Origin of the sequence: Acidovorax sp. LjRoot117 (genome assembly GCF_964252695.1) — a bacterium.
In the GTDB taxonomy this organism is placed as follows: domain Bacteria; phylum Pseudomonadota; class Gammaproteobacteria; order Burkholderiales; family Burkholderiaceae_C; genus Acidovorax.
The window spans coordinates 167,599-250,593 of the sequence record NZ_CAXUPO020000007.1; the positions used below are offsets into that span (position 1 = coordinate 167,599).

Annotated in this window: 81 protein-coding genes and 2 tRNA genes (1 of these 83 only partly in view); 58 read left to right on the top strand and 25 right to left on the bottom strand. The window is 65.8% G+C overall.

The features are described 5' to 3' along the window. Both ACSQ3D_RS18625 and ACSQ3D_RS18630 read right to left on the bottom strand, forming a co-directional pair. Nucleotides 1-122 carry the start of a hypothetical protein gene (locus ACSQ3D_RS18625; RefSeq protein WP_310636252.1) on the bottom strand. It extends 847 nt beyond the left edge of the window, so 122 of the gene's 969 nt are visible here — the first part of the coding sequence; it begins with the start codon at nt 120-122; its stop codon lies beyond the left edge, outside the window. A gap of 23 nt (nt 123-145) precedes the next feature. Continuing rightward, nucleotides 146-706: a hypothetical protein gene (locus ACSQ3D_RS18630; RefSeq protein WP_310636253.1), complete on the bottom strand. Its 561-nt coding sequence runs from the start codon at nt 704-706 to the stop codon at nt 146-148. A gap of 316 nt (nt 707-1,022) precedes the next feature. Here ACSQ3D_RS18630 and ACSQ3D_RS18635 point away from each other — a divergent pair, with 316 nt between their 5' ends. Then, nucleotides 1,023-1,259: a helix-turn-helix domain-containing protein gene (locus ACSQ3D_RS18635; protein WP_436127874.1), complete on the top strand. Its 237-nt coding sequence runs from the start codon at nt 1,023-1,025 to the stop codon at nt 1,257-1,259. 131 nt (nt 1,260-1,390) lie between these two features. Here ACSQ3D_RS18635 and ACSQ3D_RS18640 read toward each other — a convergent pair. The 3 genes from ACSQ3D_RS18640 to ACSQ3D_RS18650 all read right to left on the bottom strand — a co-directional run bounded on the left by ACSQ3D_RS18640 (nt 1,391) and on the right by ACSQ3D_RS18650 (nt 3,510). Next, nucleotides 1,391-1,463 (bottom strand) — tRNA-Val (locus tag ACSQ3D_RS18640). 920 nt (nt 1,464-2,383) lie between these two features. Beyond that, complete coding sequence (locus ACSQ3D_RS18645; protein ID WP_436127875.1) at nt 2,384-3,088, bottom strand: alpha/beta hydrolase; 705 nt, start codon at nt 3,086-3,088, stop codon at nt 2,384-2,386. Nucleotides 3,089-3,294: 206 nt separating this feature from the next. Continuing rightward, entirely contained in the window at nt 3,295-3,510 is a 216-nt protein-coding gene (locus ACSQ3D_RS18650; RefSeq protein ID WP_056419348.1) for a hypothetical protein, read from the bottom strand. A gap of 1,015 nt (nt 3,511-4,525) precedes the next feature. On the opposite strand from ACSQ3D_RS18650, the gene ACSQ3D_RS18655 reads away from it, so the two are divergent. The 17 genes from ACSQ3D_RS18655 (at nt 4,526) to ACSQ3D_RS18735 (ending at nt 21,554) form a co-directional block, all read left to right on the top strand. Then, nucleotides 4,526-4,837, top strand: a complete 312-nt coding sequence (locus ACSQ3D_RS18655; RefSeq protein ID WP_396505281.1) for a hypothetical protein — start codon at nt 4,526-4,528, stop codon at nt 4,835-4,837. A gap of 208 nt (nt 4,838-5,045) precedes the next feature. Then, a complete protein-coding gene (locus tag ACSQ3D_RS18660; RefSeq protein ID WP_156370483.1) occupies nt 5,046-5,249 on the top strand; it encodes a hypothetical protein in 204 nt (67 codons plus the stop codon). Nucleotides 5,250-5,705: 456 nt separating this feature from the next. Further along, nucleotides 5,706-6,176, top strand: a complete 471-nt coding sequence (locus tag ACSQ3D_RS18665; protein ID WP_436127876.1) for a Spy/CpxP family protein refolding chaperone — start codon at nt 5,706-5,708, stop codon at nt 6,174-6,176. Nucleotides 6,177-6,191: 15 nt separating this feature from the next. Further along, nucleotides 6,192-6,686 carry a hypothetical protein gene (locus ACSQ3D_RS18670; RefSeq protein ID WP_436127877.1) on the top strand — a complete coding sequence of 165 codons (495 nt, stop codon included), beginning with the start codon at nt 6,192-6,194 and terminating at the stop codon, nt 6,684-6,686. Nucleotides 6,687-6,695: 9 nt separating this feature from the next. Further along, nucleotides 6,696-7,388, top strand: a complete 693-nt coding sequence (locus ACSQ3D_RS18675) for a response regulator transcription factor (protein ID WP_436127878.1) — start codon at nt 6,696-6,698, stop codon at nt 7,386-7,388. Further along, complete coding sequence (locus ACSQ3D_RS18680) at nt 7,385-8,797, top strand: sensor histidine kinase (RefSeq protein ID WP_436127879.1); 1,413 nt, start codon at nt 7,385-7,387, stop codon at nt 8,795-8,797. The genes ACSQ3D_RS18675 and ACSQ3D_RS18680 overlap by 4 nt, the downstream gene beginning before the upstream one ends. 511 nt (nt 8,798-9,308) lie before the next feature. Continuing rightward, nucleotides 9,309-10,274, top strand: coding sequence for an ABC transporter substrate-binding protein (locus ACSQ3D_RS18685; RefSeq protein ID WP_436127880.1), 966 nt, complete (start codon nt 9,309-9,311; stop codon nt 10,272-10,274). 136 nt (nt 10,275-10,410) lie between these two features. After that, nucleotides 10,411-11,247 (top strand): ABC transporter permease, encoded by an 837-nt coding sequence (locus ACSQ3D_RS18690; protein WP_056165358.1) that lies wholly within the window; start codon nt 10,411-10,413, stop codon nt 11,245-11,247. Then, entirely contained in the window at nt 11,244-12,023 is a 780-nt protein-coding gene (locus tag ACSQ3D_RS18695; protein ID WP_056419373.1) for an ABC transporter ATP-binding protein, read from the top strand. The genes ACSQ3D_RS18690 and ACSQ3D_RS18695 overlap by 4 nt, the downstream gene beginning before the upstream one ends. A gap of 6 nt (nt 12,024-12,029) precedes the next feature. Beyond that, entirely contained in the window at nt 12,030-12,848 is an 819-nt protein-coding gene (gene hutC, locus ACSQ3D_RS18700; RefSeq protein ID WP_436127881.1) for a histidine utilization repressor, read from the top strand. Nucleotides 12,849-13,030: 182 nt separating this feature from the next. Then, nucleotides 13,031-14,575, top strand: a complete 1,545-nt coding sequence (gene hutH / locus ACSQ3D_RS18705; RefSeq protein ID WP_436127882.1) for a histidine ammonia-lyase — start codon at nt 13,031-13,033, stop codon at nt 14,573-14,575. A gap of 167 nt (nt 14,576-14,742) precedes the next feature. Next, entirely contained in the window at nt 14,743-16,479 is a 1,737-nt protein-coding gene (hutU, locus tag ACSQ3D_RS18710; protein ID WP_436127883.1) for a urocanate hydratase, read from the top strand. A gap of 96 nt (nt 16,480-16,575) precedes the next feature. Beyond that, the gene (locus ACSQ3D_RS18715) at nt 16,576-17,172 is read left to right on the top strand and encodes a HutD/Ves family protein (protein ID WP_436127884.1); all 597 of its coding nucleotides are present in this window, start codon (nt 16,576-16,578) and stop codon (nt 17,170-17,172) included. 387 nt (nt 17,173-17,559) lie between these two features. After that, on the top strand, nt 17,560-18,843 hold the full coding sequence (gene hutI / locus ACSQ3D_RS18720; RefSeq protein ID WP_436127885.1) for an imidazolonepropionase: 1,284 nt from the start codon (nt 17,560-17,562) through the stop codon (nt 18,841-18,843). Beyond that, nucleotides 18,833-20,233 (top strand): formimidoylglutamate deiminase, encoded by a 1,401-nt coding sequence (locus ACSQ3D_RS18725; protein WP_436127886.1) that lies wholly within the window; start codon nt 18,833-18,835, stop codon nt 20,231-20,233. Before hutI ends, ACSQ3D_RS18725 begins: the two co-directional genes overlap by 11 nt. Before the next feature lie 165 nt (nt 20,234-20,398). Beyond that, nucleotides 20,399-21,223: an N-formylglutamate deformylase gene (gene hutG / locus ACSQ3D_RS18730; RefSeq protein WP_436127887.1), complete on the top strand. Its 825-nt coding sequence runs from the start codon at nt 20,399-20,401 to the stop codon at nt 21,221-21,223. 127 nt (nt 21,224-21,350) lie between these two features. Then, nucleotides 21,351-21,554: a hypothetical protein gene (locus ACSQ3D_RS18735; protein ID WP_056419397.1), complete on the top strand. Its 204-nt coding sequence runs from the start codon at nt 21,351-21,353 to the stop codon at nt 21,552-21,554. A 65-nt stretch (nt 21,555-21,619) separates the two neighbouring features. Here the strand turns inward: ACSQ3D_RS18735 and asd are convergent, their stop codons facing one another. The 7 genes from asd to ACSQ3D_RS18770 form a co-directional block, all read right to left on the bottom strand. Then, nucleotides 21,620-22,471 (bottom strand): archaetidylserine decarboxylase, encoded by an 852-nt coding sequence (gene asd, locus ACSQ3D_RS18740; protein ID WP_436127888.1) that lies wholly within the window; start codon nt 22,469-22,471, stop codon nt 21,620-21,622. Further along, entirely contained in the window at nt 22,464-23,768 is a 1,305-nt protein-coding gene (locus ACSQ3D_RS18745; protein WP_436127889.1) for a hypothetical protein, read from the bottom strand. Before ACSQ3D_RS18745 ends, asd begins: the two co-directional genes overlap by 8 nt. A 108-nt stretch (nt 23,769-23,876) precedes the next feature. Continuing rightward, nucleotides 23,877-24,593 (bottom strand): ABC transporter ATP-binding protein, encoded by a 717-nt coding sequence (locus ACSQ3D_RS18750; protein ID WP_056419408.1) that lies wholly within the window; start codon nt 24,591-24,593, stop codon nt 23,877-23,879. Between the two features lie 178 nt (nt 24,594-24,771). Further along, on the bottom strand, nt 24,772-25,548 hold the full coding sequence (locus ACSQ3D_RS18755) for an ABC transporter ATP-binding protein (protein ID WP_396505267.1): 777 nt from the start codon (nt 25,546-25,548) through the stop codon (nt 24,772-24,774). Continuing rightward, on the bottom strand, nt 25,538-26,548 hold the full coding sequence (locus ACSQ3D_RS18760; protein ID WP_436127890.1) for a branched-chain amino acid ABC transporter permease: 1,011 nt from the start codon (nt 26,546-26,548) through the stop codon (nt 25,538-25,540). The genes ACSQ3D_RS18755 and ACSQ3D_RS18760 overlap by 11 nt, the downstream gene beginning before the upstream one ends. Further along, nucleotides 26,545-27,408, bottom strand: a complete 864-nt coding sequence (locus ACSQ3D_RS18765; RefSeq protein WP_436127891.1) for a branched-chain amino acid ABC transporter permease — start codon at nt 27,406-27,408, stop codon at nt 26,545-26,547. The genes ACSQ3D_RS18760 and ACSQ3D_RS18765 overlap by 4 nt, the downstream gene beginning before the upstream one ends. Before the next feature lie 236 nt (nt 27,409-27,644). Then, nucleotides 27,645-28,832: an ABC transporter substrate-binding protein gene (locus tag ACSQ3D_RS18770; protein WP_056165384.1), complete on the bottom strand. Its 1,188-nt coding sequence runs from the start codon at nt 28,830-28,832 to the stop codon at nt 27,645-27,647. 290 nt (nt 28,833-29,122) lie between these two features. Between ACSQ3D_RS18770 and ACSQ3D_RS18775 the strand changes: the two genes are divergently transcribed. From ACSQ3D_RS18775 to ACSQ3D_RS18790, 4 genes are all read left to right on the top strand, one after another. Next, nucleotides 29,123-30,382, top strand: a complete 1,260-nt coding sequence (locus ACSQ3D_RS18775; protein WP_436127892.1) for an HPP family protein — start codon at nt 29,123-29,125, stop codon at nt 30,380-30,382. A gap of 227 nt (nt 30,383-30,609) precedes the next feature. Further along, a complete protein-coding gene (gene infA / locus ACSQ3D_RS18780; RefSeq protein ID WP_056165388.1) occupies nt 30,610-30,861 on the top strand; it encodes a translation initiation factor IF-1 in 252 nt (83 codons plus the stop codon). An 89-nt stretch (nt 30,862-30,950) separates the two neighbouring features. After that, nucleotides 30,951-31,027 (top strand) — tRNA-Pro (locus tag ACSQ3D_RS18785). A 266-nt stretch (nt 31,028-31,293) separates the two neighbouring features. Next, nucleotides 31,294-32,076 (top strand): heparan-alpha-glucosaminide N-acetyltransferase, encoded by a 783-nt coding sequence (locus tag ACSQ3D_RS18790; RefSeq protein WP_436127893.1) that lies wholly within the window; start codon nt 31,294-31,296, stop codon nt 32,074-32,076. A 329-nt stretch (nt 32,077-32,405) separates the two neighbouring features. Here the strand turns inward: ACSQ3D_RS18790 and ACSQ3D_RS18795 are convergent, their stop codons facing one another. The 6 genes from ACSQ3D_RS18795 to ACSQ3D_RS18820 form a co-directional block, all read right to left on the bottom strand. Then, entirely contained in the window at nt 32,406-33,191 is a 786-nt protein-coding gene (locus ACSQ3D_RS18795) for a peptidylprolyl isomerase (RefSeq protein ID WP_056419427.1), read from the bottom strand. Nucleotides 33,192-33,261: 70 nt separating this feature from the next. Beyond that, a complete protein-coding gene (locus tag ACSQ3D_RS18800) occupies nt 33,262-33,531 on the bottom strand; it encodes a BolA family protein (protein ID WP_436127894.1) in 270 nt (89 codons plus the stop codon). A gap of 11 nt (nt 33,532-33,542) precedes the next feature. Further along, entirely contained in the window at nt 33,543-34,082 is a 540-nt protein-coding gene (locus ACSQ3D_RS18805) for a septation protein A (protein WP_056419435.1), read from the bottom strand. Nucleotides 34,083-34,106: 24 nt separating this feature from the next. After that, nucleotides 34,107-34,520, bottom strand: coding sequence for a peptide-methionine (R)-S-oxide reductase MsrB (gene msrB / locus ACSQ3D_RS18810; protein ID WP_056419437.1), 414 nt, complete (start codon nt 34,518-34,520; stop codon nt 34,107-34,109). Further along, entirely contained in the window at nt 34,517-35,998 is a 1,482-nt protein-coding gene (locus tag ACSQ3D_RS18815) for a protein adenylyltransferase SelO (RefSeq protein ID WP_436127895.1), read from the bottom strand. Before ACSQ3D_RS18815 ends, msrB begins: the two co-directional genes overlap by 4 nt. A gap of 107 nt (nt 35,999-36,105) precedes the next feature. After that, nucleotides 36,106-37,140, bottom strand: coding sequence for an AraC family transcriptional regulator (locus ACSQ3D_RS18820; protein ID WP_436127896.1), 1,035 nt, complete (start codon nt 37,138-37,140; stop codon nt 36,106-36,108). A 237-nt stretch (nt 37,141-37,377) separates the two neighbouring features. Between ACSQ3D_RS18820 and ACSQ3D_RS18825 the strand changes: the two genes are divergently transcribed. Next, on the top strand, nt 37,378-39,030 hold the full coding sequence (locus ACSQ3D_RS18825) for a carboxylesterase/lipase family protein (RefSeq protein WP_436127926.1): 1,653 nt from the start codon (nt 37,378-37,380) through the stop codon (nt 39,028-39,030). A gap of 45 nt (nt 39,031-39,075) precedes the next feature. Here ACSQ3D_RS18825 and ACSQ3D_RS18830 read toward each other — a convergent pair whose 3' ends face one another. After that, nucleotides 39,076-39,762 carry a Crp/Fnr family transcriptional regulator gene (locus ACSQ3D_RS18830; protein ID WP_436127897.1) on the bottom strand — a complete coding sequence of 229 codons (687 nt, stop codon included), beginning with the start codon at nt 39,760-39,762 and terminating at the stop codon, nt 39,076-39,078. A 222-nt stretch (nt 39,763-39,984) separates the two neighbouring features. Here ACSQ3D_RS18830 and ACSQ3D_RS18835 point away from each other — a divergent pair, with 222 nt between their 5' ends. From ACSQ3D_RS18835 to ACSQ3D_RS18940, 22 genes are all read left to right on the top strand, one after another. Then, nucleotides 39,985-41,628 (top strand): 3-(methylthio)propionyl-CoA ligase, encoded by a 1,644-nt coding sequence (locus ACSQ3D_RS18835; RefSeq protein WP_436127898.1) that lies wholly within the window; start codon nt 39,985-39,987, stop codon nt 41,626-41,628. 131 nt (nt 41,629-41,759) lie between these two features. Then, nucleotides 41,760-42,992 carry a branched-chain amino acid ABC transporter substrate-binding protein gene (locus ACSQ3D_RS18840; RefSeq protein WP_056165409.1) on the top strand — a complete coding sequence of 411 codons (1,233 nt, stop codon included), beginning with the start codon at nt 41,760-41,762 and terminating at the stop codon, nt 42,990-42,992. A 70-nt stretch (nt 42,993-43,062) separates the two neighbouring features. Beyond that, nucleotides 43,063-44,016 (top strand): branched-chain amino acid ABC transporter permease, encoded by a 954-nt coding sequence (locus ACSQ3D_RS18845; protein WP_056165411.1) that lies wholly within the window; start codon nt 43,063-43,065, stop codon nt 44,014-44,016. Between the two features lie 4 nt (nt 44,017-44,020). After that, nucleotides 44,021-45,352, top strand: a complete 1,332-nt coding sequence (locus ACSQ3D_RS18850) for a branched-chain amino acid ABC transporter permease (protein ID WP_396505258.1) — start codon at nt 44,021-44,023, stop codon at nt 45,350-45,352. Between the two features lie 2 nt (nt 45,353-45,354). Continuing rightward, nucleotides 45,355-46,146 carry an ABC transporter ATP-binding protein gene (locus tag ACSQ3D_RS18855; protein ID WP_436127899.1) on the top strand — a complete coding sequence of 264 codons (792 nt, stop codon included), beginning with the start codon at nt 45,355-45,357 and terminating at the stop codon, nt 46,144-46,146. A 6-nt stretch (nt 46,147-46,152) separates the two neighbouring features. Continuing rightward, on the top strand, nt 46,153-46,848 hold the full coding sequence (locus ACSQ3D_RS18860; protein ID WP_056419458.1) for an ABC transporter ATP-binding protein: 696 nt from the start codon (nt 46,153-46,155) through the stop codon (nt 46,846-46,848). 20 nt (nt 46,849-46,868) lie between these two features. After that, on the top strand, nt 46,869-47,387 hold the full coding sequence (locus ACSQ3D_RS18865) for an SPASM domain-containing protein (protein ID WP_396505257.1): 519 nt from the start codon (nt 46,869-46,871) through the stop codon (nt 47,385-47,387). Beyond that, on the top strand, nt 47,380-48,528 hold the full coding sequence (locus ACSQ3D_RS18870) for a radical SAM protein (RefSeq protein WP_396505256.1): 1,149 nt from the start codon (nt 47,380-47,382) through the stop codon (nt 48,526-48,528). The genes ACSQ3D_RS18865 and ACSQ3D_RS18870 overlap by 8 nt, the downstream gene beginning before the upstream one ends. A gap of 172 nt (nt 48,529-48,700) precedes the next feature. Continuing rightward, entirely contained in the window at nt 48,701-50,800 is a 2,100-nt protein-coding gene (locus tag ACSQ3D_RS18875) for a 3-hydroxyacyl-CoA dehydrogenase NAD-binding domain-containing protein (RefSeq protein WP_436127900.1), read from the top strand. Nucleotides 50,801-51,000: 200 nt separating this feature from the next. After that, entirely contained in the window at nt 51,001-52,176 is a 1,176-nt protein-coding gene (locus tag ACSQ3D_RS18880) for an acetyl-CoA C-acyltransferase (RefSeq protein WP_056165419.1), read from the top strand. Nucleotides 52,177-52,179: 3 nt separating this feature from the next. Further along, nucleotides 52,180-52,668 (top strand): PaaI family thioesterase, encoded by a 489-nt coding sequence (locus tag ACSQ3D_RS18885; protein ID WP_436127901.1) that lies wholly within the window; start codon nt 52,180-52,182, stop codon nt 52,666-52,668. 215 nt (nt 52,669-52,883) lie between these two features. Next, a complete protein-coding gene (locus ACSQ3D_RS18890; RefSeq protein ID WP_436127902.1) occupies nt 52,884-53,357 on the top strand; it encodes a hypothetical protein in 474 nt (157 codons plus the stop codon). A 49-nt stretch (nt 53,358-53,406) separates the two neighbouring features. Further along, nucleotides 53,407-55,272, top strand: coding sequence for an acyl-CoA dehydrogenase (locus tag ACSQ3D_RS18895; RefSeq protein WP_436127903.1), 1,866 nt, complete (start codon nt 53,407-53,409; stop codon nt 55,270-55,272). Nucleotides 55,273-55,274: 2 nt separating this feature from the next. Further along, a complete protein-coding gene (locus tag ACSQ3D_RS18900) occupies nt 55,275-55,484 on the top strand; it encodes a hypothetical protein (protein WP_056419469.1) in 210 nt (69 codons plus the stop codon). A gap of 180 nt (nt 55,485-55,664) precedes the next feature. After that, nucleotides 55,665-56,456, top strand: coding sequence for an SDR family oxidoreductase (locus ACSQ3D_RS18905; protein ID WP_056165426.1), 792 nt, complete (start codon nt 55,665-55,667; stop codon nt 56,454-56,456). A gap of 156 nt (nt 56,457-56,612) precedes the next feature. Beyond that, nucleotides 56,613-57,044 carry a PaaI family thioesterase gene (locus tag ACSQ3D_RS18910; protein WP_082485809.1) on the top strand — a complete coding sequence of 144 codons (432 nt, stop codon included), beginning with the start codon at nt 56,613-56,615 and terminating at the stop codon, nt 57,042-57,044. Between the two features lie 94 nt (nt 57,045-57,138). Beyond that, nucleotides 57,139-58,155, top strand: a complete 1,017-nt coding sequence (locus ACSQ3D_RS18915; RefSeq protein WP_056419471.1) for an NADP-dependent oxidoreductase — start codon at nt 57,139-57,141, stop codon at nt 58,153-58,155. 2 nt (nt 58,156-58,157) lie between these two features. After that, nucleotides 58,158-58,640, top strand: coding sequence for a GNAT family N-acetyltransferase (locus ACSQ3D_RS18920; protein ID WP_436127904.1), 483 nt, complete (start codon nt 58,158-58,160; stop codon nt 58,638-58,640). After that, a complete protein-coding gene (locus ACSQ3D_RS18925; protein WP_436127905.1) occupies nt 58,637-60,325 on the top strand; it encodes an acyl-CoA dehydrogenase family protein in 1,689 nt (562 codons plus the stop codon). The genes ACSQ3D_RS18920 and ACSQ3D_RS18925 overlap by 4 nt, the downstream gene beginning before the upstream one ends. A 30-nt stretch (nt 60,326-60,355) precedes the next feature. Further along, the gene (locus ACSQ3D_RS18930; RefSeq protein WP_436127906.1) at nt 60,356-61,291 is read left to right on the top strand and encodes a glutathione S-transferase family protein; all 936 of its coding nucleotides are present in this window, start codon (nt 60,356-60,358) and stop codon (nt 61,289-61,291) included. Nucleotides 61,292-61,532: 241 nt separating this feature from the next. Next, nucleotides 61,533-62,441 (top strand): SDR family oxidoreductase, encoded by a 909-nt coding sequence (locus ACSQ3D_RS18935; RefSeq protein ID WP_056419481.1) that lies wholly within the window; start codon nt 61,533-61,535, stop codon nt 62,439-62,441. A gap of 166 nt (nt 62,442-62,607) precedes the next feature. Next, nucleotides 62,608-63,144 (top strand): methylated-DNA--[protein]-cysteine S-methyltransferase, encoded by a 537-nt coding sequence (locus ACSQ3D_RS18940; RefSeq protein ID WP_436127927.1) that lies wholly within the window; start codon nt 62,608-62,610, stop codon nt 63,142-63,144. 63 nt (nt 63,145-63,207) lie between these two features. On the opposite strand, the gene ACSQ3D_RS18945 is transcribed toward ACSQ3D_RS18940, so the two are convergent. Continuing rightward, nucleotides 63,208-63,993 carry an IclR family transcriptional regulator gene (locus ACSQ3D_RS18945; RefSeq protein ID WP_056165436.1) on the bottom strand — a complete coding sequence of 262 codons (786 nt, stop codon included), beginning with the start codon at nt 63,991-63,993 and terminating at the stop codon, nt 63,208-63,210. A 196-nt stretch (nt 63,994-64,189) separates the two neighbouring features. Between ACSQ3D_RS18945 and ACSQ3D_RS18950 the strand changes: the two genes are divergently transcribed. The 5 genes from ACSQ3D_RS18950 (at nt 64,190) to ACSQ3D_RS18970 (ending at nt 68,927) form a co-directional block, all read left to right on the top strand. Beyond that, entirely contained in the window at nt 64,190-65,191 is a 1,002-nt protein-coding gene (locus ACSQ3D_RS18950; protein ID WP_436127907.1) for a TRAP transporter substrate-binding protein, read from the top strand. Nucleotides 65,192-65,320: 129 nt separating this feature from the next. After that, the gene (locus tag ACSQ3D_RS18955; protein ID WP_056419487.1) at nt 65,321-65,770 is read left to right on the top strand and encodes a type II 3-dehydroquinate dehydratase; all 450 of its coding nucleotides are present in this window, start codon (nt 65,321-65,323) and stop codon (nt 65,768-65,770) included. 30 nt (nt 65,771-65,800) lie between these two features. Further along, complete coding sequence (locus ACSQ3D_RS18960) at nt 65,801-66,379, top strand: TRAP transporter small permease (protein WP_436127908.1); 579 nt, start codon at nt 65,801-65,803, stop codon at nt 66,377-66,379. Continuing rightward, nucleotides 66,376-67,656 carry a TRAP transporter large permease gene (locus tag ACSQ3D_RS18965; RefSeq protein WP_436127909.1) on the top strand — a complete coding sequence of 427 codons (1,281 nt, stop codon included), beginning with the start codon at nt 66,376-66,378 and terminating at the stop codon, nt 67,654-67,656. Before ACSQ3D_RS18960 ends, ACSQ3D_RS18965 begins: the two co-directional genes overlap by 4 nt. 200 nt (nt 67,657-67,856) lie before the next feature. Further along, entirely contained in the window at nt 67,857-68,927 is a 1,071-nt protein-coding gene (locus tag ACSQ3D_RS18970; protein ID WP_436127910.1) for a GGDEF domain-containing protein, read from the top strand. Between the two features lie 345 nt (nt 68,928-69,272). Here the strand turns inward: ACSQ3D_RS18970 and ACSQ3D_RS18975 are convergent, their stop codons facing one another. Next, complete coding sequence (locus tag ACSQ3D_RS18975; RefSeq protein ID WP_436127911.1) at nt 69,273-70,169, bottom strand: NAD(P)/FAD-dependent oxidoreductase; 897 nt, start codon at nt 70,167-70,169, stop codon at nt 69,273-69,275. Between the two features lie 308 nt (nt 70,170-70,477). Here ACSQ3D_RS18975 and ACSQ3D_RS18980 point away from each other — a divergent pair, with 308 nt between their 5' ends. After that, nucleotides 70,478-71,116, top strand: coding sequence for a TetR/AcrR family transcriptional regulator (locus ACSQ3D_RS18980; RefSeq protein ID WP_436127912.1), 639 nt, complete (start codon nt 70,478-70,480; stop codon nt 71,114-71,116). A gap of 287 nt (nt 71,117-71,403) precedes the next feature. Here ACSQ3D_RS18980 and ACSQ3D_RS18985 read toward each other — a convergent pair whose 3' ends face one another. Continuing rightward, nucleotides 71,404-71,817 (bottom strand): Rrf2 family transcriptional regulator, encoded by a 414-nt coding sequence (locus ACSQ3D_RS18985; RefSeq protein ID WP_436127913.1) that lies wholly within the window; start codon nt 71,815-71,817, stop codon nt 71,404-71,406. A 68-nt stretch (nt 71,818-71,885) separates the two neighbouring features. Here ACSQ3D_RS18985 and ACSQ3D_RS18990 point away from each other — a divergent pair, with 68 nt between their 5' ends. Together ACSQ3D_RS18990 and ACSQ3D_RS18995 are read left to right on the top strand one after the other, a co-directional pair. Continuing rightward, entirely contained in the window at nt 71,886-72,863 is a 978-nt protein-coding gene (locus tag ACSQ3D_RS18990; RefSeq protein ID WP_436127914.1) for an alpha/beta fold hydrolase, read from the top strand. Between the two features lie 279 nt (nt 72,864-73,142). Continuing rightward, entirely contained in the window at nt 73,143-74,360 is a 1,218-nt protein-coding gene (locus ACSQ3D_RS18995) for a multidrug effflux MFS transporter (protein WP_436127915.1), read from the top strand. A gap of 279 nt (nt 74,361-74,639) precedes the next feature. Here the strand turns inward: ACSQ3D_RS18995 and ACSQ3D_RS19000 are convergent, their stop codons facing one another. The 3 genes from ACSQ3D_RS19000 to ACSQ3D_RS19010 form a co-directional block, all read right to left on the bottom strand. Further along, nucleotides 74,640-74,927 carry a hypothetical protein gene (locus tag ACSQ3D_RS19000; protein ID WP_436127916.1) on the bottom strand — a complete coding sequence of 96 codons (288 nt, stop codon included), beginning with the start codon at nt 74,925-74,927 and terminating at the stop codon, nt 74,640-74,642. 98 nt (nt 74,928-75,025) lie between these two features. Further along, a complete protein-coding gene (locus ACSQ3D_RS19005; protein ID WP_436127917.1) occupies nt 75,026-76,177 on the bottom strand; it encodes a DUF72 domain-containing protein in 1,152 nt (383 codons plus the stop codon). Nucleotides 76,178-76,218: 41 nt separating this feature from the next. Then, nucleotides 76,219-76,626, bottom strand: a complete 408-nt coding sequence (locus ACSQ3D_RS19010; protein WP_056419505.1) for a hypothetical protein — start codon at nt 76,624-76,626, stop codon at nt 76,219-76,221. A 168-nt stretch (nt 76,627-76,794) separates the two neighbouring features. On the opposite strand from ACSQ3D_RS19010, the gene ACSQ3D_RS19015 reads away from it, so the two are divergent. From ACSQ3D_RS19015 to ACSQ3D_RS19035, 5 genes are all read left to right on the top strand, one after another. Further along, on the top strand, nt 76,795-79,164 hold the full coding sequence (locus tag ACSQ3D_RS19015; RefSeq protein WP_436127918.1) for a Tex family protein: 2,370 nt from the start codon (nt 76,795-76,797) through the stop codon (nt 79,162-79,164). A gap of 60 nt (nt 79,165-79,224) precedes the next feature. Continuing rightward, entirely contained in the window at nt 79,225-80,052 is an 828-nt protein-coding gene (locus tag ACSQ3D_RS19020) for an HDOD domain-containing protein (RefSeq protein ID WP_056165464.1), read from the top strand. Nucleotides 80,053-80,165: 113 nt separating this feature from the next. Next, entirely contained in the window at nt 80,166-81,446 is a 1,281-nt protein-coding gene (locus tag ACSQ3D_RS19025) for a patatin-like phospholipase family protein (RefSeq protein WP_436127919.1), read from the top strand. A gap of 171 nt (nt 81,447-81,617) precedes the next feature. Continuing rightward, complete coding sequence (locus ACSQ3D_RS19030; protein WP_436127920.1) at nt 81,618-82,274, top strand: peptidoglycan recognition protein family protein; 657 nt, start codon at nt 81,618-81,620, stop codon at nt 82,272-82,274. Then, nucleotides 82,268-82,810: a hypothetical protein gene (locus tag ACSQ3D_RS19035; protein ID WP_436127921.1), complete on the top strand. Its 543-nt coding sequence runs from the start codon at nt 82,268-82,270 to the stop codon at nt 82,808-82,810. The genes ACSQ3D_RS19030 and ACSQ3D_RS19035 overlap by 7 nt, the downstream gene beginning before the upstream one ends. The last annotated feature ends 185 nt before the right edge of the window (nt 82,811-82,995 follow it).

Below are 82,995 nucleotides of genomic sequence, written 5' to 3' on the forward strand. Positions count from 1 at the left end.
ACCCAGGCCAGGAACGGCGCGCGAGGCGCCAGGAAGTCGAGGATGCCGGCGACGGTCACCGACGAAAAAATCACCGTGTTGACCGGCGACACATGGTCGCGAACAAAGTCTTGGATTTTCATGACGTGCTACGGGGTGCACTGGCTTACGCCGTGGCGTGCATGTCCAGCCATGCGGCGAGACGGTTTTCCCACTGGCGCATGTGCTCCACGTCTTGGAAGTACAGCTTGTAGCGCGGGGTGTTCAAGTCCTTGACGGACACGTCCACCACGAACACGTCCTTGTTGACCTGCTTGTCGCCCGCTCCGGTCATGGAAAGCAACTTGAACTGCGCCTCTTTCTCTTTGCCCTTCTCGGACGCAAGCCCGAGAACGTCGCTGCGATGAAAGAGCCTTGCAGGCACACCAGCGGACGCCAGGACGATGCGGGGGTCGTCAGCGCGGATGGCAACGCCCGAGACCTGGTTGCCGCTCGAATGGAAGTGCTGGTGCTCGGGCGTGAAGCCGTGCTGCTGCATTAGCTCAATCATTCCAAGCCGCGCGCCCTCCTGAATGGCGTGCTGAGCCTTGACGCGGGAGAAGACTTGGTAGCCGACGACGACGGCCACCAGCACCACGAAGCGGTGCGAGGTCTTGCCGTCGCCGAAGAAGAGCCACAGGGCGAACAGCACGGCGGCGGCTATTTTGAAGATGGTCATTTTGCGCATGGGGTCGCCTCATCAGTCGGCCATGTGGCCGGAGACATCCCAGGGCGCGGAATGCGCGGCTGTGGGAGTGGTGGACGTAGAACAGGCGGACAGCACAAGGGCTGCGGCCAGTATTGCCAGGGCTCGTTTCATGGATTGTTTCCTCCTCGGTTGGTGGCGGCACTGTGCCGCTCGTGGACGGAATCGTAGCTCAAGTTGGTACTTATGGACCGTGAACTTTTGCACGGTGTACTCATGGACCGTGGTGTTTTGGTCCGTATGAGAAAAACATCGAGCGATGGCTCGTGTACCTCCACCAAAAGAAGAACGCTCACCGGTGCTGCTGGCTTTCGGGGGCGCAGTGCGGCACTTCCGCAAAGCTCGTGGTTGGTCCCAAGAAGCATTCGCGGACGAGTGCGGTATCGACCGCAGCTACATGGGCGGCGTGGAGCGAGGGGAGCGCAACATTGCGATGGTCAACATTGACAGAGTCATCAAGGCTCTGGATATGCAGCCGTCCGAATTCTTCAAGTCGTTGGATGCGCCAGGTCGAGAGCCTCCTAGCGATGCTTGACTTCGCGCTTCGAAAAATAAAAAGCCACCTTGGGAGGTGGCTTTCTAAAAGACCAATCTATTCGGCAAGCCCCCACTGGTCTAGGGATTGACTATCCAGCCCCGAAGAACTGTACCTGCCTTATTGAAGAGTGCCACCAGAAGGAATTGAACCCTCATTCTCGCCATAGTCAGTGACGCAGCTTGTCCATTAGCAGATGGTGGCACAAGATTCGGCAGTGGCTAACAGGCTGACTTGGCCGTCCAAAGCGTCTATCTGTGAATTATTCTATGCGCTTCTAAGGAACCCTGCAAGCTGACTGGACTGCATCCGCAGGGCTCCTGTGTGCGGATTTGAACCGGCGTCCGCAAGTGGCCCCAACTTGCACGGCTCAAATAGCGGCATGTGGATCTGTCGCTGGACGACCATATGTGTCGACTCCAAGCGTCCGGCACTTGTGATTCCTGAGCGCATCAGGCACGTTGAGGGGATGAACAAAGAAACATCTCTCTTACTTAACCATGTCGATGCCTACATCGAAGCAGCGCAACGAGAACTGGCCAAGGCGCGGCAGCATGAGTCGGGCACAAGACAAGAGGCAATGCATCTTGAAGAAGCTCGACTTGCACTCAACAACGCTAGCACTGTCTTAGCCAGAACACTCGCGTCTTCCTAAGACTTGTTCGCGTTCAATGGAGAAATGCGGAATTGAACCGAAGTCCGCCACCCTGGCCCCGCCCCAGGGGCACACCGTGGGATACACTTGGGGGGCACACTTTTCAACGCTCTCGACGTGCCAAACGTAGTGGAGTTTTGTAGCGTAGCTCTAAGTCGTTGAAAACAATGGTTTTTTAGGTAGGGGAACACTCGGGACTTTGCTCCCGCCAGCTCCACCATACAAGACACCGCCACACTCTGGAGAACCCAGGCTGTGGCGGTTTTTCTTTGCCTATCGACAAAACTGCTTGGCACGATCGGCGTAGGTAGCCTCGCCGCGTCGCGTGCGGCCGCTCCAGCGTTGTGTCAGCGGCGCTGTTTTTTAGTTGCAACCGCCTCAACGAGGACGGGGTCGCCACCACCTCGGATCACACTGTGCTGAACGCACTTCGCGATAAAGCCTTGGCCGCCTCCTGCCACAGCATCATTCAAGGAAAAAAGCGTTTCAACGCCTCTTCGAACGCCGGAACATCGGCACCCACGTGCGAAGTGTTGTATTCGGCCTTGAGCAGCGCCAGACCGGGCAGGCTCTGCGCGGACATCTGGTTGTACAGGGGGATGCCAATCAGCGGATGGTTTCCATTGCTGGCACCGGCAATGAACAATGTGGTGGGGAGCGGCTTGCCCTCTATCGTCTTTTCAAATCCCAGCACGCCGGCGGGGCTGGAGTATTCACCCACGCTGCACTCCGTGGAAAGGTAGTGCGAAAAGCTGGGCGGGCGGCCGGCCTGTGCCTCCAGCACCAGGGCGGCCACCACAAAGTAACCGCCGTGTGACAGCCCGGACAGCGCGCGGCGCTTGGGGTCTGCGCGGTACTGGCTTTCGATGGCGGGCGCGAGTTCCTTCACGATGAAGTCGAGGTATCTGGATGCCCCGGGCTGAAGGAAGTCTGTAGTGCGCCACGCAGTACCGCCAATGCCGACCAGGATTGCCTGCGTGCCCCGGCGCTGCATCACTTCCTTGAAGGTATCGAATCGCGACCGATTGGGCCCACCGCTCCCCGGCGCGACCCCGCCATAAGGCGCATCACCCTCCGTGGCGTAGATCACCGGCAGTGCCGCGGTGCCGCCCGCGTAGCCTGCAGGGATGAACACCTGAATGGAATAGGTGCTGCCGGTCGATGCGGACTTCATGGAAGAGTTGACGACTTGTCCCGCTGTTTCGGGCGGCGGAGCGTCGGGGCCGGATGAGCCCCCGCCGCCACATGCGCTCAAGGCGCCTGCCAGTGCCGCGGCCAGTGCAGCGCGCCGCGCGGGTTGGAATGATCCCTGGTGCATGTGTGTCTCTCCCTGTAGAGAGGCATTCTGGCACGCAAGCGTGGGAGTACCTGTTGCGCACGCTAAGCCTCGCTCAGAATGCCGTTGACCATCAGCTCCAGAAGTGCGGCACGCAAAGCGTCTTGCGGATCGTGGACATCGGTGACCGCGCCACGCTCCACCCATATGGCGCGGCCGTCAAAGTTGTAGTCGGTGGCCTGAAGATGCCGGACGAGGGCTTCGACCTCCTGGAAGTCCTTGTCCGATATGTTCCTGGCGAGGGTGACAGTGATACCCATGGCAATCCTGTAAGGCCAGCGTTGCGAAATCCAGGGTGATAGCCTGATGGAGCATGCGCCCGTTTGTCACGCCCAGGGCTCATCGTTTACCAGTGTCGCGGCCAGGCTGACGTGGGGGCCGTGATATGTGCCACTGCGCACGCGAAAGGTGGGTGGTGCTCACATTCGCTCAGCACTGACCGTCAAGCGCCGCCAACAGTGACGCCGCTGATGTTTCGGGATCTCTACAGACCGGCGATGGCGGCTGCCAATGCAACCGCCACCACTTGCACGCCGAAAAATATCACCAGGATGGGCATTGCATCTCCTCGGGGAAAACGCCAATCCTACGAATGCGAATGATTCTTGTGACTGCCTTTTCTGCTTGCGACGATGTCAGACTCATCCTACGCAAAAGGCAATTTCCGGTATGTTGCTGACACAAACCGCCAATGGCTGTTCAGTGAGTGTGGGTTTAGGCAACAGACGCTGCACGCCATCGGCGCAGCTCCGCCATTGGAGAGCAGCCTGTTTGACGGCTATCTTGTAGCGACGTGTATCAATTCTTGAAGCTGCTTTTGCAGCGCCGCAAAATCGATACTCGTTCACGCCGGAGGCCGCCATGCCAATGGAGTATTTGAGAGAACTCGAGCGCGACGCGCTCCCACTGGTCGAGTGGGACGTTGTCAACATCGACAAACTGCGTGTCCTGCATGCTGCAGGAATGGTGGAGGTGCAGCTTCCACCCGTGGATTCACCCTGCCAAAAAGCCCAGGTTCTGTATGTCACGGGACTCGGTTGCGCCACGCTCCGGGCCCATGGCGCAAGGATGCGAATGTCCCGCCGCAACCCCTCCCAACGCGATCTGGAAGCGTCCTTCGACTAGTGGTTGCAGCAGGCCTGCGACTGGGACGCGGTGGTCGGCACGGAGCATCTGTCCTACAAATTGATGCGCTGCACAAGAATGGTGTGCACGAGGGGGCTGTCTCTACCATGGGTCATCCGTAACACTGGCATGGCCAGGCGAAAGGCACCTATGAGCAGCAGTTGGCACAAATTGGCCCTCGGAAACGACGACCAGGCATTCGAACCCACCTTGCGCATCCAGCAGATGTTCATGTCCAAGTTCCTGATGTGCCGTCCGGGTTCTGGCCGCGCGCTGTTTTCTTGCTACGACAAGGAAAACGACAACCTCTGGCTCTACTTTTCGCCGGCAGCTGAAGACATCGCTGTGCGCGTGTACGCCGAGCCGTGCGACCCGCCCACGGCGCTGGACTGCATAGGGTTGCTGGCGGGCGAGGGCGATGCGTTGGGAATCGAGGCGCCAGAACTGGCAAAGGCCGCTTGAACGCATGGCGCCTTGACAGCGGAGGCGTCATGTACCAGGGGCGAGGTGGAGTCGTACAGGTACTGGCCGGTGATCGTAGGCATATTCCTACAACCTGCCGCATGACGTTCTGACATCGCCGCGCATGGCCCGATGCGCCAATGACTTTCACCAAGCGCAATCCAAGTGCATTGCGCAACCCTTCCAAATTCGTTGCGAGGATTTCATCATGTCGTTCTCTGCTTTTTCTTCGTCCCACCATCTGGAAGCTTGGCCTGAGCTGCCGTCGTTTCAGATGGGCCAGCCTTCAGACCGGGTTGAGCAGCGTCAACAAACGGACGACCTGCGATCGCTCTATGGCGACGGCCACGGCGTCGAGCGTGAATTGCAGTTCTCCGACCTGGGCTGTCGCCAAACGCAGGCAATGGGCTAGCCAGCCCTGTTTCATCCGCCTTCAGGGCGCACTCGCCTTGGTTCCCACTCTTCACATTCGAGGGCACGGCGCCTCCCACTACCAGGCGCGCATATTCAGGGGCCAGGAGTTGATCGGTGAGCCCAGTGTGCACACCAGTGTGGAGCAGGCCATTGCGGCACACGCAGCCGGGGCGGGGCTCGCGGGTGTCACGGGTTTTCATCTCTGGTATGAGGGCTGCACCGTAGGCGCTGTGCCTCTGACACAAATGCGCGACCAAGCCCACAGCCTCGCACAGAGGCTGATCGTTCTGACCGCCGTGATGCGGTAGCTGAACCCTCGCGTCGCCCATGCCACCGCCTGCAGGCCACGGGCGATACAAAGCGAAATAAACCGAAACTGCGCCGAGACCACCTCGGCCTGCCTGCGCGGCACCATCAGGGTCATGTTCAACACCGTCCGTGAAAGGACTGCATCATGAAACCCTGGATCAAGAAAACCCTGGTGGGATTGTTCGGCGCTTCGATCATGGTGGGTGGGCTCACCGCTTGCTCCAGCGGCCACCACTACCGCCAGGGGGCCATGACGCCTGAAAAGATGGCCGAGATGCGCGGCAAGGTGGTGGAGCGCGTGAGCAGCAAGCTCGATCTGACCGATCCACAAAAACAGAAGCTGAATGTCTTGGCGGACAAGCTCGAAGCGCAGCGCACCGCCTTCATCGGCAAGACGGCCGAACCGCGTGCAGAGGTGCAGGCCATCATGGCGGGCGACAAGTTCGACCGCACCCGCGCCCAGGCGCTGATGGACGAGAAGACCCGCGCAGTGCAGGCCAACAGCCCCGAGGTGATCACGGCGCTGGCAGACTTCTATGACAGCCTGAACGCCGACCAGCAGCAGAAAGTGCGCGAGCTGATGCAGCGGCGCAAGGGTTGGATGGCCCGCGGCTGAGGCAGGGGCATCGACATGTCTCCACTGCTGCAACCCATCCATCAACTCGCAGGGCAGCTGCGTGAGCATGGCCCCGCGCTGCTGGCGGGCATGCCCGAGCCGCACGACGAACTGATGTCCCTGGTGTGGGGCCCCCGGTTTGACCGCGAACACGCGCTGGGCCTGGTGGCGCGCCAACCGGCGGGCGCTGCCCACGCACTGCCTGCCTTGCTGGCCGCGGCGGATGCCTTCGATGCCCTGCACATCCCCGTGCAGCGGCGCTTGCGTGACCTCATCCGCCGGCACCGCGCATTGAGCGCAGTGCCGCAGGAAACACAGGCCGACGACCGCTACGGCGATGAGGCGGTTGCCGGCTGGCAGGGCCACCACGCAACGCCTACCGGCCAGCCTGCGATCGCTGTGCGCGGACAGGAGCGCCAGGATTGGGGCATGGCCGAGGAAGCGGGGCACCCCTGGAGCATTGCGCCCAGCGGCCACCAGCCCCTGGCTGGACGCACCCTGCCAATGTAAGAATCGCGCATGCACCGCATCCTCCTCATCGACGACGACGAACAGCTCGGGCCTCCGCTGACCGTGTATTTTCAGCGGTTCGAGCTGGAGCTGACCCATGCGCTGCGTCCCAGCGACGGACTGGCACGCCTTGCGGCGGGCGGCTTTGATGCTGCCATCCTCGATGTCATGCTGCCCGAAATGGATGGCTTCGAGCTGTGCCGCACCATCCGCAAGCAGGGCGACCTGCCCGTGGTGATGCTCACGGCCCGGGGCGAGGTGATGGACCGCGTCGTCGGGCTGGAGCTGGGGGCGGACGACTACCTGCCCAAGCCCTTCGAGCCGCGCGAACTCGTGGCCCGCCTGCAGACCGTGCTGCGCCGCCGCCGCGCGCCGGGGCAGGGCGGCGGCGACACGGGCGTGCTCGAGTTCGAGGGCCTGGTGATCGATGCGGCGCGCCGCAGCGTGCTGCGCCAGGGCACCCCCATCGAGCTGACCGGCACGGAGTTCGACCTGCTGCACCTGCTGGCGCGCGATGCCGGCAAGGTCTTCAGCCGCGACGACATCCTGAACCAGCTGCGCGGGCACGAGGCCGAGCTGTACACCCGCGCGGTCGACATCGTGGTCAGCCGCCTGCGCAAAAAGCTGGAGCCGCTCGACTGCATCAAGACGCTGCGCAACGCCGGCTACTCCCTGGCCCTGCGGCGGGCAGCCGCGCCATGAGGTGGCGGCGACGGCTGAGGGCAGAAGACATCCCCGGCGTGGAGCACGACTGCCCCTGGCACCGCCGCGCAAGCCGGGCGGTGGGGTACTCGCTGCGCATCCGGCTGGTGCTGGTGTTCATGGCATTGGCCGTGACGGTGGCCATCGCCTTCATGGGCGGCGTGCAAAAGGCCGTGTCGGTCGGCTGGCGCGAGGCTGCGCGCCCCTTGCTGATGGACTACGTGGACCGCCTGACCGCCGAGATCGGCAACCCGCCCAGCATCGAGCGCGCGCAGGCCATTGCCAAGCGCCTGCCCATCACGCTGCGCATCGACGGGCCGGTGGTGCACTGGGAGTCCCACCCGGACCAGCCGCGCCCCGACTGGATGAGCGACAAGTTCCAGCGCGAGGACCACTGGAACGGCCACGGCAGCGACGACCAGGGCCGGCGGCTCTTGCAGCGCATCACGGCCGACGGGCACAGCATCGAATTCGGGCTCAACGCGCTTTCGTGGGACAAGCGCCCGCGCATCGCGTGGGGCACGCTCACCGTGCTGCTGCTGCTCACCGCGCTGGCGTATGTGTACGTGCGCCACCTGCTGCGGCCGCTGGACGACATCCGCATGGGCGCCCAGCGTTTTGGCGAGGGCAACTTCGCGCAGGCCATCCCCGTGCGGCACGCCCACCGGCCCGATGAACTGGGGCAGCTGGCCGCCACCATCAACACCATGGGCGACGACATCCACCAGATGCTGGAGGCCAAGCGCGCCCTGCTGCTGGCGATGAGCCACGAGCTGCGCAGCCCGCTCACCCGGGCCCGCCTGAACACCGAACTGCTGCCCGAAAGCCCCGAGGTGCAGACCCAGCGCCTGGCGCTGATGCGCGACCTGGGCGAGATGGCCGGTCTCATCACCGACCTGCTGGAGAGCGAACGCCTGGCCGGCCGCCACGCCGCGCTGCACCGCGAACCCACCGACCTGCCCGCCCTGGCGCGCGAAGTGATCGGCGAGCTGGGCAGGCGCCACGCCACTGCAGCGTCGATCGTGCTGCATGCTGGCGGGCAGGAAGAGGCCCTGCAAACGCTGTCGCTCGACCGATCCCGCCTGCGGCTGCTGCTGCGCAACCTGCTGGACAACAGCCTGCGGCACAGCGACCCTGCAGCGCCTCCGCCCGAGCTGTACCTGCGGCGGGTGGATGCCGCGGTGGAGATCGAGGTGCGCGACCACGGGCCGGGCGTGCCGCCCGAACACCTGCCGCATCTGGCCCAGGCCTTTTACCGGCCCGACACCGCGCGCCAGCGCACCACCGGCGGCGTGGGGCTGGGGTTGTACCTGTGCCGCCTGGTGGCGCAGGCGCATGGCGGCACGCTGCAGATGCGCAACGCGGAGCCCGGCCTGTCGGTGACCGTGCGGCTGCCAGTCGTGGGTTGACGCCTGAATCGCCAGCCCGCCGCAGCTGCGGCACACCGTGGTTAACGAACTCGGCGCAAGGCGCGTGCGAACCGGCTTGGGTCTGGGCACGTGCGCAGTTCGCCGCGGCGCGGGGCGCCGTAGCTGCCTTCGGGGGCCGGCCTCCCGGGGCAACGGCGTGGGCTTTGCACGGCGTTGGTGCGCGCCGCGCACACGCCGCACCGTCCCGGATGCCTTTGCGCAAATTCAGTGTTTTGAAAAGCTTCTGAAGAATACCTGCCTACCGCTTGATGGGTCGGCCTGGATAGCTATCGAATGTGTAGCAAGTTCGCGTTGGGGGCGTTCTGCGATGTTCTCCACCCCCGCCTTGGCCCCGTTCTTGCTGATGCAGGTGACCCCGCTCTCAAATGGGTCACGCCTCTAGCGTTTACCCTGTATATACAGGTATGCTCGGGCTGTCATCATGGCGGCTGCAAGCGGGTGCGACCCGGCCGGAGTGGGCAAAGGTACTTTCTTCAAACAGGAGCAGATGATGACTCGATCGGTTGTGAAATGGACGTCGCTGGCGGCAGCCGCGGCTTGCGTGATGGCGGTGGCCGCACCGGCCCAGGCGCAAGAGACCAAGATTGTGCTGGGCATGTCCGGCTGGACGGGCTTTGCGCCGCTCACCCTGGCTGACAAGGCGGGCATCTTCAAGAAGAACGGCCTCGATGTGGAGATCAAGATGATCCCGCAGAAGGACCGCCACCTGGCCCTGGCGTCCAAGTCCATCCAGTGCGCTGCCACCACGGTCGAGACGCATGTGGCCTGGAACGCCAACGGCGTGCCCATCGTGCAGATCTTCCAGATGGACAAGTCCTACGGCGCCGACGGCATCGCGGTGCGCGGCGACATCAAGGGCTTTGCAGACCTGAAGGGCAAGACCATCGGCGTGGATGCGCCCGGCACCGCCCCGTACTTTGGCCTGGCCTGGATGCTCAGCAAGAACGGCATGAGCCTCAAGGACGTGAAGACCACCACGCTGTCGCCCCAGGCGGCTGCGCAGGCCTTCGTGGCAGGGCAGAACGACGCTGCCATGACGTACGAGCCTTATCTGTCGACCGTGCGCGACAACCCTGCGTCGGGCAAGATTTTGGCCACCACGCTCGACTACCCGATGGTGATGGACACCGTGGGTTGCGACCCCACCTGGCTCAAGGCCAACGGCAAGGCCGCGCAGGCCCTGGCCAATTCGTACTTCCAGGCGCTCGACATGATCAAGGCCGACCCCACCAAGTCCAACGAGATCATGGGCGCGGCCGTCAAGCAGACGGGCGAGCAGTTCGCCAAGTCGTCGTCCTTCCTGCGCTGGCAGGACAAGGCGGCCAACCAGAAGTTCTTTGCTGGCGAGCTGCAGACTTTCATGAAGGACGCCACGGCCATCCTGCTGGAGGCCGGCATCATCCGCAAGGCGAATGAGGATCTGGCGGTCACGTTCGACGCGAGCTTCATCAAGTAACAGGCGCGGCCAACACAACTCCTCTGGCGTCGTTGCAACCTCTTGTCGTACTAACGTACTGCCTGCGAGGCTGCGCCTAGCCAGAGCCGCTTCGCTGAGTTGTCTTGGCCACTCCACACCCTAGAAAAACTGCGCCATGTCTGCTGTGCAACCCCTGTCCGCCACCGAGCCCCAAGCCCCTGTGCGCCGGCGTTCGCTCGCTCCGCTGGAGCCTGTGAGTGCCCGCGCCCGCTGGCTGCTGGGCTTCGGTTTTTTTGTGTTGTTCGTGCTGGTGTGGGCGTTCTTCACGCTGGGCGGCTTCGTGTCGCCCACCTTCCTGGCCAGCCCTGTTACCATGGCCAAGGAAGGCTGGCTGTTGTTCAGCGAGTACGGCTTTCACAAGGACATCGGCATGACGGTGTGGCGCGTGTTCGGCGGCTTCATCCTGGCCGCCGTCATCGCCGTGCCGCTGGGTATCGCGATGGGCGCATACAAGGGCATCGAGGCGTTCTTCGAGCCCTTCGTCTCGTTCTGCCGCTACCTGCCCGCGTCGGCCTTCATTCCGCTGCTCATCCTGTGGGCCGGCATTGGCGAGACGCAGAAGATCCTCGTCATCTTCATCGGCTCGGTCTTTCAGATCACGCTCATGGTGGCCGTCACCGTGGGTGGCGCGCGGCGCGACCTGGTGGAGGCTGCGTACACGCTGGGCGCGGGCCACAAAGGCATCGTCACGCGGGTGCTGATCCCGGGCGCCGCGCCCGAGATCGCCGAGACCCTGCGCCTGGTGCTGGGCTGGGCCTGGACCTACGTTATCGTGGCCGAGCTGATCGGGTCGTCGAGCGGCATCGGCCACATGATCACCGACAGCCAGTCGCTGCTCAACACCGGCCAGATCATCTTCGGCATCATCATCATCGGCCTCATCGGGCTGGTGTCCGACTTCGCCTTCAAGGCGCTCAACCACCGTCTGTTTGCCTGGAGTTTTGTGCGATGAGCCGCGTTTCCATACAAGCCGTTTCGCGCGTCTTCGAGACCGCCAAGGGCCAGCGCACACAGGCGCTGCAGCCGGTCGACTTCGAGGTCAAGGACAACGACTTCGTCACCATCCTCGGCCCGTCGGGCTGCGGCAAGTCCACGCTGCTGCGCATCGTGGCAGGGCTGGACCACGCCACCAGCGGCCGCGTGCTGCTCGATGGCGCACCGGTCGAAGGCCCCGGGCCCGAGCGCGGCATGGTGTTCCAGAGCTACACGCTGTTCCCCTGGCTCACCATCGAGCAGAACATCCGCTTCGGCCTGCGCGAGCGCGGCATGCCCGAATCGCAGCAGAAAGAGCGCGCCGCGTACTTCATCGCCAAGGTGGGGCTGCGCGGCTTCGAGCAGCACTTTCCCAAGCAGCTGTCGGGCGGCATGCAGCAGCGCACCGCCATTGCGCGCGCGCTGGCCAACGACCCCAAGATCCTGTTGATGGACGAGCCCTTCGGCGCGCTCGACAACCAGACCCGCGTGCTCATGCAGGAGCTCCTGTTGGGCATCTGGGAGGCCGAGCGCAAGACCGTGCTGTTTGTCACCCACGACATCGACGAGGCCATCTTCATGGCCAACCGCGTGGCCGTGTTCAGCGCGCGGCCCGGCCGCATCAAGACCGAGCTGGCGGTGGACCTGCCGCACCCGCGCCACTACACGATCAAGACCAGCCCCGAGTTCATGGACCTGAAGGCGCGGCTGACGGAAGAGATCCGCGCCGAGTCCATGGCAGCGGACCTGCATTAAGGCTTTATGAGCGCCCGTCCTTCCCGCCGTCCCGCAGAAACTCCGCGCAACGGGCCCCATGCCGCCGCAGCCAAGGCGGTCGTGGCCGTCGCTGCGCCCGCGCAGGCCATGGCGCTGTACGAGCAGGTCAAGGACCACATCTCGCGCAAGATCCAGGAAGGCATCTGGCGCGCGGGCGACCGCCTGCCGTCCGAGAACGAGCTGGTCACCCAGTTCGGCATCTCGCGCATGACGGTGAACCGCGCGCTGCGCGAACTGGTGGAGCAGGGCCGCATCGTGCGCGTGGCCGGCGTGGGCAGCTTCGTGGCCGAAGACAAGCCCCAGTCCACGCTGCTGCAGATCGCCAACCTCGCCGGCGAGATCCGCCAGCGCGGGCACGACTACCGCTGCGACGTGCTGGCAGTGGAGCGCATCTCGGCCACGCTCGAAGTGGCCGCTGCGCTCGACCTGCGCACGGGCGAGTCGGTGTTCCATTCGCTGTGCATCCACCGCGAAGACGGCGTGCCCGTGCAACTGGAAGACCGCCACGTGAACCCCCGCCAGGTGCCCCAGTTCGCCGCGCAGGACTTCACGCTGCTGCAGCCCTCCGAATACCTGGTGCGCAACGTGCCGTTCGACCAGATCGAGCACGTGGTCGACGCCGTCATGCCCACTGCAGAGCAGGCCACGCTGCTTGAGATGTCGCCGCAAGAGCCCTGCCTGCTGCTCACCCGCCGCACCTGGTCGCGCGGCGTGCCGATCACCGTGGTGCGCTGCCTGCACCCCGCCACCCGCTACCGCCTGGGCAGCCGATTTCGGGCGGACGGCAATCCCGTCGCAGGGTGAACGAGATGCCGATGTTCCTCCCCAGCCCACGCACCCCCAACCCGTTCGGGCTGAGCCTGTCGAAGCCAGGGCGCGAACACCGCAGCCCTTCGACAAGCTCAGAGCGAACGGGCTGAGTGACCGACCAGCGTTGACTGACTGATTTTTCGCTTGTACCTACTTGTATATACAGGATGACCCCAATGACAAAAACAACCGCTTCGGCCTCCATCACCCTGCACCCTGGCCACGTATCCCTGGCCGCGCTGCGCAGCATTTACGCTGCGCCCGTGCAGCTGTCGCTCGACCCGTCCGCACGCGCACTCATGCAGGCATCGCTGGCCACGGTGCAGCGCATCGTGGACGAAGACCAGGTGGTCTATGGCATCAACACCGGCTTCGGCAAGCTCGCCAGCACCAAGATCGCCCACGAGCGCCTGGCCGAACTGCAGCGCAATCTGGTGCTGTCGCACAGCGTGGGCACGGGCGATGCGCTGGCCGACGATGTGGTGCGCCTCATCCTCGCGACCAAGGCCATCAGCCTGGCGCGCGGGCTCTCCGGCATCCGGCCCGAGATCGTGGATGCGCTGCTGGCCATGGCCAATGCCAACGTGCTGCCCGTGATCCCGGCCAAGGGCTCGGTGGGCGCGTCGGGCGACCTGGCGCCGCTGGCGCACCTGGCCTGCGTGCTGATCGGCGAAGGGCAGGCCAAGGTCAACGGCACGGTGGTGTCGGGGGCTGACGCCATGCGCTCCATCGGCCTGGCGCCGTTCGTGCTGGGCCCCAAGGAAGGGCTGGCGCTGCTCAACGGCACGCAGGTGTCCACCTCGCTCGCGCTGGCCGGTCTGTTCGGCGCAGAGAGCGTGTTCGCGGCCGCGCTGGTGGCGGGCTGCCTGTCGCTCGAAGCCATCAAGGGCTCGGTCAAGCCGTTTGACGCACGCATCCACGAAGCGCGCGGCCAGGCCGGGCAGATCGCCGTGGCGGCCGCCGTGCGCGCCTTGCTGGACGGCAGCGCCATCGACACCTCGCACCCGAACTGCGGCCGCGTGCAGGACCCGTACTCCATCCGTTGCGTGCCCCAGGTGATGGGCGCGTGCCTGGACAACCTGCACCACGCCGCGCGCGTGCTGACCATCGAGGCAAATGCGGCTTCCGACAACCCCCTGGTGTTCGACAACGGGGACGTGATCTCCGGCGGCAACTTCCACGCCGAGCCGGTGGCCTTCGTGGCGGACATCATCGCGCTGGCCGTGGCCGAGATCGGTGCCATCTCCGAGCGCCGCCTGTCGCTGCTGCTCGACCCGGGCCTCTCGGGCCTGCCGGCCTTCCTGATCCAGGACAGCGGCGTGAACTCGGGCTTCATGATCGCGCAGGTCACCGCCGCCGCGCTGGCGGCCGAGAACCAGTGCCTGGCCAACCCCAGCAGCGTGACCAGCCTGCCCACATCGGCCAACCAGGAAGACCACGTCTCCATGGCCACCTACGGCGCGCGGCGCCTGGGCGACATGGTGCGCAATGCGGCGGTGATGGTGGGCATCGAGGCCATGGCCGCTGCCCAGGGCATGGAGTTCGACCGTGCCTTGAAGTCATCGCCTCTGGTGGAAGACCAGTTCGCCGCCATCCGCCAGCGCGTGGCGTACCTGGAGCAGGACCGCTACCTGGCCACCGACATCGAAGCCATGCGCGAGTGGGCCCAGCATTCCGCCTGGCCCGCAGCGCTCACGCAGTGCCTGCCCAGCTTCGCCTGAATCCCATGCGCGGACCCACCCCCCACACCGTTCGGGCTGAGCCTGTCGAAGCCAGGGCCCTGCCTGTACAGGCCCAGCGACCAGCTCAGGGCGAACGGGGTCGGTGACCGCTTCCGCATCCACCTCCACATCGATCAACCTGCATCACATTCACCCAGGAGCCCACCATGAACGCCAACGACGCCATCATCGCTGCCGCAGCTTCCTCCACCCCCAGCACCGACCCGCGCCACGACGCCAGCCGCGTGATCCGCGCGCCGCGCGGCAACCAGCTCACCTGCAAGAGCTGGCTCACCGAAGCGGCCTACCGCATGATCCAGAACAACCTGGACTCCGAAGTGGCCGAGCGCCCGCAGGATCTGGTGGTGTACGGCGGCATCGGCCGCGCCGCGCGCAACTGGGAGTGCTATGACCAGATCCTCGCCTCGCTCAAGGAGCTGAACGACGACGAAACCCTGCTCATCCAGTCCGGCAAGCCCGTGGGCGTGTTCAAGACCCACGCCAACGCGCCCCGCGTGCTGCTGGCCAATTCCAACCTGGTCCCTAAGTGGGCCAACTGGGAGCACTTCAGCGAGCTGGACCAGAAGGGGCTGTTCATGTACGGCCAGATGACCGCCGGCAGCTGGATCTACATCGGCACGCAAGGCATCGTGCAGGGCACTTACGAGACCTTTGCCGAGGCCGGCCGCAAGCACTACGGCGGCTCGCTCGAAGGCAAGTGGATTTTGACCGCGGGCCTGGGCGGCATGGGCGGCGCGCAGCCGCTGGCGGCCACGTTCGCAGGCGCGGTGTCGCTCAACATCGAGTGCCAGCAAAGCAGCATCGACTTTCGCCTGCGCACACGCTACGTGGACAAGCAGGCGCGTGACATCGACCATGCGTTCGAGCTCATCCAGCAGCACACGGCGGCCAAGGAGGCCATCTCCATCGCCCTGCTGGGCAACGCGGCCGACGTGCTGCCCGAGCTGGTCAAACGTGCCCAGGCCGGCGGCTTGAAGCCCGACCTGGTCACCGACCAGACCTCCGCCCACGACCTGGTCAACGGCTATCTGCCCGCGGGCTGGACGGTGGATCATTGGCGCGCCGCGCAGCAGGACGTGACCCAGCACGAGGCGCTGAAGCAGGCCGCAGCCCGCTCGTGCGCCGTGCATGTGCAGGCCATGCTCGACTTCCAGTCGATGGGCATCCCCACGGTGGACTACGGCAACAACATCCGCCAGGTGGCTTTCGACGAAGGCGTGGCCAACGCGTTCGACTTCCCCGGTTTCGTACCTGCCTACATCCGCCCCCTGTTCTGCGAAGGCAAGGGCCCGTTCCGCTGGGTGGCGCTGTCGGGCGACCCCGAGGACATCCGCAAGACCGACGCCAAGATCAAGGAGCTGTTCCCCGAGAACAAGCATGTGCACCGCTGGCTCGACATGGCGGGCGAGCGCATCGCCTTCCAGGGCCTGCCCGCACGCATCTGCTGGCTGGGCCTGGGCGAGCGCCACATCGCGGGCCTGGCCTTCAACGAGATGGTCAAGAGCGGTGAGCTGAAGGCCCCCATCGTCATCGGCCGCGATCATCTGGACACGGGCAGCGTAGCCAGCCCCAACCGCGAGACCGAAGCCATGAAGGACGGCACCGATGCCGTGAGTGACTGGCCGCTGCTCAACGCGCTGCTCAACACCTCGGGTGGCGCCACCTGGGTCAGCCTGCACCACGGCGGCGGCGTGGGCATGGGCTACTCGCAGCACTCGGGCATGGTCATCGTGGCCGACGGCACCGACGCCGCAGCCGAGCGCCTGGCGCGCGTGCTGGTCAACGACTGCGGCAGCGGCGTGATGCGCCATGCCGATGCGGGCTATGAACTGGCGGTGGAGACGGCCAGGAAGCAGGGGCTGAAGCTGCCGATGGTGAAGTGAGGGAATGTGCGGGGGCCGTGCAGGCCCCCGTCCGTTCGGGCTGAGCCTGTCGAAGCCAAGGTCCATCGGCAACCACCACCTCCACAATCTCTTCCCATGAACTTCTTTGACCTCGCAACCATTCCCAGCACCCCGTGGAAGAACGGCGGCGGCAGCACGCAAGAGCTGGCCTGCTGGCCGCCCGGCGCGGACATGAACAGCTTCGAGTGGCGCGTGAGCCTGGCCACGGTCGACCGGCCCGGGCCGTTTTCGGTCTTCCCGGGCATCGACCGCCAGATCATGCTGCTGGGCGGGGACGGCCTGCACCTGCGCAGCCCTGGCTGGGAGCAGTCGCTGGACCAGCGCTGGCAGCCGTTCGCCTTTTCTGGCGATGACGCCGTGGACGGAGCCATGCTGGGGGGCACGTCCAAGGACTTCAACCTGATGCTGCGCAGGGGCGTGTGGAGCGGCTCTTTGCAGGTGCTGCGTGAAGCGCCACCGCCGCCTGCAACGGCTGGGTTGTGCATGGTGCTGCAGGGCCGCTGGCAAGGTCCGCGCGTGCTGCAGGCGGGGCAGGGCTTTTGGTGGACTGGGGGGCAGGGCAGGGGCGTAGAGCCTGTGCTTGATGACGGCCCGGAGCCGGTTCTGGCCTGGATAGCGCTCGAAGACGTTGGCGGGGGCAATCCTTCCTTGGGTGGAGGAGTGCGGGGGTGACGGGTGAGTCAGGCACCGTGCCTGCGGTACGGCCCCCTCTCCCCCAGCCCCTCTCCCCCAGCCCCTCTCCCGCAAGGGGCGAGGGGGGCCAGAACGCCGAGCAGCGCGCGAGCATGCACCGGTATTCACTCCCTCTCCCGCAAGGGGCGAGGGAGCCAGAACGCCGGGCAGCGCGCGAGCATGCGCCGGTATTCACTCCCTCTCCCCCCGCGGGAGAGGGCTGGGGAGAGGGGGCGAACAGGCATGCTGCCCGCAACATACGTCCTCTTCCCGGCCCACCTGCCAACGACCAGCCATCCAGGACCCCGCACAGTCCCCAAAATTGATTCAAATCAGCCCCTGCCGCTTGTCAGTCAAGCGCTACCAGCTATCAAAAACATAGTAAGCATGACCCAGCCCATACCCCCCAGCGCCGACGGCATCTGGCACCACCTGCGCCCGGTGCCCGAACTCACCGTATTCGATGCACCGCTGCCGCCCGGAGCGCCGGCCTGCGTGGTGGTGCAAGGCGGCACGGTGCGCTGGGTCGGCCCCGCATCTGCGCTGCCCGCCACCTACGCAGACCTCCCCCGCCACGATGCCCGCGGCGCCCTGGCCACGCCCGGCCTGGTGGATTGCCACACCCACCTCGTCTATGGCGGCCAGCGGGCCAACGAATTCGCCATGCGGCTGGCGGGCGCCACGTACGAAGAAGTGGCCCAGGCCGGCGGCGGCATCGTGTCGTCCGTCAAGGCCACGCGCGAGGCGTCCGAGGACGAACTCTTTGCCCTCGCAGCTCCCCGCCTGCAGGCCCTGCTCGACGAAGGCGTCTGCGCCATCGAGATCAAGTCCGGCTACGGCCTGGCGCTGCAGCACGAGCGCAAGCAACTGCGCGTGGCCCGCCGCCTGGGCGCAGCCTTCGGCGTCACGGTGCGCACCACCTTCCTCGGCGCGCATGCGCTGCCGCCCGAATACGCCGGCCGCAGCCAGGACTACACCGACCTGGTCTGCAATGAGATGCTGCCCGCGCTCGCGGCCGAAGGCCTGGTCGATGCGGTGGACGTGTTCTGCGAACGCATCGCCTTCACGCTGGCCGAAACGGAGCAGGTCTTCCAGGCAGCGCAAAAGCTCGGCATTCCTGTCAAGCTGCATGCCGAGCAACTCTCCGACATGGGCGGCGCGGCCCTGGCGGCGCGCTACGGTGCGCTGTCGTGCGACCACATCGAGCACCTGTCGCAAGACGGCATCGCGGCCATGAGGGCCGCTGGCACCGTGGCCGTGCTGCTGCCCGGCGCCTACTACACGCTGCGCGACACGCACCTGCCGCCCATCGCGCAGCTGCGCGAAGCCGGCGTGCCCATGGCCGTGTCCACCGACCACAACCCCGGCACATCCCCCGCGCTCAGCCTGCTGCTCATGGCCAACATGGCGTGCACACTGTTTCGCCTGACGGTGCCCGAGGCCCTGGCCGGCATCACCACGCATGCCGCCCGCGCGCTGGGCCTGCAGGACACGCACGGCCTCATCGCCGCGGGCCGACCCGCCCACTTCGTGCTGTGGCCGCTGGGCGACGCGGCCGAACTGGCCTACTGGTACGGGCACAAGCCCGCCTGCACCATCGTGCGGCAGGGGCGCGTGGCGGCCGACGGCCTGGGCATCCACACGCATCAGGAGGCACTCCATGGCGCTTGACGCACTGCACAGCCTTTTCGCCGCCGACGCGCTGCTGCCCACCGGCTGGGCGCGCAACGTGCTGTTGCAGTGGGATGGGGCAGGGCGCTTCACCCACATCGCCGCCGATGCTGCAGCGCCCGCGGGCGCGCCGGTGGCTGCGGGCCCGGTGGTCCCGGGCATGCCCAACCTGCATTCGCACGCGTTCCAGCGCGCGTTCGCAGGCCTCACGGAGTACCGCGGCGAAAGCCAGGACAGCTTCTGGAGCTGGCGCAACCTGATGTACCGCTTTGCCGCACGCATCACGCCCGAGTCGCTGGAGGCCATCGCCACCTGGCTGTACGTGGAGATGCTGGAGGCCGGCTACACCTCGGTGTGCGAGTTTCACTATGTGCACCACAACCAGGACGGCACGCCGTATGCCACCGATGCCGAAATGTCGCTGGCCCTGCTGCGCGCCGCAGCCCACACGGGCATCGGCATCACGCTGCTGCCGGTGCTGTACCAGACCAGCGGCTTTGGCGCCAAGCCGCCGCGGGCCGACCAGGCCCGGTTCATCCGCAGCACCGACAGCATGCTCTCATTGTTGGAGCGCCTGGCGCCCGCTGCGCAAGCGCAAGGGGCTGGTCTGGGCCTGGCGCCGCACTCGCTGCGCGCCGTGCCACCCGACAGCCTGCGTGCCGCCGTGCAGGGCCTCACCGCCTTGAACCCGCATGCGCCCATCCACATCCACATCGCCGAGCAGATGCAGGAGGTGGACGACTGCATCGCCTGGAGCGGCCAGCGCCCGGTGCAGTGGCTGCTCGACCACGCCACGGTGGACGCACGCTGGTGCCTGGTGCACGCCACGCACATGACGCAGGACGAATACGCCGCCGCCGCTCGCACCGGCGCCGTGGCCGGCATCTGCCCCACCACCGAAGCCAACCTGGGCGATGGAATCTTCGACATGCCACTGTGGCTGAAACACGGCGGCCGCTGGGGCGTCGGATCGGACAGCCATGCGTGCGTGAACGCGGCCGAAGAGCTGCTGATGCTGGAGTACGGCCAGCGCCTGTCGCGCCGCCAGCGCAACGTGCTGGCCAGCAGCACCCAGGCCGAGGTGGCCACGGCCATGACCCTGCAGGCCGTGGCCGGCGGTGCGCAGGCCGCGGGCCGCGCCGTTGCAGGATTGGTGGCAGGCCAGCAGGCCGACCTGGTGGTACTGGACGTACAGCACGTGGCGCTGCGCGACCTGCCCGCGCACAGCATGCTCTCGGCGCACGTGTTCGGTAGCCACCGCACCTCGGCCATCGACAGCCTGTGGGTGGCGGGCGTGCAGCGCGTCGCGCAAGGTCGCCATGCGCTGCATGAAGCCGCGGCTCACGCGTTTGTGGCGGCCCGGTCCGCCACCATTGCAACGGACGCCTGAGATGGGATGCACTGTCGATGATTTCAGGCCGTTCGGGCTGAGCCTGTCGAAGCCAGGGTAGTCACGTTCGGCATCTCTCCCCCCACCGTTCGGGCTGAGCTTGTCGAAGCCAGGGTGCTCGCCACAACACTTATCGACCTCACCGCAACCACCGCACTCCACACCATGACCACCACCACCACCCCACCGCCACCCTTCCTGTTCCACCAAGGCACCCAGCCCCTGCTGGTCTCCATGCCCCACGCAGGCACCTACGTGCCGCCCGAACTGGCCGCGCGTTTTACCGACGAAGCCCGCCAGGTGCCCGACACCGACTGGCACATGGAGCGCCTGTACGCCTTCGCTAAAGACATGGGCGCGTCCATCCTGGTGGCCACGCACTCGCGCTACGTGGTGGACCTGAACCGTCCGCCGGACGGCGCGAGCCTGTACCCCGGCCAGAGCGTCACGGGCCTGTGCCCGGTGGACACCTTCGACGACACGCCCATCTACGCGCATGGCGACGTGCCCGATGACGCCGAAGTCGCCGCGCGCCGCGATGCCGTCTGGGCGCCGTACCACGCGCAGCTGCGCGCCGAGCTCGACCGCATTCGTGCGCAACACGGCGTGGCGGTGCTGTGGGACGCCCACTCCATCCGCTCGGTGCTGCCGCGGTTCTTCGACGGCAAGCTGCCCGACCTGAACCTGGGCACCGCCGAGGGCGCCAGCTGTGACCCGGCGCTGGCCGCCGAGTTGCTGGACATCGCCAAGGCCGCCACGGGCTACACCGGTGTGCTCAACGGCCGCTTCAAGGGCGGCCACATCACGCGGCACTATGGCCAGCCCGAGCGCAACATCCACGCAGTGCAACTGGAGATGACGCAGTGCAGCTACATGCAGGAGGCCCTGCCATTCGACTACCTGTCCGACGTGGCGGCCGGCGTGCAGCCGCACCTGCAGCGCATGCTGCAGGCGGCGCTGGCGTTTGCGCAGGGTCAAGCAGGGCGCTGAAACGTGGCCAGCTTTACCTTGGCACTGGGCCTGCGCAAGGGCTATCGGTGCTAGTATGGGCTGAACGGCCCGGCCTGGGCCGTCCGGTGCGCCACCTGGCCACCGCTGCGGAAGGAGCCGCATCCTGATGGAGTCTGCGGCTTACTACTACATGCCCTTGTTCAAACCCGGCGCGATCGTCCACATCGGCGCGACCCGCGAGACGGTGAGCCACGTGGTGGTGCGACGGGGCGGGCTCATGGTGCACCTGGTGGGGCACGAGTCACCGGTGCATCCCGACACCTTGCGGCTGGCACCCAGCGCCTTTCAGCTCAGCCGCGTTCCCGATTGATGTGATGTACGCGCCGTACCGTGCCCTGGTGGGACACGGTCGCGGCACTGCAATACGTGTGCGGGTCAGGCGATGGCGCGCTGCCCCATCGCTTCGCCCAGCTGAATGGGCCGCGCCGGCGCCCACTGCGGGTTGAAGTGCAGCGGCCCTTGCGGGAACAGCATCACCACCGTGGAGCCGAGCAGGAAGCGGCCCATCTCCTGGCCCTTTTGCAGGCTCACCTGGCCGGCCGGGTAGTCCCACTGGCGCAGATGACCGGGGCGCGGCGGGTTCACCTGCCCATGCCACACCGTGGCCATGCTGCCCACGATGGTCGCCCCCACCAGCACCAGCACGAACGGGCCGCGCTCCGATTCGAACACGCAGACCACGCGTTCATTGCGCGCGAACAGGCCCGGCACGCCGCGCGCCGTGGTCGGGTTGACCGAGAACAGCTCCCCCGGCACGTGGATCATGCGCGTGAGGTCGCCTGCGCACGGCATGTGGATGCGGTGGTAGTCGCGGGGGCTCAGGTACAGCGTGGCGAAATGGCCGTTCTCGAAGCGTGCACCCAGGGCCGCGTCGCCGCCGACCAGCGCCGTGGTGGAGTACGCATGCCCCTTGGCCTGAAAGACCTGGTCCTCGGCAATGGGCCCGAACTGGCTGATCGCGCCGTCCACCGGGCAGATCAGGTCCGCATCGGCCAGCGGGCGCGCACCGTCCTTCAAGGCCCGCGTGAAGAAGTCGTTGAACGACGCATAGCTCGTGATGTCGGGGTTGGCGGCCTCGGCCATGTTCACGTTGTAGCGCGCCACGAAGCGGCGGATCACCGACGTGGTCAGGCCCCCGAACTGCGCCGATGCACACTTGCCGGCCAGGGCCGTCAATGCTTGCTTGGGAATGAGGTACTGCGGAAGAACGGCGAGGCGGTCAGACACGGGATGGACTTCCTTGATGGAGCGGAGCGGGCCATTCTACGGGGGCCCGTCGGTGGGAGAGGGATGCGGCTGTCGTCGCGGGATGGGCGGCGTGCCAGGCATCGGGGCGGGGCGCCCAGCGGGCGGGTGCATCGGCCTGTACCAGTGTGCCGATGTACTCGCCCAGGTCGACGCCCAGCGCATCGCGCGCCGCTGCCGCCCCGGCATCGCTGCGGCTGGCGGTCGTCACAAACCGGGTGAACGCGGCCCAATCGCCGGCGGCCATCTGCGCCACGGCGATGCGGGCCAGGTCGTAGTACAGCTGGTTGCCGTCGTCCGTGCGGTGAAAGGAGTCGCCCGTCCAGAACTCCTGCACGCGCTCGTCGGTCCAGAAGCGCTGGTGCCGCTGGTGCATGGCCTGGGGCGTTTGCTGCCCGCGTGCAGCGCCGGCCAGGCGGTGCTCGGTGTTCACGGCCAGGCCTTCGTCCAGCCAGGTGGGCAGGCGTAGATACGAGAGGGCGTTGTGGGTCAGCTCATGGGCGATGACGGGCTCGATGGCAGCCAGGTCGGCCTGCACCACCACGAAGTGCGGGCAGCCGTGGTGGATGAACATGCCGCCGCTGAACGCGAACTCGCCCGCATCCGGGTAGAACTGGGCCACGTATTCGTAGTAGGTGTCTTCACTGTCCAGCACCAGCACGACGCTTTTCTCGCCCGCATGGAAGTGGGCCACGCCGTCGAGCACCTTGAGGATGCGCTGGCGGGTCTTGCTCACGAACTGCGCGGTGGCGCGCGCCACGGCAGGCTCCAGGGCGGACAGGATGTAGACGTCCTCGCTCTCGTGCAGGTGAGGATGGGGCTGCACCCGGCCGCCCAGCGCGTCGCGCAGGTGCAGGAGCCATGCGCGGCGGGCCTGGTTGATCGCCTCGGTCACCACAGGCTCGGCGGCCCCCGGCCGGGTGGCCCATTCGTCCACGGCCTGCCAGTCCAGTTGCACGAAGCCGCCAGGCACGGTGTGCAGGTGGGCCAGCACGTCAAACGGCGCGCTGCCCGCGAGCTCGATGCTGGTGGGCGCCACGGTGGCGTGTGCCGCTGTGGTTGGCGTTGCTGCCGCCTGCCGGCGCGCCGCCGCTTGCGCGGGTGCGGGCAGGTGGTGAAAGGCCAGGAATGCGCCCATGAACGGCACGATCCACACGCCCATCACCAGCAGGGCCTTGCGCTGGGAGAACTCGTCGGACCGCAGCACGCGCCGCGTGGCGGCGGCATTGATCAGCACCAGGGCGGCAAGGGCGATGGCGAGGAAGGCGAGGGGGCTCATGGGGCAGCGCAGGCAGCGCAAGTGGTGGGGCGAGGGGGTGGGTGCGCCTGTGGCGTGGGGCCGCAGGCTCAAGCGCTGGATGCTACACGCCCGCACTCCGCGCAGCGATTACACCCCCAGGTACTGCTCCAGCAGCGCGGGCTGCGCCTGCAGCGCGTCGGAGCTGCCCTCGAACACCACCTGGCCCTTGACCAGGATGACATTGCGGTCGGTGATCTGCGTGACGTGTTTCCAGTTCTTGTCCACGATCACGCTGCTGATGCCGCTGTCCTTGATGAGGCTGCAGATGCGCCAGATCTCGCGCGCGATCAGCGGGGCCAGCCCTTCGGTGGCTTCGTCGAGGATGAGCACGTCGGGGTTGGTCATGAGCGCGCGGCCGATGGTGAGCATCTGCTGCTCGCCGCCGCTCAGCTGCTGGCCGCCGTGTCCCAGGCGCTCCTTCAGGCGCGGAAAGGTCTCCAGCACGCGGTCGTAGGTCCAGTCGCGCTGGCCGCGCGTGCCGGCGCGGGCGGCCATCTGCAGGTTCTCCACCACGCTCAGGTTGCCGAAGATGCCGCGGCCTTCGGGCACGTAGGCGATGCCCAGGCGCGCCACTTCGTAGGGCGGCCGGCCGGTCATGTCGCGCCCGGCGACGGTGACGCTGCCCGAGCGCGGCGGCACCAGGCCCATCAGCGACTTGAGCAGCGTGCTCTTGCCCATGCCGTTGCGGCCCATGAGGCCGATGGTTTCGCTGCGGCCCACGCGAAAGTCCACGCCATGCAGGATGTGGCTGGGGCCGTAGAAGGTGTGGATGCCGCGGGCGTCGATCCAGGGGATGTTGCTCATCTCATTGACCCCATTACGCGGCGCACTACCCGCAGCCCGCCAAACTGGCGCGGCCCATGCGCGGGCAGCCGCGCAAGGGCCGCCCCGCCGCGCTGGCTGCGTCCCCCTGCCTGCATTGCGAAGCAATGCGAGAGCGGGGGGAAGGTCCGCAGGGCCTCAGGGGGGTGTTGTTTCAACATCAGTGGTCCTCGCCCAGGTAGGCGGCCTGCACGCCCGCGTCGGCGCGCACCTCGGCGGGTGTGCCGTGGGCGATGACTTCGCCGTTGACCATCACGGTGAGCCGGTCGGCCAGCGCGAACACGGCGTCCATGTCGTGCTCCACCAGCATGATGGCGTGCGCGGGTTTGAGGCGCTGCAGCAGGCCGACCATGCGCTCGGCCTCGGCCACGCCCATGCCGGCCAGCGGTTCGTCGAGCAGCAGCACCTGGGGCTCGGTGGCCAGGGTCATCGCGATCTCCAGCTGGCGCTGCTCGCCGTGGCTCATGGTGCCTGCGATGGCCGTGCGCCGGTCTTTCAGGCCCGACAGCTCCATAGCGCTTTCCAGGCGGGCGTGAAGCGCTCTGTTATTGATAGCGGCGTGGCGCGTGTCCTGCCACCAGCGCAGCGGGTTCCAGGGCTGCTGCGGGTCGCGCGACTGTGCGGCCAGGCGCACGTTCTCGTGCACCGTCAGCGGCATGAAGATGTTGGTCTTCTGGTAGCTGCGTCCCAGGCCCTGGCGCGAGATGCGCTCGGGCGCCCAGCCCGTCACGTCGGTGGTGCCCAGCTGCACCTGGCCCGAGGTGGGCGGCAAGTCGCCCGAGAGCAGGTTGGTCAGTGTGGACTTGCCCGCGCCGTTGGGGCCGATGACCGCATGGATGCGGCCCCGCCACAGCTCCACCGACACGCCGTGGACGGCAGCCAGGCCCCCGAAGCGCTTGGTCAGGTTGCGGGCAGACAGCAACACGTCATCGGCCATGGTGCGTGCCCTCCGGTGCATCGGTTTGCGCCTTGGCCCGGCGCCAGTTCAGCATGCCCAGCAGCCCGCGCGGCGCGGCCAGCACCACCAGCACGATGAAGCTGCCCATCAGCAACTGCCAGTGCTTGGTGATGTCCTTGAACACATGCAGCAGGATCTCGAAAGCAAACGCACCCACGATGGCCCCGGCAAAGTTGCCCATGCCGCCCAGGATGACCATCATGATCGCGTGCGCGCTCATGTGAAAGCCCATGAGCTCGGGGTTCACATAGCCTGTCTGGGCGCCCCACAGGTAGCCCGCCAGCCCCGCCAGGGCGCCGGCCACGGTGAACGCGGTGAGCTTGTAGCCCCGCGTGCCGAAGCCCATGGCGCGCATGCGGTGCTCGTTGATGCGCACGCCCGCCAGCGCCCGGCCCAGCGGGCTCCACAGCAGGCGGCGCAGCAGCACATAGACAATGACGACCAGCGCGAGCGTGAAGTAGTAGAAGGTCTTGCGGCCTTCCAGGTCGAACGGCAGCCAGCCGAAAATGGACGCATCGGGCCGGAAGTTGATGTACAGCCCGTCCGAGCCGCCCAGCACCTTGTTGTCGAAGAACAAATAGAACACCATCTGCGCGAACGCCATCGTGACCATGATGAAGTAGATGCCGTGGGTGCGCACCACGAAGAAGCCGATGACGAGGGCCACCAGCCCCGCGCCCGCCACGGCGAGCGGCAGGGTCCACCACAGGCTCACCGGGGCGTCGGCGGGCGTGAGGAAGGCCAGCGCATACCCGGCCACGCCGAAGTACGCCGCATGGCCCAGCGACACCAGCCCGGTCACGCCCTGCAGCAGGTCCAGGCTCATCGCAAAGATGGCCATGATCAGCATGCGTGTGACCATCTGCACGTAGAAGTCGCTGCCGACGAACGGGAACGCCAGCAGCGCCACCAGGCCCATGGCCAGGACGAACTGCGCGCTGCGGGGCAGCACTTCGATGTTGGAGCGCGGGGTGCTCATTGTTTGAACAAGCCTTCAGGTTTCCACAGCAGCACGGCTGCCATCAGCATGTAGACGAGCATCCCCGCCATCGAGGGCAGCAGCACCTTGCCGAACGTATCCACCAGGCCCACCAGCAGCGCCGCGATCAGCGCGCCGCGCACCGACCCGATGCCGCCGATCACCACCACCACAAAGCACATGATCAGCACCGACGAACCCATGTTGGGGTAGACGCTGGAGATGGGCGCTGCCACCATGCCCGCCACGGCGGCCAGGCCCACGCCGATCGCGAACACGACGGCATGGATGAGCTTGATGTTCACGCCCAGCGACTCCGCCATGTCGCGGTTGAAGGCCCCTGCGCGGATCTTCATGCCCAGCCGGGTTTTGGAGATCAGCAGGTACAGGCCCAGTGCCAGCACGATGCAGACCCCGGAGATGAACAGCCGGTACACCGGGTAGGACAGCGTGTCCGTGAGCGGTATGGACCACTCCAGCATCTTCGGGATGGCCACGCCGTGCACGTCGTCGCCCCACAGGATGGAGCGCAGCTCCTCGAAGATGTAGATGAGGCCAAAGGTCAGCAGCACCTGGTCGAGGTGGTCGCGGTGGTAGAAGTGCCGGAACAGCAGCCACTCCAGCGCCAGGCCGAACACCACGGCCAGCACCGCCCCGCCCAGGATGGCCAGCGTGAGGCCGCCGAAGTAGCCCGACAGCGAATACCCCAGGTAGGCCCCCAGCATGTAGAAGCTGCCATGCGCCAGGTTGACTACGCCCATGATCCCGAAGATCAGCGTGAGGCCGGCGGCCAGCATGAACAGCAGCAGGCCGTACTGCACGCTGTTGAGCAGTTGAATCAGAAAGGTCGCGAAGTCCATGGGCGTGGTGAGGGTGGCGGCGGGTGCAGTGCGGCGGGCAGCTTGCGGGCCTGCGCGGTGGAGTCATCCACGGGTGAGTGTGTCATGGTGCGGTGTGTCCCGCGCAAGGCAGGTAGACGCCCTGGCTCAGCGCCTGCGCGCATGGGCCACGCCCGCGCGCAGGCAGTGCCGTCGTGCACGTAGCGTGCCGAAGAACAAGGGCGGGGCCGCTGCGTCGGGCAGCGTGTCCGCCCACCTCAGCCCATGCGGCAGCCGGCGCCGCTGTCGGCCAGCGCCTTGGCGGCCACGCCGATCACCTTGTTTTCCTTGTTCTCCACGCGGCGCAGGTAGATGTCCTGCACGGGGTTGTGCGACTTGCTCATCGTCCACTTGCCGCGCGGGCTGTCGATGGTGGCGCTTTCCATCGCCTTGATGACGGCGGGCTTGGCAGACAGGTCGCCCTTCACGGCATTGGCGCCCTGCACCAGCAGCAGGCCGGTGTCGTAGCCCTGCACGGCATACACGTCGGGCTGGCTGCGGAAGGCCTTGGCGTATTCCAGTCGGAACTGCTTGTTGCGCGGCGTGTCCAGCGAATCGCTGTAGTGCATGGTGGTGATGATGCCGTCGGCCGCGGGGCCCGCCGCATCGAGCACGCCTTCGGTGAGGAAGCCCGAGCCGTACAGCGGGATCTTGTCCTTGAGGCCTGCGGCCGCGTAGTCCTTGATGAACTTGGCCGCGCCGCCGCCCGCGAAGAAGCAGGCCACTGCGTCCGGCTTGAGCGCGGCGATCTCGGTCAGCAGCGCCTGGAATTCCACGTTGGGGAAGGGCAGGCCCAGTTCCTTCACGATGGTGCCGCCGGCGGCGGTGTAGCTTTGCTTGAAGCCCTCGAAGGCTTCGTCGCCGGCTGCGTACTTCCAGGTGATCCACACGGCCTTCTTGTGGCCCTTTTCGACCATGGCCTTGCCCAGCGCCAGCGTGGGCTGCGAGTTGCTGAACGAAGTGCGGAACACGTTGGGTGCGCACAGCGCGCGGGTGGCGGCATGCACGCCCGCGTTGGGAATCAGGTTGAGCACGCCGGTGTCGCGCGCCACCTTCTGGATGCCCATCTGCACGCCCGAGTGCACGGTGCCGATCAGCACATCCACCTTGTCGCGCTGCACCAGCTTGCTGGCGTTTTCCACGCCCTTGCTGGGCTCGGACTCGTCGTCCACCTTGAACCATTCGATCTCGCGGCCGCCGAGCTTGCCGCCCTGCTGGTCGATGGCCAGGCGCACACCGTTCTCGATGGCCACGCCCAGTTGCGCAAAGGTGCCGGTGTACGGCAGCATGAAGCCGACCCGCACCTTGCCGCTTTGCGCCCGCACGATGGAGGGCAGCAACAGGCCCGTGGATGCGGCGCCCACGAGGGCGGCGCTGCGGCTGATGACGAGTCGGCGGGTGGTCATGGGGCGGGTCTCCTTTGTTTAGGCTTAAAGCAATTTAACCCAAGGCCCTCCTGTAGAAAACTATGGCTTACCCGTACCGATGGCGCAGGTGCGGTTGGTGGGCCGGTGGGCGGTGGTGGACCGGCGTGCGGCCTGGGGCTGCAGCAGAGCCCCCGCTTGAGCGCTGTCCAGCCCAGCGGAGCACAATGCGGGGCCGTTTTTCATGGCCTCCGCAGGCCTGCGAGGCTTGCAGGGCCTGCGGCCTCCTGTGTCGCGACGAGAGGGTGTCGCTCCCCGTCTCAGACTGTTCAATGTCCTCTTCCGAGTCCCGTTCCGCTTCATCGTCCGCCGCCAAGCCCCAGCCCGCTGCCATCACGTCCCGCGCCCGCATCGGGCGCTGGCTGCGCAACTTCTGGCCGGCGCCACTGGGCATCGACGGGCGCGAGCGGCTGCGCTTCATCGTCGGTGCCGTGATGGGCGTTTTCATCACCGCGCTGCTGAGCCGGTGGTGGGCGCAGGGCGTCGGCATTGCGCACGGGCCCTGGATGATTGCTTCGCTGGGTGCCAGTGCCATCCTGGTCTTCGGCATGCCGTCGAGCCCGCTGGCGCAGCCCTGGCCGGTGCTGGGCGGCAGCACGCTGTCGGCCGTGGTCGGCGGGGTGTGCTCGATGCTGGTGCCCGATCCGGCGCTGGCTGGCGCGCTGGCGGTGGGGCTGGCCGTGGCGCTCATGGTGCCGCTGCGCTGCCTGCACCCGCCGGGCGGCGCCATGGCGCTGTATGTGGTGCTGACGGCGGGCGACGGGGTTCATCTGGCCATGTTCCCGATCCTGTTCAACGTGGTCGTGCTGCTGGTGGCGGGCGTGGTCTACAACAGCCTGACCGGGCGCAGCTATCCGCACCCCCAGCGCACGCCGGTGCGTGCCAGCGTGGCGCCTGGTGCTTTTACCGCAGGCGACGTGGATGCGGCGCTGGCGCACTACAACCAGGTGCTGGACGTGAGCCGCGCGGACCTGGAAGGGCTGCTGTACCTCGCCGGGCGGGCAGCGTTCCAGCGCACGCTGGGCGAGGTGCGCTGCGCGGACATCATGTCGAAGCCGCCATTCGCGGTGGAGGCGGGCGTGTCGCTCAAGGACGCCTGGGCCCTGATGCGTGCCCGTCAGATCAAGGCGCTGCCCGTGGTGGACGGGCAGCAACTCGTGACCGGCATCATCACCGTGGCGGACTTCATGCGGCTGGCCAACCTGGAAGTCCACGAGGGCCTGGGCCGGCGCCTGCGTGCGCTGGTGATGGGGCGCGGCGACCAGCCCGGCACGGTGGGCGAGATCATGTCGCACCCCGTGCAGGTGGCCCGCACGGACCAGCACGCCATGGACCTGGTGCCGCTGTTCTCGCACGGTGGCCACCACCACATTCCCATCGTGGACGCCGGCGAACGCCTTGTGGGCGTGATCACCCAGACGGACCTGGTGCGCACGCTGGCCATCGTGGTGCAGGGGCGCGACGGCCCAGCGGGGCAGGGCGGCCCGTCGGACAGCTGTGTGCAGACCGCAGCCCCCACCGCCGCGCCATAGGCAAAAAAAGGGTTCCGCGGTACAATTGACAGGCTTTGCACAGCGCTTTGCCTGTCCACTGACGCCGTCTCCCCCGGCTTTCTGCCTGATCTGCGCCCCGGGTGCAGCGACTCCCACCGCCCGCAATGCACCGTGTGCCGAGTACAACCGGTCACGCCGTAGCTGCCATGGTGGATGCACAAGTAGTCAGGCGCCGATCACAGAATATTTGTTTGAAGAGATAGAACATGGCCAAAGAAGAACTCATTGAAATGCAAGGCTCCGTCACGGAAGTCCTGCCCGACTCGCGCTTTCGCGTCACGCTGGAAAATGGCCATCAACTGATTGCCTACACCGGCGGCAAGATGCGCAAGCACCACATCCGTATCTTGGCGGGCGACAAGGTGTCGCTGGAAATGTCGCCCTACGACCTGAGCAAGGGCCGGATCACCTTCCGCCACCTGGCAGGCCGCGGCCCGGGCCCTGGCGGTAATCGATAACCTGGTGTTCGCGTGCGGTGTGTTGAAAATTTCAAAAAAACCGCAACGAATCCAAAACAGCTGAAATTCCGTTATAGAATACGAGCTGTCGGAGCGTAGCGCAGCCTGGTAGCGCATCTGCTTTGGGAGCAGAGGGTCGCGAGTTCGAATCCCGCCGCTCCGACCAATGTTTGAAGGCCTTGCAGCACATGCTGCAAGGCCTTTTTGCTTTGTGGGCCTGCTTGTCTGTTTCGGATGACAAGCCCGCTTCGGATCGCATGGAGTGCGGGTGCCGCAGGGCAGAATACCGGTTGCACCGTTGCACCGTTGCACCGCTGCACCGTTGCACCGCTGCACCGCGCGTCACCATCCACACCGCGCCGCATGCTGTCTGGTGCCTCCAGGGCCGCTTCAGGGCTGTTGATGGCGCCGTGCTGACCCACTCCGAACACGATGACCCCACCTGTGCCTTCGCCTCCCTTTGTCCTTGCGCCGCGGCAACCCCGTTACGACACGGTGGATGCGTTGCGCGGTCTGGCCATGGTGTGGATGACGGTGTTTCACTTCTGCTTCGACCTGAGCCATCTGGGCTTCTGGCCGCAGAACTTCCGCGCCGACCCGTTCTGGACCTCGCAGCGCACGGTCATCGTGAGCCTCTTTCTCTTTTGCGCAGGCCTGGGGCAGGCCATCGCCTTGCACCAGGGGCAGGGGTGGCCGCGCTTCGGGCGGCGCTGGGGGCAGATCGCGGGCTGTGCCTTGCTGGTCACCGTGGGCTCGGTGGTGATGTTTCCGCAGAGCTTCATCTACTTCGGTGTGCTGCACGGCATGGCCGTCATGCTGCTGGTGGCGCGGCTCACGGCGGGCTGGAGCCGCGGGTTGTGGCTGGCGGGCTTGCTGGCGGTGGCGCTGCCGCCGCTGGCCCATCATCTGCTCACGGGCGCCTGGGCCGACGCAGCGCCCTGGTTCAACAGCCGCTGGCTCAACTGGCTGGGCCTGGTGGGGCGCAAGCCATTCACCGAGGACTATGTGCCCGTGCTGCCCTGGCTGGGCGTGATGTGGTGGGGGCTGGCCAGCGGCCAATGGCTGCTCGCCCGGCGCGGTGCCTGGCTGCAGTGGCGGCTACCGACGGTTCTGCGGCCCTTGGCCTGGCTGGGGCGGTGGAGTCTGAGCTACTACATGGTGCACCAGCCGGTGATGATCGGCGTGTTGATGGCGGTGGCCTGGTGGAGGTCCTAGCGGCCTGAGGCCAGGTTCCTGGGCGTGCCGAAAGTCTTGGCGCAGGAGTCGCGGGGCAGGAGCTTGTGGTGTGAAGGCTTGGCGCTTTGGAGCGGGCCTGGAATGGACATCGATCGGCCTGGACCGACTCGGAACCGGCACAAACGCGGGAGCCCTGCATGTCGGGATTCTCCGCATGATCTCTGGCTGCGCGGGCCGGCGTGGTGCAACGTGATGTGGCCCGACCGCCCATGAAAAAACGCGGCCTGGGCCGCGTTTTTTGGGGGGCAGGCCCGGTAGGCCGAGCCGCTGGCTTCTGGGTTGCCCAGAAGCGCTGTCGATGGATTAGATTACTCGACCTTGGCCTTGGTGCGCAGGTCTTCCTGGAACTTGGCCAGCTTTTGCTGTTGCAGTTGCTGGGCGACCTGGGGCTTCACTTCTTCAAGCTTGGGCAGCTCGGCCTGGCGCACATCGTCCAGGCGGATGATGTGGTAGCCGAACTGGCTCTTCACGGGGGTCTCGGTCATCTTGCCCTTTTGGAGCTTGACCAGGGCTTCGCTGAACTCACCCACGTAGCTCGATGGGTTGGCCCAATCCAGGTCGCCACCCTTGGCGCCAGAACCTGGGTCCTTGGATTGCTTCTTGGCGATGTCTTCGAACTTGGCGCCCTTCTTGATGGAAGCGATGATCGCCTTGGCGTCCGATTCCTTTTCCACCAGGATGTGGCTGGCCTTGTATTCTTTGCCGCTGTTGGCGGCCGCGAACTTGTCGTACTCGGCCTGGATTTCGGCGTCGGTCACGGGGTTGTTCTTTTGGTAGTCGGCGAACAGTTCGCGGATCAGGATGGTCTGGCGTGCCAGTTCCATTTGCGACTTGTAGTCGGCGGAGCCTTCCAGTCCGCGCTTTTGCGCTTCCTGCATGAAGATTTCGCGGGTGATCACTTCTTCCTTGATCTGGCCTTCGATATCGGGCGTCACGGGGCGGCCCGAGCGTTCCACTTGCTGCCTGAGGGCTTCAACGCGCTCTTTGGGCACGGCCTTGCCGTTGACGATGGCCACGTTCTGGGCAAAGGCTGGCAGGGCCACGGTGCCCAGCACGGCAGCGGCGACGAGGCCGGACAGGAGCTGTTTCTTCATGCGGAATCCAAAAATTGAAAGGTTGTTTTTGCGCCAGCTGAAATCCGGCGCCTGGGTAGCTGGGGCCGGTTCAGAGAACTTCAATGGCGAGGGCGTGGACGCCTTGGTCAATAAATTCTTGCAGCGCATCATACACAAGGCGGTGCTGCGCGACCCGGGGCTTGCCTGTAAACAAAGGTGACGAAATGCGCACCCGAAAATGCGTGCCGAAGCCGGTGCCATTGGCCCCGGAATGCCCGGCGTGGGCGGCGCTTTCGTCCAGCACCTCCAGGGCGGTGGGCGTGAGCCGCTGGGCCAGGGTCTGGTGCATCTGCTGCGCTGTGGAGATGGACGTGGTCATGTCGGCGTCCCTCAGGCCACAGGCTCGTCGTTCTTGAGGTGCGGGGCGATGTAGATGCCCTGGCCCACCAGAAAGACCAGCGGAAAGGCGTAGCCCCACAGCTTGAAGTCCACCCACGCCTCGGTGCTGAAGTTGAGCACCACGTAGGCGTTGACGGCCGACATGAAGGCGCAGTAGATGATCCAGGCGACGTTCAGCCGCGTCCAGATGGCGTCGGGCAGCGTCAGCTGGCCGCCCAGCAGCATCTTGAGGAAGTTCTTCTTCAGGATCCACAAGGCCACGGCCAAAGCGATCGACATGGCGCCGTAGAGCACCGTGGGTTTCCACTTGATGAAGCGGTCGTCCTGCAGCACCAGCGTGAGCGTGCCGAACAGCAGGATCAGTACCAGCGTCACCTTGTGCATGGTCTGCAGCCGGCGTTCCATCGCGTAGATCAGGCCCATCTGCACCACGGTGGCGGCCATCAGCACGGCGGTGCCCACGTAGATGCCATAGAACTTGTAGGCCCCGAAGAACAGCAGGATGGGGAAGAAGTCGATCAGAATTTTCATGAAGTCAGGCGAGAGTCTCGGCGGTCAGCCCTTGTCGGTTTCGAAGTCCAGCGACGCCGAGTTCATGCAGTAGCGCAGGCCGGTCGGCGCAGGGCCGTCTTCGAACACGTGGCCCAGGTGGGCCCCGCATTGTGCACACACCGTCTCGGTGCGCACCATGCCGTGGCTGCGGTCCACAATTTCCTTGATGGCGCCGGGCACGGCTTCGGAGAAGCTCGGCCAGCCGCAGCCCGCGTCGAACTTGGTCACCGAGTCGAACAATTTGGCACCGCAGCAGATGCAGTGGTAGCTGCCATCAGCCCAGTGGGCTTCGTACTTGCCGGTGAATGGGCGCTCGGTGGCCGCATGGCGGGTGACCTGGAAGGCCACGGGTTCTGCGCCCTTGTCGCGCAGCACGGCTTGCCATTCGGCGTCGGTTTTTTGTACGGGGTGGGTCATGATGAACAGCTGATCTCGATGGAAGACGCCCAGTCGGGCGGAAAGGCTGCGTAGGCGTCGTGCCCGGGGTGCTCGTCGAAGGGGCGCTCCAGCAGCCGCTGAAGGGTTTGGACTTCGCTGAAGTCGCCAAGTTTCGCAGCGCGGATGGCTTGTTCGCCCAAATGGTTGCGCAGCACGAATTTGGGGTTGGTCTTGAGCATCAAATCGGCTGCTACCGCTGGATCATCCAGCGCAAGTAGCTCTGAATATGATAGCAACCATGCGTCGAACGCCTCGCGGTCGGCAAACAGGTCGCGCACGGGCTCGAAATCGCTGCTGCCCACCGCGTGCGAGAGCCGGCGCCAGAAGATAGGGTAGTCCACGCCGTTCTTGGCCAGCAGCTGCAGGATGCCGTCGATGAGTGCGCCGTCCTGCTCGCGTGCCGTGGGCAAGCCCAGCTTGGCCCGCATGCGGGCCATGAACTCTTCGGGGAACACCGTCTTGTACGACTCCAGCGCCTGCTTGGCCAGCTCTTCGTCGCCGATGAGCGGCAGCAGGGCCTGGGCCAGGCAGAACATGTTCCAGTACGCCACGTTGGGCTGGCGGTTGTAGGCGTAGCGGCCTTGCGTGTCGCTGTGGTTGCACACATGGCCCGGCACGAACGCGTCCAGAAACTGAAACGGCCCGTAGTCGATGGTCAGGCCCAGGATGCTCATGTTGTCGGTGTTCATCACGCCATGGCAAAACCCCACGGCCTGCCACTGCGCCATCAGGCGTGCGGTGCGCTCGCTCACGGCCTGCAGCAGCGCTGCGTAGGCGTTGCCGCCGAGCTCGGCAGTGCCGCGGCATGCGGGGTAGTAGCGGTCGATGACGCAGTCGGCCAGCGCCTGCAGCTGGGGCTCCAGTCCATTGGCGGCAAAGTGCTCGAAGTGGCCAAAGCGCACGAAGCTGGGCGCCACGCGGGTGACCACCGCGGCGGTCTCGACCTCTTCGCGCCGCACGGGGCCGGGCGACCCGGTGATGCACAGCGCGCGCGATGTCGGCACGCCCAGGCCGTGCATGGCCTCGCTGCACAGAAACTCGCGGATGCTGGACCGCAGCACGGCGCGGCCGTCGCCCCCCCGCGAATAGGGCGTGCGGCCGGCGCCCTTGAGCTGCACTTCGTAGCCGCTGGCCGTCTCGCCCAGCAAGATGGCGCGGCCATCGCCCAATTGCCCGGCCCAGACGCCGAACTGGTGGCCGCTGTAGACGCTGGCAAGAGGGCGCGAGCCCGCCAGCAGCGCATTGCCGGTGAACGCCTGCAGCGCCTCGTCGGTGTGCAGCACCGCAGGGTCCAGGCCGATCAGACGCGCCACGTCGGCGCTGCGGCCGACCCAGTGGGGCGCGGGCAGCGGAGTAGGGCGCAGCTCGGTATAAAAATCCGGGCCCAGGGCGGCAAAACCGTGGTTCCAGGCCAGGCCGATGTCGGCAGGGGTTTCGCTGTCGGCGCGCTGATTCATCGTCCGATTGTCTCGCACCGCCGATGCCCCCGAGCCGACAGGGCCATGGGCCGCGCGCCACCGGCCCCGCCGAGCCCCGGCGTGCGCCGCCTTACAGCGCCGTCGTGTCAGGACGCCGCTTCGGGCTCGGGGTGCAGCACCTGCGCGCGGTACTGGCCGGGCGGCATGCCGAACCAGCGCTTGCAGGCGCGAAACAGGTTGCTCTGGTCGGCAAACCCCAGCAGGTCGGCGATCTCGCCCAAGGAGCGCCGCGCATCGCTCAGGTGCTGGCGCGCCAGCTCGCAGCGGGTGTCGTCCAGCAGCTGCTGGTAGCTCACGGATTCGGCCTGCAAACGCCGCTGCAGCGTGCGGTCGGTCAGGTGCAGGCGCGCTGCGATGTCTTCGCGCCGCGGCTCGCCCAGGTGCAGCACGCGCGCGATCTCGGTGCGCACTCGGGTGCTGGCCAGCGTCTGGCCGAGCTGGTCCAGCTCGGACTCCACCATGCGCTCGTGCAGCGCCCACAGGCTGGGGTTGTGCGTGGGGATGGGCGCCAGCAGGTCGGCGTCTGCCAGCAGGAACCGGTTGGCCGGCTGCCCGAACCGTGGCATCACCCCGAAGGCCACGCGGTAACGGGCGTCGTCCTGCGGTGGCGGGGTGGTCAGCTCCACGGCCTGCGGCACCAGGTCGCGCCGGGTCAGCCAGCAGCACAGCGTGAACAAGGTCAGGACCGCGAATTCGATGCGCTGGCGCGGAATGGGCCGGCTGGCGCCTATGTGGCTGATCGCCAGCCAGTGGCCCTGGCCGCGCGGGTCGCGCCGCATCTCGAAGGTGGTGGCGTCCGATATCAAGGCCATGTGCCGCTGCAGGTGCTCGAAGCCGATCAGCAGGTTGGGGCCCGACGCCAGCGCATAGCCCACCAAGTCCACATTGCCGTAGCGCGCCGCCAGGTCCCGCGCCAGGCCCAGGCCGGGGCGGCCGTACCGCGCCGCGGCGGCCTCCCACAGGCGGCTCACGCGGTCCACATCCACACGGGTCTGCTGCTGCAGCAGGGCGGGCAGGTCGATGCCCGCTTCGGTGCACAGGTCTGCGGCAGGCAGGCCTTCGGCTGCAAACATGTCCGCAATGCCGCGAACCCACGCGGCGGAGCTGGTGCGCGGTGTCATGGCCGGGCTGCCGGGTCAGGGTTAACGCGAGGGTGGTGTTCTGAAGTCACTGTTTTGGCACGGTTGCGATAGTGGGCCGATGGCGATGCGTTCACACAATCGTCGCTGAGGTTTGGCCCTGCCGCAAGTGTGACGCTTCAGAGAGGCCCGACCCATTCCTGAAAACCCCCAAGGAGGCAAGACATGGCTGATTTTCAACGCCGCGTGCGCTTTGGCGCCGCCGTGCTGGCAGCATTGATGGGTACGGCCTGCGGCGGCTCCAGCGGCACGCCACCCGAGCTGCGCGAGACCCGCTACGGCGCGGTGCGCGGCACCGACGACAGCGCCACCACCGGCACCTACGCCTGGAAGGGCCTGCCGTTTGCCAAGCCCCCCGTGGGCGACCTGCGCTGGCAACCGCCCGCAGAGCCCGCAGCCTGGACGGGCGAGCGCGATGCCACGCGGTTTGGCAGCGCCTGCCTGCAGATGGGGCGCCTGTACGGCCCCGGCGCCAACAACCGCTTTGACGACACCATCGGCCAGACCCTGGGCACCCCCGTGGGCAACGAAGACTGCCTGACCCTGAACATCTGGCGCCCGGCCAACGGAGACAACAACCTGCCCGTGCTGCTGTTCCTGCACGGCGGCAGCGGCATCTCGGGCTACACAGCCGACCCGGTGTACGACGGCGCGGCACTGGCGCGCAAGGCCAACGCGGTGGTCGTCACGGCCAACTACCGGCTCGATGTGATGGGCTTCTTTCAGCTGCCCGCGCTGCACACCGGCAGCCAGGCGTACAGCGGCAACTACGCGCTGCTGGACAACATCCAGGCGCTGCGCTTCATCCAGGACAACATCGGCCGCTTTGGCGGCAACGCGGGCAACGTCACGCTGATGGGGCAGTCGGCGGGTGCCACCAATGTGCTGGCCCTGCTGACCGCACCGCCAGCCGCAGGTTTGTTCCACAAGGCATTGCCAGTCAGCGCCGGCATCTCGCTGCCCACCAACCTGCCCGCAGGCACCATCCCCACGCTCAACCCGGCCAGCAAATACGCGGCGCAGGCGGGGGCATTGCTGGCGGCCCTGGCACTGGCCGACGGGCTGGCGCCCGACGCGGCAGCGGCGGCTGCGCTGGTGGCGGGCTGGACGCCCGCACACACCGCCAGCTACCTGCGCGGCAAGGACGGCCGCGTGCTGCTGCAGACCGTGCTCAAAGGCGGCCTCACGGGCTCGGGGCCCATCCCGGACGGCGTGGTGATTCCGGTCGACCCGATCGCCGCCATCGGGGCAGGGCGCTACCACAAGGTGCCGGTGCTGTCGGGCTACACGCTGGACGAGGCCAAGCTCTTCGCGCCCTTCCTCGCACTGCTGGGCGGCAAGCCCGGCATGAAGATCAGCGACGCCGAGCGCTTTGCGATGACGCAAAGCTTCAACCCCGATGCGCCCACCGCGCTCACCGCAGCCGACGTCATCGACGCGTCGTACCTGCCCGTCACTGCGCCGGTCACCGGCTACAACGCCCGCATGAAGCTTCTGGGCGCCGCCTTCATCGACCCGAGCCGCGACAACCTGCTCAACACGCTGCGCACCCAGCAGGCCAACGTCTGGAGCTACCAGTTCAACTGGGCCCAGCAGCCCGCGCCCTGGAACGATGTGTACGGCGCAGCCCACGGCTTCGATCTGCCGTTCGTGTTCGGCAACTTCGGCCCTTCGCTGCTGGCCAAGGCCGCCAACAGCACCGCCAACCAGCCGGGACGCATGGCGCTGTCGGGCGTGATGATGGACAGCGTGCGCGCCTTCGTGCACACCGGCAACCCCAACCACGCCGGCCTGGGGCAGGAGTGGCAGGCCTGGCCGCGCAGGTTCATCTTCGACGCGGACCAGAAGGCTGCGCGCCTCAGCGTTCAATAAGCGTGTTCAGTCAGCCTGCCCGGTGATGTCCAAGCCCATGTCCGTTCACGATGCCACCGTGGCGGCAAGGTATGCACTCAGTGCGTCGTCATCCACGATGGCCACCTTGCCGAAGTCCAGAGACACGATGCCCAGCCCTTCCAGCGTTTGCAGCACGCGGTTCACCGTCTGGCGCGACAGGCCGACCAACTGGCCCAGCTCGTCCTGGGTGAGGTTGAGCCGGCGCGTGCTGCGCCAGAACAGCCGGCTCAGGTACAGCGCCACGCGGTGCTCGGTAGACTGGGTGCGGCCCGCCTCGATGATGGTCATGGCCTGGCCCAGGCGCATGTTCAGGTGCAGCACCAGGAACTGGTTGAAGCCCAGGTGCGTCTCGCGCAGTGCGTTGAACAGCGGCAGCGGCAGGCACAGCAAGGTGGTGGGCCGCAGTGCGACCACGTTGTATTTGCGCGGCTCGGGTTTCATGGCCGAGCCCTCGCCGAACCACTCGCCGTCGGGCACGCCGATGAACGCCGACGATCGGCCCTTGCTGGCCGGGCTTTGCAGCATCACCAGGCCCGACAGCACCGCGTACCAGCCCTGCACGGCGCTGCCGGCGGGCATCATCACCGCGCCCTTGTCGCCCTGGGTGGAGAACACCTCGGCCCGCAGCCGCTCTTGCAGGGCTGCGGGCACGCTGGCAAACCAGGGCTGGGCTTCGATGAATCGCTGGGCAGTGGGCGCAAAGCAGAGCATGCGCCGCATTGTCCTTGCACGGCATGGCATGCAGGGTAATCCCTGTGCGTTTGTCTACCGGGCGACAGGTGTTGGCAAGCCCGCGGCCGGGGCGCACACTGCCCCTGCACTGATGGAGTGCGCGCCGCGGGCTGCGGGTTTTCACCACCAGCGTGACACATCCGAAGGCCTGCAGCGCGCTACGATGATCTTTCCATTCACCACCACATCCAAGGAGCCCCCATGCTGGGTCTGATGCAGAGCCAACCGCTCTTGATTTCGTCGCTGATCGAGTTCGCCGAGCGCCACCATGGCGACGCTGAAATCGTCTCGCGCCGGGTCGAGGGCGACATCCACCGCTACACGTACCGAGACCTCGGGGCGCGTGCGCGCCGCCTGGCCCATGCGCTGGATGCCCTGAAGCTGCAGTTCAGCGACCGCGTGGCCACGCTGGCCTGGAACGGCTACCGGCACATGGAGATGTACTTCGGCGTCTCCGGCTCGGGCCGCGTGCTGCACACCGTCAACCCGCGCCTGCACCCCGACCAGATCGCCTGGATCGTCAACCACGCCGAAGACCAGGTGCTGTGCTTTGACCTGACCTTCCTGCCCCTGGTGCAGGCCGTGCACGCCAAGTGCCCCACGGTGAAGAAGTGGGTGGCGCTGTGCGATGCGGACAAGCTGCCGGCAGACTCCGGCGTGCCGGGACTGGCCAGCTACGAAGAGTGGATCGGCGCCTATGCGCCCGACTACGCCTGGCCCGAGTTCGACGAGAACTCCGCGTCCAGCATGTGCTACACCAGCGGCACCACGGGCAACCCCAAGGCCGCGCTGTACAGCCACCGCTCCACCACGCTGCACGCCTACGCCGCGGCGCTGCCCGACGTGATGTGCCTGTCGGCACGCGACTCGGTGCTGCCGGTGGTGCCCATGTTCCACGTCAACGCCTGGGGCATTCCGTACTCGGCCGCGCTCACGGGCTGCAAGCTCGTGTTCCCGGGCCCGGCCATGGACGGCAAATCCATCTACGAACTTATCGAAGCCGAGAAGGTGACCTACGCCGCCGGCGTGCCCACCGTGTGGCAGATGATGCTCGGCCACATGAAGCCCGCGGGCCTCAAGTTCTCCACGCTGCGCCGCACCGTCATCGGCGGCTCGGCCTGCCCGCCCGCCATGATCCATGCGTTCAAGGAAGACTACGGCGTCGAAGTGCTGCACGCCTGGGGCATGACCGAGATGAGCCCGTTGGGCACGCTGTGCACCCTGAAGAACAAGCACCTGGCGCTCTCCAAGGACGAGCAGATGAAGGTCCTGCAAAAGCAGGGCCGCGCGATCTACGGCGTGGACATGAAGATCGTGGGCGGTGACGGGGCCGAACTGCCGTGGGACGGCAAGACCTACGGCGACCTGCTGGTCAAGGGCCCGTGGATCGTGGACAGCTACTTCAAGGGCGAGGGCGGCAACCCGCTCGTCAAGGACGCGCAGGGCCGCGGCTGGTTCCCCACGGGCGACGTGGCCACCATCGACGCCGACGGCTTCATGCAGATCACCGACCGCAGCAAGGACGTGATCAAGTCCGGCGGCGAGTGGATCAGCTCCATCGACATCGAGAACATCGCGATGGCGCACCCGGCGATTGCCATGGCCGCCTGTGTGGGCATGCCGCACCCCAAGTGGGACGAGCGCCCCATCGTCGCCGTGGTCAAGCGCCCCGGCACCGAGGTCACGCGCGAAGAGCTGCTGGCCTTCTACGAAGGCAAGACCGCCAAGTGGCAGATCCCCGATGACGTCGTGTTCGTCGACGCTATTCCACTGGGCGCCACCGGCAAGATGCTCAAGACCAGATTGCGCGAGCAATTGAAGAATTACAAGCTTCCGGGCCTGTGATGAAGACGGGCCCCGCGCTCGGGGGAGCGCGGGGCCAGTCGCGTGTGCGACGCTGGTAGGGGCAATCCCTGAGCATCGCTTTGTTGCAACGCGGTACGCTGCGTTTTATATATTTACAAGGAGACAAGACCATGAAGTTCGCTATTAAGGCTGTAGCAGCCTCGGTAATCCTGGCAAGTGCTGGCGGGGCGTTCGCTCAAAAGGGCGAGACCGTCAAGATCGCCTGGCTCGACCCGCTTTCCGGCCTGATGGCGGCCGTGGGAACCAACCAGCTCAAGAGCTTCCAGTTCATCGCTGAAGAGTTCAACAAGAAGAACGCCGCAGGGGTCAAGTACGAGATCATCGGCATCGACAACAAGCTCAGCCCGCAAGAGACCACCAGCGCGCTGCGCTCGGCCATGGACCAGGGCGCACGCTACGTGGTGCAGGGCAACGGCTCCGGCCCGGCCCTGGCCATCATGGACGCGCTGGAAAAGCACAACGCCCGCAACCCCGGCAAGGAAGTCCTCTTCCTGAACTACGCCGCGGTGGACCCCGACCTCACCAACAGCAAGTGCAGCTACTGGCACTTCCGCCTGGACGCGGACACCTCCATGAAGATGGAAGCCCTGACCACGTACATGAAGGACATGCCCGAGGTCAAGAAGGTCTACCTGATCAACCAGAACTACGCGCACGGCCACCAGGTCGCCAAGTACGCCAAGGAAATGATGGGCCGCAAGCGCCCTGACGTGCAGTTCGTCGGCGACGACCTGCACCCGCTGGCCCAGGTGCGCGACTTCGCGCCCTACATCGCCAAGATCAAGCAGTCGGGCGCCGACAGCGTGATCACCGGCAACTGGGGTTCCGACCTGGCGCTGCTCATCAAGGCCGCCAACGACGCGGGCCTGAACAACGTCAACTTCTACACCTACTACGGCTCGGTCACCGGCAGCCCCACCGCGATGGGCTCGGCCGCCGCAGGCCGTGTGTACATGGTGGCCTACGCCCACATGAACCTGCCCGGCGAGATCAACAAGATCGTGGTGGACTACAAGAAGAAATTCAACGACGACATGTACACCGGTGCGGTCTACCACGCCTTCACCATGCTGTCCGAAGGCTTTGCCAAGGCCAAGTCCACCGACCCCGTCAAGGTGGCCGCGGTGTTCGAAGGCATGAAGTTCAAGAGCTTCAACGGCGAGGTCGAGATGCGCAAGACGGACCACCAGCTGCAGCAGGGCCTGTTCATCTCCAAGTGGGAGAAGGCTGGCGGCAAGTACCCGCTCGATTCGGAGAACACCGGCTACACCTTCGTGCCCGTGAAGTACTACGAGCCCTATGTGGCCAGCACGCCCTCCTCGTGCCAGATGAAGCGTCCGTAAACCCTGCGCAATCGCTTCGAGGCCCGAGCCACTCGGGCCTCTTTTTTTACCCCTGCAGTGAAAAATTCCAATGAATACTGAGTTTTTCGTGATCTCGCTGCTGAACGGCGTGAGCTACGGGCTCCTGCTGTTCATGCTCAGTTCGGGCCTCACGCTGATCTTCAGCATGATGGGTGTGCTCAACTTTGCGCACACCAGCTTCTACATGCTGGGAGCCTATTTCGCGTTCACCATCTCCGGACTGGTGGGCTTCTGGCCGGCGCTCGTGATTGCGCCGCTGGTGGTGTTTGCACTGGGTGCCGCGTTCGAGCGCTATTGCCTGCGCCGCGTGCACAAGTTCGGCCACGTGCCGGAGCTGCTCGTCACGTTCGGGCTCTCGTACCTCATTCTGGAAGTGGTGCAGCTCGTGTGGGGCCGCTCGACGGTGCCCTACGGCCTGCCCACGCAACTGCAGGGCCCCCTGTTTTCGCTGTACGGCACGCAGTTCCCCAAGTCGCGCTCGTTCGTGATGCTGGTCGCGCTGCTGATGCTGGTGTCGGTGTGGCTGCTGCTCACCCGCACGCGCATCGGCCTCGTGATCCAGGCGGCGCTCAAGTACCCGCACATGGTGGAGGCGCTGGGCCACAACGTGCCGCGCGTGTTCATGCTCGTGTTCGGCGGCGGCGCGGCCCTGGCGGGCCTGGCGGGGGTGATCGGCGGCAACACCTACGTCACCGAGCCCGCCATGGCGGCGTCGGTGGGCTCCATCATCTTCGTGGTGGTGGTGGTGGGCGGCATGGGCTCACTGGCGGGGGCCTTCCTCGCGTCGCTGCTCATCGGGCTGGTACAGACCTTTGCCGTGGCGCTCGACTATTCGCTCATCCATGTGTTCAAGGCGGTGGGCGTGGCCGTCACCGACCAGACCTTCGGCTACCCGCTGCTCAAGCTCACCATCTCGCAGGTGGCGCCCATCCTGCCGTACCTGTTCCTCGTGCTGATCCTGATCTTCAGGCCCAAGGGCCTGCTAGGCACGCGGGAGGACTGAAGCCATGAATTCCAATTCGACACCTACCACCACTGGCTCCGGCGCCAGCTCCTACTACCGGTTCAAGCCCTGGAACGTGGGCCGATTCGTCATCTGGACGCTGTTCGCAGCCATGCTCATCGTCGCGCCTATGCTGTTTCGCAGCAGCCTGGCGCTGACGATGCTGTCGCAAATCGGCTACCTGATCATCATCTGCCTGTCGTACAACATCCTGCTGGGGCAGGGCGGCATGCTGAGTTTCGGCCATGCGGTCTACACCGGGCTGGGCTCGTTCATCGCCATCCACGCGATGAACATGGCCACCAAGGGCACGGTCAACATTCCGCTGGTGCTCATCCCGCTGGTGGGCGGCCTGGCCGGCGCGTTCTTCGCCATCATCCTGGGCTTCGTCACCACCAAGAAGTCGGGCACCACGTTCGCCATGATCACGCTCGGTATCGGCGAGCTGGTGGCGTCCATGGCGCTGATGTTCCCCGAGTTCTTCGGCGGCGAAGGCGGCATCACCACCGACCGCACGTACGGCAAGGCCTTCTTCGGCCTGAACTTCGGCTCGGGCATGCAGGTGTACTACCTGATCGCGGCCTACTGCTTCGTGTGCACCGCGGCGATGTTCGCCTTCACCGGCACGCCGCTCGGCCGCATCCTGAATGCGGTGCGCGACAACCCCGAGCGCGTGGAGTTCATCGGCTACAACACGCAGCGCGTGCGCTACTTCGCGTTCATCATCGCGGGCTTTTTTGCAGGCATCGGCGGGGGCCTGGCCACCATCAACTTCGAGATCATCACCGGCGCCGACAGCCTGAGCGTGATCCGCTCGGGCGGCTACCTGCTGTTCACCTTCCTGGGCGGGGCCACGTTCTTCTTCGGGCCCATCATCGGTGCGGTGCTGCTGGTGCTGGCCTCGGTGCTGCTGTCCGAGCTGTCCAAGGCCTGGCTGCTGTACCTGGGCCTCGTGTTCCTGTTCATGGTGATGTATGCGCCCGGCGGCATCGCCAGCCTGATCATGATGAACCTGCGCCTGGCCAAGTACGGCAAGCTGCGCCAGTTGGGCACTTCGTACCTGGCGCTCGCCGGCACCGCGCTGGTGGGCGTGCTGGGGGCGGCCTGCATGATCGAGATGACTTACCACCTGCAACTGAACGCGGCACTCGGGCCGGAGCTGACCTTCCTGGGCGCCACGCTCAACGCCAAGGGCTTTGCCAGCTGGTTCGGCGCCATCTTCGTGATGGTCACGGGCTTCGGGCTGTTCGAGCTGTGCCGTCGCCAGTTCCTGCGCCAGTGGGGCACGATCCAGGAAGAAATCGAACACCACATCAAGCGTACGGAGGCGCTGTGAACATGGCCGCTGACAACGCAACCCCTGCCTACGCCCTGGAACTGCGCGACCTGCGCAAGAGCTTTGGCAAGACCGAAATCATCCGTGGCGCCAACCTGGTCGTGGCTCCTGGCGAGCGCGTGGCCATCATCGGCCCCAACGGCGCTGGCAAGTCCACGCTGTTCAACCTGATCAGCGGGCGCTTTGCGCCCACCAGCGGCGACGTGATCCTGAACGGCCAGCGCATCAACGGCCTGGCGCCGTACGAGATCAACCGCAAGGGCCTGTCGCGCAGTTTTCAGATCACCAACATCTTCCCCAAGCTGAGCGTGTTCGAGAACCTGCGCTGCGGCGTGCTGTGGAGCATGGGCTACAAGTACACCTTCCTGCGCTTCTTGTCGGACCTGCACGACGCCAACCAGCGCGCCAAAGAGCTCATGGAGATGATCAAGCTCGACAAGAAGCGCGACACCCTGGCCATGAACCTCACCTACGCCGAGCAGCGGGCGCTGGAGATCGGCATCACCATCGCGGGCGGCGCCAACGTGATCCTGCTGGACGAGCCCACGGCCGGCATGAGCAAGAGCGAGACCACGCGCTTCATCCACCTCATCAAGGAAGTGACCGAAGGCCGCACCCTGCTGACCGTGGAGCACGACATGGGCGTGGTGTTCGGCCTGGCCGACAAGATCGCGGTGGTGGTCTATGGCGAGGTGATCGCCTTCGACACCCCCGACAAGGTGCGCGCGAATGCGCGCGTGCAGGAGGCCTACCTGGGCTCCGTCGTGGCCGATGAGCAAGGCGCGGGACACTGACTGACTATGCTGAAAATTGACAACCTCCACGCCTACTACGGCAAGAGCCATGTGCTGCATGGTGTGAGCTTCGACGTCCAGCCCGGCGAGATCGTGGCGCTGCTCGGGCGCAACGGCTCGGGCCGATCCACCACCGCCAAGGCCATCATGGGTCTGGTGGACTGGGAGGGCACGCTCGAATGGAAGGGCCAGGCCCTGAACGGCAAGAAGGCCTACGAGATCGCCCACCTGGGCCTGGGCTACGTGCCCGAGAGCCGCGACGTGTTTCCCAACCTCACCGTGCACCAGAACCTGCTGCTCGGCCAAAAGGGCAACGGCAAGGGCAGCCGCTGGTCGTTCGACGACATGTACGAAATGTTCCCCCGCCTCAAGGAACGCCAGCACACCGAGGCGGGCGTGATGTCCGGCGGCGAGCAGCAGATGCTCACGCTGTGCCGCACGCTGATGGGCGACCCCGACCTGATCATCATCGACGAGCCCACCGAAGGCCTGGCGCCCAAGATCGTCGAGCTGGTGGGGCAGTACCTGCAGACCATCAAGGCGCGGGGGATTTCGGTGCTGCTCATCGAGCAGAAGCTCACCATCGCGATGAAGATCTCGGACCGCGCGCTGGTGATGGGGCACGGCTCCATCGTGTTCCAAGGCACGCCGGACAGCTTGCGGGCCGACAACTACATTCGCAAGGAGTGGCTGGAGGTGTAAGCCATGGACATTCAGTGCCCATGATTTTTGCCCATTTGGTAAAAAATGATTGCCAACTGCTCATGGGCCCTGCAAGGTCTTTAGTATCGGGGCTCATCACCAACGGGGCAGTTATGCGTACTCTTGAAGAGCTCAAGCGGTTGCACGATCAGGCGGAAGATCAGCCCGCGATGTCGTCCGATCTTGCCCAGGCGGAATGTCTTTTCATTCACCGTACGGCCGTGGTGATGGCTGACGGCGAGGTGGTCACTTGTGCAAACATGTACGCAGAGAACGTTGGGCATCTGGATGAGAAAACTACCTTTTCATCCCTCTGGAACAACGAGCGGATGCAGTCTGTACGTCGCACCTTGGGTACGGAAAACGAGTGGGCTCAATGCAAGCAGTGCTGGTTTCGCGAAATCCGCTATGCAGAACAGCGCCGTAGCTGGGCGGCGCTGGGCGGACGGGCTGCGCAGGCAGCGTTAACAAAGCCCGCGGAGTATCAGCCAATATCCTGGGATTTCCGGAAAGCGCAAGCGGAGCGCAAGATTGACTGATCCTCTGCGTCCCCAACTGACTCGATTGGGACTTTTTCGTGTCAAGAACGATGACGTTTTCATTGAGCTGACGGTGCGCCTGCGCCGCACTGCGGACACCCGGTATGACTTCAGCAAGCTGTATTTTGCTGTGGGCATTGCGGGGCGCTACAGCGAGGAACGCACCATCTGCTTTCGCTTGCGTCATTCCGATGTGGTGGAGCGAGTTCGCTTGCTCATTCCGCCAGAAGGCAAGGCAGCCGGATGGATCCGCCTGCGGCTCGAGGCTTTTGCTCGATCCTACGGAGCCTGCGAGGTCGTTTCGACGCGACTGATTCCGGAGGACGGGGGTGAACTCTCTCGACAGGCCTACCTGGTCGGTTTGAAGTCCAGGGTTCGTGCTCAAGTGGTACAGAGCGAAGTTCTCCAGCGTGCGACAGTTCCTCACCTCCCAGAATCTTTGAGCATCGAGCTGACGGCTGCCTGCAATCTCCATTGTTCCCACTGCAGCAGCCACGGAGATGAGCGTGAGCATCTTCTGAACAACCGGCGACCGCCGTTGAATGCGGAGGTTCTCGAGACTCTGGCGCACGAGGTTTTTCCGTACCTCACATTGGTGAATCTTGTTGGGCGTGGAGAACCGACCATGGTTTCGGCGTCCCAATGGAACCGGTTCTTCGAGTTGTGCGAGGCCTACGATGTGCTGGTCACCTGCGTCACCAATGGTTCCTTCGTCAAGCAGCGATTCGATGCCCGGAAAATGCACCTGCTGGATACGCTGACGTTTTCCATCGACGGGATGACGGAAGAGGTGTTCACAGCGAACCGGGGCGGAGCTGATCTGAACACGTTTATGAAGAACCTGGACCATTTCCAAAGCCTTCGACGTGAGCAACACTTGTTGCGTCGTCCTCGCCTGGGGCTGTCGTGGACCCTGAAGCGCAACAACATTCACCAGTTTCCTGACTTCATTCGATTCGCTATCAAGGCAGATGCTGAACTGCTGTATGTGCGCCACCTTCTGCTGTTCCGGCCAGAGGATGCAAAAGAGTCCCTGCTTGAGGATCCAGAAATGTGCAATCACTATCTGTCCATGGGCTACGAGCTTTTGAAGGGTAGCCCGATGAAGCTTGACGTTCCGCCATTGGCGGCCACCGCCTAGAGCCCTGTCTCAGGCTTTCGCTGGGACTGGGAGTGTTTCGCACGAAACGCAACCTGGCCTACGGAAGCCGTTTGTCCCCCGCGGGACAAACGGGATATCGCAAAGCCATGCGGAGCCCCTACAATAAAAACGCACGATCGTTCTTTTTCACTCTCCAAGGAACAACAGCACCATGACCGCTGAATACAAAGTCCACGGCTCCGTTGCCGTGATCACGCTGGCAAACCCTCCCGTCAACGGGCTGGGCCTGGCCACCCGCCAAGGTATCGTGGACGGCCTGGCCCGTGCCAATGCCGATGCAGCGGTCACATCCATCGTCATCACCGGCGCCGGCGGCGCCTTCTCGGGCGGTGCGGACATCAAGGAATTCGGTACCGACAAGTCGCTGCAGGAGCCAAACCTGCTGTCGGTGATCCTCGCCGTGGAAAACTCGGCCAAGCCGGTCGTGGCCGCCATGCACACCGTCGCCATGGGCGGCGGCCTGGAGCTGGCGCTGGGCTGCCACTACCGCATTGCCGCACCTGGCTGCTCGATTGCGCTGCCCGAAGTCAAGCTGGGCCTGATCCCCGGCGCGGGCGGCACGCAGCGCCTGCCGCGCGTGATCGGCGTCGAAGCCGCGCTCAACCTGATCGTGAGCGGCGAGCCCGTCAAGAGCGAACTGATCGCCGGCGTGCCCGGCCAGAAGCTGTTCGACAAGCTGGCCGCATCGCCCGAGTCGCTGGCCGAAGAAGCCCTGGCGTTCGCCCAGAGCGTGGCCGATGCGCGCCCGCTGCCCCTGGTGCGCAATTTCCCCTGCAAGCACCCTGAAGGCGACGCGTACTTCCAGTTCGCACGCAACATGGTCAAGGGCATGGCCAAGAACTTCCCCGCGCCTGCCAAGTGCGTGGACGCGGTCGAAGCAGCCACCAAGAAGAAGTTCGCCGAAGGCATGCTGGTCGAGCGCGAGATCTTCATCAACCTGATGTGGACCGCCGAGTCCCGCGCGCTGCGCCATCTGTTCATGGCAGAGCGCGCCGCGAGCAAGATCCCTGACGTGCCGTCGGACACCCCCAAGCGCGACATCAAGCTGGTGGGCGTGATCGGTGCGGGCACCATGGGCGGCGGCATCGCCATGAACTTCCTGAACGCCGGCATCCCCGTCAAGATGCTGGAGATGAAGCAGGAGGCCCTGGACCGCGGCGTCGGCACCATCAAGAAGAACTACGAAGCGCAGGTCAAGAAGGGCAAGCTCAAGGAAGACAAGTACGCCCAGCGCATGGCGCTGCTGTCCACCACGCTCAGCTACGACGAGCTCAAGGACTGCGACCTGATCATCGAAGCCGTTTTCGAAGAGATGGGCGTGAAGGAAGCCGTGTTCAAGCAGCTGGACGCCGTGGCCAAGCCCGGCGCCATCCTGGCGTCCAACACCTCCACGCTGGACGTGGACCAGATCGCCAACTTCACCCAGCGTCCCCAGGACGTGGTGGGCATGCACTTCTTCAGCCCTGCCAACGTCATGAAGCTGCTGGAAGTGGTGCGTGGCAAGGCCACCGCCAAGGACGTGCTGGCCACCGTGATGGCCGTGGCCAAGAAGATCAAGAAGACCGCCGTGGTCTCGGGCGTGTGCGACGGCTTCATCGGCAACCGCATGATCGAGCGCTACAGCCAGCAAGCCGGCTTTTTGCTGGACGAAGGCGCCACGCCCCAGCAGGTGGACAAGGCCATCGAGAAGTTCGGCTTTGCCATGGGCCCGTTCCGCATGGGCGACCTGGCCGGCAACGACATCGGCTGGGCGATCCGCAAGCGCCGCTACAGCGAAAAGCCCGACATGAAGTACAGCAAGACGGCAGACCTGCTGTGCGAGCTGGGCCGCTTCGGCCAGAAGACCGGCGCAGGCTGGTACGACTACCAGGCCGGCAAGCGCGACGCGATCCCGAGCGACGTGGTGAACAAGATGATCGAGGAGCACCGCAAGACCCTGGGCACGGCGCCCCGCAAGATCTCCGACGAGGAAATCGTGCAGCGCCTGGTGTTCGCCCTGGTGAACGAAGGCGCGCACATCCTGGAAGAGGGCATTGCCAGCAAGTCCGGCGACATCGACATGGTGTACCTGACCGGCTACGGCTTCCCCATCCACCGCGGCGGCCCGATGCACTACGCCAGCGAAGTGGGCCTGTTCAACGTGGTGCAGGCGATGAACCGCTTTGCCCAAAACCCCATGGACGACGCCAACGCCTGGAAGCCCGCTCCGCTGCTGGCCAGGCTGGCCGCCGAAGGCAAGGCCTTCCAGTAAAGCAGGTACTTCGCTTCGCCAAATCGCGTACATGAAATCGCGCCTTCTCGCACCATGCCGCGTTGCAAATCCTCGTCATAGCTTGGCTATGACTGCGGTTTGCGCCTTGCCTGGCACGAGAACGCATCCATTTCATTTGTAAGCTCATTGAAGAAGCGAAGCACCGGCGCGCACCCCGTTCACCGATTAAAGGATTTCCCATGACCTCCGCAGTGATTGTCTCCACCGCCCGCACCCCGCTCGCCAAGAGCTGGAAGGGCTCCTTCAACATGACCCATGGCGCCACGCTGGGCGGCCACGCCGTGCAGCATGCCGTGCAGCGCGCCGGCATCGACGGCGCCGATGTCGACGACGTCATCATGGGCTGCGCCACGCCGGAAGGCGCGACGGGCAGCAACATCGCGCGCCAGATCGCGCTCAAGGCCGGCCTGCCCATCACGGCGTCGGGCATGACGATCAACCGCTTTTGCTCCTCGGGTCTGCAGACCATTGCCACCGCGGCCCAGCGCATCATCGCCGGCGAAGCCGACGTGTACGTGGCGGGCGGTGTGGAAAGCATCTCGTGCGTGCAGCAGGAGATGAACCTGCACATGATCCAGGACCTGGCCCTGGCCAAGCAAAAACCCGAGATCTACTGGAGCATGCTGCAGACCGCCGAACAGGTGGCCAAGCGCTACAACATCGGCCGCGACGCGATGGACGAATACGGTGCCGCCAGCCAGCAAAAGGCCTGCGCAGCCCAGGCCGCCGGCCTGTTCGATGCAGAGATCGCGCCCATCACCGTTACCGCCGGCATTGCCGACAAGACGCTGGGCCTGATCACCAAGCAGGTCACCGTGAGCAAGGACGAGGGCACGCGCGAAGGCACGACCAAGGAAGGCATCAGCGGCATCCGCCCCGCGCTGCCCGGGGGCGTGATCTCGGCCGGCAATGCCAGCCAGTTCTCCGACGGCGCAGGCGCCTGCGTGGTGACCAGCGAAGAGTACGCCAGCAAGAAGGGCCTCAAACCCCTGGGCCGTTTCCTCGGCTTTGCCGTGGCTGGCTGCGAGCCCGACGAAATGGGCATCGGCCCCGTGTTCGCGGTGCCCAAGGTGCTCAAGAAGCTGGGCCTCACCGTGCAGGACATCGACCTGTGGGAGCTGAACGAAGCCTTTGCCGTGCAGGTGCTGTACTGCCGCGACAAGCTGGGCATTCCAGCAGACCGCCTGAATGTGAACGGCGGCGCGATTGCCGTGGGCCACCCCTACGGAGTGTCGGGCCAGCGCCTGACGGGCCATGCGCTCATCGAAGGCAAGCGCCGCGGCGCCAAGAAGGTGTGCGTGACCATGTGCATTGGCGGCGGCATGGGTGCTGCGGGCGTCTTCGAAGTGTTCTGACCCATGGCTTCGGAGCGCCCCACCGACATGCGCAGCGGAGCGGCCTCGCCCGAGGCCTTTCTGGAGCTGGGCCGGCAGGTGCTGGCCAACCAGCCCTTCAGCGTGATGCTGGGGGCCGAGCTTCTGTCGCTGTCACCGGGGCGTTGCGAACTGGGCCTGGCGCTCACGCCGCAGTTGCGCCAGCAGCACGGGTTTGCGCACGGCGGGGTGGTGAGCTACCTGGCCGACAACGCGCTTACCTATGCCGGTGGCACGGCCATGCAGGTGCCGGTAGTCACGTCCGAGTTCAAGGTCAACTACCTGCGGCCTGCGGTGGGCGAGCGCCTGGTGGCGCGCGCCGAGGCAGTGCACCACGGCAAGAGCCAGGCGGTGTGCCGCTGCGAGGTGTACGCCGTGCAGGGCGGGCAGGAAAAGCTCTGCGCCGTGGCGCAGGGCACGATTGCCGCGCTGCCGGCGGGTGCTGTACCGGCCGAAGCCGCCACCGCGCCATGAATGCAGCCATGCATTTCGTGAACACGGCTGCCGTGACTACAAGGTGCGCTGTGGACCCGCGTGCCATGACAGGAGGCTGAAGGAAAGGCTACAAATTGTTGCCTTGTGGATGCGTACCGGCACCGGCAGGCGGCGGCCGGGCGGGCAGAATCCGCCGCGGCAGCCGGCACGCCCGGTGCCTGGTCCATCCCTTCTTCCCCTTCACGGTACATCCCATGCGTCGCATTGCTTCCCTTCGCTTTTTCACCGCACTCTCCGCGCTGGCCGTGGCCTGCGGTGCCCACGCACAGAGCTTCAAGCTCCAGCAGCCGCTGGAGTCCGACGCCGACGTGGTGCTGCACGAGATCGTGCTCGACGCCAAGCAGACCCGCGTCACCCTGGTGGTGAAGAACAGCACCGACGAGGCGTTCGAAGCCTGCGCGCAGCCCACGGGCTCGCCCGATGCGTTCACGCTCAAGGACCTGGACAGCGGTGCGGTGCTGCCGCAGCGCGCCATCAGCGGCCTTACGCTGTGCAACGTGAAGATGGACACGGTCAAGCCTGGCCGCACCAAGTTTCTGAAGATCACTTTCCCGCCGCTCCCGGCAGGTGCCACGCGCCTGCAGCTCGGAGAGGCCAGCTGCCAGCCCAAGCCCGATTCGGACATGGAGTACTGGTGTTTCAAGAACATCGCGCTGCCCGCCCGCTGATCCTCGCGCCGGCGAGGGGGGCAGGGCATGCAGCATTCAAGGAGACCTCATGACCCTGCGTTCCACGCTCGACTTTTTGCTGTACGACTGGCTGGAGGCCGAGAGCCTCTCGGCCCGCGGCCGTTTCGCTGACCATTCGCGCGAAACCTTCGACGCGGTGCTGGACACCTGCGAGCGCATCGCGCGCGAGAAGTACGCGCCGCACAACCGCACGGTGGACATCGAGGAGCCGCACTTCGACGGCGAGAAGGTCATCCTGCCCCCGGCGACGTACGAGGCCCGCAAGGCCTACGCCGAATCGGGCCTGCTGTCGGCCGCGCAGGACTACGACATCGGCGGCATGCAGCTGCCTTACACGGTAGAGGCGGCGGCCAACAGTTTCTTCGCGGTGGCGTCGATCAGCATCGGGTCCAACCTTCTGACCTCGGGCAACGCCAACCTGCTGATGGCGCACGGCACGGCGCTGCAAAAGGAAGTGTTCGCACTTAATGAATTCAACGGCCGCTGGTCGGGCACCATGTGTTTGTCCGAGCCGCAGGCGGGCTCGTCGCTGTCGGACGTGGCCACGCGCGCCGTGCCCGATGGCAGCGACTTCGAAGCCGACCCGCTGGGCGCGCGCTATCGCCTCACGGGCAACAAGATGTGGATCAGCTCGGGCGACCACGAGCTCACCGAGAACATCGTGCACCTGGTGCTGGCCAAGATCCCGGGGCCGGACGGCAAGCTCGTGCCCGGCACGCGCGGCATCTCGCTGTTCATCGTGCCCAAGAAGATGGTCGATGTAGAGGGCCAGCTGACCGGCGAACGCAACGACGTGGCGCTGGCGGGCCTGAACCACAAGCTGGGCTGGCGCGGCACCACCAACACGCTGCTCAATTTTGGCGAGGGCAAGTTCCCGGTGGGCGGGCAGGCCGGCGCCGTGGGCTACCTGGTGGGCCAGGCGGGCAAGGGCCTGCACTGCATGTTCCACATGATGAACGAGGCGCGCATCGGCATCGGCATGGCGGCCACCATGCTGGGCCTGGCGGGCTACTACGCCAGCCTGGACTACGCCAGGAACCGCCCGCAGGGCCGCCCGGTGCAGGGCGCCAAGGACGCGGCCGGTGGCGCCCCTGCCGCCGTGGTCAAGGATGCCGCGCAGCCGCAGGTGCGCATCATCGAACACGCCGACGTCAAGCGCATGCTGCTGGCCCAGAAGGCGTATGGCGAAGGCGCGCTGGCGCTCAACCTGTTCTGCGCCCGTCTGGTGGACGAGCAGCACACCGGCGACGCAGCCGCGGCTGACGAGGCCCGCCTGCTGCTCGAAGTGCTCACGCCCATCGCCAAGAGCTGGCCCAGCGAGTTCTGCCTGGAGGCCAACTCGCTGGCCATCCAGATCCACGGCGGCTACGGCTATACGCGCGACTTTCCGGTGGAGCAGTACTGGCGCGACAACCGCCTGAACATGATCCACGAGGGCACGCACGGCATCCAGGCCATGGACCTGCTGGGCCGCAAGGTGCTGATGGAAGGCGGGCGCGGCCTCACGCTGCTGGCCGGGCGCATCAACGCCACCATCGAGCGGGCGATCCAGGTGCCCGCGCTGGCCGCGCATGCCAACGCGCTGGGCGCGGCCCTGCAGCAGATCGGTGCCGCCACCAAGGCCGCGTGGGCCACGGGCCAGCCGGCCGATGCGTTGGCCAATGCCGTGCCGTACATGCAGGCCTTCGGCCACACGGTGCTGGCCTGGGTCTGGCTGGACCTGGCGCTGGCGACGCTGGCCGACGACGCTGCCCTGGCACAGCCCGCCAGCGTGGGCCGCATGGGCGCCATGCGCTATTTCTTCCACTACGAGCTGCCCAAGATCGGCGCGTGGCTGCAGGTGGTGAGCACCCGCGATGCGACGTGCGCCAGCTTTCCTGAAGAGGCGTTCTGACCATGGCCACACCACGCGCACTGCAGCGCCTGCACCAGCTCATCTGGGCCCTGATCTACGGCGGCTTGCTGGTGCTGGTGCTGGGCATCGCCACGGCGCGCACGGACGATGCGCTGGGCTGGACCCTCATCGCCGTGGGCGGGGTGGCTGCCGTGGTGGGGCTGGTGCTGATCGGCGTGCGCTCGCGCCTGCGGGCAGATGCTGCGCCATGACGCGGTCAACGCCCTCTGCATGCCGTGGCCCCATCCGCGACACTCCCGCGACATGGCACCTCCGCGTTGCATCGCACAATCATTGCGTGACTTGATTTCATGTGCCGGATGGCCGCACGCCCGCAGGGCGGGCCGTTCGCACCCTGACTGCAGACCCACAAACCCAAGGAGACACACCTCATGACCCGCACCATCCAGCAACTGTTCGACCTGACCGGCAAGACCGCCCTCGTGACCGGAGGCTCGCGCGGCCTGGGCCTGCAACTGGCCCATTCGCTGGGCGAGGCGGGCGCCAAGATCGTGCTCAGCTCGCGCAAGGCGTCCGACCTGGAAGAAGCCACCGCCGACCTGCAGGCCGCCGGCATCGACGCGCGCTGGATCGCCGCGGACTGCTCCAACGAAGCCGACATCCGCCGCCTGGCCGACGAAACCCTGGAGCGCCTGGGCCATGTGGACATCCTGGTGAACAACGCCGGCGCCGCCTGGGGCGCCCCGGCCGAAGACCACCCCGTGGACGCCTGGGACAAGGTGATGAACCTGAACGTGCGCGGCTATTTCATCCTGAGCCAGCACATCGCCAAGCACAGCATGATCGCGCGCCGCAGTGGCAGCATCATCAACGTGGCGTCCATCGCGGGCCTGGGCGGCAATCCCAAGGGCATGAACACCATCGCTTACAACACGTCCAAGGGCGCGGTGATCAACTTCACCCGCGCGCTGGCGGCTGAATGGGGCAAGTACAACATCCGCGTCAACGCCATCTGCCCGGGCTTCTTCCCGAGCAAGATGACGGTGGGCACCCTGAAGGCCATGGGTGAGGAAGCCCTGGCCGCGCACGCGCCGCTGGGCCGCCTGGGCGACGACGAGGACTTGAAGGGCCTGTGCGCGCTGTATGCGTCGGATGCGGGCAAGCACATCACCGGCCAGTGGCTGGCAGTGGACGGCGGCGTGAGCATCGTCACTGGCGGCTGATGGCCCCGGCTGCACGCCCGTGTGGCGGGCAGGCCGGAGCAGGCGGAGCGGGCAGTGTGGGCAGTGCACCCGATGCCTTCGCCATGCCCGTGGTTGTGCCGCCGAGGCAGTGCGAAGGCGTATGCTTTTGCCTCCCTACAAAAACTGGAGTTACCTGTGCTGAAATTTGGTGTCGAGATTCCCTTTGTCAGCCACCTCGGCTTCACCCTGCACCGCATGGAGAAGGGCGAATCCGAGCTGCGCTACGAAGCCAAGCCCGAGCACCTGAACTCGTTCGACGTGACCCACGGCGGCGCGTCGATGACGCTGCTGGACGTGACCATGGCCACGGCCGCGCGCAGCGAGACCCCCGACATGGGCGTGGTCACCATCGAGATGAAGACCAGCTTCATGCAGCCCGCCCGCGGCCCGCTGGTGGCCAAGGGGCGGCTCATCCACCGCACGGCCACCATGGCATTCACCGAAGGCACGGTGTACGACGCGCAAGGCAAGATCTGCAGCCACGCCACCGGCACCTTCAAGTACGTCAAGCGCCTGCCGGTGGACGGCCGCAGCGTCAATGGCCTCAAGGTGATTTCCACCGACTGAGTCCGCCCGAAATTCAAGTAAAAATGGCCGCTACCGCTTGATAGATAAGCGCTGGCAGCTATAAAAATAGTAGCAAACGTTCAAGGAGCTCCCCATGCCACGCAATCAGCAAATCGTTCTCGACAACCGTCCCCAGGGCGAGGCCGTGGCCAGCAACTTCAAGCTGGTCGCCACCGACACGCCTGCGCTGCAGGACGGCCAGGTGCTGGTGCGCCACCACTACCTGAGCCTGGACCCGTACATGCGCGGCCGCATGAACGAGAGCAAGAGCTACGCCGCGTCGCAGGGCCTGGGCGAGGTCATGATCGGCGGCACCGTGGGCGAGGTGGCCGAGAGCCGCCACCCCAAGTACGCCGTGGGCGACAAGGTGGTGGGCATGGGCGGCTGGCAGGAATACAGCGTGGTCGACGCCAACGCCCCCGGCGCGCTGCGCAAGGTGGACACGGCCCACGTGCCGCTGTCGCACTACCTGGGCGCGGTGGGCATGCCCGGCGTGACGGCCTGGTATGGCCTGGTCAAGATCATCGCCCCCAAGGAAGGCGACACCGTGGTGGTGAGCGCCGCCACCGGCGCCGTGGGCAGCGCGTTTGCCGCGCTGGCCAAGGCGCGCGGCTGCCGCGCGGTAGGCATTGCCGGTGGTGCTGAAAAATGCAAGTACGCCGTAGAGGAACTGGGCTTCGACGCCTGCATCGACTACAAGCAGCACAGCGACGTCAAGGCCATGTCCAAGGCGCTCAAGGAAGCCTGCCCGAACGGCATCGACGGCTATTTCGAGAACGTGGGCGGATGGATCATGGACGCGGTGATGCTGCGCATGAACGCCTTCAGCCGCATCGCCCTGTGCGGGATGATCGCCGGCTACGACGGCGCGCCGCTGCCCATGGCCAACCCTGCGCTCATGCTCATCAACCGCATGAAGGTCGAAGGCTTCATCGTGAGCGAGCACATGGAAGTCTGGCCCGAGGCCCTGAAAGAGCTGGGCACGCTGGTCGGCACCGGCAAGCTGCGCCCGCGCGAGACCGTGGCGGACGGCATTGCCGCCGCACCCGAAGCGTTCCTGGGCCTGCTCAAGGGCAAGAACTTCGGCAAGCAGCTCGTGAAATTGATCTGAGCATGGGCATGATGGAAACCAGCAACCCGTCGCCCCACCTGCGCTGGACCTGGGCCCGCTTCGACGACCTGGGCGTGCACGCGCTGCACGACGCGCTGGCCCTGCGCTGCAAGGTGTTCATCCTGGAGCAGGGCCCCTACCAGGACCCGGACGGCGCCGACAAGAAGTCGCACCACCTGCTGGGCTACGACAACGCTGGCGTGCTGCAGGCCTGCCTGCGCGTGGCAGACCCGGGTGTGAACTACCCCGAGCCATCCATCGGCCGCGTGGTCACCGCCAAGGAGGCGCGCGGCAACGGCACGGGCCGGGCGCTCATGCAGGAGGGCATCGCCCGCTGCACCGCGGCGTGGCCGGGCCACGCCATTCGCATCAGCGCCCAGGCGCACCTGCAGCGCTTCTACGGCAGCCTGGGTTTTGTCACGGTGTCGGACGAGTACCTCGAAGACGACATCCCCCACGTCGAAATGCTGCGGAGCCCGTCATGACGACAACCGCACCTGCCGCCGGCCTGGCCCGCACCCACGACGTGTTCAACCAGAGCACGCCCTGGGCGGATGTGAACCTGTTCGCCACCAACCAGCCGCTGCAGGATGCGCTGCGCCTGCACAGCCCCGCGCTGCCGCTGGCCGGCCTCACGGCCCTGGGCGCAGAGATGGGCTCGGCCGAGATGCAGACCCACGCGCGCCTGGCCAACACGCACAAGCCGCAACTGCACACGCACGACCGCTTCGGCCACCGCACCGATGTGGTGGAGTTCCACCCCAGCTACCACGCGCTGATCGGCGCGGCGCTGCGCCACGGCCTGCACGCCATGCCCTGGTCGCGCACGGGTGCAGCAGCGGCATACGCCCACACCGAGCGGGCCGCCGGCTTCATGCTGTTCACCGAGGCCGAGCCTTCGGTGCTGTGCCCGGTCTCCATGAGCTATGCGGTCACGCCAGCACTGCGCGGCAACACCGCCGTGTGGGCCGATTGGAGTGCGGGCCTGGCCAGCACGCAATACGACCCGCGCCTGGCCTTGTTCTCGCAAAAATCCGCGCTCACCATGGGCATGGGCATGACCGAAAAGCAGGGCGGGTCGGACGTGCGCGCCAACACCACCCAGGCCGTGGCCGACGGCGAGGACGCCTGGGGCCCGCGCTACTGCCTGACGGGCCACAAGTGGTTCTTCTCGGCGCCCATGTGCGATGCCTTCCTGGTGTTGGCGCAGGCGCCCGGCGGGCTGACCTGCTTCTTCCTGCCGCGCGTGCTGCCGGACGACCGCAACGGCGTGCTCAACAGCATCCACATCCAGCGCCTGAAGGACAAGCTGGGCAACCACGCCAACGCCAGCTCCGAGGTCGAATTCATCGACGCGACTGCCTGGCGCGTGGGCGACGAAGGCCGCGGCGTGGCGCAGATCCTGGAGATGGGCACCATGACGCGGCTGGACTGCGCCCTGGGCACCAGCGGCCTCATGCGCCAGGCGCTGACCATCGCGCTGCACCACACGCGCCAGCGGTCGGCCTTTGGCAAGAAGCTCATCGAGCAACCCCTCATGCGCAACGTGCTGGCCGACCTGGCGCTGGAGAGCGAGGCCGCTACCGCGCTGTCCATCCGCCTGGCCAGCGCCTTCGACAAAAAGGCCACCAGCGAGCACGAGGCCGTCATGGCCCGCCTGCTCACGCCCGTGGCCAAGTTCTGGGTGTGCAAGCGCGGCAGCGTGTTTGCGCAGGAGGCCATGGAATGCCTGGGCGGCAACGGCTACGTGGAAGAGGGCGGCGAAGGCACCATGGCCCGCATCTACCGCGAGATGCCGCTCAACTCCATCTGGGAAGGCGCCGGCAACATCATGGCGCTGGACCTGCTGCGCGCCGTGCGCCGCGCCGACACCGCTGCGGCCCTGGCCGACGAACTGGCCCCCGCGCGCGGCGCCCACCCGGCGCTCGACCGCCTGGCCAGCGCGCTGCCCCTGCGCGTGGACGCGATGACCACCGAGGCCGAGGCCCGCCGCCTGGCGCAGGACGTGGCCCTGGCCGTGCAGGCCGCGCTGCTGTACCGCAGTGCACCCGGCGCCGTGTTCGGTGCTTTCTGCGATTCGCGCCTGGCCGGCGACTGGGGCTACAGCTTCGGCACGCTGGGTGCGGGCGTGGACCTGGACGCCATCTTGGCCCGCGCGCTTCCGATCTGATTCACCCCACAGAATTTTGCGGAGAAACCCATGTCCCATCTCATCCTGCACCACTACCCCTCGTCGCCGTTTTCCGAAAAGATCCGCCTGGTGCTGGGCTTCAAGAAGCTGGCCTGGAAGTCCGTGATCATCCCCAGCATCGCGCCCAAGCCCGATGTGGTGGCGCTCACGGGCGGCTACCGCAAGACGCCGTTCCTGCAGGTGGGAGCCGACATCTACTGCGACTCCGCATTGATCTGCGACGTGCTGGAGCACGAGCAGCCCGAGCCCGTGCTGTACCCGCCGCACCTCAAGGGCGTGGCCCGGGTGTTTGCGCAGTGGGCCGACAGCAGCCTGTTCTGGGCGGCCATGGCCTACAACCTGCAGCCCAAGGGCGCATCGGCCATGTTCGCCAACCTGCCGCCCAACGTGGCCCAGGCCTTCAGCGAAGACCGCCGCGAGATGAGCACGGGCATGCAGCGCCTGCGCCCCGCAGACGCCACGGCGGCCTACCGCTCGTACCTGCGCCGCATCGCGCACATGGCCGAGGAGCATGACTTTTTGTTCGGCGCCGAGCCGTGCCTGGCCGACTTTGCTGCTTACCACCCGCTGTGGTTCACCCGCCAGTGCGTGCCGGTGATGGCCGACATTTTTGCGGCCACGCCCGCGGTGCTCGAATGGATGGACCGTGTGGCCGCGCTGGGCCACGGGCGCATGGAGAAGTTCGCGGCCGAAGACGCCATCACCGTGGCGGCCGGCGCAGAGCCGCTGCCGCTGATGGACGATGTGTTCCAGGACGAGCACGGCATCCCGCTGGGCTCGCAGGTCGCCATCGCCGCCGAGAGCTTCGGCACCGAGCCGACCGAGGGCGAGCTGATCGCCGCCACCCGCACCCGCTACACCCTGCGCCGCACCGACCCGCGCGCGGGCACCGTGCACGTGCACTTCCCGCGCATCGGGTATGTGCTGCGGGCTGCGAAGGCCTGACGGCGGCGCCGCGCCACCTCACAACCACACCCACACCCACACCCACACCCACACCCACACCCACACCCACACCCGTTCGGGCTGAGCCTGTCGAAGCCAGGGCAGCCCTCGCGGACACCCTTCGACAAGCTCAGGGCGAACGGCAGGGCGATGGATGACCCGGTGACCGCACGGATGCATCGATACATGCCCTGGCGCTGAACACACACAAAACCACACACCACTTCAAGGAGACACCACCATGATCGACAACTTTGCCGGCAAGACCGCCGTCCTCACTGGCGCAGGCTCGGGCTTCGGCCTCGAATGCGCGCGCATCGGCGCCCGCCTGGGCATGAACCTGGTGTTGGTGGACGTGCAGCAGGACGCGCTCGACGCCGCTACGGCGGAGATGCAGGCGGCGGGCGTGCAGGTGCTGGCGCGCAAGGTCGACGTGTCGAACGCCGCGCAGATGGAGCAGCTGGCCGCGGACGTGCAGCAGCGCTTCGGCGCGCCGCACCTGGTGTTCAACAACGCCGGCGTGGGCGCGGGCGGCCTAGTGTGGGAGAACTCGGTCAAGGACTGGGAATGGGTGCTGGGCGTGAACCTCTGGGGCGTGGTGCACGGCGTGCGCCTGTTCACGCCCATGATGCTGGCGGCCGCCAAGGCAGACCCCGCCTGGCGCGGCCACATCGTCAACACCGCCAGCATGGCGGGCCTGGTGGATGCGCCCAACATGGGCATCTACAACGTGAGCAAGCACGCGGTGGTGAGCCTGTCGGAGACGCTGTACCAGGACCTGTCGCTGGTCACGGACCAGATCAAGGCCAGCGTGCTGTGCCCGTTCTTCGTGCCCACCGGCATCGCCCAGAGCCACCGCAACCGGCCTGGCGACATGCCGGCCGACAAGCCCACCAAGAGCCAGCTCATCGGCCAGGCCATGAGCGACAAGGCCGTGGGCAGCGGCAAGGTGACCGCGGCCGAAGTCGCGCAGAAAGTGTTCGACGCAGCGGCGCAGGGCCAGTTCTACATCTACAGCCACCCCAAGGCCATCGCCTCGGTGCAGACGCGCATGGAAGACATCATGCTGGGCCGCAACCCCACCGACCCGTTTGCCGGCAAGCCGGAAGTGGGTGAGCAACTGCGGGCAGCGCTCAGGGCCGAAGGTTGAGGATAAAGGGCAGGGTTTGAGGTCAAATAGGCCTCTACCGCTTGCTGAACAAGCGCAAGCAGCTATTAAAGATATAGCAATTCCTGTGAAGCCGGACAACGACCCCACCGCGCAGCGCGCCCCGCTCGCCCACCTCACCCATTCGCGCGACGCCGCCCCGCATGCGGTGGGCGGTTTCGCGCTGTTCGCCACCGCCATCGGCCACTGCGGCATCGCATGGCAGGGCGATCTGCTGGCGGGCGTGCAACTGCCCGAAGCCGCGACACGTGCCCGCATGCAGCGGCGCTTTCCGCAGTTGTCCGAATGCGCCATGCCGCCCGCCGTGGCCGCCTGGGCCGCGCGCGTGGTGGCCACGCTGGAGGGCGTGCACGACGATCTGCTGGACGTGCCGTTGGCCACCGAGGGCGTGCCGCCATTCAACGCCCGCGTGTACGCACTGGCCCGCCGCATTCCGCCGGGCAAGACCATGACCTATGGCGAGATGGCTGCGGCGCTGGGCGAGCCCGGTGCAGCGCGCGCCGTGGGCCAGGCGCTGGGGCACAACCCGTTTGCGCCGGTGGTGCCATGCCACCGCATCCTGGCTGCGAATGGCAAGACCGGTGGCTTTTCGGCCGGAGGCGGCGCCGCCACCAAGATGCGCATGCTCGACATCGAGGGCGCGTTTGCGCACGACACGTTGGCGCTGTTTGCGCCCCGGGGCTGATGCGGGTTCAGCCGTAGTCGCAGTTGCAGCTGCAGCTGCAGCTGCAGTTAGAGCCCCACGGACCTACCCGCGTTTCCTGAGCATCGCCGATCCGCTGCTGGCCATCGCCAGCTCTTCGGTGGTGGCCAGCAGGGCAGGGCCCAGGGCCAGCATGCGCTCCTCGGTCAGGCGCACCAGCGGCCCTGCAATGGTGACCACGCCGATCACCGCGCCGTTGTGGCTGCTGCGGATGGGCGCGGCCATGGCGGTCATGGCGGGCGCGAACACTTCCACGATCATGCTGAAGCCGCGCTGGCGCGCCGCCTTCAGGTAGGCCAGCAGGGCCTTCACGGTGGTGGGTGCGTTGGGGCCGTAGTCCTCGGGCTTGCCAAAGCCCTGCTGGGACACCAGCGCCAGCGCTTCCTCATCGCTCAGGGTGGACAGCCACGCATGGCCGGCCGAGCTGCACGACAGGTTCACCGACAGGCCCATGTCCGGGTCGTAGCGCAGGCCGCGCACGGCGCCCTGCGCCTTGGCGACGAAGGTCAGCTCGCTGCCGTCCACTACCGCCAGGCGCACCAGCTCGCCCGATTCGGCCGCCAGCCGGTCCAGCAGCGGCTGGGCGATGTCCACGATGCCGCTGGCGCTCAGAAACCCCAGGCCCAGCGACACCAGCTTGATCGTCAGCATGTAGTTGCCCTGGTTGTGCTCCTGGCGCACATAGCCGCAGCGGACCAGCTCGGCCAGCAGCCGGTGCGTGGCGCTCAGCGGCATGTCCAGCTCGGACGCGAGGTTCGACAGCGCCTTGCCTTCGGGGTGGGGCGCGAGGTGTTCCAGGACTTTGAAGCTGCGCTCGAGGATGCTGCTCATGGGCAATGGCTTTCGAAAGGGGTGTGGGCAGGCCGGGGGCGCTGGCACCGGTTGGGCAGCAATGTACCAAAATTTGTTAAAGGGTTTCTACTATGGAAACCCTTTCCACTTTTTTCTACGATGCGTCCCAAGTGCTGCGGCGGCGACATCGGTTGCGCCCTGGCAAGCCTTGCCCCTTTTTTGATGGAGATGCCCCGTGAAGAAAACTGTCTGCCTTCTGGCCACCGCCGGCCTGTCCCTGTTGCTGGCCCTGCCGGCCGCGGCCCAGCAAGAGCGCGTGATCCGCTTCGGTCACCTGAACAATGCGGACCACCCGGTGAGCTTCGGCGTCAAGCGCTTTGCCGAGCTGCTGGCGGCCAAGAGCGGCGGCAAGCTCAAGGTGCAGGAATACCCCGCCTCGCAGCTGGGCAACGAGCTTCAGCAGCAGTCGGCCCTGCAGGGCGGCGTGCAGCAGATGTCGGCCCCGGCCACCACGTCGCTGGCCGGCATCGTCAAGGAATTCGGGCTGGTGGACTTTCCGTTCGCGGTGGCCAACTTCGCCCAGGCCGATGCGCTACTGGACGGCCCGCTGGGCCAGACGCTGATCGCCAAGCTGCCCGAAAAAGGCCTGGTGGCCCTGGGCTACTGGGACCTGGGCTTTCGCAACGTGACCAACAGCAAGCGCCCCATCACCAAGGCCGATGATTTCGACGGCCTGAAGCTGCGCGTGATCCCCAACCCGGTGTTCCTCGACACCTTCAAGGCCTTCAAGGCCAACCCGGTGCCCATGCCGTTTGCCGAGCTGTACGGCGCGCTGGAGGCCAAGGCGGTGGACGGCCAGGAGAACCCCTATGCGGTGATCCTGTCGAACAAGATGTTCGAGGTGCAGAAGTACGTGAGCGCCACCAACCACGTGTATGCCGCCAACATCGTGCTGGTGAGCAAGAAGTTCTGGGACCAGCTCTCCCCCGCCGAGCAAAAGATGATGCACGACGCCGCCAACGAGGCACGCGGCTACCAGCGGCAGGTAAGCCGTGCCGCCGCCCAGAAGTCGGTAGGCGACCTGCAGGCCAAGGGCATGGCCTACAACGAGATCGCGCCGGCCGAGCTGGCCCGCATGCAGCAGATCGCCAAGCCCGTGATCGAGAAGTTCGCCGCCACCTACGACCCGACCATCGTGAAGCTCTACAACAGCGAACTCGCCCGCATCCGCAAGTAAGAGCGCCTGGCAAAACTCTTCTGGCGTCGTTGCTGCGTCTTGTCGTGCTATTCGCACTGCCTGCGACGCAGCGCCTAGCCAGAACCGCTTCGCTGAGCTTTGTCAGCCGCTCTCAACCCTTAACACCCCATGAAAATCCTCGTCCTCCACGGCCCCAACCTCAACCTGTTCGGGCGCCGCGAACCCCACATCTACGGCACCACCACGCTGGCGCAGATCAACGAGCGGCTGCAAAAGCTCGCAGCCGAACTGCAGGTCGAACTGGCCATCGTGCAGTCCAACCACGAAGGCGCGCTCATCGACTTCCTGCACGACCACATCGACGCCGCGCAGGGCGCGCTGGTAAACCCCGCGGGCCTCACGCAACACGGCGTGCCGCTGCACGACGCGATCAAAGCCATGCCGTTTCCGGTGATCGAAGTGCACATGTCCAACATCGCCGCCCGCGAGGCCTGGCGCGCGCATTCCATCATCTCGCCGGCCGTGAAGGCCACGGTGCAGGGCTTCGGTCCGCATTCGTACCTGGCGGCGCTGCGCTCGCTGGTGGAGAGCCTGCGCGAGGCTGCCCAGGCCGCCTGAGTACCCATCCTCCATCACAGGAAATACAACATGAATCGGTGGATGGATGGCGCCTGCCGCGGCCTGGAGGCGGTGATCGCTGCCATGCTCGCGTTGATGGTGGTGCTGGTGTTCGGCAACGTGGTGCTGCGCTACGGCTTCAACTCGGGCATCACCGTGTCGGAAGAGGTCTCGCGCTGGCTCTTCATCTGGATGACCTTCCTCGGGGCCATCGTCGCACTGCGCGAGCATGGCCACCTGGGGGTGGACATGGTGGTGCAGCGCTTGCCGGCCGTGGGCAAGAAGATCTGCCTGGCCCTGGGCCATGGGGTGATGCTCTACATCGTGTGGCTGCTGTTTCAGGGCAGCCTGGCGCAGGCGCGCATCAACTGGGACGTGACGGCGCCGACCACGGGTGCGTCCATGGCCATCGTCTATGCCGCGGGGCTGGTGTTTGCCGTGTGCGCGGCGCTCATCCTGGCGATTGATCTGTACCGCCTGCTCAGCGGCCAGATCGCCGATGAGGACCTGGTGATGGTGCAGGAGTCCGAAGAGGCCGTGCAGCTGCAGCAGATCCTGGGCTCGGCAGGCACCACCCATGCGTCCCCCGGCAAGGAGGGCGCGCGATGACCATCTTCGTCTTTGTCGGCGCGCTGCTGCTCGCCATGGCCATGGGCATCCCGATCGCGTTCTCGCTCTTGGCCAGCGGTGTGGCGCTGATGTGGCACCTGGATCTGTTCGACGCGCAGATCCTGGCGCAGAACCTGATCAGCGGGGCCGACAGCTTTCCGCTGCTGGCCGTTCCGTTCTTCATGCTGGCGGGGGAGATCATGAACGTGGGCGGCCTGTCGCGCCGCATCGTGGACTTTGCGCTTGCGCTGGTGGGCCACGTGAAGGGCGGGCTGGGCTACGTGACCATCATGGCCGGCTGCCTGCTGTCGGCCCTGTCGGGCTCGGCGGTGGCCGATGCGGCGGCGCTCACCGCGCTGCTGCTGCCCATGATGGTCAAGGCCGGGCACGACAAGTCGCGCGCAGGCGGGCTGATCGCGGCCACCGGCGTCATCGGCCCGGTGATCCCGCCAAGCATCGGCCTCGTGATCTTTGGCGTGGCGGCCAACGTGTCGATCTCCAAGCTGTTCCTCGCGGCCATCGTGCCGGGCATCCTGATCGGTGCGGCGCTGTGGCTGACGTGGGCCGTGCTGGTGCGCAGCGAGAAGATCATGCCCCCGCCGCGCAAGTCCGCGGGCGAGATCCTCACGGCCCTGCGCAAGGCGCTGTGGGCGCTGATGCTGCCGGTGATCATCCTCGTGGGCCTGCGCATGGGCGTGTTCACGCCCACCGAGGCGGCGGTGGTGGCGGCGGTGTACGCGCTGTTCGTGTCGGCCGTCATCTACCGCGAGATCACCTGGCGCGACCTGTACGGCATCTTCGTGGCCGCGGCCAAGACCAGCGCCATCGTGATGTTCCTCATCGCCGCCGCCATGGTGAGCGCGTGGCTCATCACCGTGGCCGACCTGCCGTCCAAGGTGGTGGGGCTGCTGCAGCCCTTCATGGACAACAAGGTGCTGCTGATGGCGGCCATCATGGTGCTGGTGATGCTGGTGGGCACCGCCATGGACATGACGCCCACCATCCTGATCCTCACGCCCGTGCTGATGCCGGTGGTGACGGCCGCCGGCATCGACCCGGTCTACTTCGGCGTGATGTTCATCATCAACAACTCCATCGGCCTGGTCACGCCGCCGGTGGGCACGGTGCTGAACGTGGTGGCCGGGGTGGGCAAGATGTCGATGGACGACGTGACCCGCGGCGTGGTGCCCTTCATGATCGCGGAGTTCGCCATCATGTTCCTGATGGTGCTGTTCCCCTGGCTGGTGATGGGCCCTGCGCGGTGGTTCCATGGGTGACGAACGCGGGCGCGGCTGGCGTGGCTCGCGCGGATGATCCGGCCCGCGGCAGTGCCGGTGCAGGGCCGGCCGCAGGGTAAGCCGGGGTGGCTGCTCGGGCGCAGCGGGTGTTACATTCAATCGCACCTGTCGCCATGCCCGCGTGATGCGGTCGCTGGCGCCGCCCCATCACCACCCCCCCGACGACAAGGACCCCCTGCATGCCCCCGGACCGCGAGCGACTCACCCGCATGCTTTTCGATGAGTACATCGAGATGTATGCCGCACGCGATACCCGGCTGCTCGCGCGTTTCAGCGACAGCTTCAGCGGCTTTGCCGGCAGCAGCGACAAGCTGGTGAAAAGCCGGGCCGAATGGGTCGAGGTGACGCAGCAGGACTTTGCCCAGGTGCCCACGCGCATCGGTATCGACATGGTGGACCTGTTCGTGCAGGACCTGGGCCCGGACCTGCTGGCGGCCACGGCGTTCTTTCACATCCACCTGCCGATCCCCGATGCGCTGTTCTCCCGCGAGACGGCCCGCAAAGTGGTGCTGTTCCGGCGCGAGCCCGCGGCGACCGCAGGGCAGGGCACCGAGGGCGACTGGAAGATCGCGCACGTGAGCGTCTCCATCCCTTACGGCAAGGCGCACGGCAGCGAGGTGTACCCCATCGACGACCTGCGCCAGCGCAACAGTGAGCTGCAGGCGCTGGTCGACGAGCGCACCGAGGCGCTGGCGCAGGCCAACCACCAGCTGGAGCTGCTGAGCAATACCGACGGCCTCACGGGCATCGCCAACCGCCGCCACTTCGACGAGGCCCTGGCGCGCGAATGGGCCCGGGCCCAGCGGGCCCGCACACCGCTGGCGCTCATCATGCTGGACGTGGACGTGTTCAAGCATTTCAACGACCACTACGGCCACCTGGCGGGCGATGCCTGCCTGAAAGCACTGGCCCTCACCCTGGTACAGACAGGCGCCCGCCGCGAAGGCGAGCTGGCCGCGCGGTTTGGCGGCGAGGAGTTCGTGGTGCTGCTGCCCGGCTCGGACCTGCAGGCCGCCGCCGATGTGGCGCGCCGCATCCAGGAGGCCATCGTGCAACTGGCGCTGCCGCACGAGGGCGCGCCGCACGGCATCGTGACCGTGAGCTTCGGCGTGTCCAGCCTGCAGCCGCAGCGTGAGCAGTTGCCCGAAGAGCTGGTGCGCCAGGCCGATAGGGCGCTGTACCGTGCGAAGCAGGGCGGGCGGCATAGGATTGAGCTGGCGCAGGTGCTGGGGGAGGCGGCTGGCGGGTGACGGCGACATTGAACCGGAGGTAAGTCAACAGTCCCATTGAAGCGCCTGGTTTTGCGACATTGAATTTTCGTTGCGCGTGCCCCTGTAGATGTGCTTGCCAGGTTTCGCGGCATCGCTTTTTTCGGTTTTGTCAAAGATCCCGCCCGGGTCTTTGCAAAGGACAGCGTCCACGCTCGTGCGATGGGTCGAACTCTGCGGCGCGGCGAACCATGCTGCAGTTCGTGATCAACGCGGTGGCATGGCAATGGTCCTGTGCCGGCACAGCCCGGGAATTGCGCGGAACGCTCCGTCATCAGTCACCGTTATGGCAACAGCCGCGGCACCCGGAGACAGAAGTCCAGCCGCTCACGCCAGCATCGATTGCTGGGCAAAGATCCCCGCCATCGCGCCCTGAGATGATGCCTGGGTGACGGACGGAAGGAACGGCGTTGAGAGATCGCCGGCGGAGTAGATGCCGGGCATGCTGGTTTGGCGACGATCGTCGACCTTGAGGATGATACCGGTGGGCGTATCGACGGTGGCGAGGCCTAGTGATTCATGCAGACTCGCAGACGGTTTGTTGCGTGGATGCGCGAACAGGATGTCGACCGCGACATTGCGGTCGGCATCGAGATTGACAGTGGTGATGTGGCCCTTTCGATGGGCGATCTCGATGATCCGTCCATCGACGACGGAGATTTTGCGGCGCGCCAGATCGGCCTCGAGTTCGGGCGGGAGGTCGTGACCATCGGCGAAGACAGTCAACTTGTCGGTCCAATCGCGGAACAGCCTGACGGACTGGTGCGTCTGCGGCCCCGACCAGACGACACCCCAGTGCTGGCCAGCGACTTCAAAGCCGTCGCAGTAGGGGCAGGGCACGATGGACGTGCCCCAGCTTTCGGCAAAGCCCGGAACATTAGGCATCTGGTCGGCGAGCCCGTAGCTCAAGATCAGGCGGCGCGCCCCAAGGCTTTCGCCGTCACCCGTAAGAACAGAAAAATCGTCAATGGCGCCCGAGATGCTGTCGGCCCGAGCGTTGACCAGCTTGATAGCGGGATAGCGCGCCAGTTGCTGCCGCGCCTCGGCAAGGATGTTCAGCGGTGGTTTGTGATCGTGACCGAGCAGTCCGTGCGAGTGGCCCGCGAAGCGGTTGCGCGGCAGGCCAGTGTCAAGAACAGTGACCTTGCGGCCGGCGCGCCCGAGCTGCAGCGCGGCGGCGAGGCCGGCAAAGCTGCCGCCGATGATGATGACGTCGTTCTTCATGGTGCTGGACTCCGATGTTTGAATTGAAGGGTGTGGGCTTGGCCTCGTGGAATGAGCTTGGCCGAAGCCGGTGATGGAAAGCGTGGCCAGCGCCAAAAGGTCTCTTCGTTGCATGGATGCCTCCTTTAGTCGGCTCAATATCGTTGCTGAGGGACCGGGTGTGAGCGGAGTTTCCGGAGCTGCGTGCCGCTGCGGGGGGCCGTCCAGTCTCGGTCGCATCGTGTCTCAGATCTCTCAATTTATTAGACCGATAAGTACAGTAATGTGCATGCGTTATATTGGACTGTCAAGTCCACTAAATATGAACAATGGTCAGCTCCCCAGATTCCGATCCCAAGCCTCAGCGCGGGCGGCCACGCGATCCCGAGCGCGGCCGGCGCATCCTCGAAGCGGCGCAAAGGCACTTCGATGAGCATGGCCTGGAGCGCTCCAGCGTGGACGCCATCGCTGCGGACGCCGGTGTGTCCAAGATGACCGTTTACAGCAACTTCGGCTCCAAGGAGGGGCTGTTCCAGGCGGTCGTGCGCGACAGATCGGCGGCGGTGATGGCCGATTTCACGGGCGCCGGATCGCTAGATCCGGACCAGCCGGATGCTGCGTTGCTGGCAATCGGCGCTCGATTTCTAGCGTTGGCGCGCGGTGACGCCTTGGGCGCGTTGCGCGCCGTTTACGGCGTTGCGGGTGCGCAGCCCGAAGCCTGCCGTGCGTTGTACCAGGAGGGCCCGGAGCGAGTGAATGGCGAGCTTGCTGCTTATCTGCGCCGGGCCCACTCGGCGGGCACGCTGAAGGTGCGCAACCCGCGCCAGGCAGCGGATTTGTTTCTGTCGATGTTCCTTGGCTCCGGGCACATCCGGGGACTGCTGAAGCTCGAGATGCCGGACGCCCGTGAAAACAAGGCACTTGTGAGAGAGGCCGTGCGGGTCTTCATGGCCGCTTACAAAGCGTAGGCGCCCACCGCGCAACGCGAGGCGAGTGACCGGGCTCAACGGTGCAACGTCGACAGTCGCTCATGGGTGAGGGCTCAAAGAGCCATCGCCTCATTTCCTCAGGGAACCGTCGCGAGAACAAGCATTGAACGCCCGAACACAGATGACGGACTTGCATCATCAAGCGAGGGTTACGAACGGTAAGTGGAATGGAAGCAGCCACTGCAAAAACGGTCACTCACCTTGGCCGTCTCAAAGGTCGGTTTTGGGGCCCACTGCGGTCGTTAAAAGCACGGGGAAGTTTGGCTTCACGGCGAAATCTCCAGGGCCAAATCAGTCAACCGCGTCTGCCCAAAGTGATGCAACAGAGTGTTTTCAGCCCTTGTCAGGGCTTCGGTTAAGTGCCGATTTACTGCCGCCTCTACGGGACAACTGGGGTTATCGACCGCAGGTCCCAAAGTGAAAATACTTGACGGTGCCAACGCGTTGTACACATCAGCGACTGTCAACGTGGAGAGGTTCGCTGATAACGACCACCCACCTCCACGCCCCCCCGTGGATGTCACATAGCCGGCATCCCTCATTACTGCCATCGTTCGCCGAACGACCACAGGGTTCGTGTGCAGCATCTTCGAGATGGTCTCAGACGTCGTACCTCCGCCATGCAAGTGCATGTGTAGCAGCACGTGCAGGAGGCGGGCAAGGCGAGTATCGACGACCATTGATCAATTATCTCATGCGTAACTCTTGGAGTTACACTAAGGCATCATCAGCCAAAGTGAACAGACCCATGACTTTCGCCAAGCAGCACATCATCGCGACCAACGAATTGAATCTGTCCCTGACTGAGCAAGGCACCGGCCCGGTCGTTCTGCTATGCCATGGATTTCCGGAAACCTCAGATGCTTGGCGCCATCAACTTCCTGCGCTTGCTGACGCAGGATTCCGAGGCGTGGCGCCTGACCTGCGCGGATATGGACTTAGCGACTGTCCCTCAGATGCCGCCAAGTACACGACAATGAACGTCGTGGGCGACCTCATTTGTCTGCTGGATGCGATCGGTGAATCGAGGGCGGTTGTTGTGGGCAGCGACTGGGGTGCGACGATTGCATGGCAAGCTGCACTTCTTCGGCCTGACCTGTTTCGCGCGGTCGCCGCGCTCGGGGTTCCCATGATGGGGCGAGCACCTGCGGCGCCAAGCAAGGTTTTTCCGCGCTTATCGGATGCTTGGTTCTACGTGAACTACTTCATGGAACAGGGACTGGCTGAACGGGAGCTTGAAGCCGACATCGCCAAATCGCTGCGCCGCATTTATCACGCGGCGAGCGGGGACGCTGGTCCACGTGATGATCCCACCACACCCAACCCATTCGGCGTATTCACGAAAACCCTAGGGCTGCTGGGCGGGCTGCCCGAACCGACGGACCTTCCTCGTTGGCTGCCAGCTGCCTCATTCAACGCCTTGGTCGAGGCTTTCGAGCGAACCGGATTCACAGGAGGATTGAACTACTACCGCAACTTGGACCGCAACTGGGAATTGGACGCGGCCTTCAATGGGCTGCGCGTGGAAGTGCCAGCGCTGTATATGGTCGGCGAACGAGACACTGGCCTTGCCATGCCGGGTATGCAAGAGATCATTGCTGCTATGCCCGAGCTGGTTCCAAATCTCAGAGCGTCATTGCAGGTGCCGGGCGCTGGCCACTGGCTGTCTCAAGAAGCGCCCAGCGAAGTGAACGCGGCGCTCATCGATTTTCTGAGCAATTTGTGAGAGGGGACGGATGCAAAAAGTACCCCTTGCATCAGTTTAGCCGTTGAATCTTGAAGTTGGCTCTCGGCCGAGTGCCGTAGTTTGCCCGCCAATTGCGCATCAACATCAGGCGGATGACCAACTACGAAGGCATCCAATGGCTGGGTTTCCAGAGAAAAGTGGCGTTCAGCGCCACGCCCAGCCGCGGCCGGAGCAATTGAAGATACCTGCGTTCCCACAAGCGAAGGACATTCCGGGTTTTCCCGCAGCCGCGCACCGAACTGGTGACAATCGTCGGCTATGCAAACGACCCGTTTCTTCAAGATGGCCCTTATCCTGGGCCTGCTCTCGGCCATTGGCCCCTTTGCCATCGACATGTACCTGCCGGCGCTGCCCGAGATCGGCGCCAGCCTGGGGGCGGAAGTCTCTGCGGTGCAGTGGAGCCTCACGGCGTTCTTCGTCTCGCTGGGTGTGGGCCAGCTGTTTTATGGTCCGATCTCCGACATGGTGGGGCGCAAGCCGCCGCTGTATGCCGGGCTGCTGCTCTTCACTCTGGCGAGCGTGGGCTGCGCGCTGGCGACCGACATCGAGACGCTGGTGGCCCTGCGCTTCGTGCAGGGGCTGGGCGCTGCGGCGGGCATGGCGATACCGCGGGCCGTGGTGCGCGATCTGCATACCGGCACGGAGGCCGCGCGGCTGATGTCGCTGCTGATGCTGGTGTTCAGCATTTCGCCATTACTGGCGCCCCTGGCGGGCAGCGGCGTGATCGCGCTGACGGGCTGGCGTGGCGTGTTTTGGGCGGTGGCCGTGGCGGCGGTGGCCGGGCTGGTGCTGGTGTCTCAGGGCCTGCAGGAGACGCGCCCCGCGGCCGACCGGCTGGAGAGCAGCCTGGGCAGCGCGCTGGCGGGCTACGCGCTGCTGCTGCGCGACTGGCACTACCTGGGGCTGGTGTTCATCGGCGGGTGCTCTATGGCGGGGTTCTTCGTGTACCTGGCGGGCTCGCCGTTTGTGCTGATCAATCACTATGGCCTCACGCCGGTGCAGTACAGCCTGGCGTTCTCGGTCAACGCGGCGGCGTTCTTTGCGGCGGCGCAGTTCAATGCGCAACTGGGGCGGCGTTTTGGTTTGGTGAACACGGTCAAGGCAGCCGTCACCGGGGCGGGTGTGATCATGGTGGCCCTGCTGGCCTATTACCTGGCTGGGGGCGACCAGCTGGCCGTGCTGCTGGGGCTGTACTTCTTCGCCAGCGCACTCATGGGGCTGGTGATCCCGACCACCTCGGTGTTGGCGCTGGAGGAGCATGGCGCCATCGCCGGCACCGCGTCGGCCCTGCTGGGCACGCTGCAGATGCTGATCGGCGCCGTGGCCATGGGCGTGGTCGGATTGTTCGCCACCGGTAAACCGCTGCCGATGGTGGTGGGCATGGCCAGTGGTGCCCTGATGGGCCTGGCGCTCACCTGGGTGACGCTGGGGTACAGCCGGCCCGCGCAAGCACAGGCGCAGAACCAAGCGTCTTGAGCGTCAAGGACTCGAAGACATTCTGAATATCTGATGCTATTAAAAAGATAGCTGATAGCGCTTATCCATAGCGCGGTGGAGCCGTTTTTTATCTGAATCCGCACGCCCTGTGCCGTATGTGGATCTGCCCACGGCATGGATCAGCACCCGGCCTGCGCGCACAGCCCGCACGCCCGCTAATCCGTGATGCCCCGGCAGGACAGCGGCACGTCGATGTCGCACCAGGCGAGGTCAGTGCGATTCAGTCCGTCCGGCCCCTTTCAATGGCGGTGCAGCGGCTCAGCTGCGGGCGCGGTCGCGCAGCGCGCGGGCCACGCCGGTAATGCCTGCTCCTGGGGAACTGGCGCGTGCCAGCTTGCCGACCACGCCGTCGCGGCCCGACGCGGCACGGGCGATCAGCGCGCTGCCCACGGCCCGGCCGACCATGCGGCCGAGAAAGCCGCGGCTTTTGCCGGCGGTGCGCATGACCAGCAGGCCTGCGCCCAGCGCCAGCCAGCGTTCTGCGGGAAAGCCCGGGCGGGCCTCATCCGAGGTGCGGACTTCGTTGATCTTCTGGCGGATGCCCATGTGTGATTCCCCTTGGCTTGGATGTGATGGCCTCCATCGTTGCCGGGGTGGGTGCCGCGCGTTGTCAGCCTGCGGTTTTGCTGGCGGTGATCCGTGTCCTACGCCGCGGTGCCGGCGGGCGCTTGCAACGCCGGTGCATCAGGGGCAGCAGGCTTGGCATGTCCGCTGGCCGCAGCCACTGCGCGTGCCAGCCCCAGCACCGTGTGCGGGGCCGAGCCTTCGGCGTGGTTGCTGATGGTGACGAACGCGTTCTGACCGCGCCCGGTCATGCCCGCAATCACGGCGGCCAGTTCGGTGCGGGTTTCTTCGTCGGGGTGGTGCAGGCGGTCGTAGGGCTGGTACAGCTTTTCGGCGTCTTCATAGCCGTACGGGCCGTGCACCGGGTGCAGGTTCCAGCGGCACACCAGCGGGCCGGGCCACAGCGCGCGCAGCACCGGCAGCTGGTCCTTCAGGGCTGGCATCTTGGCGTGCAGGCCCAGGCAGTAGGTGGCGCCGGCCTCGCGCAGCACGGCGGCGAAGGCGGGGGTCAGCCATTCGGGGTCGCGCACCTCCACCGCGATCACGCCGTCGGGTGCCAGCGGGGCCAGTGCGGGCTGCGCGAGCAGCATGGCGCGCAGGCGCTCCAGCAGCAGCGACAGGCGGTCGAGCTGCGCCAGCGGCAGCGGGCTGAGCTGGAACACCAGCACCCCGAGCTTGTGCCCCAGGCCTTGCAGTGCGGGCTCCACGAACTCGCTGCGGGCCAGCTCGGGGCTCAGGAAAGCGGGGTTGGGCTCGCGGCCCCGGCCATCCTCGGCGCGCACCAGTGCGTCGGTGACCAGGCTGGGCGCCTTCACCACGAAGCGGAAGTCGTCGGGCACCTGCGATGCGTAGCGCTCGTACTGGCTCACCGTGAGCGGCCGGTAGAAGCTGCGGTCGATGCTCACGGTTCGCAGCAACGGGTGCTGGGCATACACCGGCAGGCCTTGTTTGGACAGCATGGACTCGGAATGCTCGCCCTCCCACACCAGGCCTTTCCAGCCGGGGTAGGTCCACGACGAAGTGCCCATGCGCAGTTGCGGGGGCAAGGCGGCCGCCAGGGCACGCAGGTCGTCGTGGCCCGGGGCGGGGTGCACGCCGGTGCGGCGTGGTCGCGAGGGTGGTGCCGGGTCGGTGCCGAACCCGTCCGTGGGCGTGTCCGGCTCGGGCGGCTGTTTGCGGGGGGCGGGCGAGGGCGGCGGTGTGGGCGGGCCGCCGAACAGGTCGTCTTGCATTCAGGCGGGCAGGGCAGGACGTTGGCTCATGGGGGGCAGGCTCACAGGCCTCCGAACAGCCCGCTTTCATCGAGCAGCTCGTAGGTGATCTCGGGGCGCTGGTCCAGGCTCTTCTTGATGGCAGCGGGGATGGCCTGGCGCGTCTTGCGGCACAGGCCGGGCTGGTCCAGCACCAGGATGGCGATGCCGCGCAGCGTGCGCACCTCGTTCGGGCCGGGGGTGATGGACAGGCGCACGCCGAGTTGCTGCTCCATGCGTGCCTGCATGCGACGCAGGTCGTCAAGGCTGGTCAGGTTTTCCAACCGCTCGAGCAGTTTCTTTTCTTCGGTGCGTGTCAGGCGAAGAATGCGCACGTCGCCGCCGGGCGCCTCGATCAATGCGTCCCGCCCGCACACGCAGGTGCCGGGCGGGCATTCGGTGCGGATGGGGAAGGGGATGGGGTCGTTCATGGCAGCCTGCGCATTCTAGGGACCTCTGCAGGACCACCACGCCGTGGGGTCGGGTGGGGGCCAAAGCGCCTGTGGCAAACTCCCGCGCTTCGCGTTTTGTTTGTTTCAGAACCGGCTGCGCCCCGCAGGGCAACGGCCGGTTCGCCGTCAGAGAGAGTTCGCCCACACATGCAGCAGATCATCCGGCAGTTGGCCGCAGAAATCAGGGTCAGTGAACAACAGGTGCGTACAGCCGTCGAGCTGCTGGACGGTGGGGCCACCGTGCCTTTCATCGCACGCTACCGCAAGGAAGTGACCGGCGGCCTGGACGACATCCAACTGCGTGAGATCGAAGCGCGCCTGTCGTACCTGCGCGAGCTGGAAGACCGCCGCGCCGCGGTGCTCAAGAGCATCGACGAGCAGGGCAAGCTGACCGACGCGCTGCGCGCTGCCATCGCCGCCGCGCCCACCAAGCAAGAGCTGGAAGACATCTACCTGCCCTTCAAGCAAAAGCGCCGCACCAAGGGCCAGATCGCCCGCGAGTTCGGCATCGAGCCGCTGGCCGACAAGCTGTTTGCCGACCCCACGCTCGACCCCGCCACGGAAGCAGCCGCCTTCACCAAGCCCCCCGAGGTGCTGGACGACGGCAAGCCCGGCGCCGACTTCTCCACCGTGCCCGCCGTGCTCGACGGTGTGCGCGACATCCTGTCCGAGCGCTGGGCCGAAGACGCCGTGCTGGTGCAGGGCCTGCGCGAATGGCTCTGGGCCGAAGGCCTGCTGCGCAGCAAGAAGGTCGACGGCAAGAACGAGAACGACCCCGAGGTCTCCAAGTTCCGCGACTACTTCGAGTACGACGAACCCATCGGCCGCGTGCCTTCGCACCGCGCACTGGCGGTGTTCCGCGGACGGGGGCTGGAGATTCTGGAAGCCAAGCTGGTGCTGCCCGTAGAGCCAGAGCCCGGCAAGCCCAGCCTGGCCGAAGGCAAGATCGCCCTGCACCTGGGCTGGAGCCATGCAGGCCGGCCCGCCGACGACCTGATCCGCAAGAGCGTGGCCTGGACCTGGCGCGTGAAGCTGTCGCTGTCGACCGAGCGCGACCTGTTCGCCCGCCTGCGCGACGACGCCGAGAAGGTCGCCATCAAGGTGTTTGCCGACAACCTGCGCGACCTGCTGCTGGCCGCACCTGCCGGCCCGCGCGTGGTGATGGGGCTGGACCCGGGCATCCGCACCGGCGTGAAGGTGGCCGTGGTGGACGACACCGGCAAGCTGGTGGAGACGGCCACGGTGTACCCGCACGAGCCCAAGCGCGACTGGGACGGCTCGCTGTTCACCCTGGCCAAGCTGGCTGAAAAACACGGCGTGAACCTGATCGCGATCGGCAACGGCACAGCCAGCCGCGAGACCGACAAGCTGGCTGCCGACCTGATCAAGATGGCCGCCAAGGCCGAGCGCGCCATCGAGAAGGTGGTGGTGAGCGAGGCCGGCGCGTCCGTCTATTCCGCCAGCGAATATGCCTCGCAGGAGATGCCCGATGTGGACGTGAGCCTGCGCGGCGCGGCCTCCATCGCCCGCCGCCTGCAGGACCCGCTGGCCGAGCTGGTCAAGATCGACCCCAAGAGCATCGGCGTGGGCCAGTACCAGCACGACGTGAACCAGAGCGAGCTGGCCCGCACCTTGAGCACGGTGGTGGAGGACTGCGTGAACTCGGTGGGCGTGGACCTGAACACGGCCAGCGTGCCGTTGCTCAGCCGCGTGTCGGGCCTGTCGGGCAGCGTGGCCAAGGCCGTGGTGCGCTGGCGCGAGGCCAACGGTGCGTTCAAGAGCCGCAAGCAGCTCATGGACGTGGCGGGCCTGGGGGCCAAGACCTTCGAGCAGAGCGCAGGCTTCCTGCGCATCCGCGGTGGGGACAACCCGCTCGACATGACCGGCGTGCACCCCGAGACCTACCCCGTGGTCGAGCAGATCATGGAGAAGACCGGCAAGCCCGTGGCCGAGATCATGGGCCGCGCCGACATGCTCAAGACGCTGAAGCCCGAGCTGTTCGCCAACGACAGGTTCGGCGTCATCACCGTCAAGGACATCCTGGGCGAGCTGGAAAAGCCCGGCCGCGACCCGCGCCCGGACTTCAAGGTGGCGCGTTTCAACGACGGCGTCGAGGACATCAAGGACCTCAAGGAGGGCATGATCCTGGAGGGCACCGTGAGCAACGTGGCCCAGTTCGGCGCCTTCATCGACCTGGGCGTGCACCAGGACGGCCTGGTGCACGTGAGCCAGCTGGCGCACAAGTTCGTGAACGACGCGCGCGAAGTGGTCAAGACCGGCGACATCGTCAAGGTCAAGGTCATGGAGGTGGACGTGGAGCGCAAGCGCATCGGCCTGTCGATGAAGCTCGACGCCGCACCGCCGCGCCAGAGCGGCGACCGCGGCGCGCCGCGCGACAACCGCTTCGAGGGCGCGGGCCGGGGCTATGCCCAGCCGCAGCGCCGGGCCAACGAACCCGCGCAGCAGTCGGCCATGGCATCGGCGTTCGCCAAGTTGCAACAGGCCAAGAATCGTTAGGTGCCGGGCGGGGAGGGCGGGCCATAATCGGCCCAACCAAACCCTTCGGTGCCCTACCCCATGGAGTTGAACGCACTGCTGGCCCAACCAGTGGCATTGCCCAGCCTGCCGCGCGCCGTGGCGCTGCTGATGAACGAGCTGGCGCACGACGAGCCCAGCCTGCGGCGCCTGAGCCAGCTTTTCGGCACCGACCCCACGCTGGCGGCACGGCTGCTGGAGCTGGCCAACTCGCCCACCTTTCAGCTGCCGCGCCAGATCGCCGGCATCCCGGAAGCGCTGGCGCTGCTGGGCACCGGGCAGGTGCGCGCACTGGTGTCGTCGGCCACGCTGGGCACGACGTCCCGCTCGGTGCCGGGTGTGAACATGCAGCAGTTCTGGCGCTACAGCCTGAACACCGCCAAGCTCGCGCGGTCGCTCGCAGGCATCGTGCACCAGAACCAGATTGCCGCCTTCACGGCCGGCCTGCTGCATGCGCTGGGCGAGCTGGTGATCCACCTGGCCGACCCGGACAAGGCGCACTCCGTCAACACCCTGGTCGCGCCGTTCGACCTGCGGCGCGGCAAGATCGAGCACCGCATCTTCGGCTACAGCTACGGCCACGTCACCGCGGCCCTGGCCCGCCGGTGGCAGCTGCCCGAAACGGTGGTGGACGCCCTGCAGCACCAGGGCGCACCTTTCGACAACAACGTCTACGAGCCGCTGGCCGGCGTCATCCACCTGGCCTCCTGGCGCGCCCGCGCCCGCGAGGCCGAGCTGGACGACCGGGAGCTGGCGGTGTCGTTCCCCGGCGAGGTGGGCCTGACGCTGGGGCTCGACATCGACATGGTGCTGCAGCAGGACCCGATCGACTGGACGGTGAAGCCCGAGGCGGCCGACTACGTGGTGTGACCTGGCCGCCAAGCCCGGGGTGCGGCGTATCGCCCGCAGCGGGTGATGCGCAGGGCCGTGGCGGATGACAGCGCGACAGGCGCAAGCGCCGGGCTTTGCGACAATCCCCGCCCATGAAAGCCCTGCGCATCCATGCCGGCCCCCGTGCCCGCGAACACCTTGAACAACACGGCCTGCAGCCCGCCGATGTGGGCGTGATCCCCGGCGCAGCGGGTGGCCCCAAGGGGCTCATCCTGGGGCCGCTCGACCGGTTCATCTTCGGCCAGTGGCTGCCGCAATCCACCCAGCCGGTGCACCTGGTCGGCGCCTCCATCGGCGCGTGGCGCATGGCCACCGCCTGCCTGAAGGATTCGGTGGCGGCCTTCGAGCGGCTGGAGCACGACTACATCCACCAGAACTACGACCTGCCGCCCGGCAAGAAGCGGCCCACGGCGGCCCACGTGAGCGAGCGGTTCGGCCAGAACCTTGAAGCGTTCTACGGCGGCCGGGTGGACGAGGTGCTCAACCACCCGCGCTACAGGCTGCACATCGTCACCTCGCGCGGGCGCCACATGCTGCGGCGTGAGCACGGCCTGGCCACGCCGCTGGGCTATCTGGGCGCTTTCCTGACCAACACCGTGCACCGCAAGGCCCTGGGCGCCTGGCTGGAGCGGGTGGTGTTTTCATCGCCCGATGCCGTGGGCACGGGGGCCGACGCTGCCACCCTGGCATGCGCTGCGCTGCCCTTTGCCACGTCGGACTACCGCACGCGGCAGGTGCTGCTCGATGCCGGCAACTTCATGCAGGCGCTGCAGGCGAGCTGCTCCATCCCCTTCGTACTGCAGGCGGTGCACAACATCCCCGGCGCGCCGCGGGGGGCGTACTGGGATGGCGGCATCACCGACTACCACCTGCACCTGGCGTACCGCAAGTCATCGCAGACTTCAAAACCGACACCGACACCCACATCGGCACCGATGCCGGCGCAAGTGCAGTCACGGACACCGGACACGATGTTGGATGGTGCTATTGATTTAATAGCTGGTAGCGCAAGTGGAGAGCGCGGTGGCAGCCAAAATCAGCACAAATACCCTTCGCGCCCATCGCCCGGGCTGGTGCTGTACCCGCATTTCCAGCACAGCGTGGTCCCCGGCTGGCTGGACAAAGGCCTCAAGTGGCGCCACCGCTCCACCGCCGCCCTGGACAACATGGTGGTGCTGTCACCCAGCCCGGACTGGGTGCGCTCCCTGCCCAATGCCAAACTGCCGGACCGCAACGACTTCACCCACTACGGCACCGACAGCGCTGCACGCGCCAAAGCCTGGCTCACGGCCACGCGGGCCAGCCAGCAGCTGGTGGACGAGTGGGCCGCCTGGCTGGAGCGGCCGGACATGGCGCATGTGGGTGTTTTGTAACAGAGATATTGCCTTCTCGAGGAGCTTCAGGTATCCATTCTTCGGGATAATGAGTGATTTTTCTTGTGAAATTCTGTTTGGAGATTGTTTCCAAATAAAACAAATGTTTCTCATTTCATGGGTCGTATCTGCTGGTTAAATACAATCGCCTGAAATTTTTCAGGAGTTGAGATGCTGCAAATCGATGATCAGGGAATGCTCGTATCTGCCCATGTGCGTCCGAGGCGGTTTTCGCAGATCGAAAGGCAGCCGTTGACCGATGTAAAGGGCATTATTGTTCATCAGACAGGTGCGGACCGTGCTTCAAGCTCTTTAAACAGCTACGCAAACGCCAAGGCGAATGGCGCGCATTTTCTTATCGATAAGGATGGCGTTATTTACCAAACGGCCTCTGTGTTCAAGCGAACTAACCACGTCGGCGCGCTACAGGCGCGCTGCCTGGTTGAATATTCATGTAAGCCAGCCGCATTTGCAAAGTCCAAGGGCTTCTCGCAGGCAAGCGATGTTGACAGGATGCATGAGATAGAAATGCTCAAATCTACGCCGTCGAGATACCCGTCTAACGTTGATAGCATAGGAATAGAAATTGCCGGAAAGGCATTTCTGCCACCCGGAAAGTCAGCTCCTGCTGGAGCCACGCCAAAACAAAAGGAAGTTTATTTTAATAATCATTCGGTGTATGAGGCCGTGAACCACGCGCAAAATTTATCTTTGCGCTGGCTGGTCTCGGAGCTTCGACAAACACTTCAAATTGCCGAGTCGGAAGTTTTTCGCCACCCCGTGGTCAGCAGAAAAAATCCGACGGAGGCGAGCACAGCATCATGGTGACCAAGCTTTCTTTGGTGGGTGTTTTGGTGGCGTCGCTCGCGTTGCAGTGTTTCTCGAAAAGCGAGGGGTCGCCAGCTTCCCCGCCGCAATCGACCAGTCGCGCAAGTACAAAAGTCTCTAATGAACCGCAGACAGACCCCGACAGTTGCGCTGGCATTCAATCGCGGGACGAACGGGAGGAGTGCATGAGAAATTCTGCCAGGGCCTATCCCGTCGGTAACATCAAGAGCATCAAGATTAAAAATTCCCATTACTTTGATGCAGATGGGAAAATTTGTACCAGTGACGCGGGCCCTCGTTTGACGGACGCGGGCATACGGTTTTTCATGAAAAATTCCGTGCCTGTATCTCAGATGGCGGTGATGAATTATTACGGCCAGCATGGTGAGTGCAGTAGTGGAAATGTGAAAATTACATTTGCCAATGGTCGCGTTGCCCATTTTTCGCTGTCCAGTGAGGGTAAGGTCGGCTACCTTTCTCCTTTAACAAAGGGAAAGGAGACAGACGTCTTTTTCTATTACTGTGAAAAATGTTAAAAATAAGGATTTGTCCGGCCAGCATTAGTGTGGCGCCTGCCGCATTTTGAAATGCATTGGGGGTGGCTGGCCACCTCAAGCCGGTTCCACATTTGTTGCCGCGTGAACTGGGGGGCCTCTGCACGCATCGAGCTGCCAAGTGTGCGCTGGGGATCGGAATGGAGTGCAAGGCGCAAAACGCAGCA

Excerpts from the sequence above, each read along its gene's own strand:
- ACSQ3D_RS18630 (WP_310636253.1), bottom strand. The coding sequence starts at position 706 with ATGCGCAAAATGACCATCTTCAAAATAGCCGCCGCCGTGCTGTTCGCC.
- ACSQ3D_RS18645 (WP_436127875.1), bottom strand. The coding sequence starts at position 3,088 with ATGAAGTCCGCATCGACCGGCAGCACCTATTCCATTCAGGTGTTCATC.
- ACSQ3D_RS18650 (WP_056419348.1), bottom strand. The coding sequence starts at position 3,510 with ATGGGTATCACTGTCACCCTCGCCAGGAACATATCGGACAAGGACTTC.
- ACSQ3D_RS18655 (WP_396505281.1), top strand. The coding sequence starts at position 4,526 with ATGAGCAGCAGTTGGCACAAATTGGCCCTCGGAAACGACGACCAGGCA.
- ACSQ3D_RS18660 (WP_156370483.1), top strand. The coding sequence starts at position 5,046 with ATGTCGTTCTCTGCTTTTTCTTCGTCCCACCATCTGGAAGCTTGGCCT.
- ACSQ3D_RS18665 (WP_436127876.1), top strand. The coding sequence starts at position 5,706 with ATGAAACCCTGGATCAAGAAAACCCTGGTGGGATTGTTCGGCGCTTCG.
- ACSQ3D_RS18670 (WP_436127877.1), top strand. The coding sequence starts at position 6,192 with ATGTCTCCACTGCTGCAACCCATCCATCAACTCGCAGGGCAGCTGCGT.
- ACSQ3D_RS18675 (WP_436127878.1), top strand. The coding sequence starts at position 6,696 with ATGCACCGCATCCTCCTCATCGACGACGACGAACAGCTCGGGCCTCCG.
- ACSQ3D_RS18680 (WP_436127879.1), top strand. The coding sequence starts at position 7,385 with ATGAGGTGGCGGCGACGGCTGAGGGCAGAAGACATCCCCGGCGTGGAG.
- ACSQ3D_RS18685 (WP_436127880.1), top strand. The coding sequence starts at position 9,309 with ATGACTCGATCGGTTGTGAAATGGACGTCGCTGGCGGCAGCCGCGGCT.
- ACSQ3D_RS18690 (WP_056165358.1), top strand. The coding sequence starts at position 10,411 with ATGTCTGCTGTGCAACCCCTGTCCGCCACCGAGCCCCAAGCCCCTGTG.
- ACSQ3D_RS18695 (WP_056419373.1), top strand. The coding sequence starts at position 11,244 with ATGAGCCGCGTTTCCATACAAGCCGTTTCGCGCGTCTTCGAGACCGCC.
- hutC (WP_436127881.1), top strand. The coding sequence starts at position 12,030 with ATGAGCGCCCGTCCTTCCCGCCGTCCCGCAGAAACTCCGCGCAACGGG.
- hutH (WP_436127882.1), top strand. The coding sequence starts at position 13,031 with ATGACAAAAACAACCGCTTCGGCCTCCATCACCCTGCACCCTGGCCAC.
- hutU (WP_436127883.1), top strand. The coding sequence starts at position 14,743 with ATGAACGCCAACGACGCCATCATCGCTGCCGCAGCTTCCTCCACCCCC.
- ACSQ3D_RS18715 (WP_436127884.1), top strand. The coding sequence starts at position 16,576 with ATGAACTTCTTTGACCTCGCAACCATTCCCAGCACCCCGTGGAAGAAC.
- hutI (WP_436127885.1), top strand. The coding sequence starts at position 17,560 with ATGACCCAGCCCATACCCCCCAGCGCCGACGGCATCTGGCACCACCTG.
- ACSQ3D_RS18725 (WP_436127886.1), top strand. The coding sequence starts at position 18,833 with ATGGCGCTTGACGCACTGCACAGCCTTTTCGCCGCCGACGCGCTGCTG.
- hutG (WP_436127887.1), top strand. The coding sequence starts at position 20,399 with ATGACCACCACCACCACCCCACCGCCACCCTTCCTGTTCCACCAAGGC.
- ACSQ3D_RS18735 (WP_056419397.1), top strand. The coding sequence starts at position 21,351 with ATGGAGTCTGCGGCTTACTACTACATGCCCTTGTTCAAACCCGGCGCG.
- ACSQ3D_RS18745 (WP_436127889.1), bottom strand. The coding sequence starts at position 23,768 with ATGAGCCCCCTCGCCTTCCTCGCCATCGCCCTTGCCGCCCTGGTGCTG.
- ACSQ3D_RS18750 (WP_056419408.1), bottom strand. The coding sequence starts at position 24,593 with ATGAGCAACATCCCCTGGATCGACGCCCGCGGCATCCACACCTTCTAC.
- ACSQ3D_RS18755 (WP_396505267.1), bottom strand. The coding sequence starts at position 25,548 with ATGGCCGATGACGTGTTGCTGTCTGCCCGCAACCTGACCAAGCGCTTC.
- ACSQ3D_RS18760 (WP_436127890.1), bottom strand. The coding sequence starts at position 26,548 with ATGAGCACCCCGCGCTCCAACATCGAAGTGCTGCCCCGCAGCGCGCAG.
- ACSQ3D_RS18765 (WP_436127891.1), bottom strand. The coding sequence starts at position 27,408 with ATGGACTTCGCGACCTTTCTGATTCAACTGCTCAACAGCGTGCAGTAC.
- ACSQ3D_RS18770 (WP_056165384.1), bottom strand. The coding sequence starts at position 28,832 with ATGACCACCCGCCGACTCGTCATCAGCCGCAGCGCCGCCCTCGTGGGC.
- ACSQ3D_RS18775 (WP_436127892.1), top strand. The coding sequence starts at position 29,123 with ATGTCCTCTTCCGAGTCCCGTTCCGCTTCATCGTCCGCCGCCAAGCCC.
- infA (WP_056165388.1), top strand. The coding sequence starts at position 30,610 with ATGGCCAAAGAAGAACTCATTGAAATGCAAGGCTCCGTCACGGAAGTC.
- ACSQ3D_RS18790 (WP_436127893.1), top strand. The coding sequence starts at position 31,294 with ATGACCCCACCTGTGCCTTCGCCTCCCTTTGTCCTTGCGCCGCGGCAA.
- ACSQ3D_RS18795 (WP_056419427.1), bottom strand. The coding sequence starts at position 33,191 with ATGAAGAAACAGCTCCTGTCCGGCCTCGTCGCCGCTGCCGTGCTGGGC.
- ACSQ3D_RS18800 (WP_436127894.1), bottom strand. The coding sequence starts at position 33,531 with ATGACCACGTCCATCTCCACAGCGCAGCAGATGCACCAGACCCTGGCC.
- ACSQ3D_RS18805 (WP_056419435.1), bottom strand. The coding sequence starts at position 34,082 with ATGAAAATTCTGATCGACTTCTTCCCCATCCTGCTGTTCTTCGGGGCC.
- msrB (WP_056419437.1), bottom strand. The coding sequence starts at position 34,520 with ATGACCCACCCCGTACAAAAAACCGACGCCGAATGGCAAGCCGTGCTG.
- ACSQ3D_RS18815 (WP_436127895.1), bottom strand. The coding sequence starts at position 35,998 with ATGAATCAGCGCGCCGACAGCGAAACCCCTGCCGACATCGGCCTGGCC.
- ACSQ3D_RS18820 (WP_436127896.1), bottom strand. The coding sequence starts at position 37,140 with ATGACACCGCGCACCAGCTCCGCCGCGTGGGTTCGCGGCATTGCGGAC.
- ACSQ3D_RS18825 (WP_436127926.1), top strand. The coding sequence starts at position 37,378 with ATGGGTACGGCCTGCGGCGGCTCCAGCGGCACGCCACCCGAGCTGCGC.
- ACSQ3D_RS18830 (WP_436127897.1), bottom strand. The coding sequence starts at position 39,762 with ATGCTCTGCTTTGCGCCCACTGCCCAGCGATTCATCGAAGCCCAGCCC.
- ACSQ3D_RS18835 (WP_436127898.1), top strand. The coding sequence starts at position 39,985 with ATGCTGGGTCTGATGCAGAGCCAACCGCTCTTGATTTCGTCGCTGATC.
- ACSQ3D_RS18840 (WP_056165409.1), top strand. The coding sequence starts at position 41,760 with ATGAAGTTCGCTATTAAGGCTGTAGCAGCCTCGGTAATCCTGGCAAGT.
- ACSQ3D_RS18845 (WP_056165411.1), top strand. The coding sequence starts at position 43,063 with ATGAATACTGAGTTTTTCGTGATCTCGCTGCTGAACGGCGTGAGCTAC.
- ACSQ3D_RS18850 (WP_396505258.1), top strand. The coding sequence starts at position 44,021 with ATGAATTCCAATTCGACACCTACCACCACTGGCTCCGGCGCCAGCTCC.
- ACSQ3D_RS18855 (WP_436127899.1), top strand. The coding sequence starts at position 45,355 with ATGGCCGCTGACAACGCAACCCCTGCCTACGCCCTGGAACTGCGCGAC.
- ACSQ3D_RS18860 (WP_056419458.1), top strand. The coding sequence starts at position 46,153 with ATGCTGAAAATTGACAACCTCCACGCCTACTACGGCAAGAGCCATGTG.
- ACSQ3D_RS18865 (WP_396505257.1), top strand. The coding sequence starts at position 46,869 with ATGATTTTTGCCCATTTGGTAAAAAATGATTGCCAACTGCTCATGGGC.
- ACSQ3D_RS18875 (WP_436127900.1), top strand. The coding sequence starts at position 48,701 with ATGACCGCTGAATACAAAGTCCACGGCTCCGTTGCCGTGATCACGCTG.
- ACSQ3D_RS18880 (WP_056165419.1), top strand. The coding sequence starts at position 51,001 with ATGACCTCCGCAGTGATTGTCTCCACCGCCCGCACCCCGCTCGCCAAG.
- ACSQ3D_RS18885 (WP_436127901.1), top strand. The coding sequence starts at position 52,180 with ATGGCTTCGGAGCGCCCCACCGACATGCGCAGCGGAGCGGCCTCGCCC.
- ACSQ3D_RS18890 (WP_436127902.1), top strand. The coding sequence starts at position 52,884 with ATGCGTCGCATTGCTTCCCTTCGCTTTTTCACCGCACTCTCCGCGCTG.
- ACSQ3D_RS18895 (WP_436127903.1), top strand. The coding sequence starts at position 53,407 with ATGACCCTGCGTTCCACGCTCGACTTTTTGCTGTACGACTGGCTGGAG.
- ACSQ3D_RS18900 (WP_056419469.1), top strand. The coding sequence starts at position 55,275 with ATGGCCACACCACGCGCACTGCAGCGCCTGCACCAGCTCATCTGGGCC.
- ACSQ3D_RS18905 (WP_056165426.1), top strand. The coding sequence starts at position 55,665 with ATGACCCGCACCATCCAGCAACTGTTCGACCTGACCGGCAAGACCGCC.
- ACSQ3D_RS18915 (WP_056419471.1), top strand. The coding sequence starts at position 57,139 with ATGCCACGCAATCAGCAAATCGTTCTCGACAACCGTCCCCAGGGCGAG.
- ACSQ3D_RS18920 (WP_436127904.1), top strand. The coding sequence starts at position 58,158 with ATGGGCATGATGGAAACCAGCAACCCGTCGCCCCACCTGCGCTGGACC.
- ACSQ3D_RS18925 (WP_436127905.1), top strand. The coding sequence starts at position 58,637 with ATGACGACAACCGCACCTGCCGCCGGCCTGGCCCGCACCCACGACGTG.
- ACSQ3D_RS18930 (WP_436127906.1), top strand. The coding sequence starts at position 60,356 with ATGTCCCATCTCATCCTGCACCACTACCCCTCGTCGCCGTTTTCCGAA.
- ACSQ3D_RS18935 (WP_056419481.1), top strand. The coding sequence starts at position 61,533 with ATGATCGACAACTTTGCCGGCAAGACCGCCGTCCTCACTGGCGCAGGC.
- ACSQ3D_RS18945 (WP_056165436.1), bottom strand. The coding sequence starts at position 63,993 with ATGAGCAGCATCCTCGAGCGCAGCTTCAAAGTCCTGGAACACCTCGCG.
- ACSQ3D_RS18955 (WP_056419487.1), top strand. The coding sequence starts at position 65,321 with ATGAAAATCCTCGTCCTCCACGGCCCCAACCTCAACCTGTTCGGGCGC.
- ACSQ3D_RS18960 (WP_436127908.1), top strand. The coding sequence starts at position 65,801 with ATGAATCGGTGGATGGATGGCGCCTGCCGCGGCCTGGAGGCGGTGATC.
- ACSQ3D_RS18965 (WP_436127909.1), top strand. The coding sequence starts at position 66,376 with ATGACCATCTTCGTCTTTGTCGGCGCGCTGCTGCTCGCCATGGCCATG.
- ACSQ3D_RS18970 (WP_436127910.1), top strand. The coding sequence starts at position 67,857 with ATGCCCCCGGACCGCGAGCGACTCACCCGCATGCTTTTCGATGAGTAC.
- ACSQ3D_RS18975 (WP_436127911.1), bottom strand. The coding sequence starts at position 70,169 with ATGAAGAACGACGTCATCATCATCGGCGGCAGCTTTGCCGGCCTCGCC.
- ACSQ3D_RS18980 (WP_436127912.1), top strand. The coding sequence starts at position 70,478 with ATGGTCAGCTCCCCAGATTCCGATCCCAAGCCTCAGCGCGGGCGGCCA.
- ACSQ3D_RS18985 (WP_436127913.1), bottom strand. The coding sequence starts at position 71,817 with ATGGTCGTCGATACTCGCCTTGCCCGCCTCCTGCACGTGCTGCTACAC.
- ACSQ3D_RS18990 (WP_436127914.1), top strand. The coding sequence starts at position 71,886 with ATGACTTTCGCCAAGCAGCACATCATCGCGACCAACGAATTGAATCTG.
- ACSQ3D_RS18995 (WP_436127915.1), top strand. The coding sequence starts at position 73,143 with ATGCAAACGACCCGTTTCTTCAAGATGGCCCTTATCCTGGGCCTGCTC.
- ACSQ3D_RS19000 (WP_436127916.1), bottom strand. The coding sequence starts at position 74,927 with ATGGGCATCCGCCAGAAGATCAACGAAGTCCGCACCTCGGATGAGGCC.
- ACSQ3D_RS19005 (WP_436127917.1), bottom strand. The coding sequence starts at position 76,177 with ATGCAAGACGACCTGTTCGGCGGCCCGCCCACACCGCCGCCCTCGCCC.
- ACSQ3D_RS19010 (WP_056419505.1), bottom strand. The coding sequence starts at position 76,626 with ATGAACGACCCCATCCCCTTCCCCATCCGCACCGAATGCCCGCCCGGC.
- ACSQ3D_RS19015 (WP_436127918.1), top strand. The coding sequence starts at position 76,795 with ATGCAGCAGATCATCCGGCAGTTGGCCGCAGAAATCAGGGTCAGTGAA.
- ACSQ3D_RS19020 (WP_056165464.1), top strand. The coding sequence starts at position 79,225 with ATGGAGTTGAACGCACTGCTGGCCCAACCAGTGGCATTGCCCAGCCTG.
- ACSQ3D_RS19025 (WP_436127919.1), top strand. The coding sequence starts at position 80,166 with ATGAAAGCCCTGCGCATCCATGCCGGCCCCCGTGCCCGCGAACACCTT.
- ACSQ3D_RS19030 (WP_436127920.1), top strand. The coding sequence starts at position 81,618 with ATGCTGCAAATCGATGATCAGGGAATGCTCGTATCTGCCCATGTGCGT.
- ACSQ3D_RS19035 (WP_436127921.1), top strand. The coding sequence starts at position 82,268 with ATGGTGACCAAGCTTTCTTTGGTGGGTGTTTTGGTGGCGTCGCTCGCG.